We start from the raw sequence: 81,169 nt of genomic DNA, 5'->3' as shown, positions 1-81,169 counted from the left end.
TGTCTAACTAAAAAATAAATCTGCTAGTCAAAATAAACATTTGCTAGTCCTACCCTGATTTCGTTAAAAAATACTTTTGCGAATTCGGGGTCTTTTCATGCCCAAACCCTTGTCCTGTCATTCTTTTATCGACTTTTTCTTCATTCCAATATCACAAATGTTTTTTATAACTCCGAAAAAAAGGTGGAAAAACAGGCGTAATAGAGGGAAGAAAGTGCGTATTTTTGAAGGAAAAAACATCAAAAATGGGGGTTCCGTAGCAATACTTTATTTTAACGGCAACGGTGGAATGCGGGTTTGAGGTGGGAGATTTAGCAGGAGTTTATTTTGGTTGTACAAAATTAATTTAGATAAACTAGTAATGAGAGGGTTCGAATATAGATGAACGATAATTTTTGGCATGAGTTACCACGCCCGTTTTTTGTACTGGCACCAATGGAGGATGTGACGGATGTTGTTTTTCGTCATGTTGTAAGTGAAGCAGGGCGACCTGACGTGTTTTTCACGGAGTTTACAAACACGGAGAGCTATTGTCATCCAGATGGTATCCAGAGTGTGCGTGGGCGTTTGACTTTTACAGAGGATGAGCAACCGATAGTTGCCCATATATGGGGAGATAAGCCTGAATTCTTTCGGCAGATGAGTATTGGTATGGCAGAACAAGGATTTAAAGGAATCGATATTAATATGGGCTGTCCTGTTCCAAATGTAGCTGGGAATGGCAAGGGATGTGGTCTTATCCGACGTCCAGACGTTGCAGCTGAACTAATCCAAGCTGCAAAAGCAGGTGGATTGCCTGTAAGTGTGAAGACAAGGCTTGGTTACACGCAAGTTGACGAATGGCGCGATTGGTTAACACACATTTTGAAACAAGACATTGTAAATCTTTCTATTCATCTTCGCACAAGAGCGGAAATGAGCAAAGTGGATGCTCACTGGGAACTAATTCCGGAGATTAAGAAGCTACGTGATGAGGTAGCTCCACATACACTTCTGACAATCAATGGCGATATCCCTGATCGTCAAACTGGCCAGAAGTTAGCGGAACAGTATGGAGTAGATGGGGTAATGATTGGCCGTGGAATTTTCAAAAATCCATTTGCTTTTGAAGTAGAACCGAAAGAACACAGTAGTAAGGAATTACTTGATCTCTTACGGTTGCATCTGGATCTCCATGATATGTATTCATCATTAGGGCTCCGTTCGTTTAAGGCGCTTCATCGCTTCTTTAAGATTTATGTCCGTGGATTCCAGGGAGCGAGTGAATTAAGAAATCAATTGATGAACACGGAGTCATCGGATGAAGTGCGTGCGATGCTGGATAGTTTTGAGTATAAAAGTTGAACGATTTTTTTGTGAAGTTATCAGCGGAATTACTGGGAAGATATTTTCATGAATAGATCTTCCATCTCTAATGTAACTAAATATGTACTAGTGTGACCCTTGTTTCGTAAATATCTTTTGCGAAATAAGGGTCTTTTTTGTATTTTGCGATTTCACGCTATGTAGCACTTTACAAGAACAAGAATATGTTGTATGTTTGATTACACGAGTATACAACTGAACAATATACAGCATAGGTCAATCGGGTTATGGAAAGGAGTGTTCTTGTTGAAACCAATATTAGATGAGTCTTTGCCTATCTTTCAGCAAATCGCACAAATGGTCAGAAATGACATTGTGGAAGGGGAATTAAAGGAAGAGGAAAAAGTTCCGTCAGAAAACGAACTATCAAATTTTTATAACATTAATAGGGCAACTGTAAGAAAGGGATTACAGACTCTAGTTGATGAAGAAATAATTTATAAAAAGCGTGGAATTGGGATGTTTGTTATGGAAGGGGCTAAAACAAAATTGTTAAACGAAAGGAAAAAAGAATACAAGAAGGAATTTATCGTACCACTACTTGATGAAGCGAAGCGATTGGGAATGAATGTGGAAACAGTAATAGACTTGATAAAAGAGGAGGAGAAAGAATGATTCGAGCGGAAAATGTTACCTATGGTTACGGCGAGGATAAGGTGCTGGATGGCGTTTCTTTTGATGAACAGGAACATGGTATTACCGCAATCTGGGGGAGAAATGGCGCTGGAAAAACTACATTAATGAAGCTGCTTGCTGGACATGAGAAGCCAAACCAAGGGAATGTTGAAATCATGGGAATGGCTCCTTATAATCGGGCAGAGGCTGTTCAGCATGTATGTTACATGCAGGAGGAGCACCCTTTTAGCTCCATCTGGACGATAAAAGATGCCTTGCGTTTTGGGAGCTATTATAATGCCAATTGGGATGATAACTTGGCTAAAAAACTGTTAAAAACATTTCAGCTGAATGAGAAGAAGAAAATATCAAAACTGTCCAAAGGAATGAAGTCTGCCCTACAGTTTATTATTGGAATTTCCAGCCGTGCAGAAATTACGATTCTGGATGAGCCAACGAATGGACTGGATGCAAGCATGCGAAAGAAAATGTACCAAGCACTACGAGAAAGTCAGGAAGAATATCCTCGGTTGATTATGTTATCTACGCATCATATTGAAGAAATACAACCGATAAGTGATGCTATTATTGTCATTCATGATAAGAAAGTGTTACTTCATGAATCAATTGATGAAATGAGAGAACGTGGCGTTTGGTTGGCGGGATCGAAAGCGGTAATCGAAAAATTAGTAGATGGAGAGAAAGTATTAGAAAAAAGTGAATTAGGTTCACGGTTAAAAGTCATGCTTGATGTACCTTTTAATGAAGCGTGGAAAGAAGCGGCGTCGTCTAATGGGCTTTCCATAGAGAAACCAAAGCTACAAGATTATTTACTGAATAAAACGGAAGGGGGAAGATAGAATGAATTCTTTACATGGGACAGTTCGATTGGTATCCGAGGGGTTATTATATTTTTTCGGTAAATTTATGCTTCTCTACATTACAATTCCATTAACCTTGATGTGGCTACTAATTGGTTTTACGTTTGGAATAGGAGAAGATGTAATCGCCTCGATTTCAGGTCCGGCGTATTTCTTTATTGCATTTTTTTCAATCATTGGCTATAAATCGCTCTATTCAACTGCAATTGCATTCGGAAGTACGAGGATTCAACTATTAAAAATGTGTTATGGTGTAGGTATTTTAGCTGTTGTCCTCAGCATGTTAAGTATAAATGTTTTGCAATTAATAGTAAGAACGGCTTATGAGCACTGGGATGTCGGAGCAAGAATACTTCATCCGGGTTTATTCTTAGGTCAAGACTATAACTTCTTTACGTATTTATGGATGGATATCATGGTTGGATTCTTTCTATTCGGTGTACCTTTCCTGCTGTATAGCATTAACTTTCGATTGGGCATGCAAAAAAGTATCATTATTTTGATGGTTTTAGCGCTTATCATCATGTTTTTACATTATGGTAGTTTTTTAAGCAATGCGGTGGAATGGTTTGTAGGCTTGGACTTTGATGCATTAGGAATGACATTAATTTCTTTGCTAGGGTTAGTGGGACTTGTAGCGCTGTTATTAACCTATCCGATTATGCGAAATGCACCGCTAAGGGCTAAGTCGAGTAAGGAATAGATGGAAATAATTATCAAAAATTATATATTCATTTCTGTAAAAAAAGTAAAGATATCTTTACTTTTTTTATTTTCTATGATACTTATATGTAAAGATATCTTTACGTAATTGGTGGTGGTGGTCTATGGTTGTTAGAAATAACATTCGTCAAATTAGAAAAGAAAAAGGAATTAAACAAATAAAAATGGCTGAGGATTTACAAGTAACTCGACAAACGTTTACTGCAATAGAAAAGAATAAATATAATCCAAGTCTTGAATTATCGCTTAAAATTGTGAAATATTTTGATATGCAGTTTGAAGATGTATTCATTTTAGAGGAGGAGAGCAATGGAAAATAGGAAGAGAAAATGGACTCTAGCATACGGAGGTATAGCAGTTTTAGTCGGATCGATAATTGGTCAAACGATAACTTATTTTACAAAAGGAGAATTCTCAACCGCGTCTATATTAGGTGTATTGCCTGTATCTATTATTCTAATAGTTATAAATCTAATAAGAGAAAGGCGTAAGACAGATAATACTCCTGAATTTGATGAACGAACAGTTAAAAATATGTTGAAGTTTTCTATGTGTTCTTCAATTATTTTTTTAGGATTGCTTTTTCTCTCATTAGTTATCATTACATTACTGGGAATTAAAAACGTGCAAACTAGTTACCTCTGGATAATTATCCTTGTATATATGTGTATTAGTGGTATAGGTACTTTAATAGTAAAGCGACAATAGTAGCTTATTCCGCAAATTAAAGAAAAACGACAGTGATTTCATAATAGAATCATTGTCGTCTTTCTTTTAGTAATTCTATTAATTTGAATAAGTAATGTGCCCCGCGAAGCTGCTGCTCAATTTGATAGTCCATATATTTCAAGGATTCCATGGTTATTTTTCGGGCTTCTGAAATACTATGTTGATTAATTTTATCTAATATCCTTCTAACAGAATCAAGAAAATAAACCGATGAATGGATGGTCCTAATGATTAATAAACGGCGAATATCCTCATGATTATACAGACGGTAACCACTCTCTGGATTTCTACTTGGGGTTATTAATCCTTCCTTTTCCCAATGTCTTAGGGTTGTCGCTGGTACTTCAATTTCCTTTTCCACTTCCCCGATCGTATACAATTGTTTTTTTCTCTTATCCATGAATCGTTTAATATTGTCAGGTTTTAATATTTCTAATGCTTTAGTTGCTTGTTGTTTCTTTTGAAATAATTCAGCTTGAATGGCATTTACTTCCCAGAGAGCTTCGGTAAATTTACCCTCTTGAATCATGGGCATTATTCTGCGAACAGTTGCCATGCCGAACCCAGGATACATTGCTCGTATACATTGGAAATATGCTAGGTGTTCCTCCGTATACTTACGATAGCCATTTGGTTTTCGTATGGCATTTGGAACAATACCCCATTCTTCGTAATGACGCATCGCGCTTGTTCCGACATCCAATTTTCGGGCAATATCAATCGGTCTTAATTCCATAGGAACCTCCAAAAGTATGTTATATGCAAAAGTTTAAATTATAACATTATAGTTCCATGACGGGTTTATTAGGCTAAAAATCTATCATAATAGTAACATATTACTCAAAACCCTGCACTTGCATAAATGTTGTATGCTTAGATTAGAAGAGTAGAAGGAGGAGTTTGGTTTGAACGATGTCATGATAGTAAAAGGTGCTAAAGAAAATAATTTAAAGGATTTATCGGTGGCTATTCCTAAGAACAAACTTATTGTGTTAACGGGTCCTTCTGGATCCGGTAAATCTACACTAGCAATGGATACACTATTTAAGGAATGTCAAAGACAGTATTTAGAATCAATGGGGCTACAAGGCATTAATAAGCCCAAGGTTGATTCGATAAGTGGACTTTCACCTGCCATTAGTATTAATCAACAAATTACCAATAAAAATCCACGTTCAACGGTTGGTACGGTAACAGATATGTATACGAGTTTACGAATGATTTTTGAAAAGCTTGGTGTAAGGGTTTGTCCGTCATGTGGGCATGAGATTAATCCCACATTCAATGCAACAGAAATAGAGAAAGAAGAAGGTAGTTTTAAAGAATATGTATTCTGTTCGAACTGTCATCACCGAGTAGAGAAATTGACGCGGACTCACTTTTCTTACAATAAAACTGAAGGAGCCTGTCCCACTTGTAAGGGCCTTGGCGAGACGGTTGATATTCATTTGGAATCGGTTTTTCATCAAAACCTTTCACTTGAAGAAGGTGCAGTTGATTTATGGAAGGGACGCTATGCGGAATGGCAAATTCCGGTTGTAAAACTCGCGCTTGCTTATTATAGTGTGCCAATTGAAGATGGGCTTCCTTTAGAGAAATACACACCTGAACAAAAAGCAATTCTATATTATGGCGTTGAAAGTGATGAGGTAAAATCGCTTTTTCCTGATAAGAAACCACCAAAGACTGTGGAAAAAGGAAAATTTGCAGGTGTCTTAACAGCAATGTGGAGAAGGTTTACGGAACATTCTGGTTCGTCAGCAGAAGCAGAGGAGTATTTTTACACGCAAGTTTGTCCGGACTGTCATGGTGATCGATTAAATGAAGTCAGTAGAAACGTGACCGTAGAAAGTTTGACAATTCCTATGCTAGTAAGAAATTCCTTAGAAGAAATGCTTAACTGGGTCATCCGGCTAGAGGGAGCATTAGACAAAGAAAGTTATTTGCTCGTTGAAACCTTTCTACAAGATTTGAAGACAAAGCTTACTAGAATAATAAAAATTGGATTGGGCTATTTAACATTAGACCGCCAAGTAATTACACTATCTGGAGGAGAGGCGCAACGGATACGATTATCTGCGTTACTTGATTCCGCATTAACAGGGGTACTTTATATTATGGATGAGCCAACTGTCGGGCTACATCCAAAGGACACATTAGGATTAGTAAGTGTGCTAAAGGGACTCAGAGATTTAGGGAACACGGTCTTACTTATTGAGCACGATGTAGATGTCATGAAAGTGGCAGATTATATTATTGATATTGGACCAGGAGCAGGAAACTTAGGAGGACAAGTAGTTGGACAGGGGACATTACAAGAACTGATGAATCAAGAAGAGTCCGTAACAGGAAAATATCTCCGTGATGAAGGAGAGGAGCATAAGTCGTATCGTGAAGGGACTGGACAAGGAATAACGGTTCATCATGCCACGATACATAATTTAAAAGACATTACTGTATCATTTCCTATCGGCTGCTTGACTGCTGTCACAGGGGTGTCTGGTTCAGGAAAATCATCACTTATTTTTGACGTCCTAGCAAACGGCAGTGAAAAAATAAAGCAAGGCTTCGAACGAGTAACAGGACTTGAACAGTTTGATCAGATGATTAAGGTTGGACAATCTCCTCTAAGTAGAATGAAGCGATCTAATATCGCAACATATATTGATCTGTTTACCCCTATTCGTAATATTTTTGCGAAGGATTCAGTAGCATTAGAGAAAAAATTGACTGCAAAGCATTTTTCCTTTAATACTGCTGGTGGGCGCTGTGAGAACTGCCAGGGGTTAGGCTATGTAACAACGAATATGCTATTCTTCCCAGAATTAGAGGTTGTTTGTCCAGTATGTCATGGTAAAAGATTTCAACAAGATGTCTTATCTGTGAAATTTAATGGATATTCCGTTAATGACATCCTTGAAAGCTCTATTGTAGATTGTTTAACAATCTTTAAAGAGGAGAAGAAAGTTAACGTTATTCTTGAATTACTGGTTGAGATAGGATTAGGCTATTTAAAAATGGGACAGTCATTAACGACACTCTCAGGTGGGGAAGGACAACGACTAAAACTAGCCAAAGAACTATTAAAGCAAGGAAATAAAAGCTCGTTATATTTGCTTGACGAACCCACTACTGGATTACACCCGAATGATGTCACACAATTACTGAAACTGTTGAATCGACTTGTCGATGCTGGTAATACCGTTATTATGGTAGAGCATAATAGCCAGATGATTAGCGGTGCTGATTGGATAGTAGATTTAGGTCCAGAAGGTGGAGAAAAGGGTGGACAAGTTATTGCCGAAGGAACACCGGAAAGGATTGCAGCGACCCGTGAATCTTTTACTGGTCAGTATTTGTAACAGTACAATACGTAGTGGGTGCAGCTAAACCAAATCAAGATTAGTTTGGTAGAAGTATAAATAGAAATCCCTTCTCGCCAATGGAGAAGGGATTTTCACTTTTGTATTTCCATGTTTTTAAAAGCATTTTTAAAATTAGGCTTGCAAAAAATCAGAATATCAATTACATTAAAACTAATGGTATTAGTTTTTGTTTTTTGAACGGAAAATAATAAATCTGGGGGAATGGGCAATGAGAGTGATTCGTAATCAAAATCTTTATCAATTAACAGTGTTACCAAGTGTTTTTCCGGTTAATTGTTATATTTATGAGGAAGAAGACCAGTTAACATTAATTGATGCAGGAATTCCGAGTAGTTTTAATGGTATCGTAAAATTGGTCAACGAAATTGGTAAGCCGTTAACGAATGTTGTGTTAACCCATGGACACGGGGATCATGTTGGTGCTTTGGATAAGGTAAAGCAGGCTTTTCCAGATGTCGCCGTATCCATCTCAGAGCGGGATAGCAGATTGTTACGAGGGGATGTTTCATTGAATTCTGATGAACCGCAAACTCCGATTAAAGGTGGCGTTCCAAAAAGAATAAAAACGATTGCCGAACGTAAGTTAAATGAAGGTGATCGAATCGGGTCGTTAGAGGTTGTGACAACGCCTGGACATACACCAGGATCCATCTCGTTATTCGATACGAAAAATAGGGCAATTATTGTTGGAGACGCATTTCAAACAAGGGGAAAGATTGCTGTTGGGGGGCAATTAGTACGGAGTTTTCCGTTTCCGGCATTTGCCACTTGGCATAAAGAAATTGCCCTTGCGAGTGCAAAGAAAATACTTGCACTAGACCCGACTTTGTTAGCGGTAGGACACGGGAACATGATTGAAGATCCTCATCAGCAAATTGAAAAGGCAATTCGGGAAGCAGCGGAACAATTAGGTAATGTGCAGAAAGGGGCGTAATGAATGCCAAGAGCAGGTCTTGACTTAGAACGAATTATTGCTGCAGCTGCAGAGCTAGCAGACCAACAAGGAACAGAGGCTGTAACATTGGCCGCGATTGCTAGAGAATTTTCTGTCAGGCCACCATCGCTATTTAACCATGTAAAGGGACTCCCGCAAATTAAAAGAGAGCTGACACTGCTTGGTGTAAAAAAACTATACGAAGGAATGAGGATTGCTTCTGATGGTAAATCTGGCGATGAAGCTATTTTTGCCATAGCGAATGCCTATCTTCAGTTCACGAGAGAACATCCAGGATTGTACGAATATACGATTGCTTTACCGCAACATACGGATGAAGAAATTGAAATCGAAAGCAATAAAATCATCGATCTAATCATCGCATCATTTGGCTCTTACCCATTATCAGAAGTAAATGCGATTCATGCGGTCAGAGGGCTACGAAGTATATTACATGGCTTTTCCACATTGGAGCAAAAAAGTGGATTTGGAATGCCGATAGATCGAGATGATAGTTTAGTATTTATGATAAAGGCATTTTTGAATGGGTTGAGGGAAGTAGAATAAAATAAAAATAGCTGCTTTTCACTAAAAGGCAGCTATTTTATTGAAATGTATATTGATTCATTACATTGTTTTAATAGGATTAGAACCTTATAGGGATTTTATAGAGTACCTACATGTAAAACGATAATGGCTCGGAATATTCTCTTAACCACATTGTTTACAATGCATCATCATTATTTGTAATTTCGGGTATTTCATCTTCGGTCAAATTTACAATATCGTTGTTGAATAATAAAATACAAGAATAAATTAGAACAACATTCAGTCCCCAAAATATAATTTTCCTCATTATAAATCCTCCAATCGTTTTAATTTCTTAAGTTTTAGAAGATAAGAGTGAGCTTCTTGGAAATAAATACTAGCAGATTTATATTTTGATTGTTTAAACATAGATTGCCCAAGCATATAGTTATACTTGTAACAATGGCGGTAATCCTGTATGCTATTGAAAAAATTTATAGAGGGAACTACCACTTTTTCAGAAAGTGATTTATACAAGCTTAGTTCTTGATAAATCAAAAAATGGTGAATGTAGTCTTTTTTAGCATCCATATTATTGTTAATTAATTGGAATCCTCTGTCAATCCAATGGTTCATTTCTTTCCAATTTTCGTATTTGTAATATTCTATCACCAATGAAAAAATTGTAATTAGCTGTTCATTTGTTCTTTTTTTGTACAGAAAACTATTTTTGTAATAGTATATTGCTTTATCTGATTGGTAGTATGAATAAAGTGAGCCGATATTTTGATAGATAATTCCATTATATTTTTCTAAATTGTGCTCCTTACTAATTTTTAGGGCTAGTTGGTACATTTCTAGGGACTTATCGCTTCGATTGGCTTTTTTATATGCAATGCCAAGTAGGAGATAACATTCCAATGCCCTTTGTAAGTATAGAGAATCTTTAAAATATCTCAATGCAATATACGAGTATTCAATAGTTTCTACTATTTTTTCATTCGAGACGGATACAACACCTAACATATAGTAAAGATCTGCTTTTTCCCAATCTTCTAACAGAATTTCATGAGTAAGCTCAAAAGCTTCGGTGAAAAATTGAATAGATTGTTTAATATCCTGATTTTGTTGATAATAGATTCCCAGGTTTTTCTTAAATAAATATTTATGATAATTAGTAAAGTTTTCCAAGTATGTTTCCAGAAAATCTATATACACTTTACTCTCGGCTTTTTTGTTGAAAAATAGAGATATACGAAATATAACTAATTGTAAAAAGATAAAGGTAGATTTATCAGAACTAATCTTTATTTGGTTTAAATGTTCTAATTTCTCTTTGGCAAATTCTCGATTTCTGAATAAGGTTACTTCTTTATAAATTTTATTAAGCTCCTCTTGTAGTGAATTACCATTATTTGTAATAGGGGAAGTTGTTTCCTGAACATAATCTATATTTAAACGTTCTAAAAGTAGGTTTATGACCTCTTTGCTAGCTATTGCAGTACCATTCTCAATCTTACTCAAATATGAATTTGAGCAAATTCCTTTTGCTAGACTAATCTGTTTCATATTTTGTTTTTTTCTTTCCAATTTTATGGTGTAACCAATATTTACCATGGTAAATCTTCCTTTACTATATCATGATTCACACTTTGAGGTTAACATAAAAAGTTGGGAAAATTATCAAAAAAACCTTGAGTATTTAACTATAATTTTGAGAAGATTTCCCAACTAATTCTATTATATAATCTATTAAAATAAATTTCAAAGTGTGATAATTTATAAGTGTAGTAAAATTCAATTAATAGGAGGGAGGGTTAATCATGAATAAACTGAAGAAAATGTTCTCTATTAGTGCGATAATTGTTCTGGTTTTAGGAGGGGGAGCAGTTACTACCTTTGCCAGTCCAATTGAGGGTTTAGCTTCACCAAATAATGAGATCATGTACATTCCGGTAGAGAGTAGTATTACTCCCCGAACCAAAACTTATACCAATGTTTCCTCGAAGGTTCACACAGTTAAATTATCATGGGGAGCTGGAGCAACAAATAATTATCGTGTTAGATATTATAATGGAGAAGGTGTTGGGGTAGACAGAAGTACTAACTCTTTGTCAATAGATTATTCGTATACTTATTACAGAAATAATCTATCTGAAGTCACTTATAATACAAAATTAGACGTAACCAACGGGAATACTGATACAACTAGTGGTTGGGTGAAATTGACACGGTAATTTTCGCTGAATTTGAAGGGGAATTTTGCTCTATCTCAAAGAGGTAGAGCAAAATTTCTATTAGGAGTTGATACCAATTGATAAAATTAGAAAATGTTAGCAAAACATTCCAAAGTAGAACAACACCAACGGAAATATTAAATAATGTACAAATTTTTATCCCAAGCGGTTCTTGGGTTTCAATTGTAGGCCCTTCAGGGGTTGGCAAAACAACACTTTTACATGTTATTTCCGGTTTAATGCCGCCTGATTCTGGTCAGGTGTTATATGAAAATAAGAATGTTTATGAACTAATAGAATATGAACGACGTAAATTAAGAAGAGAAAGTATAGGCTTTATCTTTCAAGACTTTAAGCTTTTGCCATTTTATTCTGTATTAGACAATGTAGTTCTACCAACCTTTGATAAAAAATATAAGAAGGACTTATACAAAGTTGCTAGGGAATTGTTGAATATGGTTGGAATTCCAGAATCTCTATTTAAACGACTTCCAGAGGGGTTATCTGGTGGAGAGAAGCAGCGTGTAGCCATTGCGAGAGCTTTAGTAGCTGACCCTAATATACTGATTTGTGATGAGCCAACTGGGAATCTGGATTCAGAGAATCGAAATCAGATTATAGATTTATTAAGAGATCTAAATACTCAAGGAAAGACTATTATTCTAGTTACGCATGATATGGATGCGGCAAAACAAGCAGATAAGGTATATCACCTTATGAATGGGGAACTCATCTTAAATGAGGTGGAAGAATGATAGGTCTTGCGTGGAAAAGAATGAAACATCGTAAAATAAATACTATCATTACGTTAGTTGCATTTATTAGTCTCTTTATATGTATACCTTTTGGGTTAGAGCAGACAAAAACTTCTGAAGTCAGGGTGGGGGAATCTATTGAAAATCATGGTAGAGGTGTCTATGATTTATTAGTGCGCCCTAAAGATGCCAGAAGTGATGTTGAAGAAAAGATTGGTATGGTGGAAGAGAATTATATAGGAGATAGTCTTGGTGGAATATCAATTGAGGAATGGAAAGAAATTCAATCAGATAGTGACATTGAAATTGCAGCCCCGGTAGCATCTTTAGGATATTTTAGAGGAATTCAATTTTCTATTAATTTACCTGTTTTGGATCAACCAACACGGTTTACCTATCAGTTTTTTACGTCGGATGGAAAGTCAAAATTCCCCTTAACTTCCAAAGATGACGTTATGTATTTTGAAGAAACAGGTGAAGGTCAAATTCAATATTTACAAAGTAATAGAGAGTTTGGTTCATTTAGTGATTCTATGTATACAAGACCTGTACCTGAAAATTTTAACCTAGTAGTTGGTGTGGATCCTCAAAGTGAAGAAGCACTCACTGGAATAGATTTTTCTGGACTTGTTGATTTTGAAAAAAACGAAGTAGAGGAAGAAGCTAACTATCAATATTATGATTACTTAGATGGCGATATTCCATTAATTCCTATTCTTCAACGAGAAAATTTGAACGTACCTTTAATACTAGATTTAAAGGTAGAGACTATGGATGTTAACATTAATGATTATTATGAAGTATTAGGTCTGAGTAATGGTGATTTTTTCATGGGGGTAGAGGATTTATCACCTGCTTTTAATAAATTAAATGAAGAAGAACCTATTAATGTGAAGAACATGGAAATAGACCTATCACAATATATAAAACCATTTGATGGGGAAAAATTGAGTCTAAATAAATCATTGCAAATTGAGAAATCGGATTCAGGTGTATTCGATATAGATACATCATCGTATTTTGTTGCATCAAAAATCAATTATGAGAATTTAGATCGTACACCAACTGTTGAAATACACACAGATGGAAGTCCACCATCCTATAAAATGATTGAAGAAAAAGGTGTTTCGCTGAGAGGGATAAATGGTGATACTTCAAAAGTGCCTTTTCTTATCGCTCAAGTAGGAACATTTCAATTTTCGAATCAAGAGGATGATCATCTAACAGGAAGCCCATTAGGGATATACGGTGAGATGCAGGCGAAAGCAGTGGATGGAACAATTCTAACTCCTACAACGATACCGGGAAGTTTTATCCCTTCACCAGCAAGTGGTGTTACGAGTATCGAATATGCAGAATTAATTAAAGGAGAAGAACCAATTGATGCTATTCGAATAAGACTATCTGGAATTACTAGTTATAATAAAGAAGGAAAAGAAAAGATTGAAGCATTTGCAACGAAATTATTAAAGATGGGTTATGAAGTAGATGTGGTAGCGGGATCTTCCTTCAAAGAGATGGAATTAAATGTTGAAGGATTAGGTGCTGTAGTCGAAGATTGGACAACGCTTGGGGTTGCTCAGAAATTATCGGAAACTTGGAACATCATGACCGTCATCACAATTTCGCTATTATCTCTATTTGGGGTTTTGTGGCTTGTTCTTAGACTAATTTATGAAAAGAATATACTTAATGTAGAGAACCAATTATTATCACTAATTGGGTGGAGCAAGAGAATGATAATTCTTCGAAACTGCATGGAACAGTATTTAATAATAACTACTGCATTTTTGATATCAATTATTGTTCTTGTATTTAATAATGCAGAGTCAGCACTGTATTGGGGAGCCACCATCCTTTGGGTGATTGCAATATTATTAACAACAATAGTATTGAACATAAAAACTAAACATAAAAATCGAGTGAATGGTTATAAATGGTTTGCATCTCTACGGTATTACAAACGTTTTATTTTACCAATGATTTCCATATCGTTACTTTCACTTGTTTTAATTTCACTACAAGTTACGATTATTGGGGATTCATATGTAGTAGCATCTGAGACTTCTTTGGGAAGATTTATTAGTAGTGAATCACTATGGCTTCAATTAGGCATTGTTGCGCTTGTAATCTATTTGAGTTGTATTTCCTTTAGCGAAGGAATAAATACATTATTTGCCGAGAGAAAAAATGAATTAGATGTGTATTTTAAAATCGGATGGACAAAAAGAAAAGTAATGACCACATTATTTAAAGAGACAGGGATATGGTTTCTATTCTCAGTTGTTCTTTCTTTAATTTTCAGTAGTATAGTAGTTGTATTCCTTAGTTTTTCTTTGGTTCGTTTTGTGATTAGTTTTGGATTTTCTTTTATCATTTTAAGCTTAATTCTAGGTTTCTTTATTTTTACAAGTAAATATGTTGAGTAATAATGACAAGATTAATATTAGGGAGAAAAGCGTCAATGTTGCTTTTCTTTTTTGTTTGGAATCATTTGCTAAGATTGATAGATATTATGCCATGAAGCAAATCAATCTTTCTTGTGTAGTATATAACTCCTCATGTATATCTTTGTATGATTAACAACACGTATAATTTTTACTTATGCCATTGTATTGTAAAACGGTATTATATTTATCGCTGTTCGTGAAGTACATTATTAGTAGGAAAATTGTAAAATCATAAAGGGAGGTCAAAAGAATGGAAATACAATCATTGGTCCTACACACAAATGATATCCAGGAAATGAAGAAATTTTATTTAGACCTTCTTCAGTTTCCATTAGTTAACGAGGATAAAGACAGTTTTTGTATTAAAGTAGGCACCAGTCAGTTAGTGTTTACATCAAAAAATGTAAAAGGTAATCCATACTATCATTTTGCATTTAACATACCGTCGAACCAATTTAGCGAAGCAAAAGCATGGGTGAAAGAGAGAGTGGAATTGTCATTAGAAGATGGAAGTGATGAGGTTTATTTTGAAAATTTTCTCGCACACGCGCTATATTTCTACGATCCAGCAGGTAATATAGTGGAATTTATCGCAAGAGGTTCTATTCCAGTAGAAGCAACAGAGCCCTTTTCCTCTGCATCTATAATTAACATTAGCGAAATTGGCCTTACCGTAGATGATGCAATCCGTGTTGGAAGCGAGCTAATCGATAACGGTATTCCTATACGGGACAATCGTCCGCTAAGTACGACTTCTCTAAATTTCATGGGAGAAAATGCAAATGGAATATTTATCATACTTAATCAACCGGGAAGAAGATGGATATTTTCCGATAAATTATCTGCTGTTTTTCCAATTGAAATTAAAACGGGCACTGACGTTTCAATTCTAGTTAACTCGGATAGTGAAGTGGAAGTTTACAAGAATTGAACGTACTCATGATGTTGAAGCACAGGCAAGTCTACCTGTGTTTTTTTATTTCTTTAATAGAGGTTAAAACACCACGAATTTCGGATTTAAATAGTGGCTACATTTTCTAATTCCCAATTCTATATGGATTCGTTATAATAAGAAAGTATGTAAAGTGTAATAACTGTAAATAGTGCATGATGCATTGACATATATAGGTTTTTGGAAGGAGGAGTACCGGTGACAAAAACAAAAAGTGAAACGTATATTGCTGAAATAAATGATTTAGATAAAAAAGGCTCAGGCCGTGCGGTTGTTTGGCGTGACATTGGTGAGCAAAACCCAAGAAAACTGAAATTGACGATTCCACAAACTTTACCAGGAGAAAAGGTCCAGGTAACAGTGGGACAGCCTGATCGAAAAAGAACAAGAGTAATGCCGGAGGAAATTGTAGAGGCACATCCTGAGAGAGTTGGTCCTGAATGTCCGCATATTGAGCGATGTGGTGGCTGTGTATGGCAGCACTGGCAGTATACTGGTCAGTTAAATGAAAAGACCCGTCATGTGAAAAAAGTATTAGAAGAACAAGGTTTTGATCCGAATCTAGTTCATGACACAATTGGTATGGAAAATCCGTGGCATTATCGTAATAAGATGGAATTCACCTTTGCGAAGGATGGTTCCTTAGGTCTTCATGAACTTGGTAATTGGAGAAAGGTTATCTCCTTGGAAACGTGTCTCATTGCCGGTAAGGAAATGGTAGAGGCAACGATGGAGGTAGCTGACTGGGCAAAAGAACACCAGTTATCAGGCTATGACAAAGATGAACACGAAGGCTTGCTTCGCCACTTAATGGTGCGTCAATCGTTTGCTACTGGTGAAATCATGCTTGGCTTGTTTGCGACGGAATCTCCAAATGGAGAGCTTTCCCAGGTAGCACAAGATTTAGTAGCGAGAATTACGGACAAATTCCCACAAGTAAAAAGCTTACTATGGCTAGAAAACACGGATTGGGCGGATCGTACACAATCCGAAAATACCCATCTGTTAGCAGGGCGCGATTTTATTTATGATGAAATGCTCGGATACCGCTACCGTATTTGGTTTGATACCTTCTTCCAAACAAATCCTACACAAGCACAAAAGCTAGTAGAATTAGCATTGGAAATGGCCAAACCAAAAGAGACCGAGAAAATGATTGATTTATTCTGTGGTGTTGGAACGTTCTCCCTTCCATTTGCAAGCAGAGTAGGGAAGCTTGCTGGAATAGAAATTGTACCAACGTCTATCGAGTCTGCGAAGCGTAACGCTAACGATAATGGAATTTCTAATACGTACTTTTTAGCTAAAGATGCCAGAAACGGAATTGATGAGGTACTGGAAAGCTTTGGTATTCCGGAGCTTCTACTTCTTGATCCTCCACGTTCAGGAGCGGGCGGTAAAGTAATGCGCCGTATTGGTCGTGCACAGCCTGAACGAATTGTCTATGTGTCTTGTAATCCAGATACATTTGCGGTCGATATTAAGGAGCTTGAGCCGTTTGGGTATGAATTGGTTGAGGTTCAGCCGGTTGATTTGTTTCCGCATACGATGCACGTGGAGTGCTGTGTGTTGCTCGTAAAAAAATAGAAGATATATAAGGGTCCGAGAATCGGTAATGGATTCTCGGACTCCCATCTTCTTTTATTTGATTTTTTCTATTAGTTTGTGAAGCATTTCTTCGTCAAGAACAGGGTTTTGAACAAACCGTTCAATTTGTTGGATTAGTTTTGTAAAATCAATCGTTTGTTTTTGTTGAAGTAATCCCTTTTCTAATTTTAGCCTTTCCTCATTCAGTTTGGCGAGTTGGATACCATTATCCTCAATGAGCAATCTGTATTCTTCATCTTGGATTTCCCCACGTATTTTCATGCGAAGTGCAGCCGTTTTGTCTTTCTTTATGCTTTCTATCTCCCTGAGAATGTTAGTGAGTTGTTTTTGATCCCTTTGAATGAAGTTTGCAATCTTTTTCTCAATGTCTTTTTGAATAGATTTTGTGGAGAGTGTTGAAAACATTTGCTTTATATCATTTGAGATCGCTTCAATCAATCTGTCTTCTCTTACATGGTGATCTGAACATTTTGTATGACCATATTTATTGTATGCCCCACAAATATAACCTTTACGATTGGCTTTATAGTGCATACTCTTACCACAATCAGCACAAAAGGAAATATTTGTGAAGAGGTGTTTTTTAGCATATGGCCGTTTACGTTTTCTTTCAGAGATTAGCTGTTGAGCAACATGAAAATCATCTTTGGAGATAATAGGCTCATGTGTATTTTCGATGACAACATAATTTGCTGGATCAATCTTTTTGCGTTTTTCAGTTGTTACACTGATTGAAGTTTCCTTTTGTTGAACTAGATTACCGATGTAATGTTGATTTTCAAGTATTTTTCTAACTGTAGATCCATGCCAAAGTGAACTTGCATTCCTCTTTCCTGCAATTTCAGAAGGAGTCGGTATATCTTCCTCTAATAGCTCCCTTGCAATTCTGTCAAATCCTTTACCTGAAAGATAAGAGTTGAAAATTCGACGCACTATATCAGTAGTAGAATCAACTCTGACTTTTAAAATTCCATTTTCGACATAGTATCCGTAGGGTGGAATGGAACCCTTAAATTTACCAATCTTCGCTCTGATCTGTAGAGCAGTCTTCACACGTTCACTTGTTCTTTGGGATTCTTGTTCATACATCCAAGCGTATAGTCCAAACATCTGAGTATTTCCTGATAGTGTGTCAATAGCACCATCCATGGTAAGGATGTGTATACCTTGAATTTCTGCTAGATTTTTAATTTCATAAGATAATTGTCCATTTCTGGCTAATCTGGATAATTCCTTTGCCAAAATAATGTCGAACTTCTTCATTCTTGCATCTTCAATCATCCGTTTTAGGGCAGGGCGTTTCTTTGATTTCGTTCCAGACTCAATGTCTAAATATATATCAAATAAGTCCCATCCTTTCTCAGATAATAGATTCATAAACAGTTCTTTTTGGTTTTCAAGGGACTGTTTTTGTTCTTCTTTGTTTGTTGAGACACGAATGTAAATTGCTGATCTCATGCCACATCCTCTCCTTTCTTGTTAGAAGAGTCAGTGGAATTCACCTTAGTATTATCATAGAATTCCTTAATGAGTGAGTCAATTTTTTCATTCAAGATGGATTGGAAAATGTCTTCGAGGGTAATTGGGGATTGGTTATTGAAGATTCTTTCGAGGGTCATGATGTTTTCCTCCTGTTGTTTTTATTTTTTGTAGATTCTCATTTTAAAATAATTGAGTGGGGAATTTCAAAGTCATATGGTTTGAGGGTGTTCGAGGGGAATGTAATTGATGATTTACTTTATTGAGGTAAACTTGCTTCCTTTCATTGTGAAATCTTGTTATGTTTCTATCATAATTAGGAGAATGGCATAAATCAAAATTTTTAGGTTCGAGGTCGTATCAATAGTACATAGAATAATAACCACTATCAAAAGACAACAAAAGATTATGTAAGCCAATAAACGAAACCGTAAGCATACAGCTTTTACGGTTTTTTTCTTGTAATCATATACTTGTAATCTACTATACACAAAAAAATACTGAACCTTTACTATTATGTACATGCTGTAATGTTGTTGAACGATTTTGTGAGGACATTGTTGAATATTTTCTTTACAACTTCAGTAGGATGCTTTACTTAACAATCACATTGGTGCTTATCAATGTGTTGGAAAGTCATATAAATTAGTTTGGGACGGGAAAAGCAAAACAAAGAGAACCATTGTTAACAAAGGGTTTCGTTGCTCCCGTGAACTAAAATAAAAGGAGATGGTTTTAATTGATTCATACATTTGAAATGATGTTGCTCGTAGCCTATTACGATATTCAACACCTATTTTCCATGTACGGTGTTAACCTCAACAAGTATGATTACTTTGGGGCTGCGGTTAAACAACTTAACTGTGGAGTAAAAAAGAAATTCCCTGCCTATTCTATTACTTGGATTAGCAGTCGTGCAGATGGAGACTGGAATATACACTTGAAAGTGGATGCTCTTAAAATGTTGAATAGAGGAGAGGTTATAGAAAATGATTATGATTTGATAGAATCAGATATGCGAAAGTTCCTTATCAGACACTTTGGACATGCCGAATATTTTGATTCGCATACACTCACAAGAATTGATTACAAAATGGATGTTTACGTACCGAATCCAAAAGACAGAGAGCTGTTATTTCATCTACTTGAAAAATACACTGCTAAGTATGCCTACAAAGAAAAAATAAAATTTGGTAAGGATGAGAACGGAGCCCCTTTTAAATATGAAACATCACAATACCATAAATGTAAAAGTATTGAGTTGTTCATTTATGACAAAGAAAAAGAACGGATTGCAAGTGGTGAAGAAATTCAATCGTATGAATTTGGTCGAATCAGATATGAACTAAGGTTGAAAAACTCGCATCTCAACAGCATGAAAAGAAATGACAAAGGAAAAGGCAGACCAAAGGAATTAAGGAGTTACTTTTCGTATCAGTTATGGAAAGAGTACATGGTAAAGCATGTTCTTCCAATTGTTCACAGAGGTGATTATTATAAGATCACTGAGGCTGAAAAAATCATTGGAAAAAGCCACTTCTCTAAAAAGAAAAAAGATGACCTTCGAGCATTCCTCGTTCAAATCTCCAAAGGTAGTATTGATACGCCTAAGAAACATATGTCTAAACCCACTTATCGAAAATACCTTCGTGATCTTGAAAGCATCGGAATATCTCCCATTCTCATTCCAAAAAATCTCTCCACCCAAAACCACTCCACATTCCCAAGTTTCTTGAAAAATCCATTCAAACTTTGAATCAACAAAAAGTATTCCAAATGAAAAATCCCTTATAGAGTTAGGTTCCAAACGAATAGAAAAAATCCTTAACTGGAGGTTCTTGCCAAATCTAACAAAACTGTACTTTATTTTGGTACAATTAGATAAAAAGAACCAGTCAGTTGGGAGAGGACTGATTAGAGAGGAAAAAGTATTTGGAACGTGATATATGCACCAAGTTCATTTATCCCTCCCTTATCAATGCAGGGTGGGATTTACATAAAAAATTCGTGAAAAAGTATACTTTACAGCAGGTCTTACTCCTGTGAAGGGTTAAAATCATTTTATTTAGCTAACAGAACAATTTAGTGGAACAATGGACTTCAAAAGAAACATGAAATTACAGGTGAAATAGTCTAAAAGGTGGTGATATATATGAAAGTTTCTTTAATAGTAGCGATGGATGAGAATGGAGTGATTGGTAAAAAGAATGATATCCCATGGAGAATTCCAAAGGATTGGGAGTATGTTAAAAAAACTACAAAAGGACATCCAATCATATTAGGTAGGAGGAACCTGGAATCAATTGGAAGAGCTTTATCTAAAAGAAGGAATATTGTTTTGACAAGGGATAAGGGTTTTACCTTTAATGGTTGTGAAATTGCCCATTCAACGGAAGCTGTTTTTGAGTTGTGTAAAAATGAAGAAGAAATTTTTATTTTCGGAGGAGAACAGATTTATAATTTGTTTTTACCTTATACTAATAAAATGTACATAACAAAAATCCATCACAAATTTGAGGGAGATACTTTTTTTCCAGATGTGAATTATGATGAATGGAACGAAGTATCTATTAAAAAAGGTATTATGGATGACGAAAATCCGTATAACTACTATTTTCATATATACGAAAGGAAAAACTTATTGAGATAACGTTAGGCATACCTTAAAGAAGGAATTGGCCACCCTTTTAAAGGGATAAGTCAGTGGAAGAAGGCAGATTACAATAAAATTAGATAAACAGAATAGGGGATTTACAATGGAAAAGAAAATGATTGAAGTTTTGGATAAAGGATATGTAAGACTCGTTGATAAAATGGGTAATGATTTAACAGTGGCTAATGCTGCCCGTGTTTCATATGACAAAGAAAGTAACGAAATGTCGTCAAAGGACGAGCGTTTAATTAAGTTTCTTGCAAGTGAGGGGCATACTTCTCCTTTCCGTCACGCAATGTTACAATTCGAAGTTTATGCCCCTTTGATGGTAGCTCGTCAATGGTGGAAGTATGTTGTGGGTTCGGATCACGTTATGGATGGTTGGAACGAATCGAGCCGTAGATATGTTACTGAGGAACCGACTTTCTATGTTCCAAAGGACGATGAATGGCGTTCAGCACCTTCAAACTCAAAACAAGGTAGCGGTGAGCCAATTGAATCAAAAGAAGGTGCATACTTAACAAAAAAATTACTTAAGTACATCGAAGAAGGCGAGAAGTTATATAGTGAGGCACTAGAAATGGGAATAGCAGCAGAACAATCACGTCTATTCTTGCCTAGTTATGGAATGTATGTAAGGTGGTATTGGACATCTTCGCTTCAGGGTGTTGCTCATTTCTTATCACAACGTTTAGAGCACGATGCACAGAAGGAAATTCAGGAATATGCAAAAGTCGTTAAAATTTTGGCTGAGGAACACTTTCCAGTCGCTATAGGTGAACTTTTGAAGTGAAGAATTTTTATTGATATAGGAAGAACTAGGAATCGAAAGATATTGTGAAAGAATGGACTTAAAGTAGCGGGGCTTTTGTTGAATAAGACATTAAAAAGAAACGCTCTGAACTTTTTTCGCTCAGCATTTTTCCATGCAAATAATAATGTGTATAATATAGATAACTTAATTGGGGGACTGTTGTTATTATACATTCCATTTGTAAATTTTGTACCACAACATCGAATCAGTTAGAAAAAGAGCCTATGGGCTCTTTTTCTCGTTACCGACTGTATTTGCTTTGAAAATCCAATAAAGATTGACAAATTAAATCTTGGATTTTGTATTGAGGATAGTATTCTTCACAGAATTTCTTAAATTCATCATAAAGATCGTTGTTCATTTTAACACTTTTGTTTTCATACTTGGCTTCCTTACTGTAAATCCTTCCATCAAGCACCAATAATCTATTGGATTGGTACATTTGGAGTAAACCTTTTAAAGCGTCAAAGTGTTCCTTGATAAAGGATAGTTCGTCAGATTCATCCTTCTGATCTACTTTTAACCGTTCGTCTTCTGATCTCACGAATGGGTAATACTGCTTGTCCGACTGGTGATAAAAGTAATCACCCACTCTCATTTCTTTCGTGAAAGTGCTGTATGGAATACCGATGAGTTCGGCTACTTTCTTCAAGTCGTACTTTTGTAACAGTTGGTTTATCTCTTTGATTCGAATAGATGGTTTCGTTGTAAAGAATGTGTCTTTATCCATAGGCACAACCCCTTTCTTTTTGTGAAGATATAGTATTATAGAAAGAAAGAGATTCTTTTATTCCATATGAGGAGGAAATGCAATGAAAGAAACTGAGAGAGAATTTGTATTACCATTACTACCTATCTAAACCAAAAGATTGTTATTGACTTATTGGAAGTAATAGAGGATGGGTTTGCACAAGTAACTAATTTAAACATCTCAACTACAGAAGGTAGCTCGATAACTGGAATTGTTGATGGTGAAGGTGGATTTGTAAAGTAAAAAGGTATTCAGAAAAATAAAAAGAGGTGTTTCTCATATTGGACAATAATGTAGTTGAATGTATAAAAGAAATCACAGAATCCTCAAGGAATGGAAAACTCGTCTTTTTTGTTGGTGCGGGAGTTTCAACACTTTCAGATTATCCTCAATGGTGGAGGTTGGTAGATAAGTATCATGAAGAGCTCTATGGGAGTCCAAAGAAAGGGAACTATTCTTCTGATGAATATCTTCGAATTCCTCAAATATTTTATAATGTCAAAGGTGAAATGGCATTTGATGGTATACTAAAAGGTTTTTTTCAGGTAGATAAGCCTACGAATCCAATACATGACAAGATATTAGCTATGAACCCAGCACATGTAATTACAACTAATTATGATAATTTGATTGATACTGCTTGTTGGAAGAGAGGGAAATATTTTAGTGTAATAAGTGCTGAAGAAGACGTTGCTAATGCCACTTCATCAAGGTATTTACTAAAGGTTCATGGGGATTTTAGACGGGGTTATAAAGGGGAAAGTGTAGTTTTAAAGGAAGATGACTATCTGAATTATGATCAGAATTATCCTCTTATCAGTAATCTTATGAAGACAATAATTGCAACGCATACCATTGTTTTCATAGGTTATGGTTTAGGAGATTATAATATTAATATGTTGTTAAATTGGGTAAGAAAGTTACAAAAGGACAGTTTTCATAAACCGTTTTTTATTAGAACAGATCCTTCGCCCATTGAAAATGACACTTCAATCTATTACGAAAATAAAGGATTACGAATAATTGATGCAGCTAGTTTGATAGATAGTAGTGAATCTGATTATTTAGAACGCTATTCAGCAGTAATGGATCTTCTTATTGAATCAAAAGAAAATAAATTTATCACAAAAGACGACGAAGTAATTGATTATATATACGGAAAAATAAGCCCATTATTTGCACTTCAGTATATTCGTAAAATTGATCTCAAACATGTCTTTGAATACGATTATCACTTTGAAGTCAATGGTACTGTTGTTCGGCATAAGAATAAGGGCTTTGGTTACATGGAGCGTTTTTTTGAATTAAGAGAGAACTGCGATGAGAGAAGTAAACTTTCCAAAAAACAATGTGAAAAGTTTAATGCTCTTTCTAATTTCTTTGAGAAGAATGGAGTTATCTGTATGGCGAAAGATGCAGGTACTCTGAATACTTCGATAGAGATTAATAGTTTGGCGTATCACGGCAAATATGATGAAATGAAGAAATTTATTGAAGAACAATCGGTAAATATTGAGGATGATTATAAAAAAGCATTTTTTCTTGCGTGTCTAGGTAGGTGGGAAGAATCCTATAACCTTTATTCAAATATCATCTTAAATTCTATAGATGAATCAAATTGGTGTGTACATTATCTATCACAAATAAATAGATATAGGATTTATCAATCAATAACACAAGCTGTAACACAGTTCAATGGTCTTGGTTTATTAACATTTGGGAGGCATTATAAACCATTTACTGATGAATTTCTTGCTAGGATTGAAAGGGAAATGACAAATTTTAGTATTGGTGATTTATTTAGTGGTATGCCATTTGAGTTTCAAAAGAAATATAAGATACTTGAGTTTTTAAGTGATAATCAGTTTTTATATGATGATACTGTAAAACTTTTTGAATTGACTAATAAAGTGCGTTCTGAAATGAGTAACGGGTCTTATTCTTTTGGAATGTCATCTGATATTGTTGTTCTTCTTCGGCTTTCTGATAATTTACGGTTTTTATATGAAAATTGTTTATGGTCTGTTTCTTTTTATGAATTTCATCAATATATGCGAAACTCAATGAGCCTACTAATTGAAAAGGCTGAATATGAGCGAACGAGGGATATTGATGAATTTGGATTCTCTTTTGGGGGAAGGAAAACAGGTTTTTTTATTGGTTATTACGATTTTATTAATATATCGAGAAACTTTAAAATTGATGACATAAAGAATCTTGAGAGAAGTAGCTCAATTGATAAAATTAGGTTTGGTGAACAGGAAAAAATAGAAGAATACTTAGTTGGTATAGCAGAAGAAATTACTAAGCAATTTTCTGCTAATGGAATGAACGTCGTTTTTTATACTCAGTTTATTACGGAAGCAAAAGCAGCACTCTATTTTGCTAAATATGTAAAACTATCTGAAGAGGGACTTGGGAAAATAGTGAAAGCATTGTTGTTTTATTTTCCTGAGAGAGATTTGGATATAGGAAAACGTTATGTATGGTTAGAGAGATTAACTATATGTAATGGATTACCCAAGTCAATAATACCCATTATTGAAGATTTTTTAGTGTCACAGGTAGAAAAACATAATGATCCAAACTTTTCAGAGGGATCATCAAATAATTTGTATTCCAGTAACTATGGTGCTCTAATTAAGCACTTTGAGAAGAATTTTATTTCAAAAAAACTTTCAGAAATCGCTTTTTATTTAACACAAGATAAGCAAAATCAAATTGATTTTTTGTTTAAATTATTTCCTCTACTTTCTACTAATGCAAAAAGTCATATACTTGATTATAAAAAAGTTGTAAATATACATGACTTAATGAACGGAATTAGGATAGGCTTAATTGAAGATTTTAGTTTAGAGCATGAAGAATTAATTATTGAATATCTGGAGAAACGAAAGTTAGATTATTTTGTTCAAAAGGAAAAGGGAATACAATCTTTTACTTCTAACAACTATATGAGTACCTTTGGTGTTTGGTATTTTTTAAAAGAAATAAATAATTCAAAAATGAAAGATTTTATCGGAATAAATGATGAGTATGATTTTTTTGTAGACCCAGAGAATTTTGATTACAAAAAGTTTATACCATCGTGGCTAAAAAATTATAATGATAAATTACTTGGTAAAATCGCTGGAAATAAACATATGAAACATCATGTGATTGAGGTACTAAAAGAAAGAGTTGAAAACTCAAATGATAAGTGGTATTTGGAAATTTTAATGAACCACTTTATCTAAAACTCGTTTGTAAATCTTTACTAAAGGTGAATTCCACTGCTCAAGAAAATTTGCTATGGTTTGTCTACATATAGCACTCCACACATGTGGAGTGTGTGGCGCAGTTAGTATTAAAGAACGAAGCAGGATCCTAAAAGGATTCCTGCTTTTTTTGTTCACCGGAAAGATGGTAGTTGGTTGGTATTTGAATCAAAAGCGGATAATTCCCCAATCACTGAATCATATTAAAGTATTTCCATTATTTACAATAAAAATAATCCTGTCGTTATCCTAATAAACTGGAGAGTTGTTTCGATTACTATAATACAGTGTACCTTCTCAAGGTCTCGTAAGTTTAATAAATTGATAGATTGAGAACGGCGACTACAAACTAAATCAACAATGTGAGGGATTATAGTGGCAATTGAAAATGAACTAATCAATAAAACCTATTATCAAACTATAATAGATGAGAACGAAATGGGTCACCCAATCAAAATATTGGGTGACATGTATAAGCATGAAATGCAAAAAGATCGGCCAGATTTGTCCACTATTCGTTATGCGCAAGGGGAAGTTTACTTCTTAAATCATGATTATGATGCAGCCATTTATAAATGGGATAATTTTTCAGATGAAAAATTGATTCCATGGACACGCAAAAACATTGCAGATGCCCATTTTGAAATGGGTTTATTAGAGCATGCTGAAGAATTCTACAAGGCAGTTAATACCCATTCGGTGGAGTTAAAAACAGAAGTCTTACTGCAACTTTTTTCACTATACATAAAGCAAGGTAAAACTGAAAAAGCTGTTGATGCAATTAAAGATGCAGTTCATTTAAATCCAGATTATTCCGATGTGACGGAGATCGCACAGACTTTCTTTGAGGAATTCCAGGATTGGGATAATGCGGTTGAACTTGCTGTAAACGAAGCTATCCGCACTAAGTTACTTTCGTGGTTTGCGGTTTTAGAAGGGTATGCGGAGCAGGGTCTTACCAGTAGATTTGTGCCAAGTTATTTTAACGAAGCGTTAGTGACATTATTGCGTACCGATATTTATCAATTTGAAAACCTATCTGAAGTATTGTGGAATAGTTATCAACACAGTGATTTGTTTCTTCAGTGGGTTGAAGAGATTAACCAAATTCTCCTAGAAAATAAGGTTGAAGAATCCTATATGTGGAAGAAGCTTCCTAGCTTATTTAAAGATACGTATGATGAATTAGTTAGTGGAAGGTTTTTGATAAGGGATTTTTCGAATTTACTACCAAGTCACTTATTAAATTGGTTGGAAATATCATCAGTTTCCGATACTTTTATTTCTTCCTCCACTATACTTGCATGGAATGAAATTTTTCCATCAAATCTTGAAGATTCTTTGGTTAATGAAGCGGCATACCGGTTTGAGAATACGGAACGCTATCAAAATGGCAGACAAGAGGGAATGCAGCTTTTAGAATCTATTAAGAAATGGGCAGAAAAAGAAGGCGTGTTAGATGAATTAACTGCCTTTATGAATCCTATCTTAGAGGAATACAACGTTGAAGTGGCAGGTCCATCTAAAATCCGAAATATTATTAAACATGCGATTGAGTTTCTAATTGAAAAACGAGTTGAAATGGAAAATGCCAATCATGAAAAAATTAATTGGAACGAAGAACTACTGGCAAGAATTAATGGTTTACATCATCAGTTAACAGATATACAAATGGAAGAAGTGACAGTATTTAAAAATTCATTTCATACCATAAAGAATGAAGTAAGTCAGAAGATGATGAGTAAGATTCCTGAAATCCTTCGAACCTGTTCAGAATTGGTTACGGAAGAGAGTGATTTTGGAAAACTAGGTGTTGACCTTAATGAAGAAATGAATAGACGGATTGCAGATTATATGGCAAACACGGCCCTATATGACTTTAAACATGCCGTTCAGGGATGGATTGAGGATTGCGAGAGAGAATTCAAGGACAGTCAAATCAAATTAGATGAGATGAGTGAAAGCTTTACCAAACAGTATTTCGAAGAGAAGATTGTATTGGATTGTGACTTCAAGATATTGGATGATTGGCGCAGAGATATGGAACGAATATCAAGGGGAATGGTACACGTAGAAAAAGTAAATATCATGATGCGTAATAACCCTTCTCAGTTGTTGTTAAAAGGGGCTGGGAAACTCCTAGGATCCATATCGAAAAATAAAGAAAGGCTCCATACTAGATTTAAAAGCTATGTTGAAAATGAAGATTATAGTCACATAGCACAGGAGATCATCAATCCGTTCCTACAACAATTAGAGTTATTCGAGGGATCAATCGAGTGGGATATAAGTAAATTTCTCGCCACTCCGTTTGAAGTGCTAAATCGTGTAAGTGAGAATGTGCAAGGTGATATTGAAAAACATAAAGATTCTTTAGATATGATGCGAGAAAAACCTGAAATATATCGTGATCCGCTCACCTTGTTTGAAGTAAAGCTTTGTCAATATGAGTTAGTGAATATGATAAGTTAATTCTAGATTAGAAAAAAATAATTACTATATACTTCATTCAATCTCGGGAGTTAATCACACATTTTAATGGATGTACCTGAAAAATTGGAAATAAATCTGGAGGATAATCATAGATGCCTGTCCAACATTGGGAAGGCATCTATTTTTAGATTTCCTTCAACGTGTTAGGTGTGATAACTATTATGGAAAAAAGAGAAAAAGAGTTACAATAGTCATAAAGATAATAAAAACAAACCTTTTTTTTAAAAAGAATTAATAAGGAGTGGTTTTACATATGACTACAATCAACTGGATGGAAGAAGTCCAAAAGAGAAAAGAAGATTTCATAAAAGACTTACAAGGAATCCTACAAATCAAAAGTGTCCTAGACGAAGAAAATGCTACACCAGAAGCGCCACTTGGACAAGGTGTTAAAGATGCCTTACAATATATGCTGGATTTAGGAGAAAAAGATGGCTTTTCTAGCAAAAATGTTGGGAATCTTGCAGGACATCTTGAAATGGGGCAAGGAGAAGAACTGGTTGGTATATTAGGACATGTAGACGTAGTACCTGAAGGGGACGGCTGGAGTGTTGATCCGTATAGTGGAATTGTAAAGGACGGAAAAATTTATGCGCGTGGATCCAGCGATGACAAGGGTCCGACGATTGCAGCCTATTATGGGATGAAAATTGTACAAGAATTAGGATTACCAATCCAGAAGCGCGTTCGCTTAATTATTGGAACAGATGAAGAAAGTAATTGGCGTTGTGTGGATCATTATTTTGAACATGAGGAAATGCCAACCCAAGGCTTTGTGCCAGATGCGGACTTCCCAATCATTTTTGCGGAAAAAGGAATTTCTGATTATGACATCGTACAGCAAGCACAGCCTGGCGAATCTGCAGGGGGAAATGTATTGCTATCCTTTGCATCTGGACGTAGATACAATATGGTGCCAGACTTTGCGGAAGTTCATTTAAAAGTGGCTGATGAAGCTTCGGAAGTAATCCGCAACTATCAAGCGTACATACAGGAAACGGGTTTAGAAGGAAAGGCAACTCCGAATAATGGTGAAATTATTTTAACCCTAGTCGGAAAAAGTGCTCATGCAGCAGAACCTCGTCATGGAAAAAATGCCGGAATCTATTTAGCTAAATTTCTACAAACAGTAGCTTTGGATGATGCAGGGGAAAAATATGTTGATACTGTCGCAGCGTTCTATGAAAAATCTCGCGGGGAAGTATTTGGAATTACTTACGAAGACGAGGACTCTGGTGATCTAACCATTAATGTTGGAGTCATGAACTATAATCAGGAAGACGGTGGGCGTGTTGGCTTAAATATGCGTACTCCTGTCACCTTTGATATCGAAGCAGGAAAAGCTAAAATTGAAGCTACAGTGAAAGAAAAAGGTCTTCAATTAGAGAACTTTAGTTTTTCTAAGCCTGCATATGTAAAAAAAGATGACCCACTTATTCAGATACTGCAAAAAGTATACGAAGGACAAATGGGAGAAAAGGCAGAACTCTTAGCGATTGGTGGCGGGACCTATGCACGCGCTTTAGATCATGGTGTTGCCTTCGGTGCGATGTTCCCCGGACGTGAAGATGTCATGCACCAAAAAGACGAATATGCCATTGTTAATGACCTATTACAAGCAACGGCTTTATATGCCCAAGCGATTTATGAGCTTGCCAAGTAATCAAGTACTACCGAAAAGAACGACAATCCATCGTGATTATCGTTCTTTTTTATAGAAGGACATTGTCTAATTTAGTGGTATAATAGTCATGTCTGAAAATTATGTGTTTTTTATTATTTGATGGGAGATGTTTGAATGCAAAAATTATTTGAATACAACTGGCAGGTACGTGAGGATTGGTTTAATTGGTGTGAAGATGTACCAGAAGAGGAATTATTAAAGGAGCGTACTGGTGGAATTGGGAGTATTTTGTACACGCTATTTCATATTATTGATGTTGAATATAGCTGGACTATTCTAGATATGAAAGGCGAAAAAGATAAGCTCAATCCTTCATTTGAAACGTGCAATACCCTAGAAAAGATACGGGAGTTTTCTAGACAAGCGAATAAAGAAGTAAAGCCATTTGTATCAGCGTGGACAAACGAAATGGAGGATCGTATCTTCACCGAAACCTATTCAAATGGGGAACAAGAAAGCTTCAAACACGGCGAAATCATGCGTCATGTCATTGCACACGAAATTCACCACATTGGACAACTATCAATCTGGTCACGTGAAATTGGGAAAGCACCAGTGACTGCGAATTTAATTCGAAGAGGGCTATTTGATTAACAATCTAACAATCTATAGTTTAGGCAACTCAATTATTAAAAGGAATGGATTTAATGGAAAAGGTTGGGCTTTCATTTAGAGTTCCAAATCAATATGGAAAATTATTAGTAATACTATTTAAAAATCTCCTTGAAAGCTCTAGCTCTTCTACCTGGGTGAAGGGAGATCATGTAGAAATCTTGTTTCATGATGTCCTAGACTTAGGAATGCAGCACTTAGAAAAGCTAACAATACTGAGTAATAAACAGCTAAAAGAATATGTTTCCTTTTCAGATCACTATCCAATTATGGCAACTTTTTCTGGATATTCCTCCGATGAAGAAATAGTGAAAGCAGTGAAGACTGGAAGGGAATTTTTAATTACCGAATGCCAGACGTTAATCAGTATAGTTGATTCTACCGAGATTTTATTTTTATCAAAAAATGTTTATTTAATTGATAACATGGAAGAACAATGTCAGCAAAATAGATTTTCTGACGTGAAGCATATTACGAAAGAGAAGTGTTTAGGATTTGTGTTTGACTAAATTAACTTTAGAAACGAAAAATCATAGTTAAGTAGTGAATATTAGTGGTATAATTTTAAACATTTTATTTAGTGCTGAACAAATTATTGGCCATCATAACAAAGCGCTGCATGGTCATTATAATGTCGAGCACTTTTCTATGATTCGAAATTCAACGGAAGACTTATTTATCCCGATTCATGATAATTATCGGGATTAGGTCCCGACTTAAAAAAATGGCGTGTTTTTCGATAGACGCGCCATTTTTTAATAGTATTTTTGACTTTTTCCGAAATGGCTTTTATAATAAGCACTATAAAATTAACGTAAGGAGGATTATGAAAAGGTGACACACGCGATGAAGCTACGATTCCTAACTTTGAACTCGTAATTTAATACGTTCAAAGGCTCTGTTTTGTGCATACAGAGTAAACGGGATACGTCTGTCCTTTTTTCATAATCTTCATTTCATATCATTATAATGTCATGTTGAGAAAGGTGGAGCGTTCTGCCTTTCTTTTTTATGTTGTATAAAAATACCTAGCGAGCATTCTCTGGGTTTAGTTCAGCATAACTAATTTCCTTATCCATGGGCCCCCGTTTACTCCGATTACACAGGCAGAGACCTGTGTTTTTTTATTAATCTATAATTTTGGAGTGAATCGTATGGAAAAAGTATGTCTTGAATTAGAAAATATTGAACTAACATTTTTAGATGAAGTAATTTTAGCGATACCACGTCTTGCGGTACATCAATTTGATCGCATTGGTATTGTAGGAAAGAATGGTGCGGGGAAAAGTACCTTGCTGAAACTAATGAATGGTCAGTTGAAACCAGATCAGGGGCAGGTGAGACGGTTTGCAGATTTTGCTTATTTTGATCAATTGACATCACCTGTTGAAGACGAGATCGAGTATGAATTACGCGGGAAATTAGCTATTCCGAAAACGGAAATTGCTAATTTTAGTGGTGGGGAGAAGACAAGGATGAAGCTTGCACAACTATTCTCAAACTACCATGAGGGCTTATTAATTGATGAGCCGACAACACATTTGGACGCTGCAGGAACACAGTTTTTTATCGATGAATTAATGTACTATTACGGTGCGCTAGTACTCATCAGTCATGACCGGTATGTGTTGGATCAGCTCGTTACAAAAATTTGGGAAGTTGAAGATGGGCATGTAACGGAATATACCGGCAATTATTCGGATTACGTCGAACAGAAGGAGCTTGAGCGAAAGCAGCAACAGGAGCAGCATGAAAAATATGTGAAGGAAAAATCACGTCTTGTAAAAGCCGCCGAGGAGAAGATGAAAAAGGCGGATAAAATTACGCAAGCAAATGGGCAAATGTCCAAAAAAGACACGAAAGCAAAAGCGAATAAAATGTTTATGACCAAGTCCAAGGACACGAGCCAAAAATCCGTTCAACGTGCAGCCAAAGCGATTGAACAGCGAGTGGAACAGATGGAAGCGGTGGAAGCACCAAAAGAGGAGCAAGCAATCCATTTCCATCAATCCAGCGTACTACAATTACACAATCGCTTTCCGATTATGGCCGACCGTTTAACATTAAAGGTGGAAAACAAAATTCTTCTACAGGATGCTAGTTTTCAGTTTCCTTTAGGAAAGACCATTGTGATTACGGGAAAGAATGGCTCGGGCAAAACAACCTTACTACAGCATATCATCAGCCAAGGGGAAGGACTGACGATTTCGCCAAAGGCAATGATAGGTGCTTATCAACAAATGGGCTATCAATTTACCAGTGACAAATCAGTAATTGCCTATATGCGCGAAAATAGTGACTATAATGAGAGCAAGATTCGTGCTGTCTTACACGCGATGAGTTTTACAGGAAATGATGTAAACAAAAATATTCGTGATTTAAGCGGTGGGGAAGCAATTCGGTTGGTGTTATGTAGTTTGTTCTTAGGGAAATACAATGTACTTGTACTAGATGAGCCAACCAATTTTCTAGATGTATTCTGTATTGAAGCTTTAGAACGTTTCCTAGCAGGGTATGATGGGACGGTTATTCTCGTTTCGCATGATCGCACATTTGTGGAGCGTGTTGCGGATGATGTGTATGTCATAGAAAATCAGCAATTGCGGTTGAAAAGTTAGAGGAAATGGGTTGTGATAGCGTCATGCTCTGGTTAATTAATTCAGCGGGGAAGACCAGTTTTCCAGCGGTAATTTTGGTAATTCAGCGAGCGCACCCGATAATTCAGCGTTAACCCATTTTCACGCACTATGCTATCAAAGTGATCGTCACCAACAAGAAAACCTGAACTAATTAATATGCCAATTAGTTCAGGTTTCTTTTATTACGCTTTTTTCCTAACCGGTATCCATATTTCACTGCGATAATCCAGGAGTGTTGTATCAGGACTTTCATTCCAAAGGATTTCCGGCCCCTCTACTGCCTCATAGTTAGCAGAAGGGAACCATTCAGCATAAATATTTCCCCATGTGTTTTGTAACGTTTCAGGAAATGGACCAACCGATTCGAATACTGCCCATGTTAAAGCTGGAACATCTAAACTAGTAAAACCCTCTGGACACTCATTTGTGCTAGCTACCCCAATATATTGATCAAGCTCGCCTTTCTCCTGCATTCGTCCGTCAGAAAAGTTTGTTGATGCTTGAATTATTCCGTTAGGATCGACATTGGACAGCGCCTTTAATTGCTTTATTTTCTCCATCGTGAGCGATTTCCACATGGCGTTTATTTCGGGGTTTTCACCTTCGAATATAATGGGGACTCGTTTCATAATCCCAATTAGACGAAATGCATCTTTTTCTACTATACGATATTTCATTTCAGATCCTCCTCTTATGGAAAGTTGGAAGGTCATCCGCGGATAAGCTAGAAGCGATTTGCCTAGTATTCTTGCTTCGGATGGTGTTACACCATGAAGGCTTTGAAAAGCTCTTGTAAAGGAATCAGCAGATTGGTAGCCATACTTCACTGCGATGTCTATCACTTTAGGATTACTATCCTTTAGTTCAAAGGCTGCGAGTGTAAGGCGCCGATTTCGAATGTAAGCTGATAGTGATACACCAGCAAGATAGGAAAACATTCGTTTAAAATGATACTCGGAACACTGTGCTATTCTAGCCACTTCTTTATAGTCAATCGTGTTGGTTAAATTCTTTTCGATATAATCAATGGCGTGATTCATTGCCTTGAGCGAATCCATCAGCGACCCTCCTTTATCAGTAGAATAACAGGAATTAACTAATGGTATCCGACTTTTCATGCACAGTTTTGTAGGATACTAGAAGTTTTTAGTGGAAATAAACGTATTCCATGTTTAGTATTAAGCTAGATGTGATTACAATAGAGTATACAGGAAAAAAGGAAGGAGGATAGTAGATGAGCTATAAAAATACATTTATTACTGCTTCTGAAGATTCTACAGCTACTTCTGCGATTATCCCACAACCTAGAAATGAAAAACCTACCATTGCATCCATAGAATATAATCTTATTAAACATAATCCCTATACCTATACCCAAGATGATGTGCAATTTAGAACCTACATAGAGAAATATCAAATCACAACAGATAATCTGGCTGCATTGCGTGAGGAGATTTTTTCTAAACCAAAGGCATGTTTCCGGGCATCTCCGTTGGTGAAGAAGTATGGCTGGGGAATTCACTATGATGAATCGGGCAAACTAGCATTATATGAAATCGATGGTGAAGCATATCAATCATTTCTAGAAAACGAACAGATTACCAAATTAAAAGGGATGCGTTCGAAGCGGAAGTAATCAATTACTGGTCAAGCAGTTCCGCTACTCTTTTTCTTAATTCCTTGCTTGATTTTATCAAGAATAAACGTAGCTACCGGAATGATTAGACCCATGACAAGGGCATATGTTGGCCAGTATTTGGCATCCCAATTTTGCATATACTCAATATCGGGATAAACAATGACAGAAAAGATGATAGAAATAATTCCTAATGGAAACACTAGAAACTGATATTTTTTCACACCTAATATTTGTGCAAAGGCAATGACACATGCGTAAAAATAAAGTGCCGATTTAAAGAATATCGATATAACCCAGATCCCCGCCATAACGGATTCTAAGCGCTCAATAATCTCGAATAAACTAATGGTTTTAGCAAGTACATAGCTTGGGTATAATTGTCTTGCAGTTGTGGAAGCACCCAAGACTAAAATACAAAGAACGGTAACAAAGGTAACTGTAGTAGTCCCGATAAACGTCCCTGATAAGAAGTTCCATTTAGACTTATCAGGACGATTAATATTCTTCGGAAAAAACATCAAAAACAAGATCATAGGAAATCCAGCAATAGAGACGAAGTTATAGATGGCTTTCGCATGATCTGAAAAAGATGCTTCGTATAAAGGACTTAGACGTTCCAACTCAATTTCTGGTAATAAAAAAATGATGAGCCCGATTAAGAGAATGAAAAACCATGCGCTTAACAGTTCGCCTGTTCTTGCGATGACTTCTATGCCTGCCCGAACAACGATGATGATTAGCAAAGCAAATAACATATTTAGAACTTCAATCGGTGTATCGGTAAGGATCTGTGTTGTGGTGAAATAACCAAAGTAGGCAAGAAGTGAGCATGTACCTATAAATGCGAACAGAACATATAACAGCCCAATAATTTTCCCCAATACTTTGCCGTATACGCTTTCCAAATATTCGATATAGTTTTTCTTCCCCATACCAGTGGCACATTTGTAGAGAAAGTAGACATAGCCTAAACAGATAAAGACACTTATTACACAGGACAACCATGCGTCTTGTTTTGCAGCTGCAGTCATTCCAGCAGGGGTTACAAGAATAGTTGTCCCTGTAGTAAACAGGATAGTTAGAATAGAGAGTTGAAATGGGCTAATCTTTACTTTTTCCTCCAAGAAAATACATCCTCCAAATCGGTTATTGGCTTTTAAAATAATTTAATGAATGGATCTAACGATATGGCGATTAATTCTAATGGATTAGGGATGGATATATCATGAATCCTCAATATCGTTAATATGGCTGCAAAGGTTAATAAAACCATCGAAATCCATATTTCTCGAAAAAGCTTTTCTTTTGCTAATCTATAAACCTGCATAAATCCAATGATCAGAAAAAGTAAAAGAATCCCAAACGTCTTAAGCATGTCTCTACTCCTCAGATATTTCTTGGTGGAATGGGTCTGTTATTGTACCAGCACGCTTGACCTGAATATCAACGGTAATATTTACAGCTGCATCTGGGAAAACATCGGCCCATTCCTTTTTTAACTTTTCCCATTTTTGAGGGTCGGTTTTATGGATACGCTCGCCGAATCCGAAAATATCAGATTCAAAGTCGTTCTGCGCTTTTTCAACTGCCTGCCGAATGGTGTCTTTAATATCTGCGTTCGTTTTCTCTTCAATCTCATTAAATATATGTTCATTCATTAGATCTAACCTTGTATTAACATCTGCAACATTTGCTTTTCCGGTTATTTTAACGTCAATCGTTGGATTTCCGTTCTTTACATGTGGGGTTATTTCACATTGGGTATTAGTAACCTCAACACCTACTTGTCCATCTTCTATTTCTGTAACAACGATTGTGTTTTTTACATTTCCTTTAATATAATTTAATCCTTTACTTTCATCCTCATTTAACCATCCGATTAATTTATTCTTACGAAATGCAGCCATGCCATCGTAACTCAGTATTGCATTTGGAGCTGTGGTTAATACATTTTCTGTTGTTTTTCCTTCATCCGGATCACCTAATATCTTGACTGCAGTTAAAATAGGCTGTGTTCCCTCACTGACAATATCATCCATCAGTTCATTTAACTGAACTTTTCCAGTGGCCGCCCAAGTCTCTGATGAGGATTCCAGGGAGTCGAACAATTTATTGGCAGGGATTTTTTCGTGACTAGTTAACACATTTAATACCTCATTAGCAGTGTTATCTTTTGTAACCACAACATAAAAATCCGTTCTCATCTCCGGATCTCTTGATAAAAAATCAATCGGCTTATAAATTCCTTCTCTAGCGACCTCTTCTCCGATAATAATCATTCTAAGGTGTGCTAAATAGACCCTATTAGGAAGCTGTTGTGTTAATTTCCGTAAGGCTTCAAATATGATTTTTCCGGATGCTGCATAGGTAGTAACTGGGGTGTCGTATCCAGTTGATTGAGCAGAGGAAACTTCACCAGGATTTAATAGTTGAACAGAAACAAGATAATTACCATCATCTTGTTTATCAATTCCCAGTGCTACCGCGATTCCTAAATCATTTACTTCTCGTCTGTTCCAACACCCAGTTAAAGTAGAAATTAATAGCAAGGAAGTTAGAAAAATTGATAACGATTTTTTCAGCATATATTCCACTACTTCCGTTTCGTTGTTTTCGGTTTAGGCATTCCGCTTTTTGTGCGCTTTATATTTTTTTGATTAATTAACCTAGGTCGTGAAAACATAGCCCACATCGGCACTCGAAAGAATACATCCTTTTGGTCCTTTACGATAAACGGTGCAGCTGGTGCGGTATACGGGATACCAAAGGATCGTAATGAGGACAGATGAATACAAAGTAGTATGATGCCGAACATGATGCCAATAAGTCCTAAAACTGCGGCTAAACTCATCATCCCAAATCGTACTATCCGGACAGATGTTGCTAGATTGATTGCTGGGAAACAAAAGTTAGCGATAGCTGTAATGGAAACGACAATGACCATAGCTGGAGAGACTATACCAGCCTGCACGGCAGCTTGGCCAAGAACTAAGGCACCAACAATACTCATCGCTTGTCCGACTGCTCTTGGCATTCGTACACCTGCTTCTCGCAGGATTTCAAAGGCAACCTCCATCATGAGTGCTTCTACAAATGCCGGAAAAGGAATACCATCTCGTTGTGCTGCAATACTAATTAATAATGTTGTTGGAAGCATTTCTTGATGATAGGTTAACACGGCAATGTAAAGAGAAGGTGCTAATAAGGCAATGAAAAAACAAAAGAAACGTAAAAACCTTAGTAATGTTGCGACGTCGGCCCTTTGATAGTAATCTTCACTTGCTTGAAAAAACTCTACAATCAAACTAGGTGCGACGAGTACAAATGGTGAACCATCAACTAAAATTGCCACACGCCCCTCTAATAGTTTTCCGGCAACTGCATCCGGTCTTTCCGTACTATAAATCGTAGGGAATGGGGAAAATGTTTCGTCTTGTATTAGTTCTTCAATATATCCTGATTCCAAGATTGCATCGATATCGATTTTATCCAAGCGATGATGCACTTCTGTCACTAAGTCTTCATTAACAATCCCGTTTATGTAAGCAATCATGATTTTTGTTTTCGTAACCTTGCCAATTTCCTTTGATTCTAACCATAAATTAGGACTTCGAATTCTCCTCCGCAGTAAGGAAATATTGGTTGATAAGGTTTCGGTGAATCCTTCATGAGGTCCTTTGATAACGGTTGCAGACTGTGGTTCTTCAATTGCTCGTTTTTCGAAGCCTGGAATACTTACGGTAACTGCTTGTGACTCGTTTTCAAGAAGGATTGCAACTTGCCCAGAAAGTATGTTTGTAAGTACTGTATCAAAATCGATTGCTTCGTTTGCTTCACCGACCGTAATATTTGTTTTGATTAAATCTGACATAACCGGATCACTTTTTAGTGTAGTCTGATTAGGATCCTCCCACTTTGTGTGAAGTAACGCGTTAATTAAGTCCTGTAATAATGCGGCATCGATTAAGCTTTCTATGTATAGTAAATAGGCATCTGTTTGATTACTGGAGTCAATCTGTATGACTCGACAAACTAGGTCTGCGCTATTTCCGAGTTTGCTTTTTATGGTAGCGATATTGTTATCTAATGAAGTTGATAATGTTTCTGTTTGTGTTACTTGAATATGTTTTTCTGGCTTTGTTGATTTTCGAAATAGATTCCGATAGGTTCGTCTCATTACACATCGCCCCCTTATTTTATTAGCTTTTTCAAATCTACTAGTAACTATGCATTTGTACGGGTAATTCTGGGAGCAAGCACGTTATAAATTGTTATCCGGGTTATTAATAGCTATAAATGGAGCGGTAGCGTACACTAAACGAAACAATAGACGTGAATGAAATTAAGTATTCAGCGGAACAGTGTGCGTATGATAAACATAAGCAATGAAAAAATAAAAAAATTTCTTTGCCCCGTATCTTTTCTTCTTGTTGTTTCGTTTAAAGGGTTAGAGAGGTTTATAAGGAGTGAGTAGCACGATGGCAGCCAGAAATATCAAGTATGAAGGTGAAAAGGGCCAAGTAGATGAAAGGGAATTAGAACAATTGTACAGTGGGCTTCAAAAGTATTCTCGCTTTCTAACCAAGAATAAGACGGAAGCGGATGATCTTGTTCAGGAAACGCTCCTAAAAGCTATTCAGTACTATACCCCAACTGATTTGACGCCAGCATTACTGAATAAAATTGCTTATCATCACTGGATCGATACATTTCGCAAAAGAAAACAGGAGGTAATTGGAGTTACAGAAGATATTCCAGATAACGCTACTGGATCCAGTAAAGCAGACATTCAAGATTCCGTACAACATTTGTTAAATCAGCTTACACCAAAGCAGGCTGTAATTTTTATATTAAAAGAAGCGTTTCAGTTCCAATCTAAAGAAATTGCAGCTGTATTAAATACGACCGAGATGGCTGTAAAATCTCTGCTTCATCGAGCCAAGAAACGAATGGATAGAGAGGCACGGGTACAGGTTTTGGACGGATACTGGAGTGAAGCGGAACAAGAGCTATTGTCAAATGTACTCTATCAATCCCTTCGTATGGAAGACCCGGCAGTGTTAATTGACTGCATCTCAGCGATACCTTCACTTGCTAAAGCAACAGAGCCAACCTGCACAAAATTCTCTGGGCCTTCTCGTAATCTTAATTGTATGGCAGCATAAAAAAGGGAGGAATTTTGTAATGAGTACGATACCATATGTTATCGAGCAATCAAGTCGTGGCGAACGTTCCTATGATATTTACTCACGCTTGTTAAAGGATCGGATTATCATAATCGGGGACGAAATCAATGATCAGGTGGCTAATAGTGTTGTTGCACAGCTGTTATTTCTAGAGGCGGATGATCCAGAAAAGGATATTTCCATTTATATCAATAGCCCAGGTGGTTCAACATCAGCTGGATTCGCTATTTTTGATACGATGGAACATATTAAGCCTGATATTAGTACAATCTGCACCGGTATGGCAGCGTCATTTGGTGCGATGTTACTTATTGCTGGAACGAAGGGAAAACGATATGCACTTCCGAATAGTGAAATTATGATTCACCAGCCACTTGGTGGAGCAAAGGGGCAAGCAACCGATATCGAAATCTCTGCCAAACGAATTCTCAAATTACGGAGTCATACAAACGAAATTATTGCTGAACGCACTGGTCAACCAGTTGATAAGGTAGCACACGATACGGATAGAGATTATTTTATGAGTGCAGAAGAGGCGCAGGACTACGGAATAATCGATAAAATTATTCGCCGGAAGTAATGTGTCGATGTCGTATTTATGGAGTAGTATACAACGAAAGATAAAACAAACGTTTGATTAAAAGTGATGTTTCCTTTTAAATAGGATACGTCACTTTTTTTGATTATAAAAGTTTGCGAATGCCACTCATCTAAATCGGACTCTTTTAATATACTATTAGGACAAGTTATTGTTTACGCCAACGCGATGATTCTGGATAAAGGAGAAAAATTTATATGCTAACTGTGCTGACAATGGCAATGACATTTATAGCAACAGGAATTGATGAAATGCTACTCTTAATAATCTTATTTTCCATGGCGAAAAGAGAAAAAGATGTGCGTGATGTGTTTGTTGGGCAACAAATTGGCATGACGCTAGTGTTAATCATGACGTTACTTGCAGTATATGGGCTAGGATTCATTACAAGGGAGTGGGTTGGTCTTCTAGGTATCCTTCCAATCGCAGTCGGGATTATTGAATTTTTTTCCGGTGAGGAAGAAGATGATGATGACAAAATCCTGATGAAAACGGCTATTTTTAGTAATTGGATCTTTCGAGTTGCACTTATTGCTATTGCAGGTGGGGCGGAAGAACTGGCTATTTTTATTCCATATTTTTCATCGTTACACGTTAAGGAATTACTTATTGCTGTTGTAACCTTTACCTTGATGATTCCGATTTGGAGCGGAATATGCATGCGACTAGCACGTGTAGGCAATATTGACCTGGTCATTAACAACTATCGGCGTTTTATTGTACCTATTATTTTCATTGGAATTGGGATTAACATTTTGTTGGAAAATAATACCTTGAAGGCGATATTCTCGTTAATTTAGTAGAGCGAATTTCAAGAGCAGAACGACCCTTTGTGCTATAATTTATAGTTGGAGGTAATGCGAATGGCTCAAGCAAATATAGCTAGTTCATGGCGAGCAAATCACAGGAAAACTGTTATTTTTGCACTTATATTTATCATTATTGCAGTCGCGGGTTTGGCATATGTGAAATGGGTGCCATATTATCATAAGGCTGATATAGCAAGAACGACGCATTCTATTGGTGCATCGATTTTAGGTGACAATACAGCAAATGCATCCTGGAAGAGCGCATGGGACTATGCGATTGTTTATTTTAAATCGGTATGGCAGGCTGCTTTATTGGGGATATTGCTTGGTTCATTATTACAAGTGTTGATTCCAACAAATTGGTTAGTAAGGGTTTTAGGAAAGACAAGCTTTGGTAGTACAGCAATAGGCGGTCTTGCATCACTGCCAGGCATGATGTGCACGTGCTGTGCAGCACCAGTGGCAGTTGGGATGCGAAAGAAAAAGGCATCGGTTGGCGCAACGCTTGCCTTTTGGTTAGGTAATCCGGCGCTGAATCCGGCTACTTTAGTATTTATGATGTTTGTTTTATCGTGGAAATTTACGCTTATACGTTTCGTGGCGGGTCTGGTTATCGTGTTCGGGGTAAGTTATTTGGCGAATCGATTTGCACCGAAGCTAGACACTGTGGAAATGGATAAAATGATGGAGGAAGCAGAACAAAAAGAAGCAGGTTCCTTCCTAAAGAGATGGATGAGATCCATGGGAATGATGGTGCTATATATTGTGCCAGCATATGTATTATCTGTATTGTTACTAGGTGCAGCGCGTACTTGGTTATTCCCACAGATGGGCGATCAGGCGGCAACAGGCATTATCGCAATTTGCCTATTTGCTATTGCGGGCATGCTTTTCGTCATTCCAACAGCAGCTGAAATCCCGATCATCCAAACATTCATGGCATTTGGCTTAGGCGGAGGTCCAGCAGCGGCATTATTGATAACATTACCTACTATCAGTCTTCCATCCTTGTTAATGGTAGGAAAGTCTTTCCCGAAAAGAGTGTTATTCTTTGTGGCAGCAGCGGTGGTCCTAGTAGGTATTCTTAGTGGAATAGTAGGAATGTTTTTCCTTTAAACACGTGAATCTTTTGCGGGCATTTTTGAATTCAGGCTCCTGACAAGAGAATACTAACAAGAATGAAATGGCAACAGAAATAGCATTTAAAAGGAGAATAAGACATGGCAGAAGATGTGAAAAAGGCAACAGAAGGCGATATGATTCAGATTACAAACGGTGATAACAAAGGAAAAAAGGGCAAGGTGCTTATCGTCCGTGAAAACTCCGTTATTGTTGAGCTTGGCAGAAACGAAGTCCGTGATGAGCCAATTAAGACGGTTATTAACCATAAAAATTATAAGCTAGAGAAGTAAAGGGGAATCCATTTCTGTTTGTATACGGAAATGGATTTTTCATTTATAGTGGCTATTCGCTAGTTAGTCTGACATATTTCATAGGATAAATCCCAAGCAACCTTCATATTTATGAATGAAGGAGGTTTGGCGGATGTCAGATGAACGAAATAAAAACGAGAAGGACGAACAACTAGAAGCATTTCGGGTCGATGACAGGGGGAAGTTCTTAACGACGAATCAGGGGCTACGGATGTCGGAGGATGAATTTTCCTTAAAAGCAGGCGAGCGTGGACCGACACTTATGGAGGATTTTCACTTCCGGGAGAAGATGACGCATTTTGACCATGAGCGAATCCCAGAGCGGGTCGTCCATGCTAGAGGTTTTGCAGCACATGGAGAATTTCAGCTATACGAAAGTCTGGAGCAATTTACGAAGGCAAAATTTCTAACGGATACGAGTAAAAAGGTACCAGTCTTTGTGCGGTTCTCGACGGTTAATGGGTCAAGAGGTTCTGGAGACACGGCTCGTGATGCGAGAGGGTTTGCGACGAAATTTTATACAGACGAAGGGAATTATGATTTAGTCGCCAATAATATCCCGGTCTTCTTTATCCAGGATGGCATTAAATTTCCTGACGTTGTGCATGCCTTTAAGCCAGAGCCTGACAATGAGATTCCGCAAGCATCGACTGCTCATGATACGTTTTGGGATTTTGTCGCGAATAATCAGGAATCAGCCCATATGATTATGTGGATTATGTCTGATCGTGCAATACCACGAAGCTTCCGGATGATGGAGGGCTTTGGTGTCAATACGTTCCGGTTGGTTAATGCACAAGGAAAAGCATTTTTTGTGAAAATCCACTGGAAGCCAACACTTGGTACGCATTCGCTCATTTGGGAGGAAGCCCATAAGCTGTTAGGAATAGACCCGGATTTTCATCGCAATGATTTATGGAATACGATTGAGCAGGGAAATTATCCGGAATATGAATTAGGGTTTCAACTAATTGCTGAAGAAGATGAATTCAAGTTTGATTTTGATATTTTAGATGCAACAAAGCTTTGGCCAGAAGAAGATGTACCTGTGAGGCTCGTCGGGAAAATGACCCTGAACAAAAATGTTGATAACTTTTTTGCGGAGACAGAACAAGTGGCATTCCATCCAGGGCATGTTGTTCCTGGAATTGATTTTACGAATGATCCGCTGCTTCAGGCGCGATTATTTTCGTATATTGATACGCAACTAATTCGTCTCGGTGGTCCGAACTTTCACGAGCTTCCGATTAACCGACCGGTCTGCCCGTTCCATAATAATCAACGTGATGGGTTTGGGCGTCAAACAATCAATCTAGGGAAGGTAGCCTATCACCGAAATTCGTTAGCCGGAAATACCCCGACCCCAGCAAGCCCGGCGCAGGGTGGCTATGAGACGTATCAGGAAAAGGTTGAGGGTAGGAAGGTAAGAGCTAGAAGTGAAAGCTTTGCTGATCATTTTTCCCAAGCAACACTATTTTGGAACAGCATGAGTGATCCGGAAAAGCAGCATATCATTGATGCTTTTAGCTTTGAGTTAGGAAAAGTTAAAAGCAAGTCCGTTAGGCAGCAGGTAGTGGATATGTATGCCAATGTTAACTTAGGACTGGCGCAAACTGTAGCCAAAAATATCGGAGTGAAGGCGCCAACTAGTGGCGGGTCAAATGTGACAAAATCCTCACCTGCTTTGAGCCAATTAAATACTGTCAAATCCGCGAAGACAAGGAAGGTAGCTGTCATCGTAACCGATGGCTTTAATGGCCCAGAAGTAAAACGAGTCTTGGATATATGGAAAGCAAATGGGCTAGTTCCAGAAATCATAAGCGAGGATATTGGTGTAGTGACTGGCACAAATGGTGTACAGCTTGAGGCAACCCAGAATATATTTACGATGGATTCTGTATTATATGATGCTGTTTACATGGTCCGGGGCAGTAGAAATAATATGAAGTTTAACAAGGATGTAGCCTATTTCCTAGATGAAGCGTTTAAGCATAAAAAGACGATTGGTGGTACTGGGGAAGGGAAGAAGTGGTTAGAAATTAATCGCTATGCAAATAGACCCGGCGTTATCATGGGTGATAATATTGATTGGTTTGCGAAGGAGTTTGTGAAAGCAGTAGCGAAGCACAGACACTGGGGCAGGCAAGTGATATAGGAAAAAAGCGCAATGCCATCAAGTTGGGCATTGCGCTTTTGTCTTTATGAAAGCAATTCTTTAAAGTGAACGAGATTTTCTTCGAAGGTTGGCACTGTTTTTGTATCTTCTGCTTTTCTTACTAAGCTAACGAGTAAATCGTTAAATGGTGTTGCTTCGCCAACTTCCTTACCTTTTGTGGATACCACGCCATTAATATAGTCGATTTCTGTCTTGCGTTGTTTTTCTAAGTCTTGTAGCATACTAGCACGCAATAATGCTTGTGGAGCAAATGCTTTTCGTGCAAAGCCAATGGCAACTGGTAGGTTGCTGTTATCTTGTGCAAGTTTGAAAATTTCTAGATTGAATCCAGCTAACTCAGCAAATTCAACGCCTGCAGCTTGTCCAACACGGATTGTTTCATCTGCTAAACGAACAGCACTAGTTACTGCGATATCATCATTTAACACATCACCAAATGTGCAGCCTAAAGCAGCTGACATACCACTCATTGCAACGTTTACTAACAATTTAGCCCATTTTGTTCCAACTAAATTATCCGTTACTTTAGTTTCTCCAACTAAATCCAAGATTTGTTTAATAGTGTTTACTCTATCTGTGATAGATCCGTCTAATTCACCAATTTGGAATGCATTTCCTTTGAATGCTTCCTCCGTTGTAGTTAATTCAGATACACCAGGTTTTACATAGGTTGCCCCGAATTCAACTGAACCACCAATTACACGATCTTTTCCTAGAATCGCTACTAATGATTCTTCGGGAACACCATTTTGTAGTGATAATACAACACTATCGTCACGTAAATATTGCTTAAGGTTTGTTAACACATCGTGGTTATATACTTGTTTTGTTAGCAATAACACTAAATCATATGTACCTGTCATTGCATCAGGTGTAATGGCTTTTACTGGAAGTGTAACATTAATGGTACCAGTAATAGTTGCCCCGTTTTGGTTTAGTGCATCCACATGCTCCTTATTCACATCGATTAATTCTACATCTTCATTTCCTTTAGCGATATGAGCTCCAATGATGGTACCTAAGGAACCTGCACCCATAATTCCAATCTTCATGAAAAAACCTCCATTGTATGTATTTTGATATGGGAAATTTGTCTTATAGCTAAAAATTATACCGTGGTCCTATTGAAATGAAAAGAATTCTTGATTTCAGTTCAGTTAAATAGGTTATTTTAACTAGAATAATCCATTTTAAAATAGGTAATTTGATTTATTATGCTGGAAATTTTACTTCGTTAACTTCCCATTACTTTACAATTTAATTTCGATGTCGATATAGTGAATAAAGGAAAGCAGATATTTTGATAAGACAAGGAAGGGGAACCTACATGAAGCATCAGGATACATATAATACCAAAAGGGTTCACAAAGTAAATTTACTATTATTAATTGCAATCGTATTTCTTTTAGTGATACCGGTTGTCGCTGCAAGAGGCTTTGGGGATAGTCTGGATATTGTGATTGCAGGAGTTTTAGTGCTAATTATCTCTACGATAAACTACTTGGTACGGATACCAACGTATTTAAAAGGTTTCTTTTTTGCACTACTTCCAAACATTGTTGTTTTTGCATTAATACCGATAGATGGTTATGCACTTAATAAGCATTACCTAATCTTTCTAACCATCGCCATGATCTCCTTATACTTTAAAAAAGAATTAATCTTAGCGTTTTCCGTTTTGATTAACATTGAAATGATTGCACTTTATTTCATAAGTCCGGGAGAATTATTGGGAATCGATGATAATTTAAAAGGCTTTATAACTATATTTGCAATTATTAATGGTATTTTAGTAGCGTTATTCTTACTTACTAAATGGGGAAGAAGTCTAGTAGAAGAATCCTCGAAAAAAGAATTAGAAGCAAAAGAATTATTGGATACATTACAAACGACTTTCCAATCGATTGAATCTGGTGCCAATACTCTGGACACAACGGTGAGTCAGTTTAAATCTAGTATGACAACCATTAATGATTCTAGTCAAATGGTGTTAGAATCCGTTCAGCAGATGGCTACTGCGATTCAAGATGAGGCAGAGAGTGTCAGTCTTGTTAACGAATCCATGGGTAACTCATTACAGCGAACGAATCAGACGGTTACGATTTCACAAGGAATTGTGGAGAAATCAGATCAAATGAATCAACGTGTTCAAGATGGCTGGGATAAAATTAACCAAGCATCTACCCATATTAGTACGGTTAACGATGCAATTGGAACAACCACTGTTACAGTATCTGATCTGCAATCTAGCCTTGAAACGGTTAACTCCTTATTAGAAGGAATCAAGGAAATAGCCGACCAAACCAATCTATTAGCACTAAATGCTGCGATTGAATCGGCTCGTGCAGGGGAACATGGAAAAGGGTTCGCCGTTGTTGCAGATGAGGTTCGTAAGCTAGCAGAACAGAGTGCGAATATTACTGTAGATATTTCAGAAGTAACGACAATGCTTTTCCAAAAATCAAAAGAAGCACAAGAAAAATCAGTCGCAGGTGAAAGTGCAGCTGCAGAAGGAATGAAGCTATTAAATGAGGTTTCTACGTTCTTCACGGAGCTAAGAAACTCGTTCAAAGAAACGAATGAAGAGCTTTCAAAAGGAATGCTGGAGATTAAATCAGCAACAGGTAACTTCAAAGACATTCAAGAGCAAATTGAAAATGTGGCGAATATCGCAGAAGAAAATGCTTCTTCTACTCAAGAGATTGTTTCAACACTTGAAAATGAACATGACCTTATCGCAACGATTAATTCTACGGTGGAAGAAATCAGTTCGCTAAGTGGTCAGTTGAAGGAAATTGTGAAGAATAAATAGGGTATATAGGAAACAGGCTGGGACATAAGTAAAATGAGAAGATAAAAGGACGAACAATGCACTGATTCAGCGAAGTATATTCCCGGAGCGGGTACCGTGCACCAACGTTCGGATTTTATCTAACCATTAGCACTTTTGTCCCAGCCCCTTTTTCTAACCTAAGATAAAGCCTTGGATGGAGACAAATGAAGAAAATAGAAAAACAATCATAGATAACCAACCATAAGTTTTTTGGCCATTCTTAAAACATTGTATCCCCATTACTAGCATCAATAACCCTAAAGACAATATCATAAATTTGCTATACGTAAAGTTCTGTGTAATTAACCCATATGCAGCTAATACAATCGTTATTGCTGATAAAATAAAACGTGAGACTTTTAACATATTAATCTCTCCTATATCCAATTTCTAATTATGTCAGTTAAGCTATTAATTCCACTATCGTTTAACTGTTTTGTACTTTCATCAGTTCATAAATTTTACGAGTTGTATTCACATTTCTTACGGTAACCTTCTTATAGAGCTTTGTTCCAATGATCATAGACATACCGCTTTTGGTTGCATTTTTCTTTGCAATCGACCATACGATTGCACCTGGTGTGTATTTTACCGAGTCAATATCTGGTTTAATGACCAGCTTCTCTAGGATAGATTCATCATCAATTTCTTCCCACAAGAATAAAACATCCGTTTTCATTTCTTTATCATTTTTCCATGTGTCAGGGATAATGCTAATGATTTCACTGACTTCATCTAAACTCAGAACTAATACCTTAATTTGTAAGCCAAAATCTTTATGAATCGCTTCTTCTAATAGTAGTGACAATTTTTGGTTTTGATAGATGCTTGTGTGAAAAAATAATATTTCCGGTATTAATATATGTCACCACATCATTCATACCGGCTTGTTCAAACGTCTGTTTAAGTAATTTCATGTCTATTTTATTATTACCACCAACATTAATCCCCCGAAGAAGAGCAATAAAAACCATACGCATCAGCCTCTTAATTTTTTAAACGACATTTCTTCCGATTGACTAGCTATACTCTTTTTTAACATCAGATCTACTAAGTAGTTCATACGGTCTCACTTTAAATGCTTCATAAGGCAAGTAGTTCGCATCCATCGCATCAAGTGTTCTAGTTTTAAATTGCTCTCTTGTAATCAATTGATCTATATTTTCTTTGGTTAGTTCCGTAAAATATACTTCCGATGTCTCTGATTCTGCCGTTCTTAATTCTCCAGATTGATACTCTCCGCGGAAAACGACACAAGTTACGCCTCTCGTAACGTTTTGATAGATTCCGGTTATTCCAACTAAACGAACTATGGCGCCCGTTTCCTCAAGTATTTCTCGGTGGATAGCTTCTTCCAATGTCTCGCCAACTTCTACTTGCCCACCAGGCATCTCGAGCGTGTCTGCCCGATGATAATTGCGTACAAGTAAAACCTCACCAGCCTGATTGGTTATATAGCCACTGACTGACATTATGTGCTTAGGATCGTGATAGGAAGCAGGAGGCGGGGCAGTGGATGATAAAAAGTCTTGCTTGCTCTCGATGTATAATTCGCCAATTGCTTTCCTTGTTTCTTGCGCTTGTTTGTGCAGCTCACTATTTCGTATCTGTTTTTCAATCGCTTCGTAATGTTCCATATCGGTATATTCCCAGATTGCTACAATCTCATCTTTGGTTTCATTGACCCACCGTCCAACTAACGTAGCACCATAGTTCAATTGATTAGGATATAAATAGGTATGGAAAAAATGATTGAATGTATCTAGTTTTTCTGGGTTAATTTTGTATGTTTTTCTTCTGTAGATCATTATGTAGCCTCGCTTTCTCTAACCATGTATTTTGAAAGCATTTTTATAAGTATTGGCATATGCCTTTACACTATCCACCTTAATTTTACCATAAAATTCTGACATATATTAGTAGCTTTTTTACAAGGCAAGATAAGATAACAATTTCTTATCACGAGTGATAATATAATGGTATTTTTACTTATTTCCGAAAAGGAATATACTGTATGCGGGAGGTGTGGCGCATGGAGTATGTGATTATCTTTTTTACTGGTATCTTGGCAACAACATTGGGAACGTTGGCAGGGGGCGGTGGGTTAATCAGTTTACCAATGATGCTGCTGTTGGGCATGCCGGTTCACTCGGCTATTGGTGCCAATAAGGTTTCCAATACAGTTAGTTCTTTTTCTAGCTTTTATCATTTGTATCGGCAAAAGAAGATTTCCTTCAAAGAATGTTATTGGATTATTCCTGTTAGCTTATTGGGCGGAATAAGTGGTGGATTTATTGCTTCATTACTATCAGAGGATGGTCTTTATATCGTTGCAATCATCTTATTACTGTTTGCTTTTATAACATCGATTATTGGGAAACGAGACTTTTCTGGTGAAAACCCTTTAGTGCCAAGTAGGCTAAGTATTCCTGGACTATATGGAATCGGGATATATGATGGGTTGTTTGGTCCTGGGCAAGGGACGTTGATGTTTTATTTATTCGCCTTTTTGAAGGTGGATTATATTCGAGCGGTTGCCTATGTTCGGCTAGCAACGTTTTCAAGCTGTGTTGGTGCTGCGACCATGTATATTAGCTCTGGAAAAATCATGTGGGGCTTAACCCTAACCTTACTTTGTGGCTCAGTCATCGGTGCTCAGATTGGTGTTCGGGTCGCAGAGATGCTGAAACCAAGTTATATTAAGCCAATCCTTAGAGTGGTGACATTGGCAATCATTGTACAGGTGTTATTGGAAAATATATTTTAAAGACAAAGCCAGCGCAGATGCTGGCTTTGTGCTATTCAGCTTGATAGACAATTTTCCCATCAACCATGGTGAAAACGACATTTGTATCTTGTATCTCGTGGGCGGGAACCGCAAATAAATCCCTATCTAAGGCAATAATATCTGCCAATTTCCCTGTTTCTATTGTTCCTAATTCATTTTCTCTAAAAGATCCGTAGGCAGGAGCGTATGTGTATGCTTTTAGGGCATCACTTAGGGATAACTTTTCTTCTTTATTCCAAGCAACCTGTTGATCATCAAGTCGTGTGACTGCTCGGTAAATACCGGCAAGCGGATTAAGACCTACAACGGGATAATCACTGCCATAGACGAGGGTTGCGCCATTATCCTGTAATGTTTGATGAAGCATGTATCGTTCCATGCGCTCTTTACCAATTAAGTCCTCATACACTTCATACGACGATCCGTTTAAATGCTCTGGCTGGATAGAAGCGAGTACACCAAGTTCATGGAGTCTTGGGATGTCTACTGCTTGAATCAATTCAATATGTTCGATAGCATGTCTGGCATCACGTTTTCCGTTTTGTTTGATTGCTTCTTCAAAGGTATCGAGTGCGAATTTTACCGCCCTATCGCCAATACAATGGAAACGGACGCGGAAGTTTTCGCGGTCAGCTTCAATCGTCCACTTTCTTAATAATTCCTCTGGGTACACAGTCCCGCCAGTTGTGTCCGGTTTATTTGAATAGGCTTCAAGTACATAGGCAGTATAGCTGGAGATTACGCCGTCTATAAACTGTTTGAAACCAGTGAATTGTACCATGTTGGAATGGTAGCTGTTTCGTAGTCTAGTTGCTTCTGTAAGGTCCCCATTTAAAGGTGCAACAAAGTGAATTCTTGCGGACAGTTTTCCTCTTTTTTCAAAGTCAGCATATAAGCTAGCTTCCTCGGTACTCATTTCGGGAAGTCTTAGTAGGTCATGAACAGCGGTTACACCGTATTTCGCAGCCTCTGAAAGAAACTGCTCTAATAGTTGTTCCTTCATCGTTGTATCCATAGGCAGTGCTTCCGTTACGAGTCCTACTGCATGTTCAATCAGTAATCCTGTTGGCTCTCCGTCCTGGTCCTTGACCACTTCGCCAAAATCGGGATTTGCAGTAGCTTGGTTAATACCAGCAAGCTCGAGCATGGCCGAATTTATCCAGACACTATGAAGTTCTGCCTGATAAATGATGACTGGACGATCAGAAACGGCATCATCCAAATAGTTTTTATGTACCGTATGTTTATCGGCCCAAGCATTATTATCCCAACCACTTCCAATGATAAATGGTACGTTAGGATGAGCAGCGGCGTATTCACGCACAAGCTGTGTAACCTCTTTAGCTGATTTGGCATGTGACAGGTCCACGCTGTTTTTTAGCATACTACCTAATAGAAGATGGATATGGAAGTCGTGGAATCCAGGCATAACTAGCTTGTCACCGAAGTCATAGACACGCGTTTTTTTTGAAATAAACGATTGCAATTCCGACTTAGAGACTACATTAATAATTTTATTATCGGAAATTAAAATGGCGAGTGGCATCGGTTCAACTGCTGTACCAGTAAATACAGCAGTACTCGTAATAGCGATATCGGGTGATAAAGACATGGATCTGGCTCCTTTATTTTAAAATGGAATAGATTCAGTTGAGTCAGTGTTAGTTTTTCCTGCAAGTATGGTTGTAGTTATTTTATTATATACTAAAACGCTACGGTAACGTTTCATTAATACTAGATTTGGTACACAACTATGAAGATAATTTTATATAAAAAATGGTATAATTGAAAAGGAACAATAGTTCGTGACAAGGGAGAGTGATGGTTGATGGAAAAACATAATATTGTTGAGCTAAGAGGAGTACTTCCACATGATCTTACTTATTTTTTTCAATTCCAACTAGATCCAGAGGCAAACGAAATGGCTGCTTTTACAACCGAGAATCCAGCAGATAAAGTGGAATTCCTAAGCCATTGGAAGAGAATTCTCGATGATGAATATATTATAAAGAACACGATAGTATACAATGGAGAAATAGTCGGGAACATTTCGAAGTTTGAACAGTTTGGTGAAACAGAAGTCAGTTATTGGATAGGGAAGGAACACTGGGGCAAGGGCATTGCTACACAGGCGCTTAAGAAATTCCTAGTTACGATACAAGAACGTCCTCTGTATGCTCGGGCGGCAAAAGATAATGTAGGCTCAATTCGAGTGCTTGAAAAGTGTGGCTTTAGCGTTTTAGGTGAGGACGAAGGGTTTTCAAATGCACGGGGCAAAACGGTCGAGGAATATATCTTTAAGCTTGAAAAATAAAGCTAAACCTTTTGGGAGTATTTCCTAAGGTTTAGCTTTTTTTGTTACTTTGGGATAGCTTGCGTAGCTTCTTTTACCATGTTCAGGAATAGTTGAAGAAATCGAGTATCCCCTGTCAATTCAGGATGGAATGCACTAGTTAAAATATGATGTTGCTTTGCGGCGACGATATGCCCATCGAAAGTAGCTAAAACTTCCACGTTATTACCTGCTGTTTCGATATATGGCGCACGGATAAACACAGCAGAAAATGGTGTGTCCAATCCTTTTATCTCAAGAACTGCCTCAAAACTTTCCTTCTGTCTACCAAAAGCATTACGCTTAACGCGGATGTCCATTAGTTGCAAATGAGCATCAGTTGATTCCGATAGTTCATTGGCTACCAGTACCATCCCTGCGCATGTACCGAAAATTGGTTTCTGGTTTTTACTGAATTGTTTTAGTGGCTCTAGAAATCCATAACGGTCAATCAGCTTGCGCATTGTAGTGCTCTCGCCACCTGGCAAGATTAATCCATCCACTTGTTCAAGCTGCTCTGGAGTCTTAACGATGACCCCATGAGCACCAAGAGATTCAAGTTGATTTATATGTTCTGCAACTGCACCTTGTAATCCAAGTACACCAATCGTAATTGCACTCATCAAAACACGTCCTTTATTCGACAAAATTCGGGTGGTGACAGGCACCCTGTCCGGGCACCCTGTTCTACCAGCCGCGTTCTTGCATGCGGTCTTGTTGGTTTAGTTTGGAGATTTCGATTCCTTTCATGGCTGTTCCTAGTTCTTTGGAAAGCTTGCCGATTAGGTCGTAGTCAGTGTAGTAGGTCGTTGCTTGGACAATGGCATTCGCAAACTTCTCTGGATTATCAGATTTGAAAATTCCAGAACCAACGAAGACACCATCTGCCCCAAGTTCCATCATTAAGGCAGCATCTGCTGGCGTTGCAACCCCACCGGCAGCAAAGTTTACAACTGGTAATTTTCCAGCTTGTTTAATTTGCTTTAATATGTCATATGGTGCTCCGAGGATCTTCGCCTCAGTCATTAATTCATCATCACTCATCAAGGTTACTTTACGTACTTGAGCTTGTACTTTACGCATATGGCGGACTGCTTCTACGATGTTCCCTGTTCCAGGCTCACCCTTGGTACGAAGCATAGAAGCTCCTTCACCAATTCGTCTTGCAGCTTCTCCTAAATCACGGCAGCCACAAACAAATGGCACAGTGAAATCACTTTTTAATAAATGAAATTCCTCATCGGCAGGGGTTAATACTTCACTTTCATCAATGTAGTCAACACCCATTGATTCTAAAATACGCGCCTCTACGATATGCCCGATGCGAGCTTTTGCCATAACAGGAATGGTCACGGCATTCATTACTTCCTCTACGATGCGAGGGTCAGCCATTCTAGCTACGCCACCTGCTGCACGAATATCAGATGGAACACGTTCCAATGCCATGACGGCAACTGCTCCAGATGCTTCCGCAATCTTTGCTTGTTCAGCATTGACAACGTCCATAATGACGCCGCCCTTTTGCATTTGTGCCATTCCTCGTTTAACGGTTTCAGTACCCAGTAACTTTTCCAATCGAAACACTCCATTCTACACTTGATTATATATAATTTTAATTTATTATAAGGAGTAGTTGGCATTGTTGAAAGTGTCAGATTTATAGATTTTGATAATGCCAGATTAGGAGGGCTAAATAATGGAGATGCTATCGTGTGATCTAGACCGTGAAAGTGAAACACCGTTATATGAACAGTTATATACATACATCAAAACAGAAATCATGGAAGCTCGTATACCATACCAGACAAAGCTACCATCGAAACGAAAGCTATCAGAGTTCCTAAATATTAGTCAAAATACCATTGAAACTGCCTATGAACAATTAGTGGCAGAGGGATATGTAGAAGGCATTCCGAGAAAAGGATATTTTGTTTTGGCTTATGAGGATTTAGAATATGTTCAGCCTACCAATCGTACATCTGGTCAATTGGATCAATCTGTGCAACGGATTCGTTATAATTTTCACCCGAGCTGGATTGATACCGAAAATTTTCCCTTCGCTACGTGGAGAAAATATACGAAAAACATCATTGATCATGAAAATCATTCCTTGTTGTTAATGGGCGATCGCCAGGGTGAATTTACATTACGGGAAGAAATAGCGAATTATCTTTACCAAGCACGAGGGGTTCACTGTTCACCAGATGAAGTGATTGTCGGAGCTGGAATTGAAATCTTGTTACAACAGCTCATTTTGTTACTAGGGGATAACGTTGCGTATGGGGTAGAGGATCCGGGCTATCATGTTATTTCTCGTATTCTTCAACACTATCCAAATGAAGTTTGGCCGTTAGCGGTTGATGAAAGAGGGGTAGAGGTAGATACACTTGATGGTGCAGCGATTAATGTGGTCTATGTAACCCCGTCCCATCACTTCCCATATGGATCCGTATTATCTGCTAATCGTCGGATAAAACTATTAAACTGGGCAGCAGAACGGGACGATCGATATATCATTGAAGATGATTATGATAGTGAATTTCGTTATAGTGGTAAGTCCATTCCATCTTTACAAAGTATGGATCAGAGGCGAAAGGTCATTTATTTAGGGACTTTTTCTAAATCGCTCATTCCTTCGATTCGGATTAGCTATATGGTCTTACCAAAACGTCTCTTGGAACAATACAAGGAGAAATTATCCTTTTTCCAGAGCACCGTATCCCGAATTGATCAACATATCGTTGCACAGTTCATGAAAGAAGGAGACTTTGAAAAACACCTCAACCGAATGCGAAAAGTATACCGAAGAAAGATGGAAAAAACATTAGGGCTGTTAAAACTGTATAAAGAAAAACTAGAAGTTGTAAGTGATCTGTCGGGGTTCCATGTCGTATTAGAAATAAAGAATGGCATGAGCGAGGGAGAGCTTTTAGATAAAGCACAGGAAGCACAAATTAAAATCTATCCGTTATCAACCTATATCATGGAAAAAAAGTACGAATCGTCACCTCGAATTGTCCTAGGCTTCGCAGGAATACCAGAACGAGAATTAGAAGAAGCTATTAAGCTATTATTACAAAGCTGGGAGATTCTCTAAGAGATTGGGAGCAAAAATATGTTGAAACGTGCAAGAGCTCAAATGAAGCCCTTGCACGTTATTTTTAAATACTCTTCAATAATAATTTCTTTAACAATGGTGCGAAATGCTCTGGAAGCTCCGCAACACTTGGAATCATCACACGTTCACGGCCATAAATATTTTGCATTGTCATATCTTCTCGTTCATCAACGACACCATTGGCTAAGAACATACCAATGACTTCAATACCCTTTTTGCGGGCTTCTGATACTGCAATATTGGTATCAACAATTCCGTTCTGATCGTAATTGCTAGCAGCGGGTTCACCGTCTGAGAATACGAGTAGGAATTTATTCTTTTCTCTGCGTGCTTCGAGTTCCTTCGTGATGACCCGAATACTAAAGCCATCGCGATTATCCTCCTGTGGCTCTAACTGCATAATTTTAGGACCATTCTGCTGGTAAAAGGAGTCTGTAAAGGAATGAATCCGGTGGAAATAGTTTGGCTGATAGTTTTCCTTCACATCATTGGCGTCCTCCCAGAATCCGATAATGGAATGGGGTACCTTGAGATGGTTCAGTACTTCGTGAAACAGTACAATGCCACGTTTTGTTTCATCCATTTTATTGTGCATGGAAGCAGAGCAGTCCACTAGCAATGTAAACACCGCATCAAATTCCTTGGATTCTTCGTTTTTCTTATAGAAGACGCGAGGATTTTCATCTAATACGACTGATAGAAGCTTTTTCGATAGTCTACCGAAAATCAAATCCTGGCGCGGTTGATTTTTTTTATGCTCAATTGTTTTCTCAATCGTTTTTGCGAGTTTTCGTTTAAAAGGTTCAATATCCAGAACAAACTCCTGATAGGCGATGCTATCATCTGGAGTCGGAGAAGTTGCCACTTTATCGATTTTAACAGCATCTTTATTTTCCTCGCCATATTCATCAGAAGAACCGCCACCTTGAGACGTTTCTTCTTTTTCTAGTGGTTCTTTATCCGAGTAATCATTTTGCTTACTCATGCCCGATGAGCCTTGGATGGCTGCCATTGCTTGGTCACCGTCTTCTGTTTCCCGCGCGCCACCACCCATGATGCTTGTTTTGGTTCCTTGTTCTAATTCAAACTGAAGGAAGTTTTGTTTCTTATTTTCGTTTTTATTTTCCCGATGCCAGGTAGAGAATTTCTCATCGAAATACTCACTTTCCTCTTGATTAACCTCTTCAAAATCGTCATTATTTAGTGCGTCTGTTCGGGTTAGCTCATCAAATAACGTATTTTTCTCATAGGACGTGATATGGCTGATTGGAAAGATGAAGTATTCATTCAATGTATCCTTATAGCCATGGATACGATAAACTATTTGTTCGGAAATCCGCGTTACATCTGCCGTGCTTTTAGCCTCAAAGACACTGTACAGAATAGGCTTTAATTCCTCTAGTTGTTGTCGTTGCTCAGCAGTTGCTTTTGGAAAAATCGGGTCAGGACGATCAGAATGTAATTGCAAGTAAATTAAACAAAATAATTCATCTAACGGAAAGCTTCTTGATGCATTTACAGCTAATTGTGTTTGGAAGTAATGCTCGTAAGCCTGCTTCCTAATAGAAAAGGCGTATTTGGTTCCTGGTCGCTCCTGCTTAATTATTTCTTCCAATCGAATATCCTCCAACAAGGCAAAAATCTGGTTAGAAAACTTCGGTAAGGCAGCATCTTGGACATTTTCTAGAAAGGACTTCATTTCTGGAATGATGGAATGTCTTAACGTTCCGATTGCGCGTAAATAAACATCTGTCTTGAGTCCGGCTTCTTTAATGGAATCATTTGTATTGTCCCAAAAACGACTAGCGGTAAGTTTATAATCAACTAAGTCGATTAGGGATCCAAAATTATATTCAAATTTAAGCTTCTCATCGCCAGACAGGACAGTAGCTAAATCTTGAAGCTGTAAAAATAGATTGGTATCTACCCTTGAATCATTGAAGCGAAACATGTCTTATACTCCTATCTAGAAAAGCGTTTCTGCTAGATTTTTCACAAATTCTCGTTCTCTTTCTTCATCTAATTTATCGACGATTGAACGTAGAATGGCGCGTTTAGGAGGAATGACGACACTTAAGTCACAGGCATCCAACAACGCGCGAACAGAGGCAGCATCCTCCGAGAGCTTGCCTTGATAGACAGCTTGAATCAAGTCTGAAGATAATTTGACAAATAAGTCAATCGCTTCTTCGTCTGTTAAGGCTGTATTCGTACTAATAAGCTTCTTCAGTTGGTCTCCTTCAATGTACGGAACATCCAGCACAATAAAACGGTTCTTTAATGCCTCATTCAGGGGAACGGTTCCGATATAGCCCTCGTTTATCGCTGCAATAACACCGAATCCTTCTTTGGCAGTTATCATGTCATTGGTAAATGGATTGGTTATTGTTCTGCGATAATCAAGCACACCATTAATTAGTGGCAATGTTTCAGGTTTGGCCATGTTTACTTCGTCAATATAGAGTAATGTTCCGTTCGTCATGGCATTGATTACTGGTCCTGGCACAAATTCAATTACCTGTTTATCACCATCGTAGGCTAGGGTTTTAAAGCCAAGGAGACTTTCTGCATCTAGATCTACCGAACAGTTTACACTGAACATGGGCTGATTGAACAAGCTTGATAAGGTTTCAGCAAATTTTGTTTTACCCGCACCAGTTGGTCCTTTTAATAACAGGTTTTTCCCCATGCTTAACGCCGTAATAGCATCGACTAATAAATCTATGTTAGGCGGCATATAACCACCATTTCGAATGAGTTCTTGAAATTTATCGGTCGTACTTCTTTTCTTGGTTAGAATTTCAGTAATGGTATCTGGTAATGAATAGTTTAATGTCATGTTGTATACACCCTTCCTTCCTTGAATATTGTAAGCTTTTTTCGAATGAATCACAAAGGAAAGTCATTACGTCGCTAATGAAGTGATGAAAGATTTTTCTGTAGATTTTTTGGGGAATTGTTAAAGCTAAGTATAAGGGGATGGAAAGGGGCTATTCGATGAAGGTATCAATACAAAGGGTTCTTATTTTTGTGGCGTTAGCAAGCATAGGGTTTAACTACGAGGTTTCTGCCGGTAATGTGGGAGAGACTACACATACAGTACAAATTAAGAAGCTATATTTACCGGAAGAAAACTCTACGATTAGGAAGAAGCCGATTACACACATCATGCTTCATTTCATCAGTAATATATCGAATTTAGAGGACAATCCTTATCAGATTACCGCTATTTATTTTCTATTGAAGGATCTTCGGCTTTCCACTCATTACGTAATTGATCGGGAGGGTGATGTATTTCAACTCGTTCCGGAAAATCGAGTGGCCTATCATGCGGGAAAGAGCAATCTCCCGAATCTGCCTTTTTTCATACATAATATGAATGATTATTCCATCGGGATTGAACTAATGGGGATTGGCACAAAGGAAGAAATGGCGTCGTTTATTCCTGAAGCAGCCTATGATGCGATTTCGCCAAATGATCTTGGCTTTACCGAACAACAATATCGTGCTTTATCCTCCTTGATTCAGGATATTCTGAAACGCAATCCAACAATTCCAAATAGCAGGTGGCACATCATCGGGCATGAGGACTATGCTGCTGGACGGAAGGTTGATCCTGGTCAGCTATTTGATTGGTGTAAATTAGGATTCTGACCTTCTCAGTTCTTGTAATGATTGTGTAATGGTTGGTCTAGTAGTATAAGGGTGTAGCGATAAGGGCATTAAAAGGGGTGAAGGGTTTGGAAGAGCAGAAACGGGCATACTCAAGGTATAGTAAACAGGTTAAACTGGAGGCTATTCGGCGGGTTCTGGAGGAGGATCAACCAGTTCATGCGGTTATCACCGACTTAGGAATACGCCACCGTGATAATGTCTACGAGTGGATTAAGAAATATAAAAAAAGTGGTTCTGCGGCATTTGAGCGGTCATTAATGCATACAGAGGGAGAAGCAGAACAAGATTCAATCCAGAAGCAACTAGAGAATTTGAAGATCGAAGTAGAGGCGTTAAAGACGTATTTAGAACGAACAATCCAAGGTGAGGAAGGAAAGTATAAGGTCATTCAGACCCTAGAAGATCAATTCCCGGTCGACCTTCTTTGCCATGCATTAGATGTGTCGAAGGCTAGGTTTTTAGAATATCGACATAGCCAAATGTAGTCAGTGATAGGCGTAAAGCGACTTTCACCTAAATGACAGTAATGGGACAGATTACAGTCGTTTAGGTGAATTTTTATCATAAGTGGTGAGTAGTTCAAGTTTAGATGCTAGGAGTTAAAGTGGCTTATGACTGATTCGTAATAGACATTACGATATGGTGAAGTCTGACCTCAATTTCCTGTTGAATATTACTAAGCCAATCATCGTATAAGTCAATAAAAATTCTATCTTTATAAGTTTTCATTAAGTCCTCATAGAGGGATTTTTTTCGCAATAGATTTGTTTCTGCTTCACACATGTTTAGCCGATCCATGTAGTTTGCTAAATCAAATGAAATATCACCAACCAAGCAAATATGTTCACGATTAATTTGCAGATGGGAATCTAGATTGTGATTTTGTAAAATCCGCTTTAAGTGATTTAATGCGACACGTAAATTGTTTTTAGCACTGTTCAAATCGTTTTCCCGCCAAAATTCATCGATTAATTCTTCCCTTGTTGCCGGGTTATGATAGGCAAGATAGGCCAACAGATTTTTTGCCTTGCGTTGATTCCACTTGTCCTCAATAACCTCTCCTAAAATTTTCACACGAAAGCCATCGATAATATTAATCTCTAACGTAGTAAACGAATTGGTATACAGATTATCAATCGTATCGGTGAATTCCTGAGCCATGACGGAAGTAAAGGAGGTTGAAATTCCTTCTTTGATAAAATTGATGACTAAGGTGATAAAGCTAGTTGGATTATCTAATGGAACTAAATTAGATGCATTTGGCATTATGTAGCTTGCAGCATTTTTTAAGAAGCTTTGATATAAATTTGTTTGTTGCAATGGAAACAGGGGATCCTTTTCCCCTTGAATTAATAAAACCTCTTTCTCGATACCGCTTAAATCTTCTAATGATACTGTTTCCGCTAGCATGTGAAATAGACGGAAATAGGTATCTTTGTCAATTTTTTCATAAGCCTTAGTTAAAAGAATTTCTTTATCCGGCGTGATGTAATAACAAATTTGATGAATTAAGTTTTTCGCTAGCTCCGACATTTTTCCGTTCGTTAAGAGTGTTTTCCGTTTATCCACTTCACTCTTGGTAATCATTTTCGGAAAATACATATAGACAGATGTTAAAATAAGCTTTTTCACGTTTTCGGGATATTGTTCAATATATTGAATCGCTAAATTCCCACCAAATCCATATCCGATAATGTGGAAACTCGGAATGGATAAAGCAGTCACAAGCGCTCGTACATCGTCAACCAAGACATCCCATGAGAGCTGGTCAGTTGGTCCGGTTGTTCTACCGTGCCCTCTAATATCAAAGGTAACTACATGGTAAGATTCCTGGAGCATGGGAATAATTGGTTCCCAAATGGTTAAATCTAAACCTAAGCCATGGATTAGTACGACATAATCGGCATTGTTTTTTGGGGAATTATATAATTGGTAGTGGATACGAATGTTTTCTAATTGTAAGTGCATTAGTGTATAATTTCTCCTGTAGTTGAATAAGTAACCTTTGGTAGAATTTATATTATAGTATAAATAGGAAAAATTTACTAGTTGATTTTTTAAAGCATTTACGCTTGGTCATTTACTTGCATGAAAAAAGTCATATAAGGATGGTGTTCACGATGTATGTAACAGTACCTGAACTAGCGGAATATTTGTCCATGAATGAGGCAAAAGTTAAGTCATTAGTCCTGCAAGGAAAGATTCGAGCAATTCACGATGGAGAACAATATCTAGTAAATAAAGAGCAATTCTCCACCCATTTTGAACAAGTGGAAAAGTATCGTTTGTTGATACAGGAATATTTAAATGAACCAATACCAGAAGATCTGGATGTAAAAGATGAAGACTGATTTTTAGTCAATTAGAGGAGATTATTTCATGGCAGATAAGAGAAGAACAAATGGGCAATCCAGAAGTGGTACGCTGAATTTCAAGGTTGAGGAAGCTGGCGAGTTACTGCCGTTTCTATTACAGAAGCTGGAGAATAGAAGTAGAAATTCCGTTAAATCCATCCTCACGCGTGGCCAGGTGAAGATCGATGATCATATCGAAACCAAGCATAACTATCCATTAAAGGCGGGGCAGACGGTTAGCGTTTTGAAAAACAAAGTTGCCGTAAAAGAAAGCACATTAATTGGGATGACCATTTTATATGAGGATGATTCGGTTATTGTCATTAATAAAGACGCTGGCTTACTCACCATTGCAACGGAAAAAGAGAAGCGGCAAACAGCGCTCCATCAATTGATGGAACATGTCCGCCGTCAGAATCCACTTAATCGTATTTTTGTTGTGCATCGTTTAGATAAAGAAACCTCTGGTGTCATGATGTTTGCCAAAAGTGAAAAAGTAAAACGGAAGCTTCAAGATAACTGGAAGGATATGGTCAAGGAGCGGACTTATGTCGCCTTAGTGGAAGGCTATGTCACACAATCAGAAGGAACCATCAAGTCATGGTTGAGAGAAAGTAAAACTCATAAAATGTATTCCATTCAGGACAGAGATGGTCAGCTGGCCATCACACGCTTCAGACGAGTAAAGGCTAATAAGCAATTTTCCTTAGTAGAAGTACAATTGGAAACAGGGCGGAAAAATCAGATACGTGTACATATGAGTGATTTAGGTCACCCTGTTGTCGGGGATAAGAAGTATGGTGCGAAGACAAATGAGATTGGGAGACTAGGTCTTCATGCGAAAATATTATCCTTCGAGCATCCCATCACTGGTCAGTTGCTCTTGTTCCGTGCGGATGTACCAAAATCATTTTTAAATAAAGTAAAATAATACTGAAAAAGCCTGTAGAAAGCACCACATTAAAGTGGTGCTTTTTCTATGATACGTCCTCGTTGACCGGTAGTTGTCTCTGCGTGCTTTAACGAATTTATAACGGCTTCCTCTGTTACCTCAGCTGCTGCTTGAAATAGCTGATTCATTGCTTGATGGTCATCTCGTAAATACGTAACAGATTCTAAGTGTGTATTAGGATTATGTGGGTATTTGTTTGCTGTCGTAAAAGCAATGGCGATATCGCCACTTCCATTATCAAAACTACTACCAGTTCGACCTAAACCTGCCGCTGCTCGTTTGGCAAGTCGATTTAATTGTCGATCATATAACGGGGCATCTGTTGCCATAATGATTATGATCGAGCCATCGGTATTATTGGGGTTATTCTTCTTTGGGAAGTTTGCGAATAAGGCATCTGTTCCTTTTCCGAAATTACTAAGCACAAGACAGCCCAGTGAAAATTTCTCGTTGGAGGCAGTTACAATACGAGACGCTGTTCCAATCCCTCCTTTATACCCGAAGCAAATCATTCCTTTTCCTGCGCCGACAGCCCCTTGCTCTGTTTTACTACTGGATGCGGATTGAATGGCATCGATGGCATGCTCCGGTCTAACAGACTGGAGACGCATTGTATTCAGATAACTATCATTGCATTCGCCAACGACTACATTTAGAGTTCCTGCAGAGTCACCTATTTCTTTATTTTGGTTTAGCATATATGTAATTGTACCTTCCAATACAGGACCTACACTTAAGGTATTTGTTAGCATGATTGGTGACTCTAGTAAACCTAATTCTTCAATTTGAATTAATCCACTTGTTTTACCATAGCCATTAATTACATGGCATCCTGCCCGCACTTTGTCATAAAAAAGGTTTCCATCGTGGGGGAGAATTGCTGTAACCCCAGTGCAAATCGTCTCTTCATCCGTTAATTTTTCATATAGAGTTTTGTGACCAACTTGAACGCCAGCTACATCTGTGATACAGTTTTTTGCCCCTTTTTGCAATGGCATATCGATTCCTCCTCAGTATTTCTTTCTACCTTATAGTATGTACGATTGCAGAAGGATAATCACGTCTGATTTCGAACAAATGGTAAAATAACTGGTTGTCATGTAAACTAAGGTATAAATGAATGTTACGCTATCATAGCGTTGTAAGAGGAAGGGCTAATACATGCTAACAATCGAAAATTTACATAAATCCTATGGGGATAAGCTGTTATTTCAGGATATTACTTGTACCATCACAGACCAGGATAGAATTGGTCTGATCGGCGTAAATGGGACGGGAAAATCTAGTTTCTTAAAAGTAATTGCCGGTATAGATACACCTGATGAAGGCGTAGTTCAATTTCCAAAGGATTACCGAATTGAATATCTTGCCCAAGAACCCGATTTAGATCCGTCATTATCGGTTTTAGAGCAAATCTATTATGGAGAGGTTACCATCATGAAAGTGATGCGGGACTATGAAAGCACGCTTCATAAGCTACAGCTTGATCCCGAGAATAATACGCTTCAAGAAGCACTTATAAAACAGCAGCAAAAAATGGATGAGTATGAGGCATGGGATGCTAATACAACCGCCAAGACTATTTTAACGAAGCTTGGAATAACCGATTTTCATACTCGAATTACCGAGTTGTCGGGTGGTCAACGGAAACGTGTCGCCATTGCCAAGGCCCTAATTCAGCCAGCGGATTTATTAATATTGGATGAGCCTACAAACCATTTGGATAACGCGACAGTTGAATGGCTAGAAAAATATTTACAAACCTTTAAAGGTGCTTTAGTACTTGTAACTCATGATCGTTACTTTTTAAATCGCGTAACCAATAAAATATTTGAATTAGATAATGGAAATTTATATAGCTATGACGGTAATTATGAGGTCTTTTTAGAAAAAAAGGCAGAGCGTGAAGAATTAGAACGGACGAATCAACAAAAGCATGCCAATATTCTAAAGAAGGAATTGGCTTGGCTTCGTGCAGGAGTAAAAGCAAGAACAACAAAACAAAAGGCACGTATTGATCGTGTCCATGAAATGAAAGAAAAAACCTTTTACACAGATCAAAAGAATGTGGAATTTCAAGTAGGCTCTACGCGGTTAGGGAAAATGGTTATCGAGTTAATAGGGATTGAGAAAACATTAGCCGGAAGAAAGCTCATTCAAGACTTTAGTCAGCTTATAATCCCTGGTGACCGAATTGGTATCATTGGCCCGAATGGCTCTGGTAAGACAACGCTCTTGAATATTATGGCAAAACGTCTCACACCTGATAACGGCGATGTCGTGATTGGTGAGACGGTGAAAATTGGCTATTATACGCAAGGAGACGAAGAATTAGACGGAGATATGCGAGTGGTTGATTATATTAAGGAAGTTGCAGAAGTAATCCATACAGTTGATGGGGATATAATTACTGCTGAACAAATGCTAGAACGATTCTTATTTGCACGTGCAGAACAATATAATTATATTCGAAAACTATCTGGTGGAGAACGCAGACGATTATACTTACTTAAAATATTGATGACAGAGCCTAATGTTCTTTTCTTGGATGAGCCAACGAACGATTTAGATACACAAACCTTGAGTGTGCTAGAGGAGTACTTAGATCATTTTCCAGGTGTCGTTATTACGGTTTCCCATGATCGATATTTTCTAGACCGTGTCGTGGAAAAACTAGTTGTGTTTGAAGGAGACGGCAGGATTGTCCCATTCTACGGAAACTATAGTGACTACCAGGAAAAACATCAAGCAACAGAAAGGAAAGAGACAAAGCCTGTAAAAACAGAGCAAAAACCAAAGCAGAAAAAGAAGCTATCTTATATGGAACAACGGGAATGGAATGAAATAGAAGACCAGATTACCGCACTAGAGGAAAAAATCGAAGAGCTAGAAGCGGGGATAGTGGAAGCGGGAAGTGACTCGGAAAAAGTCCAAGCACTATTCACAGAGCAGCAACAAGTCCAAGCAGATTTAGAGGCCAAGATGGAGCGCTGGGAAGAATTATCACTACTAATTGAAGAACTAGAATCGAATAACTAACAAAACTAGGATAGAACGCATCATATTCTATCCTAGTTTTGTTCAGATAAGGGATGAGAACATGAAGCAAATTTATAGTGATATCATACAATTTCGGGGATCACATTACGATTTTGGGCACAAGCAAGGAGAACTTCTAAAGGACTCCTTAACAATCGAAAACCGTAAACGAATTTGGAAAATTAGACGCCCGCACTTTGTTATTGAAGAACAGGAAGTGAAGAATGCTATTATGCCATTTGCTCCGCAAATTTGGGAAGAGCTTCTTGGTTTACGTGATGCGTTGCAATGGGATATGCAGGAGGTACTCCAAGAATTTGGTGGGTACCGTTTGCATTATATGCGCAGTGGCTGCTCTATTTTTACCGATACGAATTATTTGATTCGTAACTATGATTATCATCCAAAGACATATGAAGGTAGGTACACCATCTATCAACCCACAGATCAAGGCTATGCATTGATTGGTCCCTCCCAGCGAATAACTGGCCGAATGGATGGTATGAATGAGAAAGGATTAGCCATGGGCTACAATTTCATGCATCGCAAAAAGCCGGGTGACGGCTTTATTTGTAACATGATTGGGCGTATGGTGTTGGAAAATTGTGCAACTGTTGATGAAGCAGTCCAAATGTTACAAGAGGTTCCGCACCGACATTCGTTTAGTTATGTCGTGCTAGATACTAGTGGTGAAACTTATATCGTGGAAGCGACACCGCGTGGAACTATCGTACGTCAATCAAACGTTTGTACGAATCATTTTGAACTTCTTCAGCATGAGAATCGCCACCATTTGGATGACTCGTATAAACGGATGGAAGCAATAGAGAGGCATGAGAGCGAGGCAACAGATGCCTACCAAGCTTTTCGGATGCTTAATGATTCCGATAAAGGTGTGTTTTCCAAGCAATATAAAAATTGGTCTGGAACGATTCACACATCTGCCTATTTCCCGAACGAGTTAAAGGCTTGGTTTGCGTTAGGTGGAGATCGTGAGCCAGTAATTTTTGATTTTGCGAAATGGTTGAGGGGAGAACGACTTGGAATGAAGCGGATTTTAGGAGAGGTGGAGACAGATTTACCATTTGTACACATGGATAAGAATGTTCGTTAATTCTTAAATTTATAGGATTAAATCTACAAATGTAACACATGATAAGATTAGTCTTTGTAACATTTCTAAGTTTAATTTTTTCCTAGGAGGCATTCCTGTGAAGCTTTTACAGGTTCGAAAAGGACAATTTGTCTTTTATGAGAATGAACTACATAAGGTTTATTCTGTCAAACCCATGTTCAAAAAAAGCATTCATCTATATCGTTTGAAGGATATGAAGCAAGTCCTCACAAGTGCAAATGAGATTACACTCTATAAACCGAAGCATAATGACACCTTTATTTTCTATGGAAAGCGGTATACGATTGATGAAAAGAGAAGACCGAATCCTGGTGACTATATCTTAATTACCAAACCTGCGCCAGACTTTCTCGATCATTATTCACTTAATTCCATTGAAAAGGTAGAAAGTGTGGAGGATGGTAATGTTGTTACGACAAGGGACAATGGTGTAAAGCATCATGAATATGTAGTAATGGTTCCTGGTAAAACGGATGCCAGTCAAGAAATTGCCTATTATGACAAAAGTCTAATACCAGAATCGCAACAGCTGGAGGATGAATCAATCACGTATTTAACGGATAGTGATGAAGATGTTGTTAAACCAGTTGTTGGTGATGTTTACCTCGATGTGGAAAGGAATACAAAAGCAATGGTAGTGGCCATGACAGAATCAGAAGTGATTTTTGGACATGGAAAGCAGGTCCATATTACCGATTTATTTGACGAAGCAAGGTATAAGATCATATTTCGCACAGAGGAAGATTTGTAACGAAGTGCTCCCATAGAGATTTGGGAGCATTTTTTTATGGGAATATTCACTGTTCTAACTAGTACAATAGATGCATTTCCTACAAAAAAAGACATATATTTATTTTTCTCTCCGAATTTTCTTAGTGCATCCATTACATAGGGGAGGAATTTATAAAACATGAAATTAACAAAAAAGCTAACAAGTATTTTAGTAAGTACTGTACTATTCTCAACAGTAGTAACCTCGGGCGTGTCAACTGTGTTCGCCGATGAATCGGACAAAGGGAGTCTAACAATTAGTGAATCACAGGAAACGACAACTGGTACAGATACGCCAGCAACAGAAGAAAAGCCCGGCTTAATCCCTGGAGACTTTTTCTACTTCATCGAAAAGATGCAAGAAAGAATTCAATTGGCATTAACATTTAATAAGTATAAAGAAAGTAAATTATTTGCTAAGTTTGCTTTCGAGCGTATTGCCGAAGCTGGTGCATTAATTCAAGAAGGTAAATATGAAGAGGCTGAGGAATTACTGCAAAAGGCACTAGAAGACCAAGCAAAGGCAGAAGAAATGCTAGAGGATGACTCTGATAAAGGTGCTAAGGATGAAGCATCAGAAACAGACGCTACGGAAGAGGTTAATCCAGAAGAAGTAGCTAATGAAGAAACAACAGATAAAGCTAAAGATGAACCAACAGAAGAACCAACACAAGAAGAAGCTAAAGATGCTGTGAAGGAAGAACCAGCAGAAGAAGTGTCAGAAGATAAAGCAACGGAAGAAGACTCTGAAAAGGTAACAGAAGAGCCGAAAGAAGAGGCAACAGAGGACTCGAATGAACAACCTGCTGAGCAAGAGAAATCAAAAGAAGAGATTGAGAAAGATAAGATCCGAGAAAAACTTGCTAATAATATCACAGCATTACTTGCGGTGCTAATTAAATTAGATAATCCAAAAGCACAAGAAGCAATCATGAAAAACATCGAGAAATCATTCGCTCATATAGCTGAAAAAATTGAAAAAAGAGCAAACTGGACTACTCCGGAAAAAGAAGCAGAAAAGACAGTAGAGGATAAAGAAAAAGCAAGCACAGATGAAAAAGAAGATGAAAAAGCAAAAGAAGTAGTAGTACAACCAGTAAAGAACGATAATGAAGAAAAATCGGACGTGAAAACGGAAGACAAAGAAACAGTTACAGTCACAGCACCAAAAGCTGATAAGAAGCCTAATGTAGCGAAGAAGCAAGAACCGAAGCAACAAGAAAAGAAAAAAGTTGAAAAAGTGAAAGACAAAACTATTCACAAGAAGTATGAAAAGAAAACAGACAAAAAATTTGATAAGAATGTAAATTCGTATAACAAAGCAAATTGGAATTGGAACGCTAAGGACAACAAGGCTAAAGAGAAGATTAAGTCCTTTGGAAACGATAATTACAAAGGCTACAACAAAGGCAACACAAATAAACAGTTCAACCACAAAGGATTTAATAACAAAAATGGCTATCACAGCTTTAATAAATCCAACGATAATAAAGGCTTTAACGGAAAAGGCGGAAATTGGTAAGCGATTTCTATGTCAATTAAACACATAAGCTTCCTTGCCTGACGGGTAATCAGGCTTGGAGGATTACTTGAAAGAAAATTATATTACGGGTAATGTCCAAACAAAACGCTTCCGAGAATTCTATCTCGAAAGCGTTTTGTATTTGTTTTTAACTATATTTTCGTACGAATCGTCCAGAGCTCTGGAAAGAAATAATGGTCTAGCACTTTTTTGAGGTAACCAACCCCCGAAGTACCGCCAGTACCGGTCTTATGACCAATTATTCGTTCAACTGTTTTCATATGACGAAAGCGCCATTGCTGAAACCAATCTTCCACATCCACCAGTTTTTCTGCTAATTGATAGAGATCCCAGTACGTCTCTTTATTCTTATAAACCGTAAGCCAAGCTTCTTCAACAGTCACATCCTGCTCATATTTCTTTGAAAAATCACGTTCTAGAATCGCTTGATTAATCGAAAATCCTTGCTTAGCAAGAGCTTGAATCGATACATCATAAAGTCCAGGTGCCTCAAATGCCCGCTCAAGTAGATCGTGTAACTCAGGATCCTTTTCATATATTTTGATAATATGAGGTGTCTTATAGCCTAACACGAATTCTACTAACCGATACTGATAGGACTGAAATCCGGAGGCATTCCCTAGAAATCCGCGGAACTCCATATATTCAGCAGGCGTCAAGGTCGAGAGGACATCCCATCCTTGAATAATTTGTGTTTGGATTTTTGATACGCGTGAGAGCATTTTAAATGCTGCTTGGTATTCCTCGTCTTGGATTGCCTTTGTGGCTGCTTCAATTTCGTGAATCATTAGCTTTAACCATAGTTCACTTACTTGATGAATAATGATAAATAACATTTCATCATGATGATTTGATAATCGTTTTTGGCTGTCTAATAAGGTTTCTAATTGTAAGTAATCACCATAGGTCATTTTTTCTTTAAAATCAGTATGTGCATTGTCTTTCGAATGGGCATCCTTTAATGTTTTATCGTTCATCATTGGTTGCCTCCTGTAGAGGTCGGATGACTGCGCGGACCGGACTTCCATCAGCACCAACAATTTTCAGGGGTAGGGCAATTAATTCATAGTCGCCAACGGTCACCTGATCAAGCATAAGATTTTCTAAAATATAAACACCATTATTTTGTAAAGCGTGGTGGGCTTCAAGTGACTTACTTGTAATTGAATCAACGGATGGCATATCAACACCAAGTAACACAACGCCTTTTTCTGCCAAATAGGATGCGATACTTGGATCTAGCACAGGTAATTGCTCAGGAAAACGTTTTGGGTTATTTGGAAGAGCGGTATGTAGCAATAGACGTTTTACACCATCCAATTGATAGTGTTCCAAAATAGCTGAGGTTATTGTTTTAAATTGGCTAACATCGATTACTTTTGCTTTACCTATATATGTGTCGATTGGAACCTGTTCTATCGTGATGCCATCATTATCGAAGTGGAACGGCGCATCAACATGTGTTCCCATATGAAGGCTCGTGGTGATTTTTCCAATATTGGCTGAGCCTGTTTGTTCTTTCGTTGCAGAGATGGCAAAAGAAAATGGTGTATCTCCTGGCCAGTGTGCCATATCATTTGTTAAGGGTTGTGTGATATCAATCCAGTCTGTCATTATGCAATTACACCTCTTGTATTTTCAAATTTTTTATACTGCTCTTCGGTCATGATTTGCTTTAATACTTGAACTGTTTGCCAAACCTCTTCAAACGTGTTGTAAAGTGCTACTGGTGCTAGTCGAATGCCATTTGGACTCCGGAAATCGGGAATGATTCCATTTGCCTTAAGTGCTTTGCAAATACTAGCAGCATGGGAGTGTGTTATGTACACATGTCCACCACGGGAAGCATGCTCTCTTGGTGAAGCGATTTGGAAACCATAGTCACCTAGTTCTGCATCAAAAAGTGCCATTAAATAGTCTGTTAATCGTAACGATTTCTCTCGAATGTTCATAATGCCAGCCTCTGAGAAAATCTCTAATGATCCAATTAACGGTGCAAGACTCAATAGATGCGGTGTGCCAATTTGGTAGGCACCAGCGGTATCAGCGGGTGTAAAATCGTGCTCCATATCGAATTGTTTCTCTTTTCGAGAGCTAAACCATCCAGCAAGTCCAGGGGCTATTCCGAGATGTTGTTCATTCACGTAAAGTCCTGCTACACTACCAGGTCCACCATTTAGATGTTTATACGTGCACCAAAAAGCGAAATCGACTCCCCATTCTGATAACGAATGTGGAATGGCTCCAATTGAATGACATAAATCAAACCCAATTGGGATGTCGCGGTCACGAGCAGCCTTGGTAATCGCTTCGATATCTAAAACCTGCCCACTCCGGTAAAGCACACTTGGAAGGATTATTAGTGCTATTTCCTCTGTCATTGCCTCCATAATATCCTCTGTTTGAAGGGTATGCCCATCTTTACTCTTTACTTGAATGAGGTTCTCCTTCCAAGCGTATCCCTTTAACGCTAGCTGACTTTTCAACGCATAAATATCCGACGGGAAATTTAGTTCGTCAGCCAATATTTTGGTCCGTTTCCCACTTGGATTGTAAAAGGTTGCGACAAGCTGGTGGAGATTAGTGGTTGTTGAAGCCGTGGCGATTAATTCTGTTGGGCTGGCGCCGACTAATGACGCAAACTGCTCCCCGATTGCTTCGGAGAGATAGAACCAAGGATTATCACCATCCGTCCAGCCATCAATGGCGTGCATCTTCCAAGCATCTAGAATAGCTAAAACAGCTTTCTCAGAGCGCGTGGATAAGAGTCCTAATGAGTTACCATCCAAATAAATTCGATCCTGAGTGATATAAAATTCCTCGCGAAAAGGCTGTAGTGTATCCTGTTTGTCTAATGAAATAGCAAAATCTTTACTCGTGTTCATCTACTCACACCTCTGCTTGAGATTTAGAATGCGATTGCTAATTATATTGTAGCAAATAAATTCTGTTTATTAATACTAATTGAAAATTTAAAATAATATATTATACTTATGGTAAGTATATGAAATAGCGTTTCGTATATTGAAATAGGAGGATGAAGGGATGTATGTATCAAATAAAGTAAAAGAATTACCGCCATACTTATTTTCGAGCTTTCAAAAAAAGAAGCAGGAGCTTATCGCAAACGGTGTGGATGTGATTGATTTGGGGATTGGTGCCCCAGATTTACCAACTCCTAAATTTATTATTGATAAGCTATGCGAGGAAGCACAAAATCCTAGCAATCATCGTTATTCACCCTATGACGGAAGCGCAGAATTTCGTGAAGCAGTAGCCTATTATTATGAGCGCCGGTATGGGGTTAGGTTAGACCCAGATACCGAGATTTTAACTTTAATCGGTTCAAAAGAAGGTATCGCAAATCTAATTCAAGCCGCTATCAACCCCGGTGATACCGTCATCATCCCAGACCCAGGCTATCCAGCCTATCAGACAGCAGTTCATCTCGCTGGTGGTAAAAGTGTTTACCTTCCATTAGATCATCAACATGATTATATCCCAATGTTTGACCAACTTTCTGACCAGGATAGACATGCTGCCAAACTTTTGTTCCTAAATTATCCAAGTAATCCAACAGCTGCAACTGCCGAATTAAACACCTTTATGGAAGCGATTACATTCGGTGAGGAAAACGGCATTGCGATTGTTCATGATGCGGCATATGACCTAGTTACCTTTGATGGCTACAAGGCACCAAGTATTTTGCAGGTGCCAAATGCCAAGGAAATTGCCGTTGAGTTTGGATCGTTATCAAAGAGCTTTAATATGACAGGCTGGCGGATTGGCTATGTTGTTGGGAATAAGACACTGATCCAAGCACTGGCAACGCTAAAGAGTAATATCGATACGAGTCAATTTCTAGCGATTCAGAAAGCAGCGGCAATTGCGTTAAGAAGTGATCTTTCAGGCGTCAAGAAGCATACGATGATAGTTAAAGAGCGAATGGAGCGCATGTATCACGGACTAGTTGAAGCTGGTTTTGACGTACAAAAGCCAAAGGGCTCCATCTTTATTTGGCCAAGGATTCTGGCTGGATATACATCTGCTGCGTTTGCCGAAAAGCTACTAGATGAAGCAGGAATTATTGTGACCCCGGGGACGGCTTTTGGTCCGTCTGGAGAGGGCTATATTCGAATGGCGTTATCTGTACCAGTAGAACGTATTGATGAAGTGATTCGTCGGATAAAGGAATTTAATCGTAAGGGTGTGTCGTCATGAAAAATCAAACCATGACAAAAATGACAGCAGCACAAGCCATTGTGGAATGTATCAAACGAGAAGCGATTACCAAGGTGTTTTGTGTGCCTGGCGAGAGTTATTTGCCACTCTTAGATGCGTTCTATGATGAAGCAACCATTGATGTGATTGCAACAAGGCATGAAGGTGGTGCCGCCTTTATAGCAGAAGGCTATGCAAAGGCATCGTTTCGTCCTGGAGTCGTGCTAGCGACGAGAGGAGTAGGGGCTGCCAATCTATCTATTGGTGTGCATACTGCCTATCAGGATTCCACCCCAATGGTTATCTTTTTAGGGCAGGTGCATAGTAAATTTCGAGGTCGAGAGGGATTTCAAGAGGTTGATTTAGACCAATTTTTCAAACCGATTACGAAATGGGCGGTTGAGGTAAACGATCCAGAGCGAATACCAGAAATCGTCCAACGTGCTTTTCGGATTGCGCAGTCGGGTAGACCAGGTCCAGTTGTTGTATCCCTGCCAGAGAATGTTCTGCCTGCAGAAGCACAGATGCAGTTTGGTCCAGCTATTACTATTCCTAGACCTGCCCCATCAACCGGTGAAGTAAGGGTAATGGAAAAGCTGCTCCAAGCTGCACGGAACCCTTTAATTATCGCCGGTGGGGGTGTAAAGCTGTCTCAAGCAGAAGATGAATTACTTACTTTTGCAGAAGCATTCCAGATACCGGTCATGACCGCATTTCGTCGTCATGATATATTTCCGAACCATCATAAGCTTTATGCAGGTCATCTAGGTTTAGGAACTTCCAGGCAAATACTCGCTTCTGTTCGGGAAGCGGATGTCATTTTAGCCTTTGGTACAAGACTTTCTGAGGTGACTACGCAGGATTACACGTTATTATCAGCTGAGCAAATGCTTATTCATGTGGACATTGAGCCTGAGATATTAGGAAAGGTCTACCCACCAGAGCTTGGAATTGTTGCCGATATACGAGAATCATTAATGGCATTTGCGGGGCTACAAGTAACACCTAGTTGGCAGGAATGGGCAAATGATTGTAATCATCGTTACCGAGAGGTTAGTAGTTTAACAGTTACCGATGAAGATGTCCTTAACAAACATATCATAAAGGTTTTAGCTGATACGCTGCCAACAAATAGTGTGATTACCAACGATGCAGGAAACTTTGCTGGATGGCTTCATGCTTATTATCCGTTTACTGAAAAGCATACGTATGTTGGCCCAACATCTGGAGCGATGGGCTATGGTCTCCCAGCGGCAATTGGAGCGAAGTTAGCTACCCCAGAAAAAACAGTTGTCTCTTTGTCCGGTGATGGAGGTTTTATGATGACCTGCCAAGAGCTTGAAACCGCGGTCCGGGAAAAGGTGCCGATTATCGCACTCGTTTTCAATAACAATATGTATGGAACAATCCGCATGCATCAGGAGATACATTATCCGAGGAGAGTTATTGGAACGGATTTAGGAGAGGTATCCTTTGCAACACTAGCTTCTGTGGTCGGGGCTAGAGGACATACGGTTCAAAGCGTAACGGAATTTCAGAATGTGCTCAACCAAGCCTTAAACAGTAAATTGCCAACAGTTATTGAGATTATAACCGATAAAGAACAAATCTCGGTATCTACAACGCTCACGAAGCTGCGAAATAAATCAGGATAAAATCAGTGTACTTACGCTGATTAGCATATAAATCTATTTTCAAATCATTAGAGGAGGTAGTTCAAATGGTAGAAGTAAAAACGAAAAGGTTAGCAAATTTTATTGATGGTGAGTGGATTACGGTAGAAAAGACGACACCTGTCCTTAACCCTGCGACAGGTGAACAGATTTTAGATGTGCCATTATCAGATGCAGCTAGTGTAGATGCTGCAGTTCAAGCAGCGAAGAAGGCACAGAAAGAGTGGGCACTTGTTCCGGCACCTCAGCGGGCAGAGGTTTTATATCGAGTAGGTTATATGTTGAAGGAACGAAAAGAGGAGCTAGCACAGCTACTAACGATGGAAAATGGAAAGGTCATTGAGGAAGCACGTGGCGAGGTGCAAGAAGGAATTGATATGGCTTTTTACATGGCTGGTGAGGGTAGACGGCTATTCGGACAAACGACACCTTCTGAATTAAAGGATAAATTTGCGATGAGTGTGCGTGCTCCATTAGGGGTAGTCGGAATTATTACCCCCTGGAACTTCCCGATTGCGATTGCGACATGGAAGTCGTTCCCGGCTATTGTGGCGGGAAATGCGGTTGTGTGGAAGCCTGCTACAGAGACGCCAATCATGGCCTATGAGCTAGCAAAGGTATTTGAAGAAGCAGGACTACCAAAAGGTGTCATCAATGTTGTCTTTGGTAGTGGCTCAGAGGTTGGCGAGGCAATGGTGAATCATGAGGCTATCCGAGTAATTTCATTTACAGGCTCAAATGAAACAGGACGAAATATTGCAGCTGAATGTGGCCGTAGGTTGAAGAAAGTGTCACTAGAAATGGGTGGTAAAAATGCCGTGATCGTTATGGATGATGCTGATCTAGACCTTGCCGTCGAGGGTATTCTATGGAGTGCATTTGGCACCAGTGGACAGCGCTGTACCGCGTGTAGTCGGGTTATTGTTCATGAAGCGGTAAAGGAAGCGCTAGAAGAGCGATTGCTTGTAGCGATGGAAAAGCTGACCATTGGTAATGGGCTAGATGAATCGATTAAAGTAGGTCCAATCATCAATAAAGCAGGTATCGAGAAAATTAAGCAATACATTGAAATCGGAAAGGAAGAAGGAGCTAAGCTACTTGCTGGAGGCTATGAATTAACAGAAGATGTCCATGAAAATGGCAATTACTTCGTCCCTACATTATTTACCGATGCAACAGTCAACATGCGAATTGCGCAGGAGGAAATTTTCGGACCAGTTGTTTCACTAGTTCCGGTGAAAAGCTTTGAAGAAGCAATCGAAGTAAATAATAGTGTGGAATTTGGCTTATCCAGCTCCATCTTCACGAGAGATGTCAATCGGGTATTTCAAGCACAACGCGATTTGGATACAGGTATCGTTTATGTCAATGCTGGTACAACAGGTGCTGAAATTCATTTGCCATTTGGAGGTACAAAAGGAACCGGGAATGGACACCGGGATTCAGGCGTGCAAGCACTAGATGTGTTTACCGAGTGGAAAGCGGTCTATGTGGATTACAGTGGTAAATTACAGCGTGCACAGATCGATGTGGAGTAGTAGTCGTTCAAGGGAATGAAATCAAAGCAAAGGGAGTGGATTCGATGAAAGTCGGTGTATTAGGTTCCGGATTAATGGGGAAAGAAGCGGCTCGTGATTTAGCCGCAAGTGCAGGAGTAACTGCTATTGGGTTAGCGGATATTGATATTGCTCGAGCGCAACAGGTATGTGATCAATTAAATTCATCAAAGCTTACAGCGTTCCAAGTAAACGCCTCTGATGAAACAGAACTAGCAAATTTCATTCGTCAATACGACGTCATTATTAATGCGCTCTTCTATTCATTCAATGAGATTGTAGCCAGAACAGCCATACAAGTTGGTGTAAATTCGGTTGATCTAGGTGGTCATATTGGCCATATGACTGACAAAGTTTTAGCGATGCATGAGGATGCACAAGTGGCAGATGTCACACTAATACCTGACCTTGGTGTAGCACCAGGGATGATTAATATTTTATCGGGCTATGGGGCGAGTAAGCTTGATAAGTTACATGCAATAAAATTATATGTCGGTGGTATTCCGGTGCAGCCAGAGCCACCATTTGAGTACAATCATGTCTTTTCGATGGAGGGATTGTTTGATCATTATACCGATCCATCGCTAATTATTCGAAATGGTGTGAAGCAGGAAGTGCCATCATTATCAGAGGTGGAACAAATTCATTTTGACAAATTTGGGCCATTAGAGGCGTTCCATACATCGGGCGGTACGTCAACTCTATCTATCTCTTATCCACATCTAGAAACGCTAGAATACAAGACTATCCGTTATCCGGGCCATGCCGAAAAATTTAAGCTACTAGTCGATTTAAATTTAACGAGAAATGATTACGAGATTGAACTAAACGGTCAAAAAATTAAGCCAAGAGAGGTATTCTTAAAGGTGCTTGATCCAATTGTTGAACTTGGTGAAAAGGATGACGCGGTATTATTGCGAGTTGTTGTTTCAGGAGAAAAGGATGGCATACCAACGACCTATCAATATGAAATGACAACCTTTAAGGATCGGGAGCATCAAGTCACTGCCATGGCTAGGGCAACTGCCAATACCATTTCAGTCGTCGCACAATTAATCGGAAGTGGTGTGATTACGAAATCAGGTGTCTATCCACCAGAGCAAATCGTGCCAGGTGAAATTTATATTCAGGAAATGGCGAAGCGTGGCGTAATCATTAAGGAGTCGGAAGTAAAAGAAGCAACAGTGAAAAGTTAAGGATACCCCTCTGCCTGGGCAGAGGGACCTTTTTAAGGGAATGAAGGAGATTTAGCATATGAACCAAAGTGTGCGGAAGGCATTAAATCTATTAAATTTATTTGATGAGCACAACAATGAATTAACCTTGAAGGCGATAGCAGAACGAGCAAATCTACCGAAACCAACTGCTTACCGACTTCTATCTGCACTCGAATCAATGAATTTTGTCTACAAGTTAAAGGAAGGCGAGCATGATAGTCGCTACCGGTTAGGGCTCAAGCTATTGGAACTAGGTCAACTCGTCTCCGATCAACTAGAGGTCAGACGGGTTGCCTATCCATTCATGGAAGATTTAGCATTGGAAATTAATGAGGCTGTCCACTTAGTCGTCGTGAATCAAATGGAAGCTACGTATATTGAAAAGGTTGAAAGTAAGAAAGCGATTCGTTTGTACACAAGAATTGGAAAGAACTCACCTTTATATATCGGGTCAGGACCGAAGTTACTTCTGGCCCATTTACCCGAAGAAAAGCAGCAGGAGATACTGGAACAGGCAGATGGAATCGAGCAAGGAGAATTTAGAAACGAGTTATATCGTATTCGTGAGGAAGGGTATTCCTACAGTATCGGAGAACAGGACGAAAATACAACGGGTATATCGTATCCAATCTATGATTATCGGAATCACGTGATTGCCGCACTAACGGTCAGTGGCTTGTCTACTTACTTTGAAGGTGAGAATGTGGAAGCTATCAAAACAAAGACAAAAGCGACTGCCGAAATGATCTCTAGCAAACTTGGATTTCGAGGATTTGTACAAGGAAGGGTGAAGTAACATGCATACGATTTTTATCGCTGGACATGCTCGCCTTCCGTCAGGAATGGCGGCGCAAAATATGTTTGAAACCTTAACCATCACCGCTGAGATCGACCAAAAATATGGGGTGATTGTAGCGGCAAGCTGCACATTAGCAACAAGTCACGGACGTGATTTTGTCCAGCAATTATTACGCGGGTATAGTCTACGGGATGGGATTGAAGAGCCGGTAGAAGCGGTGAAGCGGCATTACTTAGGTAAGGCAGGTAATGCGATTGCCTCAGCGTTGAAGGATTTGCATAAGCAGTATGGGGTTTATTTGGAGAAAAGGGATTAATTACTTTTGAATACGATGATGGTTGTAAAAGATATAAGAAGCTGGCATTCTTATATCTTTTTGTCTGTCGGAATTGTTATATTGTTGTGATAGAATGAATGATAGTTTAGTAATAGTTAAAGGTGGTGAAGATGGATGGACGAGTTATTACATGCGACTGCTAAATGGATAATTCAGCAAGATGATAAAATTATCGTTGGAATTTCAGGTCATGGTGCTTCAGGGAAGTCAACTTTTTCAGCTAAGCTTCAAAATCTCTTAGGAAAAGATGATGTGAATTATATCAATACGGATCCATATATTATAGGTTCTAATGTCAGGAAATACGCCATATTAGACTATGAATATTCGGGTGAAATTCACCGTTATAAAATGACTGCATGTCATCCAGCAGCTCATCATACGGTAAGTCTTGAGAGAGACATAACGATGATTAAGGATGGGGTAGATTTTTATACCATTAACACACATTACTTGAAAAGCACATTAATTTCTTCTCACAAAAACGTAACGATTGTGGAAGGTATGAGTGTTGCTTTTATCGATCCGAATTTTATTGATCTTGGCATATATTTATATACAGATGGTGAAACCGAGCTATCAAGACGAAGTGTGCGGGATGTTGTTGAACGATCTGCCGATATAGATTATTTAAGAAAATCCCATGACGAGCGTAGAATTCAATATGAATTATTTATGCATCCGTATCATCGTAATTTTGATATTGTAATAAAAAATTCTAATGACGATATTATAGTGGAAAAAGCTGAACGTATATTTGAATAGTGGTGGAACTTTCTTCGCTTGTATCCGTAAGTAAAAGATAAGAGTCTGTCTTTTAAGGAGTGTCAGATGTGAAAAAATACATAATTTTTGCCCTAAGTTTTATTGTGCTGTTTTCAGTATTTCAAGTTCTGTCTGGATTTTTTCTTACATTAATCTATACACCAGATATGGCTGATGCTTGGAAACTGAGTTCTAATCTATCTAAGGAGACTTCTATTAGTGGTCATAGTTCCTATTTACTTGCATTTGTAATTGCTTTTCTTTCTGCGACGATTGCATATTTTGTGCCGAAGATGATGAAGGACAAAAATAATAACTGAATTGCTTGCTTTACTACAAGCGTAGTATGGAACTTAAAAGCACGAGCATTTTTGACTATACGAAAGGAAATACGAGGCTGGGACATAAGTAAAATGAGAAGATACAAGGACGAACAATGCACTGATTCAGCGTAGGGAATATACGTAGACTCCTGCGGGAGGAAGGGCTTAGGTGAGACCCGCAGTGAGGGTGCTACTTGAATAACCTTCTTCGTTCCCTTGCGCTGAGGAAGCATACTCCGAAGCGATACTAGCAGACACAGGCGCACTGCTTTTCAGCGCGAGGAGGCTCAGCAGCCCCCGCGGCAAGGTAGACACTGCGAGGTAGTTTCGAGCAGATGTCACCCCTGTGCTG

General features: G+C 38.1%; 72 protein-coding genes and 4 pseudogenes. 51 read left to right on the top strand and 25 right to left on the bottom strand.

All coding sequences use genetic code 11. The features are described from left to right. The first annotated feature begins 381 nt into the window (after nt 1–381). From JF53_RS02175 to JF53_RS02150, 6 genes are all read left to right on the top strand, one after another. Nucleotides 382–1,344, top strand: a complete 963-nt coding sequence (locus JF53_RS02175) for a tRNA dihydrouridine synthase (protein ID WP_047981894.1) — start codon at nt 382–384, stop codon at nt 1,342–1,344. Between the two features lie 267 nt (nt 1,345–1,611). Next, entirely contained in the window at nt 1,612–1,980 is a 369-nt protein-coding gene (locus JF53_RS02170; protein ID WP_047981893.1) for a GntR family transcriptional regulator, read from the top strand. Next, nucleotides 1,977–2,840 (top strand): ABC transporter ATP-binding protein, encoded by an 864-nt coding sequence (locus tag JF53_RS02165; protein WP_047981892.1) that lies wholly within the window; start codon nt 1,977–1,979, stop codon nt 2,838–2,840. Before JF53_RS02170 ends, JF53_RS02165 begins: the two co-directional genes overlap by 4 nt. 1 nt (nt 2,841) lies before the next feature. After that, on the top strand, nt 2,842–3,564 hold the full coding sequence (locus tag JF53_RS02160; protein WP_047981891.1) for a hypothetical protein: 723 nt from the start codon (nt 2,842–2,844) through the stop codon (nt 3,562–3,564). Between the two features lie 124 nt (nt 3,565–3,688). Then, on the top strand, nt 3,689–3,904 hold the full coding sequence (locus JF53_RS02155; protein WP_047981890.1) for a helix-turn-helix transcriptional regulator: 216 nt from the start codon (nt 3,689–3,691) through the stop codon (nt 3,902–3,904). Continuing rightward, complete coding sequence (locus tag JF53_RS02150) at nt 3,894–4,292, top strand: hypothetical protein (RefSeq protein WP_047981889.1); 399 nt, start codon at nt 3,894–3,896, stop codon at nt 4,290–4,292. The genes JF53_RS02155 and JF53_RS02150 overlap by 11 nt, the downstream gene beginning before the upstream one ends. A gap of 253 nt (nt 4,293–4,545) precedes the next feature. Here the strand turns inward: JF53_RS02150 and JF53_RS18035 are convergent. Together JF53_RS18035 and JF53_RS18030 are read right to left on the bottom strand one after the other, a co-directional pair. Continuing rightward, nucleotides 4,546–4,692: pseudogene (locus tag JF53_RS18035) on the bottom strand (MerR family transcriptional regulator); the annotation flags it as partial. A gap of 210 nt (nt 4,693–4,902) precedes the next feature. Then, nucleotides 4,903–4,995, bottom strand: a pseudogene (locus tag JF53_RS18030) (MerR family transcriptional regulator); the annotation flags it as partial. Between the two features lie 223 nt (nt 4,996–5,218). On the opposite strand from JF53_RS18030, the gene JF53_RS02140 reads away from it, so the two are divergent. The 3 genes from JF53_RS02140 (at nt 5,219) to JF53_RS02130 (ending at nt 9,200) form a co-directional block, all read left to right on the top strand. Continuing rightward, nucleotides 5,219–7,675 carry an ATP-binding cassette domain-containing protein gene (locus JF53_RS02140; protein WP_047981887.1) on the top strand — a complete coding sequence of 819 codons (2,457 nt, stop codon included), beginning with the start codon at nt 5,219–5,221 and terminating at the stop codon, nt 7,673–7,675. 232 nt (nt 7,676–7,907) lie between these two features. After that, nucleotides 7,908–8,633 (top strand): MBL fold metallo-hydrolase, encoded by a 726-nt coding sequence (locus JF53_RS02135; protein ID WP_047981886.1) that lies wholly within the window; start codon nt 7,908–7,910, stop codon nt 8,631–8,633. 3 nt (nt 8,634–8,636) lie between these two features. Beyond that, a complete protein-coding gene (locus JF53_RS02130; RefSeq protein ID WP_047981885.1) occupies nt 8,637–9,200 on the top strand; it encodes a TetR/AcrR family transcriptional regulator in 564 nt (187 codons plus the stop codon). A 288-nt stretch (nt 9,201–9,488) separates the two neighbouring features. On the opposite strand, the gene JF53_RS02125 is transcribed toward JF53_RS02130, so the two are convergent. Then, complete coding sequence (locus JF53_RS02125; RefSeq protein ID WP_047981884.1) at nt 9,489–10,778, bottom strand: helix-turn-helix domain-containing protein; 1,290 nt, start codon at nt 10,776–10,778, stop codon at nt 9,489–9,491. 206 nt (nt 10,779–10,984) lie between these two features. Between JF53_RS02125 and JF53_RS02120 the strand changes: the two genes are divergently transcribed. From JF53_RS02120 to rlmD, 5 genes are all read left to right on the top strand, one after another. Next, a complete protein-coding gene (locus tag JF53_RS02120; RefSeq protein ID WP_047981883.1) occupies nt 10,985–11,398 on the top strand; it encodes a hypothetical protein in 414 nt (137 codons plus the stop codon). Between the two features lie 77 nt (nt 11,399–11,475). After that, nucleotides 11,476–12,153, top strand: a complete 678-nt coding sequence (locus JF53_RS02115) for an ABC transporter ATP-binding protein (RefSeq protein WP_047981882.1) — start codon at nt 11,476–11,478, stop codon at nt 12,151–12,153. After that, nucleotides 12,150–14,582, top strand: a complete 2,433-nt coding sequence (locus JF53_RS02110) for an ABC transporter permease (protein ID WP_047981881.1) — start codon at nt 12,150–12,152, stop codon at nt 14,580–14,582. Before JF53_RS02115 ends, JF53_RS02110 begins: the two co-directional genes overlap by 4 nt. A gap of 271 nt (nt 14,583–14,853) precedes the next feature. Beyond that, the gene (locus JF53_RS02105) at nt 14,854–15,534 is read left to right on the top strand and encodes a VOC family protein (RefSeq protein WP_047981880.1); all 681 of its coding nucleotides are present in this window, start codon (nt 14,854–14,856) and stop codon (nt 15,532–15,534) included. A 219-nt stretch (nt 15,535–15,753) separates the two neighbouring features. Next, on the top strand, nt 15,754–17,142 hold the full coding sequence (gene rlmD, locus JF53_RS02100) for a 23S rRNA (uracil(1939)-C(5))-methyltransferase RlmD (RefSeq protein ID WP_047981879.1): 1,389 nt from the start codon (nt 15,754–15,756) through the stop codon (nt 17,140–17,142). Between the two features lie 54 nt (nt 17,143–17,196). Here the strand turns inward: rlmD and JF53_RS02095 are convergent, their stop codons facing one another. After that, nucleotides 17,197–18,621: a recombinase family protein gene (locus tag JF53_RS02095; protein ID WP_236686893.1), complete on the bottom strand. Its 1,425-nt coding sequence runs from the start codon at nt 18,619–18,621 to the stop codon at nt 17,197–17,199. Beyond that, nucleotides 18,618–18,782, bottom strand: coding sequence for a hypothetical protein (locus tag JF53_RS17670; protein ID WP_169750778.1), 165 nt, complete (start codon nt 18,780–18,782; stop codon nt 18,618–18,620). Before JF53_RS17670 ends, JF53_RS02095 begins: the two co-directional genes overlap by 4 nt. A 599-nt stretch (nt 18,783–19,381) precedes the next feature. Between JF53_RS17670 and JF53_RS02090 the strand changes: the two genes are divergently transcribed. The 3 genes from JF53_RS02090 to thyX all read left to right on the top strand — a co-directional run bounded on the left by JF53_RS02090 (nt 19,382) and on the right by thyX (nt 22,088). Continuing rightward, a complete protein-coding gene (locus JF53_RS02090) occupies nt 19,382–20,398 on the top strand; it encodes a hypothetical protein (protein ID WP_047981878.1) in 1,017 nt (338 codons plus the stop codon). A gap of 396 nt (nt 20,399–20,794) precedes the next feature. Next, nucleotides 20,795–21,292 (top strand): DfrD/DfrG/DfrK family trimethoprim-resistant dihydrofolate reductase, encoded by a 498-nt coding sequence (dfr, locus tag JF53_RS02085; protein ID WP_047981877.1) that lies wholly within the window; start codon nt 20,795–20,797, stop codon nt 21,290–21,292. A 106-nt stretch (nt 21,293–21,398) separates the two neighbouring features. Further along, nucleotides 21,399–22,088 (top strand): FAD-dependent thymidylate synthase, encoded by a 690-nt coding sequence (gene thyX / locus JF53_RS02080; RefSeq protein ID WP_047981876.1) that lies wholly within the window; start codon nt 21,399–21,401, stop codon nt 22,086–22,088. Between the two features lie 262 nt (nt 22,089–22,350). Here thyX and JF53_RS02075 read toward each other — a convergent pair whose 3' ends face one another. After that, nucleotides 22,351–22,839 (bottom strand): hypothetical protein, encoded by a 489-nt coding sequence (locus tag JF53_RS02075; protein WP_047981875.1) that lies wholly within the window; start codon nt 22,837–22,839, stop codon nt 22,351–22,353. 302 nt (nt 22,840–23,141) lie between these two features. Between JF53_RS02075 and JF53_RS02070 the strand changes: the two genes are divergently transcribed. From JF53_RS02070 to JF53_RS02045, 7 genes and pseudogenes are all read left to right on the top strand, one after another. Next, a complete protein-coding gene (locus tag JF53_RS02070; protein WP_047981874.1) occupies nt 23,142–26,096 on the top strand; it encodes an SIR2 family protein in 2,955 nt (984 codons plus the stop codon). A gap of 396 nt (nt 26,097–26,492) precedes the next feature. Further along, complete coding sequence (locus tag JF53_RS02065; protein WP_047981873.1) at nt 26,493–28,589, top strand: tetratricopeptide repeat protein; 2,097 nt, start codon at nt 26,493–26,495, stop codon at nt 28,587–28,589. A 274-nt stretch (nt 28,590–28,863) separates the two neighbouring features. Next, nucleotides 28,864–30,273, top strand: coding sequence for a dipeptidase PepV (gene pepV, locus JF53_RS02060; protein WP_047981872.1), 1,410 nt, complete (start codon nt 28,864–28,866; stop codon nt 30,271–30,273). 135 nt (nt 30,274–30,408) lie between these two features. Continuing rightward, nucleotides 30,409–30,888, top strand: coding sequence for a DinB family protein (locus tag JF53_RS02055; protein WP_047981871.1), 480 nt, complete (start codon nt 30,409–30,411; stop codon nt 30,886–30,888). 53 nt (nt 30,889–30,941) lie between these two features. Beyond that, a complete protein-coding gene (locus tag JF53_RS02050; RefSeq protein WP_047981870.1) occupies nt 30,942–31,415 on the top strand; it encodes a DUF2691 family protein in 474 nt (157 codons plus the stop codon). A gap of 64 nt (nt 31,416–31,479) precedes the next feature. After that, nucleotides 31,480–31,614 (top strand): annotated as a pseudogene (locus JF53_RS17130) (cysteine hydrolase); the annotation flags it as partial. Nucleotides 31,615–32,060: 446 nt separating this feature from the next. After that, a complete protein-coding gene (locus JF53_RS02045; RefSeq protein WP_047981869.1) occupies nt 32,061–33,524 on the top strand; it encodes an Msr family ABC-F type ribosomal protection protein in 1,464 nt (487 codons plus the stop codon). Between the two features lie 203 nt (nt 33,525–33,727). On the opposite strand, the gene JF53_RS02040 is transcribed toward JF53_RS02045, so the two are convergent. After that, nucleotides 33,728–34,603 carry an AraC family transcriptional regulator gene (locus JF53_RS02040; RefSeq protein ID WP_047981868.1) on the bottom strand — a complete coding sequence of 292 codons (876 nt, stop codon included), beginning with the start codon at nt 34,601–34,603 and terminating at the stop codon, nt 33,728–33,730. 176 nt (nt 34,604–34,779) lie between these two features. Here JF53_RS02040 and JF53_RS02035 point away from each other — a divergent pair, with 176 nt between their 5' ends. After that, entirely contained in the window at nt 34,780–35,181 is a 402-nt protein-coding gene (locus JF53_RS02035) for a DUF6157 family protein (RefSeq protein WP_047981867.1), read from the top strand. 11 nt (nt 35,182–35,192) lie between these two features. Here the strand turns inward: JF53_RS02035 and JF53_RS02030 are convergent, their stop codons facing one another. The 4 genes from JF53_RS02030 to JF53_RS02015 are packed head-to-tail and all read right to left on the bottom strand — an operon-like array spanning nt 35,193 to nt 39,361. After that, nucleotides 35,193–36,308 (bottom strand): GerAB/ArcD/ProY family transporter, encoded by a 1,116-nt coding sequence (locus tag JF53_RS02030; RefSeq protein WP_047981866.1) that lies wholly within the window; start codon nt 36,306–36,308, stop codon nt 35,193–35,195. A gap of 32 nt (nt 36,309–36,340) precedes the next feature. After that, nucleotides 36,341–36,559: a hypothetical protein gene (locus tag JF53_RS02025; RefSeq protein WP_047981865.1), complete on the bottom strand. Its 219-nt coding sequence runs from the start codon at nt 36,557–36,559 to the stop codon at nt 36,341–36,343. A gap of 4 nt (nt 36,560–36,563) precedes the next feature. Next, complete coding sequence (locus JF53_RS02020) at nt 36,564–37,769, bottom strand: Ger(x)C family spore germination protein (protein ID WP_236686892.1); 1,206 nt, start codon at nt 37,767–37,769, stop codon at nt 36,564–36,566. A gap of 8 nt (nt 37,770–37,777) precedes the next feature. Continuing rightward, entirely contained in the window at nt 37,778–39,361 is a 1,584-nt protein-coding gene (locus JF53_RS02015; RefSeq protein ID WP_157052443.1) for a spore germination protein, read from the bottom strand. A 301-nt stretch (nt 39,362–39,662) separates the two neighbouring features. On the opposite strand from JF53_RS02015, the gene JF53_RS02010 reads away from it, so the two are divergent. The 6 genes from JF53_RS02010 to JF53_RS01985 all read left to right on the top strand — a co-directional run bounded on the left by JF53_RS02010 (nt 39,663) and on the right by JF53_RS01985 (nt 45,365). Next, a complete protein-coding gene (locus tag JF53_RS02010) occupies nt 39,663–40,349 on the top strand; it encodes an RNA polymerase sigma factor (RefSeq protein WP_047981863.1) in 687 nt (228 codons plus the stop codon). Nucleotides 40,350–40,368: 19 nt separating this feature from the next. Continuing rightward, on the top strand, nt 40,369–40,950 hold the full coding sequence (clpP, locus tag JF53_RS02005) for an ATP-dependent Clp endopeptidase proteolytic subunit ClpP (protein ID WP_047981862.1): 582 nt from the start codon (nt 40,369–40,371) through the stop codon (nt 40,948–40,950). A 215-nt stretch (nt 40,951–41,165) separates the two neighbouring features. Then, nucleotides 41,166–41,768, top strand: a complete 603-nt coding sequence (locus JF53_RS02000) for a cadmium resistance transporter (RefSeq protein ID WP_047981861.1) — start codon at nt 41,166–41,168, stop codon at nt 41,766–41,768. Nucleotides 41,769–41,831: 63 nt separating this feature from the next. Continuing rightward, nucleotides 41,832–42,893, top strand: coding sequence for a permease (locus JF53_RS01995; protein WP_047981860.1), 1,062 nt, complete (start codon nt 41,832–41,834; stop codon nt 42,891–42,893). Nucleotides 42,894–42,997: 104 nt separating this feature from the next. Next, on the top strand, nt 42,998–43,189 hold the full coding sequence (locus tag JF53_RS01990; protein WP_047981859.1) for a DUF2187 family protein: 192 nt from the start codon (nt 42,998–43,000) through the stop codon (nt 43,187–43,189). Between the two features lie 133 nt (nt 43,190–43,322). Then, nucleotides 43,323–45,365: a catalase gene (locus JF53_RS01985; RefSeq protein WP_047981858.1), complete on the top strand. Its 2,043-nt coding sequence runs from the start codon at nt 43,323–43,325 to the stop codon at nt 45,363–45,365. Nucleotides 45,366–45,409: 44 nt separating this feature from the next. On the opposite strand, the gene JF53_RS01980 is transcribed toward JF53_RS01985, so the two are convergent. After that, entirely contained in the window at nt 45,410–46,438 is a 1,029-nt protein-coding gene (locus tag JF53_RS01980) for a ketopantoate reductase family protein (protein WP_047981857.1), read from the bottom strand. 275 nt (nt 46,439–46,713) lie between these two features. On the opposite strand from JF53_RS01980, the gene JF53_RS01975 reads away from it, so the two are divergent. Continuing rightward, nucleotides 46,714–48,198: a methyl-accepting chemotaxis protein gene (locus JF53_RS01975; protein WP_047981856.1), complete on the top strand. Its 1,485-nt coding sequence runs from the start codon at nt 46,714–46,716 to the stop codon at nt 48,196–48,198. Between the two features lie 153 nt (nt 48,199–48,351). On the opposite strand, the gene JF53_RS01970 is transcribed toward JF53_RS01975, so the two are convergent. The 3 genes and pseudogenes from JF53_RS01970 to JF53_RS01960 form a co-directional block, all read right to left on the bottom strand. Next, complete coding sequence (locus JF53_RS01970) at nt 48,352–48,585, bottom strand: DUF3953 domain-containing protein (RefSeq protein ID WP_047981855.1); 234 nt, start codon at nt 48,583–48,585, stop codon at nt 48,352–48,354. Nucleotides 48,586–48,646: 61 nt separating this feature from the next. Beyond that, nucleotides 48,647–49,193 (bottom strand): annotated as a pseudogene (locus tag JF53_RS01965) (DUF1697 domain-containing protein). A 45-nt stretch (nt 49,194–49,238) separates the two neighbouring features. Then, on the bottom strand, nt 49,239–50,027 hold the full coding sequence (locus JF53_RS01960; protein ID WP_047981854.1) for an NUDIX domain-containing protein: 789 nt from the start codon (nt 50,025–50,027) through the stop codon (nt 49,239–49,241). Between the two features lie 224 nt (nt 50,028–50,251). Here JF53_RS01960 and JF53_RS01955 point away from each other — a divergent pair, with 224 nt between their 5' ends. Further along, nucleotides 50,252–50,986, top strand: a complete 735-nt coding sequence (locus JF53_RS01955) for a sulfite exporter TauE/SafE family protein (RefSeq protein ID WP_047981853.1) — start codon at nt 50,252–50,254, stop codon at nt 50,984–50,986. 31 nt (nt 50,987–51,017) lie between these two features. On the opposite strand, the gene JF53_RS01950 is transcribed toward JF53_RS01955, so the two are convergent. Continuing rightward, entirely contained in the window at nt 51,018–52,619 is a 1,602-nt protein-coding gene (locus JF53_RS01950) for an amidohydrolase (protein WP_047981852.1), read from the bottom strand. A gap of 216 nt (nt 52,620–52,835) precedes the next feature. Here JF53_RS01950 and JF53_RS01945 point away from each other — a divergent pair, with 216 nt between their 5' ends. Continuing rightward, nucleotides 52,836–53,321: a GNAT family N-acetyltransferase gene (locus tag JF53_RS01945; protein ID WP_047981851.1), complete on the top strand. Its 486-nt coding sequence runs from the start codon at nt 52,836–52,838 to the stop codon at nt 53,319–53,321. A gap of 44 nt (nt 53,322–53,365) precedes the next feature. On the opposite strand, the gene pdxT is transcribed toward JF53_RS01945, so the two are convergent. Further along, entirely contained in the window at nt 53,366–53,953 is a 588-nt protein-coding gene (pdxT, locus tag JF53_RS01940) for a pyridoxal 5'-phosphate synthase glutaminase subunit PdxT (RefSeq protein ID WP_330218273.1), read from the bottom strand. A 73-nt stretch (nt 53,954–54,026) separates the two neighbouring features. After that, nucleotides 54,027–54,914: a pyridoxal 5'-phosphate synthase lyase subunit PdxS gene (gene pdxS / locus JF53_RS01935; RefSeq protein WP_047981849.1), complete on the bottom strand. Its 888-nt coding sequence runs from the start codon at nt 54,912–54,914 to the stop codon at nt 54,027–54,029. 121 nt (nt 54,915–55,035) lie between these two features. Here pdxS and pdxR point away from each other — a divergent pair, with 121 nt between their 5' ends. Next, nucleotides 55,036–56,436 (top strand): MocR-like pyridoxine biosynthesis transcription factor PdxR, encoded by a 1,401-nt coding sequence (pdxR, locus tag JF53_RS01930; RefSeq protein ID WP_047981848.1) that lies wholly within the window; start codon nt 55,036–55,038, stop codon nt 56,434–56,436. 64 nt (nt 56,437–56,500) lie between these two features. Here the strand turns inward: pdxR and JF53_RS01925 are convergent, their stop codons facing one another. Both JF53_RS01925 and JF53_RS01920 read right to left on the bottom strand, forming a co-directional pair. Next, nucleotides 56,501–58,408 (bottom strand): vWA domain-containing protein, encoded by a 1,908-nt coding sequence (locus JF53_RS01925; protein ID WP_047981847.1) that lies wholly within the window; start codon nt 58,406–58,408, stop codon nt 56,501–56,503. Nucleotides 58,409–58,423: 15 nt separating this feature from the next. Then, nucleotides 58,424–59,296: an ATP-binding protein gene (locus tag JF53_RS01920; protein WP_047981846.1), complete on the bottom strand. Its 873-nt coding sequence runs from the start codon at nt 59,294–59,296 to the stop codon at nt 58,424–58,426. Between the two features lie 158 nt (nt 59,297–59,454). On the opposite strand from JF53_RS01920, the gene JF53_RS01915 reads away from it, so the two are divergent. Together JF53_RS01915 and JF53_RS01910 are read left to right on the top strand one after the other, a co-directional pair. Further along, complete coding sequence (locus JF53_RS01915) at nt 59,455–60,111, top strand: N-acetylmuramoyl-L-alanine amidase (RefSeq protein WP_047981845.1); 657 nt, start codon at nt 59,455–59,457, stop codon at nt 60,109–60,111. Nucleotides 60,112–60,197: 86 nt separating this feature from the next. Next, nucleotides 60,198–60,617: a transposase gene (locus JF53_RS01910; RefSeq protein ID WP_047981844.1), complete on the top strand. Its 420-nt coding sequence runs from the start codon at nt 60,198–60,200 to the stop codon at nt 60,615–60,617. Nucleotides 60,618–60,741: 124 nt separating this feature from the next. On the opposite strand, the gene JF53_RS01905 is transcribed toward JF53_RS01910, so the two are convergent. Continuing rightward, nucleotides 60,742–62,100, bottom strand: coding sequence for an alpha/beta hydrolase (locus JF53_RS01905; RefSeq protein WP_047981843.1), 1,359 nt, complete (start codon nt 62,098–62,100; stop codon nt 60,742–60,744). Nucleotides 62,101–62,252: 152 nt separating this feature from the next. Here JF53_RS01905 and JF53_RS01900 point away from each other — a divergent pair, with 152 nt between their 5' ends. Then, complete coding sequence (locus JF53_RS01900) at nt 62,253–62,483, top strand: helix-turn-helix domain-containing protein (protein WP_047981842.1); 231 nt, start codon at nt 62,253–62,255, stop codon at nt 62,481–62,483. Nucleotides 62,484–62,511: 28 nt separating this feature from the next. Next, entirely contained in the window at nt 62,512–63,417 is a 906-nt protein-coding gene (locus JF53_RS01895; protein WP_047981841.1) for an RluA family pseudouridine synthase, read from the top strand. Nucleotides 63,418–63,446: 29 nt separating this feature from the next. On the opposite strand, the gene JF53_RS01890 is transcribed toward JF53_RS01895, so the two are convergent. Continuing rightward, complete coding sequence (locus JF53_RS01890) at nt 63,447–64,436, bottom strand: DmpA family aminopeptidase (protein WP_047981840.1); 990 nt, start codon at nt 64,434–64,436, stop codon at nt 63,447–63,449. Between the two features lie 163 nt (nt 64,437–64,599). Here JF53_RS01890 and JF53_RS01885 point away from each other — a divergent pair, with 163 nt between their 5' ends. The 4 genes from JF53_RS01885 to JF53_RS01870 all read left to right on the top strand — a co-directional run bounded on the left by JF53_RS01885 (nt 64,600) and on the right by JF53_RS01870 (nt 69,905). Further along, nucleotides 64,600–66,477 (top strand): ABC-F family ATP-binding cassette domain-containing protein, encoded by a 1,878-nt coding sequence (locus JF53_RS01885; protein WP_047981839.1) that lies wholly within the window; start codon nt 64,600–64,602, stop codon nt 66,475–66,477. 61 nt (nt 66,478–66,538) lie between these two features. Further along, entirely contained in the window at nt 66,539–67,591 is a 1,053-nt protein-coding gene (locus JF53_RS01880; protein ID WP_047981838.1) for a C45 family autoproteolytic acyltransferase/hydolase, read from the top strand. A gap of 97 nt (nt 67,592–67,688) precedes the next feature. After that, nucleotides 67,689–68,363: a hypothetical protein gene (locus tag JF53_RS01875; protein ID WP_047981837.1), complete on the top strand. Its 675-nt coding sequence runs from the start codon at nt 67,689–67,691 to the stop codon at nt 68,361–68,363. Nucleotides 68,364–68,522: 159 nt separating this feature from the next. After that, the gene (locus JF53_RS01870; RefSeq protein ID WP_053071957.1) at nt 68,523–69,905 is read left to right on the top strand and encodes a DUF5667 domain-containing protein; all 1,383 of its coding nucleotides are present in this window, start codon (nt 68,523–68,525) and stop codon (nt 69,903–69,905) included. 152 nt (nt 69,906–70,057) lie between these two features. Here the strand turns inward: JF53_RS01870 and kynA are convergent, their stop codons facing one another. The 3 genes from kynA to kynU are packed head-to-tail and all read right to left on the bottom strand — an operon-like array spanning nt 70,058 to nt 72,811. Further along, nucleotides 70,058–70,906, bottom strand: coding sequence for a tryptophan 2,3-dioxygenase (gene kynA / locus JF53_RS01865; protein WP_047981836.1), 849 nt, complete (start codon nt 70,904–70,906; stop codon nt 70,058–70,060). Continuing rightward, nucleotides 70,893–71,540 (bottom strand): arylformamidase, encoded by a 648-nt coding sequence (gene kynB, locus JF53_RS01860; RefSeq protein WP_047981835.1) that lies wholly within the window; start codon nt 71,538–71,540, stop codon nt 70,893–70,895. The genes kynA and kynB overlap by 14 nt, the downstream gene beginning before the upstream one ends. After that, a complete protein-coding gene (kynU, locus tag JF53_RS01855) occupies nt 71,540–72,811 on the bottom strand; it encodes a kynureninase (protein WP_047981834.1) in 1,272 nt (423 codons plus the stop codon). The genes kynB and kynU overlap by 1 nt, the downstream gene beginning before the upstream one ends. A gap of 160 nt (nt 72,812–72,971) precedes the next feature. Here kynU and JF53_RS01850 point away from each other — a divergent pair, with 160 nt between their 5' ends. From JF53_RS01850 to JF53_RS01815, 8 genes are all read left to right on the top strand, one after another. Beyond that, the gene (locus JF53_RS01850) at nt 72,972–74,147 is read left to right on the top strand and encodes an LL-diaminopimelate aminotransferase (protein ID WP_047981833.1); all 1,176 of its coding nucleotides are present in this window, start codon (nt 72,972–72,974) and stop codon (nt 74,145–74,147) included. After that, on the top strand, nt 74,144–75,802 hold the full coding sequence (locus JF53_RS01845) for a thiamine pyrophosphate-binding protein (RefSeq protein ID WP_047981832.1): 1,659 nt from the start codon (nt 74,144–74,146) through the stop codon (nt 75,800–75,802). Before JF53_RS01850 ends, JF53_RS01845 begins: the two co-directional genes overlap by 4 nt. 65 nt (nt 75,803–75,867) lie before the next feature. Next, a complete protein-coding gene (locus JF53_RS01840; RefSeq protein WP_047981831.1) occupies nt 75,868–77,358 on the top strand; it encodes an aldehyde dehydrogenase family protein in 1,491 nt (496 codons plus the stop codon). A gap of 35 nt (nt 77,359–77,393) precedes the next feature. Next, a complete protein-coding gene (locus JF53_RS01835) occupies nt 77,394–78,572 on the top strand; it encodes a saccharopine dehydrogenase family protein (RefSeq protein WP_269083291.1) in 1,179 nt (392 codons plus the stop codon). Between the two features lie 58 nt (nt 78,573–78,630). Beyond that, on the top strand, nt 78,631–79,389 hold the full coding sequence (locus JF53_RS01830; RefSeq protein WP_047981829.1) for an IclR family transcriptional regulator: 759 nt from the start codon (nt 78,631–78,633) through the stop codon (nt 79,387–79,389). Between the two features lies 1 nt (nt 79,390). Next, on the top strand, nt 79,391–79,708 hold the full coding sequence (locus JF53_RS01825; protein WP_047981828.1) for a DUF3870 domain-containing protein: 318 nt from the start codon (nt 79,391–79,393) through the stop codon (nt 79,706–79,708). Between the two features lie 135 nt (nt 79,709–79,843). Further along, nucleotides 79,844–80,494 (top strand): uridine kinase family protein, encoded by a 651-nt coding sequence (locus JF53_RS01820; RefSeq protein ID WP_047981827.1) that lies wholly within the window; start codon nt 79,844–79,846, stop codon nt 80,492–80,494. Nucleotides 80,495–80,562: 68 nt separating this feature from the next. Further along, nucleotides 80,563–80,814 carry a hypothetical protein gene (locus tag JF53_RS01815; protein ID WP_047981826.1) on the top strand — a complete coding sequence of 84 codons (252 nt, stop codon included), beginning with the start codon at nt 80,563–80,565 and terminating at the stop codon, nt 80,812–80,814. The last annotated feature ends 355 nt before the right edge of the window (nt 80,815–81,169 follow it).

This window comes from Ornithinibacillus contaminans, from assembly GCF_001038425.2.
GTDB classification, from domain to species: Bacteria; Bacillota; Bacilli; order Bacillales; family Amphibacillaceae; genus Ornithinibacillus; species Ornithinibacillus contaminans.
The sequence above is the reverse complement of the archived record's forward strand: the minus strand, read 5'-3'. Positions and strand labels throughout refer to the sequence as shown.

Coding starts and splice junctions, on each gene's coding strand:
- JF53_RS02175 (WP_047981894.1), top strand. CDS start 382: ATGAACGATAATTTTTGGCATGAGTTACCACGCCCGTTTTTTGTACTG.
- JF53_RS02165 (WP_047981892.1), top strand. CDS start 1,977: ATGATTCGAGCGGAAAATGTTACCTATGGTTACGGCGAGGATAAGGTG.
- JF53_RS02160 (WP_047981891.1), top strand. CDS start 2,842: ATGAATTCTTTACATGGGACAGTTCGATTGGTATCCGAGGGGTTATTA.
- JF53_RS02155 (WP_047981890.1), top strand. CDS start 3,689: ATGGTTGTTAGAAATAACATTCGTCAAATTAGAAAAGAAAAAGGAATT.
- JF53_RS02150 (WP_047981889.1), top strand. CDS start 3,894: ATGGAAAATAGGAAGAGAAAATGGACTCTAGCATACGGAGGTATAGCA.
- JF53_RS02135 (WP_047981886.1), top strand. CDS start 7,908: ATGAGAGTGATTCGTAATCAAAATCTTTATCAATTAACAGTGTTACCA.
- JF53_RS02130 (WP_047981885.1), top strand. CDS start 8,637: ATGCCAAGAGCAGGTCTTGACTTAGAACGAATTATTGCTGCAGCTGCA.
- JF53_RS02125 (WP_047981884.1), bottom strand. CDS start 10,778: ATGGTAAATATTGGTTACACCATAAAATTGGAAAGAAAAAAACAAAAT.
- JF53_RS02120 (WP_047981883.1), top strand. CDS start 10,985: ATGAATAAACTGAAGAAAATGTTCTCTATTAGTGCGATAATTGTTCTG.
- JF53_RS02110 (WP_047981881.1), top strand. CDS start 12,150: ATGATAGGTCTTGCGTGGAAAAGAATGAAACATCGTAAAATAAATACT.
- JF53_RS02105 (WP_047981880.1), top strand. CDS start 14,854: ATGGAAATACAATCATTGGTCCTACACACAAATGATATCCAGGAAATG.
- JF53_RS02095 (WP_236686893.1), bottom strand. CDS start 18,621: ATGAGATCAGCAATTTACATTCGTGTCTCAACAAACAAAGAAGAACAA.
- JF53_RS17670 (WP_169750778.1), bottom strand. CDS start 18,782: ATGACCCTCGAAAGAATCTTCAATAACCAATCCCCAATTACCCTCGAA.
- dfr (WP_047981877.1), top strand. CDS start 20,795: ATGAAAGTTTCTTTAATAGTAGCGATGGATGAGAATGGAGTGATTGGT.
- thyX (WP_047981876.1), top strand. CDS start 21,399: ATGGAAAAGAAAATGATTGAAGTTTTGGATAAAGGATATGTAAGACTC.
- JF53_RS02075 (WP_047981875.1), bottom strand. CDS start 22,839: ATGGATAAAGACACATTCTTTACAACGAAACCATCTATTCGAATCAAA.
- pepV (WP_047981872.1), top strand. CDS start 28,864: ATGACTACAATCAACTGGATGGAAGAAGTCCAAAAGAGAAAAGAAGAT.
- JF53_RS02055 (WP_047981871.1), top strand. CDS start 30,409: ATGCAAAAATTATTTGAATACAACTGGCAGGTACGTGAGGATTGGTTT.
- JF53_RS02050 (WP_047981870.1), top strand. CDS start 30,942: ATGGAAAAGGTTGGGCTTTCATTTAGAGTTCCAAATCAATATGGAAAA.
- JF53_RS02045 (WP_047981869.1), top strand. CDS start 32,061: ATGGAAAAAGTATGTCTTGAATTAGAAAATATTGAACTAACATTTTTA.
- JF53_RS02040 (WP_047981868.1), bottom strand. CDS start 34,603: ATGGATTCGCTCAAGGCAATGAATCACGCCATTGATTATATCGAAAAG.
- JF53_RS02035 (WP_047981867.1), top strand. CDS start 34,780: ATGAGCTATAAAAATACATTTATTACTGCTTCTGAAGATTCTACAGCT.
- JF53_RS02025 (WP_047981865.1), bottom strand. CDS start 36,559: ATGCTTAAGACGTTTGGGATTCTTTTACTTTTTCTGATCATTGGATTT.
- JF53_RS02020 (WP_236686892.1), bottom strand. CDS start 37,769: ATGCTGAAAAAATCGTTATCAATTTTTCTAACTTCCTTGCTATTAATT.
- JF53_RS02015 (WP_157052443.1), bottom strand. CDS start 39,361: ATGAGACGAACCTATCGGAATCTATTTCGAAAATCAACAAAGCCAGAA.
- JF53_RS02010 (WP_047981863.1), top strand. CDS start 39,663: ATGGCAGCCAGAAATATCAAGTATGAAGGTGAAAAGGGCCAAGTAGAT.
- clpP (WP_047981862.1), top strand. CDS start 40,369: ATGAGTACGATACCATATGTTATCGAGCAATCAAGTCGTGGCGAACGT.
- JF53_RS02000 (WP_047981861.1), top strand. CDS start 41,166: ATGCTAACTGTGCTGACAATGGCAATGACATTTATAGCAACAGGAATT.
- JF53_RS01995 (WP_047981860.1), top strand. CDS start 41,832: ATGGCTCAAGCAAATATAGCTAGTTCATGGCGAGCAAATCACAGGAAA.
- JF53_RS01990 (WP_047981859.1), top strand. CDS start 42,998: ATGGCAGAAGATGTGAAAAAGGCAACAGAAGGCGATATGATTCAGATT.
- JF53_RS01985 (WP_047981858.1), top strand. CDS start 43,323: ATGTCAGATGAACGAAATAAAAACGAGAAGGACGAACAACTAGAAGCA.
- JF53_RS01980 (WP_047981857.1), bottom strand. CDS start 46,438: ATGAAGATTGGAATTATGGGTGCAGGTTCCTTAGGTACCATCATTGGA.
- JF53_RS01975 (WP_047981856.1), top strand. CDS start 46,714: ATGAAGCATCAGGATACATATAATACCAAAAGGGTTCACAAAGTAAAT.
- JF53_RS01970 (WP_047981855.1), bottom strand. CDS start 48,585: ATGTTAAAAGTCTCACGTTTTATTTTATCAGCAATAACGATTGTATTA.
- JF53_RS01960 (WP_047981854.1), bottom strand. CDS start 50,027: ATGATCTACAGAAGAAAAACATACAAAATTAACCCAGAAAAACTAGAT.
- JF53_RS01955 (WP_047981853.1), top strand. CDS start 50,252: ATGGAGTATGTGATTATCTTTTTTACTGGTATCTTGGCAACAACATTG.
- JF53_RS01950 (WP_047981852.1), bottom strand. CDS start 52,619: ATGTCTTTATCACCCGATATCGCTATTACGAGTACTGCTGTATTTACT.
- JF53_RS01945 (WP_047981851.1), top strand. CDS start 52,836: ATGGAAAAACATAATATTGTTGAGCTAAGAGGAGTACTTCCACATGAT.
- pdxR (WP_047981848.1), top strand. CDS start 55,036: ATGGAGATGCTATCGTGTGATCTAGACCGTGAAAGTGAAACACCGTTA.
- JF53_RS01925 (WP_047981847.1), bottom strand. CDS start 58,408: ATGTTTCGCTTCAATGATTCAAGGGTAGATACCAATCTATTTTTACAG.
- JF53_RS01920 (WP_047981846.1), bottom strand. CDS start 59,296: ATGACATTAAACTATTCATTACCAGATACCATTACTGAAATTCTAACC.
- JF53_RS01915 (WP_047981845.1), top strand. CDS start 59,455: ATGAAGGTATCAATACAAAGGGTTCTTATTTTTGTGGCGTTAGCAAGC.
- JF53_RS01905 (WP_047981843.1), bottom strand. CDS start 62,100: ATGCACTTACAATTAGAAAACATTCGTATCCACTACCAATTATATAAT.
- JF53_RS01900 (WP_047981842.1), top strand. CDS start 62,253: ATGTATGTAACAGTACCTGAACTAGCGGAATATTTGTCCATGAATGAG.
- JF53_RS01895 (WP_047981841.1), top strand. CDS start 62,512: ATGGCAGATAAGAGAAGAACAAATGGGCAATCCAGAAGTGGTACGCTG.
- JF53_RS01890 (WP_047981840.1), bottom strand. CDS start 64,436: ATGCCATTGCAAAAAGGGGCAAAAAACTGTATCACAGATGTAGCTGGC.
- JF53_RS01885 (WP_047981839.1), top strand. CDS start 64,600: ATGCTAACAATCGAAAATTTACATAAATCCTATGGGGATAAGCTGTTA.
- JF53_RS01880 (WP_047981838.1), top strand. CDS start 66,539: ATGAAGCAAATTTATAGTGATATCATACAATTTCGGGGATCACATTAC.
- JF53_RS01870 (WP_053071957.1), top strand. CDS start 68,523: ATGAAATTAACAAAAAAGCTAACAAGTATTTTAGTAAGTACTGTACTA.
- kynA (WP_047981836.1), bottom strand. CDS start 70,906: ATGATGAACGATAAAACATTAAAGGATGCCCATTCGAAAGACAATGCA.
- kynB (WP_047981835.1), bottom strand. CDS start 71,540: ATGACAGACTGGATTGATATCACACAACCCTTAACAAATGATATGGCA.
- kynU (WP_047981834.1), bottom strand. CDS start 72,811: ATGAACACGAGTAAAGATTTTGCTATTTCATTAGACAAACAGGATACA.
- JF53_RS01850 (WP_047981833.1), top strand. CDS start 72,972: ATGTATGTATCAAATAAAGTAAAAGAATTACCGCCATACTTATTTTCG.
- JF53_RS01845 (WP_047981832.1), top strand. CDS start 74,144: ATGAAAAATCAAACCATGACAAAAATGACAGCAGCACAAGCCATTGTG.
- JF53_RS01840 (WP_047981831.1), top strand. CDS start 75,868: ATGGTAGAAGTAAAAACGAAAAGGTTAGCAAATTTTATTGATGGTGAG.
- JF53_RS01830 (WP_047981829.1), top strand. CDS start 78,631: ATGAACCAAAGTGTGCGGAAGGCATTAAATCTATTAAATTTATTTGAT.
- JF53_RS01825 (WP_047981828.1), top strand. CDS start 79,391: ATGCATACGATTTTTATCGCTGGACATGCTCGCCTTCCGTCAGGAATG.
- JF53_RS01820 (WP_047981827.1), top strand. CDS start 79,844: ATGGACGAGTTATTACATGCGACTGCTAAATGGATAATTCAGCAAGAT.